Origin of the sequence: Paraburkholderia sacchari (assembly GCF_000785435.2) — a bacterium.
In the GTDB taxonomy this organism is placed as follows: domain Bacteria; phylum Pseudomonadota; class Gammaproteobacteria; order Burkholderiales; family Burkholderiaceae; genus Paraburkholderia; species Paraburkholderia sacchari.
Map to the genome: position 1 here is coordinate 227,261 of NZ_JTDB02000003.1, position 114,953 is coordinate 342,213.

Annotated in this window: 100 protein-coding genes, 1 tRNA gene and 1 riboswitch (1 of these 102 cut by a window edge); of the genes, 45 read left to right on the forward strand and 56 right to left on the reverse strand. The window is 65.2% G+C overall.

Going from position 1 to position 114,953, the window contains the following annotated elements; all coding sequences use genetic code 11:
- Positions 1-297 precede the first annotated feature (297 nt).
- The 3 genes from NH14_RS13285 to NH14_RS13295 are packed head-to-tail and all read left to right on the forward strand — an operon-like array spanning position 298 to position 6,379.
- Positions 298-1,563, forward strand: coding sequence for an efflux RND transporter periplasmic adaptor subunit (locus NH14_RS13285; RefSeq protein ID WP_035532466.1), 1,266 nt, complete (start codon positions 298-300; stop codon positions 1,561-1,563).
- 15 nt (positions 1,564-1,578) lie between these two features.
- Positions 1,579-4,824: an efflux RND transporter permease subunit gene (locus tag NH14_RS13290; protein ID WP_035532469.1), complete on the forward strand. Its 3,246-nt coding sequence runs from the start codon at positions 1,579-1,581 to the stop codon at positions 4,822-4,824.
- A 1-nt stretch (position 4,825) separates the two neighbouring features.
- Complete coding sequence (locus tag NH14_RS13295; RefSeq protein WP_035532472.1) at positions 4,826-6,379, forward strand: efflux transporter outer membrane subunit; 1,554 nt, start codon at positions 4,826-4,828, stop codon at positions 6,377-6,379.
- Between the two features lie 315 nt (positions 6,380-6,694).
- Here the strand turns inward: NH14_RS13295 and NH14_RS13300 are convergent, their stop codons facing one another.
- Entirely contained in the window at positions 6,695-8,143 is a 1,449-nt protein-coding gene (locus NH14_RS13300; protein WP_168727145.1) for a nucleobase:cation symporter-2 family protein, read from the reverse strand.
- A gap of 661 nt (positions 8,144-8,804) precedes the next feature.
- Between NH14_RS13300 and NH14_RS13305 the strand changes: the two genes are divergently transcribed.
- Positions 8,805-10,352, forward strand: a complete 1,548-nt coding sequence (locus NH14_RS13305; RefSeq protein ID WP_237179625.1) for an FGGY family carbohydrate kinase — start codon at positions 8,805-8,807, stop codon at positions 10,350-10,352.
- Positions 10,353-10,470: 118 nt separating this feature from the next.
- Positions 10,471-11,316, forward strand: coding sequence for an S-formylglutathione hydrolase (fghA, locus tag NH14_RS13310; protein WP_035521998.1), 846 nt, complete (start codon positions 10,471-10,473; stop codon positions 11,314-11,316).
- 19 nt (positions 11,317-11,335) lie between these two features.
- Here the strand turns inward: fghA and NH14_RS13315 are convergent, their stop codons facing one another.
- From NH14_RS13315 to NH14_RS13325, 3 genes are all read right to left on the reverse strand, one after another.
- Entirely contained in the window at positions 11,336-12,118 is a 783-nt protein-coding gene (locus NH14_RS13315) for a metal ABC transporter permease (RefSeq protein WP_035522001.1), read from the reverse strand.
- Complete coding sequence (locus NH14_RS13320; RefSeq protein WP_035522004.1) at positions 12,111-13,088, reverse strand: ABC transporter ATP-binding protein; 978 nt, start codon at positions 13,086-13,088, stop codon at positions 12,111-12,113. The genes NH14_RS13315 and NH14_RS13320 overlap by 8 nt, the downstream gene beginning before the upstream one ends.
- Positions 13,089-13,188: 100 nt before the next feature.
- Positions 13,189-14,076, reverse strand: coding sequence for a metal ABC transporter solute-binding protein (locus NH14_RS13325; RefSeq protein ID WP_035522878.1), 888 nt, complete (start codon positions 14,074-14,076; stop codon positions 13,189-13,191).
- Positions 14,077-14,531: 455 nt separating this feature from the next.
- Between NH14_RS13325 and NH14_RS13330 the strand changes: the two genes are divergently transcribed.
- The 6 genes from NH14_RS13330 (at position 14,532) to NH14_RS13355 (ending at position 20,671) form a co-directional block, all read left to right on the forward strand.
- Positions 14,532-15,335: an L-iditol 2-dehydrogenase gene (locus tag NH14_RS13330; protein WP_035522007.1), complete on the forward strand. Its 804-nt coding sequence runs from the start codon at positions 14,532-14,534 to the stop codon at positions 15,333-15,335.
- Positions 15,336-15,457: 122 nt separating this feature from the next.
- Complete coding sequence (locus NH14_RS13335; protein ID WP_035522010.1) at positions 15,458-16,792, forward strand: ABC transporter substrate-binding protein; 1,335 nt, start codon at positions 15,458-15,460, stop codon at positions 16,790-16,792.
- A 125-nt stretch (positions 16,793-16,917) separates the two neighbouring features.
- Positions 16,918-17,859 carry a carbohydrate ABC transporter permease gene (locus NH14_RS13340; protein WP_035522013.1) on the forward strand — a complete coding sequence of 314 codons (942 nt, stop codon included), beginning with the start codon at positions 16,918-16,920 and terminating at the stop codon, positions 17,857-17,859.
- Positions 17,856-18,746, forward strand: a complete 891-nt coding sequence (locus NH14_RS13345; protein ID WP_035522015.1) for a carbohydrate ABC transporter permease — start codon at positions 17,856-17,858, stop codon at positions 18,744-18,746. The genes NH14_RS13340 and NH14_RS13345 overlap by 4 nt, the downstream gene beginning before the upstream one ends.
- A 59-nt stretch (positions 18,747-18,805) precedes the next feature.
- Positions 18,806-19,492 (forward strand): HAD family hydrolase, encoded by a 687-nt coding sequence (locus tag NH14_RS13350; protein WP_035522017.1) that lies wholly within the window; start codon positions 18,806-18,808, stop codon positions 19,490-19,492.
- Positions 19,493-19,552: 60 nt separating this feature from the next.
- A complete protein-coding gene (locus NH14_RS13355; RefSeq protein ID WP_035522019.1) occupies positions 19,553-20,671 on the forward strand; it encodes an ABC transporter ATP-binding protein in 1,119 nt (372 codons plus the stop codon).
- 858 nt (positions 20,672-21,529) lie between these two features.
- Here the strand turns inward: NH14_RS13355 and NH14_RS13360 are convergent.
- The 6 genes from NH14_RS13360 to mutL all read right to left on the reverse strand — a co-directional run bounded on the left by NH14_RS13360 (position 21,530) and on the right by mutL (position 32,247).
- Positions 21,530-23,902, reverse strand: coding sequence for a glycoside hydrolase family 19 protein (locus tag NH14_RS13360; protein WP_237179626.1), 2,373 nt, complete (start codon positions 23,900-23,902; stop codon positions 21,530-21,532).
- Positions 23,903-24,664: 762 nt separating this feature from the next.
- Positions 24,665-25,618, reverse strand: coding sequence for a sugar-binding transcriptional regulator (locus tag NH14_RS13365; protein ID WP_035522022.1), 954 nt, complete (start codon positions 25,616-25,618; stop codon positions 24,665-24,667).
- Positions 25,619-25,703: 85 nt separating this feature from the next.
- Positions 25,704-27,185: a xylulokinase gene (gene xylB, locus NH14_RS13370; RefSeq protein WP_035522024.1), complete on the reverse strand. Its 1,482-nt coding sequence runs from the start codon at positions 27,183-27,185 to the stop codon at positions 25,704-25,706.
- A gap of 93 nt (positions 27,186-27,278) precedes the next feature.
- Positions 27,279-28,715 carry a D-arabinitol 4-dehydrogenase gene (gene dalD / locus NH14_RS13375; RefSeq protein ID WP_035522026.1) on the reverse strand — a complete coding sequence of 479 codons (1,437 nt, stop codon included), beginning with the start codon at positions 28,713-28,715 and terminating at the stop codon, positions 27,279-27,281.
- A 291-nt stretch (positions 28,716-29,006) separates the two neighbouring features.
- Positions 29,007-29,999 carry a tRNA (adenosine(37)-N6)-dimethylallyltransferase MiaA gene (gene miaA / locus NH14_RS13380; RefSeq protein WP_035522029.1) on the reverse strand — a complete coding sequence of 331 codons (993 nt, stop codon included), beginning with the start codon at positions 29,997-29,999 and terminating at the stop codon, positions 29,007-29,009.
- Positions 30,000-30,009: 10 nt separating this feature from the next.
- The gene (gene mutL, locus NH14_RS13385; RefSeq protein ID WP_084225071.1) at positions 30,010-32,247 is read right to left on the reverse strand and encodes a DNA mismatch repair endonuclease MutL; all 2,238 of its coding nucleotides are present in this window, start codon (positions 32,245-32,247) and stop codon (positions 30,010-30,012) included.
- A 244-nt stretch (positions 32,248-32,491) separates the two neighbouring features.
- Between mutL and NH14_RS13390 the strand changes: the two genes are divergently transcribed.
- Entirely contained in the window at positions 32,492-33,184 is a 693-nt protein-coding gene (locus NH14_RS13390) for a DedA family protein (protein ID WP_035522031.1), read from the forward strand.
- Between the two features lie 107 nt (positions 33,185-33,291).
- Here the strand turns inward: NH14_RS13390 and NH14_RS13395 are convergent, their stop codons facing one another.
- Entirely contained in the window at positions 33,292-34,104 is an 813-nt protein-coding gene (locus NH14_RS13395; protein WP_035522034.1) for a mechanosensitive ion channel family protein, read from the reverse strand.
- A gap of 283 nt (positions 34,105-34,387) precedes the next feature.
- Positions 34,388-35,305, reverse strand: coding sequence for a LysR family transcriptional regulator (locus NH14_RS13400; protein ID WP_035522037.1), 918 nt, complete (start codon positions 35,303-35,305; stop codon positions 34,388-34,390).
- A gap of 110 nt (positions 35,306-35,415) precedes the next feature.
- On the opposite strand from NH14_RS13400, the gene NH14_RS13405 reads away from it, so the two are divergent.
- The 3 genes from NH14_RS13405 (at position 35,416) to NH14_RS13415 (ending at position 37,327) form a co-directional block, all read left to right on the forward strand.
- Positions 35,416-36,006 (forward strand): cytochrome b, encoded by a 591-nt coding sequence (locus NH14_RS13405; protein ID WP_052147810.1) that lies wholly within the window; start codon positions 35,416-35,418, stop codon positions 36,004-36,006.
- Between the two features lie 64 nt (positions 36,007-36,070).
- Positions 36,071-36,658 carry a YceI family protein gene (locus NH14_RS13410; RefSeq protein WP_052147811.1) on the forward strand — a complete coding sequence of 196 codons (588 nt, stop codon included), beginning with the start codon at positions 36,071-36,073 and terminating at the stop codon, positions 36,656-36,658.
- 87 nt (positions 36,659-36,745) lie between these two features.
- Complete coding sequence (locus NH14_RS13415) at positions 36,746-37,327, forward strand: YceI family protein (protein WP_035522039.1); 582 nt, start codon at positions 36,746-36,748, stop codon at positions 37,325-37,327.
- Between the two features lie 93 nt (positions 37,328-37,420).
- On the opposite strand, the gene NH14_RS13420 is transcribed toward NH14_RS13415, so the two are convergent.
- The 10 genes from NH14_RS13420 to ydfG all read right to left on the reverse strand — a co-directional run bounded on the left by NH14_RS13420 (position 37,421) and on the right by ydfG (position 44,423).
- On the reverse strand, positions 37,421-37,867 hold the full coding sequence (locus NH14_RS13420) for a BspC domain-containing protein (protein ID WP_052147812.1): 447 nt from the start codon (positions 37,865-37,867) through the stop codon (positions 37,421-37,423).
- Positions 37,868-37,959: 92 nt separating this feature from the next.
- Positions 37,960-38,035, reverse strand: a tRNA-Lys gene (locus tag NH14_RS13425).
- 69 nt (positions 38,036-38,104) lie between these two features.
- Complete coding sequence (gene ybgF, locus NH14_RS13430; protein ID WP_035522041.1) at positions 38,105-38,854, reverse strand: tol-pal system protein YbgF; 750 nt, start codon at positions 38,852-38,854, stop codon at positions 38,105-38,107.
- A 23-nt stretch (positions 38,855-38,877) separates the two neighbouring features.
- Complete coding sequence (gene pal, locus NH14_RS13435) at positions 38,878-39,384, reverse strand: peptidoglycan-associated lipoprotein Pal (protein WP_035522045.1); 507 nt, start codon at positions 39,382-39,384, stop codon at positions 38,878-38,880.
- A gap of 18 nt (positions 39,385-39,402) precedes the next feature.
- Positions 39,403-40,695, reverse strand: a complete 1,293-nt coding sequence (tolB, locus tag NH14_RS13440; RefSeq protein ID WP_035522048.1) for a Tol-Pal system beta propeller repeat protein TolB — start codon at positions 40,693-40,695, stop codon at positions 39,403-39,405.
- A gap of 125 nt (positions 40,696-40,820) precedes the next feature.
- The gene (gene tolA / locus NH14_RS13445; RefSeq protein WP_035522051.1) at positions 40,821-41,816 is read right to left on the reverse strand and encodes a cell envelope integrity protein TolA; all 996 of its coding nucleotides are present in this window, start codon (positions 41,814-41,816) and stop codon (positions 40,821-40,823) included.
- On the reverse strand, positions 41,813-42,259 hold the full coding sequence (tolR, locus tag NH14_RS13450; protein ID WP_035522054.1) for a protein TolR: 447 nt from the start codon (positions 42,257-42,259) through the stop codon (positions 41,813-41,815). Before tolR ends, tolA begins: the two co-directional genes overlap by 4 nt.
- A 27-nt stretch (positions 42,260-42,286) precedes the next feature.
- Positions 42,287-42,964, reverse strand: coding sequence for a protein TolQ (gene tolQ / locus NH14_RS13455; protein WP_035522057.1), 678 nt, complete (start codon positions 42,962-42,964; stop codon positions 42,287-42,289).
- 154 nt (positions 42,965-43,118) lie between these two features.
- Positions 43,119-43,613, reverse strand: coding sequence for a tol-pal system-associated acyl-CoA thioesterase (gene ybgC, locus NH14_RS13460; protein ID WP_035522058.1), 495 nt, complete (start codon positions 43,611-43,613; stop codon positions 43,119-43,121).
- A 63-nt stretch (positions 43,614-43,676) separates the two neighbouring features.
- Complete coding sequence (ydfG, locus tag NH14_RS13465; protein WP_035522060.1) at positions 43,677-44,423, reverse strand: bifunctional NADP-dependent 3-hydroxy acid dehydrogenase/3-hydroxypropionate dehydrogenase YdfG; 747 nt, start codon at positions 44,421-44,423, stop codon at positions 43,677-43,679.
- A 207-nt stretch (positions 44,424-44,630) separates the two neighbouring features.
- Positions 44,631-44,807, forward strand: a riboswitch (ZMP/ZTP riboswitch).
- Positions 44,808-44,982: 175 nt separating this feature from the next.
- Between ydfG and glyA the strand changes: the two genes are divergently transcribed.
- The 7 genes from glyA (at position 44,983) to NH14_RS13500 (ending at position 49,699) form a co-directional block, all read left to right on the forward strand.
- Positions 44,983-46,230 (forward strand): serine hydroxymethyltransferase, encoded by a 1,248-nt coding sequence (gene glyA, locus NH14_RS13470; protein ID WP_035522062.1) that lies wholly within the window; start codon positions 44,983-44,985, stop codon positions 46,228-46,230.
- 18 nt (positions 46,231-46,248) lie between these two features.
- Complete coding sequence (gene nrdR / locus NH14_RS13475) at positions 46,249-46,731, forward strand: transcriptional regulator NrdR (RefSeq protein ID WP_035522065.1); 483 nt, start codon at positions 46,249-46,251, stop codon at positions 46,729-46,731.
- A gap of 210 nt (positions 46,732-46,941) precedes the next feature.
- Positions 46,942-47,478, forward strand: a complete 537-nt coding sequence (locus tag NH14_RS13480; RefSeq protein WP_035522069.1) for a GspH/FimT family pseudopilin — start codon at positions 46,942-46,944, stop codon at positions 47,476-47,478.
- 47 nt (positions 47,479-47,525) lie between these two features.
- Positions 47,526-47,924: a hypothetical protein gene (locus tag NH14_RS13485; RefSeq protein WP_152617067.1), complete on the forward strand. Its 399-nt coding sequence runs from the start codon at positions 47,526-47,528 to the stop codon at positions 47,922-47,924.
- Entirely contained in the window at positions 47,921-48,718 is a 798-nt protein-coding gene (locus NH14_RS13490) for a PilW family protein (RefSeq protein WP_035522072.1), read from the forward strand. Before NH14_RS13485 ends, NH14_RS13490 begins: the two co-directional genes overlap by 4 nt.
- Positions 48,719-48,744: 26 nt before the next feature.
- Positions 48,745-49,239, forward strand: coding sequence for a pilus assembly PilX family protein (locus NH14_RS13495; protein ID WP_035522896.1), 495 nt, complete (start codon positions 48,745-48,747; stop codon positions 49,237-49,239).
- Between the two features lie 19 nt (positions 49,240-49,258).
- A complete protein-coding gene (locus NH14_RS13500) occupies positions 49,259-49,699 on the forward strand; it encodes a type IV pilin protein (RefSeq protein WP_035522077.1) in 441 nt (146 codons plus the stop codon).
- 8 nt (positions 49,700-49,707) lie between these two features.
- On the opposite strand, the gene NH14_RS13505 is transcribed toward NH14_RS13500, so the two are convergent.
- The 3 genes from NH14_RS13505 to NH14_RS13515 form a co-directional block, all read right to left on the reverse strand.
- On the reverse strand, positions 49,708-50,178 hold the full coding sequence (locus tag NH14_RS13505; protein ID WP_035522079.1) for a DUF3318 domain-containing protein: 471 nt from the start codon (positions 50,176-50,178) through the stop codon (positions 49,708-49,710).
- Between the two features lie 36 nt (positions 50,179-50,214).
- Entirely contained in the window at positions 50,215-50,601 is a 387-nt protein-coding gene (locus tag NH14_RS13510; RefSeq protein WP_035522899.1) for a phage holin family protein, read from the reverse strand.
- A 167-nt stretch (positions 50,602-50,768) separates the two neighbouring features.
- On the reverse strand, positions 50,769-51,071 hold the full coding sequence (locus NH14_RS13515) for an ElaB/YgaM/YqjD family protein (protein WP_028220165.1): 303 nt from the start codon (positions 51,069-51,071) through the stop codon (positions 50,769-50,771).
- Positions 51,072-51,420: 349 nt separating this feature from the next.
- Here NH14_RS13515 and NH14_RS13520 point away from each other — a divergent pair, with 349 nt between their 5' ends.
- Positions 51,421-52,059 carry a peroxiredoxin gene (locus NH14_RS13520; RefSeq protein ID WP_035522082.1) on the forward strand — a complete coding sequence of 213 codons (639 nt, stop codon included), beginning with the start codon at positions 51,421-51,423 and terminating at the stop codon, positions 52,057-52,059.
- Between the two features lie 109 nt (positions 52,060-52,168).
- On the opposite strand, the gene NH14_RS13525 is transcribed toward NH14_RS13520, so the two are convergent.
- Positions 52,169-53,359 carry an acyl-CoA dehydrogenase gene (locus NH14_RS13525; protein ID WP_035522085.1) on the reverse strand — a complete coding sequence of 397 codons (1,191 nt, stop codon included), beginning with the start codon at positions 53,357-53,359 and terminating at the stop codon, positions 52,169-52,171.
- 119 nt (positions 53,360-53,478) lie between these two features.
- On the opposite strand from NH14_RS13525, the gene NH14_RS13530 reads away from it, so the two are divergent.
- The gene (locus tag NH14_RS13530; protein WP_152617080.1) at positions 53,479-54,279 is read left to right on the forward strand and encodes an IclR family transcriptional regulator; all 801 of its coding nucleotides are present in this window, start codon (positions 53,479-53,481) and stop codon (positions 54,277-54,279) included.
- Positions 54,280-54,346: 67 nt separating this feature from the next.
- Here the strand turns inward: NH14_RS13530 and argF are convergent, their stop codons facing one another.
- Positions 54,347-55,276 (reverse strand): ornithine carbamoyltransferase, encoded by a 930-nt coding sequence (argF, locus tag NH14_RS13535; protein WP_035522089.1) that lies wholly within the window; start codon positions 55,274-55,276, stop codon positions 54,347-54,349.
- 535 nt (positions 55,277-55,811) lie between these two features.
- On the opposite strand from argF, the gene NH14_RS13540 reads away from it, so the two are divergent.
- Positions 55,812-56,159 carry a DUF3579 domain-containing protein gene (locus tag NH14_RS13540; protein WP_035522901.1) on the forward strand — a complete coding sequence of 116 codons (348 nt, stop codon included), beginning with the start codon at positions 55,812-55,814 and terminating at the stop codon, positions 56,157-56,159.
- 163 nt (positions 56,160-56,322) lie between these two features.
- On the opposite strand, the gene rpsT is transcribed toward NH14_RS13540, so the two are convergent.
- Positions 56,323-56,595, reverse strand: coding sequence for a 30S ribosomal protein S20 (rpsT, locus tag NH14_RS13545; protein ID WP_035522092.1), 273 nt, complete (start codon positions 56,593-56,595; stop codon positions 56,323-56,325).
- A 365-nt stretch (positions 56,596-56,960) separates the two neighbouring features.
- On the opposite strand from rpsT, the gene murJ reads away from it, so the two are divergent.
- Entirely contained in the window at positions 56,961-58,511 is a 1,551-nt protein-coding gene (gene murJ / locus NH14_RS13550) for a murein biosynthesis integral membrane protein MurJ (protein WP_035522095.1), read from the forward strand.
- A 5-nt stretch (positions 58,512-58,516) separates the two neighbouring features.
- Entirely contained in the window at positions 58,517-59,356 is an 840-nt protein-coding gene (locus NH14_RS13555) for a SirB1 family protein (RefSeq protein ID WP_035522903.1), read from the forward strand.
- A 97-nt stretch (positions 59,357-59,453) separates the two neighbouring features.
- On the opposite strand, the gene NH14_RS13560 is transcribed toward NH14_RS13555, so the two are convergent.
- From NH14_RS13560 to lpxK, 5 genes are all read right to left on the reverse strand, one after another.
- Positions 59,454-60,212, reverse strand: coding sequence for a 3-hydroxyacyl-CoA dehydrogenase (locus tag NH14_RS13560; RefSeq protein ID WP_035522097.1), 759 nt, complete (start codon positions 60,210-60,212; stop codon positions 59,454-59,456).
- A 164-nt stretch (positions 60,213-60,376) separates the two neighbouring features.
- Positions 60,377-61,039, reverse strand: a complete 663-nt coding sequence (gene adk, locus NH14_RS13565; protein WP_035522099.1) for an adenylate kinase — start codon at positions 61,037-61,039, stop codon at positions 60,377-60,379.
- A 181-nt stretch (positions 61,040-61,220) separates the two neighbouring features.
- Entirely contained in the window at positions 61,221-62,024 is an 804-nt protein-coding gene (gene kdsB, locus NH14_RS13570) for a 3-deoxy-manno-octulosonate cytidylyltransferase (RefSeq protein WP_035522101.1), read from the reverse strand.
- A gap of 2 nt (positions 62,025-62,026) precedes the next feature.
- The gene (locus tag NH14_RS13575; RefSeq protein ID WP_035522103.1) at positions 62,027-62,239 is read right to left on the reverse strand and encodes a Trm112 family protein; all 213 of its coding nucleotides are present in this window, start codon (positions 62,237-62,239) and stop codon (positions 62,027-62,029) included.
- Positions 62,220-63,284 (reverse strand): tetraacyldisaccharide 4'-kinase, encoded by a 1,065-nt coding sequence (gene lpxK, locus NH14_RS13580; protein WP_035522106.1) that lies wholly within the window; start codon positions 63,282-63,284, stop codon positions 62,220-62,222. The genes NH14_RS13575 and lpxK overlap by 20 nt, the downstream gene beginning before the upstream one ends.
- 621 nt (positions 63,285-63,905) lie before the next feature.
- Between lpxK and xseA the strand changes: the two genes are divergently transcribed.
- Entirely contained in the window at positions 63,906-65,276 is a 1,371-nt protein-coding gene (gene xseA / locus NH14_RS13585) for an exodeoxyribonuclease VII large subunit (protein WP_035522108.1), read from the forward strand.
- Positions 65,277-65,540: 264 nt separating this feature from the next.
- Positions 65,541-66,119 carry a superoxide dismutase [Fe] gene (gene sodB, locus NH14_RS13590; RefSeq protein ID WP_035522111.1) on the forward strand — a complete coding sequence of 193 codons (579 nt, stop codon included), beginning with the start codon at positions 65,541-65,543 and terminating at the stop codon, positions 66,117-66,119.
- Positions 66,120-66,271: 152 nt separating this feature from the next.
- Here the strand turns inward: sodB and clpP are convergent, their stop codons facing one another.
- Positions 66,272-66,898: an ATP-dependent Clp endopeptidase proteolytic subunit ClpP gene (clpP, locus tag NH14_RS13595; protein WP_035522115.1), complete on the reverse strand. Its 627-nt coding sequence runs from the start codon at positions 66,896-66,898 to the stop codon at positions 66,272-66,274.
- Between the two features lie 197 nt (positions 66,899-67,095).
- Here clpP and NH14_RS13600 point away from each other — a divergent pair, with 197 nt between their 5' ends.
- Positions 67,096-68,184 (forward strand): sigma-70 family RNA polymerase sigma factor, encoded by a 1,089-nt coding sequence (locus NH14_RS13600; protein ID WP_052147815.1) that lies wholly within the window; start codon positions 67,096-67,098, stop codon positions 68,182-68,184.
- Positions 68,185-68,207: 23 nt separating this feature from the next.
- Here NH14_RS13600 and NH14_RS13605 read toward each other — a convergent pair whose 3' ends face one another.
- The 3 genes from NH14_RS13605 to NH14_RS13615 all read right to left on the reverse strand — a co-directional run bounded on the left by NH14_RS13605 (position 68,208) and on the right by NH14_RS13615 (position 72,819).
- On the reverse strand, positions 68,208-69,476 hold the full coding sequence (locus tag NH14_RS13605) for an EAL domain-containing protein (protein WP_035522118.1): 1,269 nt from the start codon (positions 69,474-69,476) through the stop codon (positions 68,208-68,210).
- Between the two features lie 282 nt (positions 69,477-69,758).
- Positions 69,759-71,144, reverse strand: a complete 1,386-nt coding sequence (gene mdtD, locus NH14_RS13610) for a multidrug transporter subunit MdtD (RefSeq protein ID WP_084225136.1) — start codon at positions 71,142-71,144, stop codon at positions 69,759-69,761.
- Positions 71,145-71,355: 211 nt separating this feature from the next.
- Positions 71,356-72,819 (reverse strand): aminotransferase-like domain-containing protein, encoded by a 1,464-nt coding sequence (locus NH14_RS13615; protein ID WP_035522124.1) that lies wholly within the window; start codon positions 72,817-72,819, stop codon positions 71,356-71,358.
- 252 nt (positions 72,820-73,071) lie between these two features.
- Between NH14_RS13615 and NH14_RS13620 the strand changes: the two genes are divergently transcribed.
- Positions 73,072-73,452 carry a DUF2917 domain-containing protein gene (locus tag NH14_RS13620; protein ID WP_084225073.1) on the forward strand — a complete coding sequence of 127 codons (381 nt, stop codon included), beginning with the start codon at positions 73,072-73,074 and terminating at the stop codon, positions 73,450-73,452.
- Positions 73,453-73,459: 7 nt separating this feature from the next.
- On the opposite strand, the gene NH14_RS13625 is transcribed toward NH14_RS13620, so the two are convergent.
- Positions 73,460-74,710, reverse strand: coding sequence for a citrate synthase (locus NH14_RS13625; protein WP_035522127.1), 1,251 nt, complete (start codon positions 74,708-74,710; stop codon positions 73,460-73,462).
- Positions 74,711-74,832: 122 nt separating this feature from the next.
- On the opposite strand from NH14_RS13625, the gene NH14_RS13630 reads away from it, so the two are divergent.
- Positions 74,833-76,323, forward strand: a complete 1,491-nt coding sequence (locus NH14_RS13630) for a CoA transferase (RefSeq protein WP_035522912.1) — start codon at positions 74,833-74,835, stop codon at positions 76,321-76,323.
- 14 nt (positions 76,324-76,337) lie between these two features.
- Here NH14_RS13630 and NH14_RS13635 read toward each other — a convergent pair whose 3' ends face one another.
- Positions 76,338-77,084 (reverse strand): GntR family transcriptional regulator, encoded by a 747-nt coding sequence (locus tag NH14_RS13635; protein ID WP_035522129.1) that lies wholly within the window; start codon positions 77,082-77,084, stop codon positions 76,338-76,340.
- Positions 77,085-77,274: 190 nt separating this feature from the next.
- Here NH14_RS13635 and NH14_RS13640 point away from each other — a divergent pair, with 190 nt between their 5' ends.
- The 3 genes from NH14_RS13640 to NH14_RS13650 all read left to right on the forward strand — a co-directional run bounded on the left by NH14_RS13640 (position 77,275) and on the right by NH14_RS13650 (position 79,022).
- Positions 77,275-78,120 (forward strand): aldo/keto reductase, encoded by an 846-nt coding sequence (locus NH14_RS13640; protein ID WP_035522131.1) that lies wholly within the window; start codon positions 77,275-77,277, stop codon positions 78,118-78,120.
- Positions 78,121-78,265: 145 nt separating this feature from the next.
- On the forward strand, positions 78,266-78,460 hold the full coding sequence (locus tag NH14_RS13645) for a hypothetical protein (RefSeq protein WP_161790827.1): 195 nt from the start codon (positions 78,266-78,268) through the stop codon (positions 78,458-78,460).
- A gap of 373 nt (positions 78,461-78,833) precedes the next feature.
- Positions 78,834-79,022 carry a hypothetical protein gene (locus NH14_RS13650; protein ID WP_152617068.1) on the forward strand — a complete coding sequence of 63 codons (189 nt, stop codon included), beginning with the start codon at positions 78,834-78,836 and terminating at the stop codon, positions 79,020-79,022.
- A 670-nt stretch (positions 79,023-79,692) separates the two neighbouring features.
- Here NH14_RS13650 and NH14_RS13655 read toward each other — a convergent pair.
- The 10 genes from NH14_RS13655 to NH14_RS13700 all read right to left on the reverse strand — a co-directional run bounded on the left by NH14_RS13655 (position 79,693) and on the right by NH14_RS13700 (position 91,941).
- Positions 79,693-81,963: a dipeptide ABC transporter ATP-binding protein gene (locus tag NH14_RS13655; RefSeq protein WP_035522133.1), complete on the reverse strand. Its 2,271-nt coding sequence runs from the start codon at positions 81,961-81,963 to the stop codon at positions 79,693-79,695.
- Positions 81,960-82,850 (reverse strand): ABC transporter permease, encoded by an 891-nt coding sequence (locus NH14_RS13660; RefSeq protein WP_052147816.1) that lies wholly within the window; start codon positions 82,848-82,850, stop codon positions 81,960-81,962. The genes NH14_RS13655 and NH14_RS13660 overlap by 4 nt, the downstream gene beginning before the upstream one ends.
- Positions 82,851-82,869: 19 nt before the next feature.
- A complete protein-coding gene (locus tag NH14_RS13665; RefSeq protein ID WP_035522918.1) occupies positions 82,870-83,847 on the reverse strand; it encodes an ABC transporter permease in 978 nt (325 codons plus the stop codon).
- Between the two features lie 102 nt (positions 83,848-83,949).
- Entirely contained in the window at positions 83,950-85,719 is a 1,770-nt protein-coding gene (locus NH14_RS13670) for an ABC transporter substrate-binding protein (protein WP_084225077.1), read from the reverse strand.
- Between the two features lie 99 nt (positions 85,720-85,818).
- Entirely contained in the window at positions 85,819-86,934 is a 1,116-nt protein-coding gene (locus NH14_RS13675; RefSeq protein ID WP_052147817.1) for a HoxN/HupN/NixA family nickel/cobalt transporter, read from the reverse strand.
- A gap of 13 nt (positions 86,935-86,947) precedes the next feature.
- Positions 86,948-87,439, reverse strand: a complete 492-nt coding sequence (locus NH14_RS13680) for a cupin domain-containing protein (RefSeq protein ID WP_035522134.1) — start codon at positions 87,437-87,439, stop codon at positions 86,948-86,950.
- Positions 87,440-87,525: 86 nt separating this feature from the next.
- Positions 87,526-89,634 (reverse strand): elongation factor G, encoded by a 2,109-nt coding sequence (gene fusA / locus NH14_RS13685; protein WP_035522923.1) that lies wholly within the window; start codon positions 89,632-89,634, stop codon positions 87,526-87,528.
- Positions 89,635-90,046: 412 nt separating this feature from the next.
- Positions 90,047-90,577: a DUF192 domain-containing protein gene (locus NH14_RS13690; RefSeq protein ID WP_035522136.1), complete on the reverse strand. Its 531-nt coding sequence runs from the start codon at positions 90,575-90,577 to the stop codon at positions 90,047-90,049.
- A 206-nt stretch (positions 90,578-90,783) separates the two neighbouring features.
- Positions 90,784-90,999, reverse strand: a complete 216-nt coding sequence (locus NH14_RS13695; RefSeq protein ID WP_035522139.1) for a hypothetical protein — start codon at positions 90,997-90,999, stop codon at positions 90,784-90,786.
- Positions 91,000-91,344: 345 nt separating this feature from the next.
- Entirely contained in the window at positions 91,345-91,941 is a 597-nt protein-coding gene (locus NH14_RS13700; protein ID WP_035522141.1) for a pseudouridine synthase, read from the reverse strand.
- A gap of 319 nt (positions 91,942-92,260) precedes the next feature.
- Here NH14_RS13700 and icd point away from each other — a divergent pair, with 319 nt between their 5' ends.
- A complete protein-coding gene (gene icd, locus NH14_RS13705) occupies positions 92,261-93,517 on the forward strand; it encodes an NADP-dependent isocitrate dehydrogenase (RefSeq protein ID WP_035522925.1) in 1,257 nt (418 codons plus the stop codon).
- A gap of 796 nt (positions 93,518-94,313) precedes the next feature.
- A complete protein-coding gene (locus tag NH14_RS13710) occupies positions 94,314-95,921 on the forward strand; it encodes a multicopper oxidase family protein (protein ID WP_035522143.1) in 1,608 nt (535 codons plus the stop codon).
- 135 nt (positions 95,922-96,056) lie between these two features.
- Here the strand turns inward: NH14_RS13710 and cspD are convergent, their stop codons facing one another.
- A complete protein-coding gene (cspD, locus tag NH14_RS13715) occupies positions 96,057-96,263 on the reverse strand; it encodes a cold shock domain-containing protein CspD (protein ID WP_017776809.1) in 207 nt (68 codons plus the stop codon).
- A 662-nt stretch (positions 96,264-96,925) separates the two neighbouring features.
- On the opposite strand from cspD, the gene clpS reads away from it, so the two are divergent.
- The 3 genes from clpS to NH14_RS13730 all read left to right on the forward strand — a co-directional run bounded on the left by clpS (position 96,926) and on the right by NH14_RS13730 (position 101,116).
- Entirely contained in the window at positions 96,926-97,240 is a 315-nt protein-coding gene (clpS, locus tag NH14_RS13720) for an ATP-dependent Clp protease adapter ClpS (protein ID WP_028205276.1), read from the forward strand.
- Positions 97,237-99,528, forward strand: coding sequence for an ATP-dependent Clp protease ATP-binding subunit ClpA (clpA, locus tag NH14_RS13725; RefSeq protein ID WP_035522146.1), 2,292 nt, complete (start codon positions 97,237-97,239; stop codon positions 99,526-99,528). Before clpS ends, clpA begins: the two co-directional genes overlap by 4 nt.
- Positions 99,529-99,703: 175 nt before the next feature.
- On the forward strand, positions 99,704-101,116 hold the full coding sequence (locus NH14_RS13730) for an amino acid permease (protein ID WP_035522149.1): 1,413 nt from the start codon (positions 99,704-99,706) through the stop codon (positions 101,114-101,116).
- An 82-nt stretch (positions 101,117-101,198) separates the two neighbouring features.
- Here NH14_RS13730 and dut read toward each other — a convergent pair whose 3' ends face one another.
- The 6 genes from dut to NH14_RS13760 form a co-directional block, all read right to left on the reverse strand.
- Positions 101,199-101,645, reverse strand: coding sequence for a dUTP diphosphatase (gene dut / locus NH14_RS13735; protein ID WP_035522152.1), 447 nt, complete (start codon positions 101,643-101,645; stop codon positions 101,199-101,201).
- Positions 101,646-101,659: 14 nt separating this feature from the next.
- Positions 101,660-102,667: an LLM class flavin-dependent oxidoreductase gene (locus NH14_RS13740; RefSeq protein ID WP_035522155.1), complete on the reverse strand. Its 1,008-nt coding sequence runs from the start codon at positions 102,665-102,667 to the stop codon at positions 101,660-101,662.
- Between the two features lie 67 nt (positions 102,668-102,734).
- Complete coding sequence (gene coaBC, locus NH14_RS13745; protein ID WP_035522158.1) at positions 102,735-103,964, reverse strand: bifunctional phosphopantothenoylcysteine decarboxylase/phosphopantothenate--cysteine ligase CoaBC; 1,230 nt, start codon at positions 103,962-103,964, stop codon at positions 102,735-102,737.
- A gap of 28 nt (positions 103,965-103,992) precedes the next feature.
- A complete protein-coding gene (gene lspA / locus NH14_RS13750) occupies positions 103,993-104,511 on the reverse strand; it encodes a signal peptidase II (RefSeq protein WP_035522162.1) in 519 nt (172 codons plus the stop codon).
- Positions 104,511-107,363, reverse strand: coding sequence for an isoleucine--tRNA ligase (gene ileS / locus NH14_RS13755; protein WP_035522165.1), 2,853 nt, complete (start codon positions 107,361-107,363; stop codon positions 104,511-104,513). The genes lspA and ileS overlap by 1 nt, the downstream gene beginning before the upstream one ends.
- Before the next feature lie 177 nt (positions 107,364-107,540).
- A complete protein-coding gene (locus tag NH14_RS13760) occupies positions 107,541-108,536 on the reverse strand; it encodes a bifunctional riboflavin kinase/FAD synthetase (protein ID WP_035522168.1) in 996 nt (331 codons plus the stop codon).
- Between the two features lie 176 nt (positions 108,537-108,712).
- Here NH14_RS13760 and purN point away from each other — a divergent pair, with 176 nt between their 5' ends.
- The 5 genes from purN to nadA form a co-directional block, all read left to right on the forward strand.
- Positions 108,713-109,426 (forward strand): phosphoribosylglycinamide formyltransferase, encoded by a 714-nt coding sequence (gene purN, locus NH14_RS13765; RefSeq protein WP_052147818.1) that lies wholly within the window; start codon positions 108,713-108,715, stop codon positions 109,424-109,426.
- A complete protein-coding gene (locus NH14_RS13770; protein WP_084225079.1) occupies positions 109,423-110,814 on the forward strand; it encodes an RsmB/NOP family class I SAM-dependent RNA methyltransferase in 1,392 nt (463 codons plus the stop codon). The genes purN and NH14_RS13770 overlap by 4 nt, the downstream gene beginning before the upstream one ends.
- A 206-nt stretch (positions 110,815-111,020) precedes the next feature.
- On the forward strand, positions 111,021-112,292 hold the full coding sequence (locus NH14_RS13775) for a mechanosensitive ion channel family protein (RefSeq protein ID WP_244143463.1): 1,272 nt from the start codon (positions 111,021-111,023) through the stop codon (positions 112,290-112,292).
- A 296-nt stretch (positions 112,293-112,588) separates the two neighbouring features.
- Complete coding sequence (locus tag NH14_RS13780) at positions 112,589-113,785, forward strand: DesA family fatty acid desaturase (RefSeq protein WP_035522936.1); 1,197 nt, start codon at positions 112,589-112,591, stop codon at positions 113,783-113,785.
- A gap of 225 nt (positions 113,786-114,010) precedes the next feature.
- A protein-coding gene (gene nadA, locus NH14_RS13785) for a quinolinate synthase NadA (RefSeq protein ID WP_035522171.1) crosses the window boundary here: on the forward strand, positions 114,011-114,953 show its 5' portion. 188 nt of this gene lie beyond the right edge of the window; the window shows 943 of its 1,131 coding nt (coding positions 1-943); its start codon is at positions 114,011-114,013; its stop codon lies beyond the right edge, outside the window.

Here is a 114,953-nt window from a genome sequence, read left to right on the forward strand (position 1 = left end):
CTTATACATTCATTCGCGAATGTATCTATAATACCACCCCACCACCTGGATAACTCAAGAATTGATGTCCGGTTAATATCCGTCACTGGCCACCAGTCGTACAAACCCCAGTGCGCGCCGTTTGCTTACATTGCGCGCCCAAGTCGCCCGGACGGATGTCGCAAACCGGTATCGCGCCATTCCTGAAACACCGGGTTATCCGTCAGGTATTGCAGATGCTGGCGTGTGCCGCTGTTCTTCCTCACGAAGGAAGAACGCCACGCGCTTTTATTGTCAGTTATAGACAGAGGTTGCTCCATGCGCGTCGAACGGGTTCCATTCCGCCTAATCACCTTCGCGACGGCTGCCGTAGTGCTCGCAGCGTGCGGGCAAAAAAATTCCGCGCCGCCGCCCCAAACTCCCGAAGTAGGCGTGGTTGCCGTCCAACCTGCGTCCGTGCCGGTCGTGACCGAACTGCCGGGCCGCACCAATGCCTTCCTCGTCGCGCAGGTGCGCGCGCGGGTCGACGGCATCGTGCTGCGCCGCGAATTCACCGAGGGCTCGGTCGTGAAGGCGGGCCAGCGCCTGTACAAGATCGATCCGGCGCCGTACATCGCCACCCTCAATAACGCCAAGGCTGCGCTCGCGAAGGCGAAGGCGAATCTCGTCACGCAGAACGCACTCGTCGCGCGCTACAAGGTGCTCGTCGCGGCCAACGCGGTCAGCAAGCAGGATTACGACAACGCCGTGGCCGCGCAAGGCCAGGCGCAGGCCGATGTCGATGCGGGCAAGGCCGCGGTCGACACCGCGCAGATCAACCTCGGCTACACCGATGTGGTCTCGCCGATCACCGGCAAGGTCGGCATCTCGCAGGTCACGCCGGGCGCCTACGTGCAGGCGAGCCAGGCGACGCTGATGTCCACCGTGCAGCAAATGGACCCGGTGTACGTGGACCTCACGCAGTCGAGCCTCGACGGCCTGAAGCTGCGCCGCGCCATCGAAGCGGGGCGCCTGAAGACCAACGGCCCCGACGCGGCCAAGGTCTCGCTCGTGCTCGAAGACGGCCGCACCTACTCGCAGCAGGGCAAGCTCCAGTTCACCGACGTCACGGTCGACCAGGCCACCGGCTCGGTCACGATCCGCGCGCTTTTCCCGAACCCCGACCGCGTGCTGCTGCCGGGCATGTTCGTGCGCGCGCGCATCGACGAAGGCACCAATGAGCACGCGTTCCTCGTGCCGCAGGTCGGCGTACAGCACGACCAGAAGGGCCAGGCCACGGTGCTGCTCGTCGACAAGGACAACAAGGTCGTGCCGCACGTCATCGTCACGTCGGGCACGCAGGGCCAGGACTGGATCGTCGAAAGCGGTCTGAATGCGGGCGACCGCGTGATCGTGCAGGGCACCGAGAAAGTCCGTCCGGGCGCAACCGTGAAGGCGGTCGAGGCGCATCTGCCGCCGCCGCCGCCGCCGGGCGCGCCTTCAGCGGATCAGGCGACGGCTGGGGGTCTCGCGGGCGCGAGCGGCGCTTCGGGCGCATCGGCGGCTCACGCTGCATCCGCACCCGCTGCCTCCGCTGCGCAATAACAGGGAGCCTGCTTCATGGCAAAGTTCTTCATTGATCGCCCGATTTTTGCGTGGGTGATCGCCATCATCCTGATGCTGGCGGGCGTGGCGTCGGTGTTCACGCTGCCGGTCGCCCAGTATCCGACCATCGCGCCGCCGTCCATCCAGATCAGCGCGAACTATCCGGGCGCATCGGCCAAGACGGTGGAAAACACGGTCACGCAGGTGATCGAGCAGCAGATGAGCGGTCTCGACCACCTGCTGTATATCTCGTCGACTTCCGATGACTCGGGCACGGCCACCATCACGCTGACGTTCGCCGCGGGCACCAATCCGGACATCGCGCAGGTGCAGGTGCAGAACAAGCTGCAACTCGCCACGCCGATCCTGCCGCAGGTGGTGCAGCAACTCGGCATCAGCGTGACGAAGTCGAGCAGCAGCTTCTTGCTCGTGCTCGCGTTCGTGTCCGAAGACGGCAGCATGACCAAGTACGACCTCGCGAACTATGTTGCGTCTAACGTGAAGGACCCGATCAGCCGTATCGACGGCGTGGGTACGGTCACCCTGTTCGGCTCGCAGTACGCGATGCGCGTGTGGCTCGATCCTCACAAGCTCATCAACTTCAGCCTCACGCCAAGCGACGTGACGGCCGCGATCACCGCGCAGAACGTGCAGATCGCGGGCGGCCAGCTAGGCGGCACGCCAGCGGTGGCGGGGCAGTCTTTCCAGGCGACCATTACCGAAGCGACGTTGCTGCAAACGCCAGAGCAGTTCGGCAACATTTTGCTGAAGGTGAATCAGGACGGCTCGCAGGTGCGCCTGAAGGACGTGGCGCGCATCACGCTGGGCGGCGAAAACTATAACTTCGACACGAAGTACAACGGTGCGCCGACCGCGGGCCTCGGCATTCAGCTCGCCACGGGCGCCAACGCGCTGCAAACCGCGAAGCTCGTGCGCCAGAAGATCGACGACCTCTCGAAGTACTTCCCGCACGGCCTCGTCGTGAAGTACCCGTACGACACCACGCCGTTCGTTCGCCTGTCGATCGAGGAAGTGATCAAGACGCTGCTGGAAGGCATCGTGCTGGTGTTCCTCGTGATGTACCTGTTCCTGCAGAACCTGCGCGCGACGCTGATTCCGACGATCGCGGTGCCGGTGGTGCTGCTCGGTACGTTCGCGATCATGGCGATGGTGGGCTTCTCCATCAACACGCTCTCCATGTTCGGCCTCGTGCTCGCCATCGGTCTGCTGGTGGACGACGCGATCGTGGTCGTGGAAAACGTCGAGCGGGTGATGGTGGAAGAGGGGCTGGGGCCAAAGGAAGCGACCCGCAAGGCGATGGGCCAGATCACCGGCGCACTCGTGGGCGTGGCGCTCGTGCTTTCCGCCGTGTTCGTGCCGGTGGCGTTCTCGGGCGGCTCGGTGGGCGCCATTTACCGGCAGTTCTCGCTCACGATCGTGGCGGCGATGGTGCTGTCCGTGCTCGTCGCGCTGATTCTCACGCCGGCGCTGTGCGCGACCATCCTCAAGCCGATTCCGAAGGGCCATCACGAACAGAAGAAGGGCTTCTTCGGCTGGTTCAACCGCACTTTCGAGAAGAGCCGCGACAAGTATCACAGCGGCGTGTACCACGTCATCAAGCGCTCGGGCCGCTGGCTCATCATCTATCTCGCGCTGATCGTCGCGGTCGGGCTGCTGTTCGTGCGTCTGCCGAAGTCGTTCCTGCCCGATGAAGACCAGGGCACGATGTTCGTGATTGTGCAGACGCCCTCGGGCTCGACCCAGGAAACCACGGCGCGCACTCTCGCCAACATCCAGAACTGGCTGCTCAAGGACGAAGGCAGCATCGTTGAGTCGACCTTCACCGTGAACGGCTTCAGCTTCGCGGGCCGCGGCCAGAACTCGGGTCTCGTGTTCGTGCGTCTGAAGGACTATAAGGAGCGTCAGCACGCGGACCAGAAGGTCCAGGCGCTGGTGCGCCGCATGTACGGTCACTTCGCGGGCTACAAGGACGCGATGATCTTCCCCGTGAATCCGCCTTCGATTCCGGAACTCGGCACGGCGTCGGGCTTCGACTTCGAGCTGCAGGATCGCGGCGGCGTCGGCCACGAGAAGCTGATGGAAGCGCGCAACATGCTGCTCGGCATGGCTGCGAAGGACCCGTCGCTTGCGCTCGTGCGTCCGAACGGCCTGAACGACACGCCGCAGTTCAAGGTGGATATCGACCGCGAGAAGGCTAATGCGCTCGGCGTGACGTCGGCGGCGGTGGACCAGACCTTCTCGGTCGCGTGGGCGTCCGCGTACGTGAACAACTTCCTCGACACCGACGGCCGTATCAAGAAGGTGTATGCGATGGCCGACGCGCCGTTCCGCATGAACCCGGAAGACCTCGGTCTCTGGTACGTGCGCAACAGCTCGGGCGGGATGGTGCCGTTCTCGTCGTTCGCAAGCGGCCACTGGACCTACGGTTCGCCGAAGCTGGAGCGTTACAACGGTATCTCGGCGATGGAAATCCAGGGTCAGGCGGGTCCGGGCAAGTCGACGGGCCAGGCCATGACGGCCATGGAGCAGATCGCGGCGAAGCTGCCCGCGGGCATCGGCTACGAATGGACGGGCCTGTCGTTCCAGGAAATCCAGTCGGGTTCGCAGGCGCCGATTCTCTATGGCATCTCGATCCTCGTCGTGTTTCTGTGTCTCGCGGCGCTCTACGAGAGCTGGTCGATTCCGTTCGCGGTCATCATGGTGGTGCCGCTCGGCGTGCTCGGCGCGCTGCTCGCGGTGACGCTGCGCGGCCTCGAAAACGACGTGTTCTTCCAGGTGGGTCTGCTGACCACCGTGGGTCTTTCGGCGAAAAACGCGATTCTGATCGTGGAGTTCGCGCGCGATCTCCAGGCCGAAGGGAAGATCGGACCGATCGAGGCGGCGCTCGAAGCTTCACGACTGCGTCTGCGACCGATTCTGATGACCTCGATGGCGTTCATTCTCGGCGTGCTGCCACTCGCGATCAGTAACGGCGCGGGCTCGGCATCGCAGCACGCGATCGGCACGGGCGTGATCGGCGGGATGATCACCGCGACGTTCCTCGCGATCTTCATGATCCCGATGTTCTTCGTCGTGATCCGCGCGAAGTTCGCCGGCGAGAAGGAAGACGCCGACACCGCGCTTGCGCACTACGAAGAGCACCACGCGCACGACCATGACGACGAGAACGGCGGCAATGGCGGCAGCGGTGGCGGCAATGGCGGCGGTAATGGCCAGGGCCAGGGCAAGGAAGGACATTGAGATGCAAAAACTATCCGTAATTGCAACGGCCGCCGCTGCGGTGGTCGCTGCGCTTCTGGCGGGTTGCACGATGGAGCCGCACTATCAGCGGCCGGACGCGCCGGTGTCGCAGGACTTCCCGCAGGGCGGCGTCTACGCGACGCAACCCGGCGCGACCGGCAACAGCGGCCAGCCTGGCCGCAGCGCCAACGGCGTTGCAGCCACCGACATCGGCTGGCGCGACTTCTTCGTCGACCCGCGCCTGCAGCAACTGGTCCAGATCGCGTTGAAGAACAACCGCGACCTGCGCGTCTCGGTGCTCAACGTCGAGGCGGCGCGCGCGCAGTATCAGATCACGCGCTCCGCGCTGTTCCCGGCCATCGACGGCGTAGCCTCGGAAAGCCGCACGCGCGTGCCTAACGCGCTGCTGTCCTCGCCCCGGCAACCGAACCCGTCCAGCGTGTACAACGTGGGCTTGCAGGCGTCGTGGGAAATCGACTTCTGGGGGCGTATCCGGAGCCTGAAGGACCAGGCGCTGGCGCAATACCTGTCGACGGCGCAGGCGCGCAAGGCGGCGGAGATCTCGCTCGTCTCGCAGGTCGCCGACCAGTACCTGACAATGCTCGCCGACGACGACCTGCTCAAGGTCACGCAGGAGACGCTGAAAACGGCGCAGGATTCGTACAACATCACGAAGGCGCAGTTCGACACTGGCACCGGCACCGAGCTCGACGTGCGCCAGGCTCAGACAGTGGTCGAGAATGCGCAGGCCGATCTACAGTCGCAAATGCGCGCTCGCGCGCAGGCCGAGAACGCTCTCGTGTTGCTGATTGGCGAGCCGCTGCCGGCGGATCTGCCGCAAGGCTTGCCGCTCGACAACCAGAACCTGCTGGCCGACATTCCGGAGGGCTTGCCGTCTGACCTGCTCACGCGGCGTCCGGACATCATGGAGGCCGAGCAGAACCTGCTCGCGGCGAACGCCAATATCGGTGCGGCGCGCGCGGCGTTCTTCCCGAAGGTTTCGCTCACGGCGGCGTTCGGTACCGAAAGCCTCTCGCTCGGCGGGCTCTTCAAGGCGGGCACGGCGGCGTGGAGTTTCGCGCCGCAGATCACGATGCCGATCTTCGAAGGCGGCGCGAACATCGCGAACCTGGACCTCGCGCATGTCCAGAAGCGCATCGAGATCGCCAACTACGAGAAGGCGATTCAGTCGGCGTTCCGCGAAGTGGCCGATGGTCTCGCCGCGCGGGGCACCTATGATCAGCAGATCCAGGCGCTCCAGCGCAGCACCTTCGCGAACCAGCGCGGGCTCGACCTTTCGGAGCTGCGCTACAAGAACGGCGTGGACAGCTATCTGCCTGTGCTGGCCGCGCAGACCAGCCTGTACTCGGCGCAGCGCTCGCTTGTGGCTGCGCGGCTCGCGCGGGAGACCAACCTCGTCGATCTGTACCGCGCGCTGGGCGGCGGCTGGATCGAGCACGCGGGCGAGACGCCGCGTCCGGCCGATGCGCCGGTCGATTACGGTGCGGCCAGCGCACCGGTGGCGGCTTCGGCGCCGGCGGCAACGGCGGGTTAGCGACGCGAACATGGACCGCGTTCTACGCGGTTCAGTGCGGTTCAGTGCGGTTCAAACGACAAAAGCCACGGGAGACCGTGGCTTTTTTTCGAGCGCGTTCTTAATGTTTGGGCAGTCGGCAGTGAGGCCGCAAGCGCGTTAGGGCGATAGGGTGGGGCGCCCTCCATACCACTGGGCCACTGCCCCGCGTATCGGGCGACAACGCGCCCTCAAACAAAAAAGGCGTCACGGTTTCCCGTGACGCCAAACCAGCAAAAGGCCCCGGCACGCGTGTCTGCGTGGCTATCACCCGGCCGAGGCGCCTCTCGCGTCGACTCAGTGTGCTGCCGTGCGCGGCATGCCTTGTCCTGCTTCCGTCGAGCCTTGCCCGGCTTCGTTCGACTGGGTGCCGTCGAAGTCGTGGCCGACCTGGTGGATGTCGTGTTCTGCAGCTGCTTCGCTCTTTGCGCCGTTGAAAATCAGGTTCAGGACCACGGCCGAAACCGAGGCGAGCAGAATGCCGCTATGCAGCAGCGGCGAGAGCGCCGGCGGCAGTTGCGCGAAGAACTTCGGCGAGACCACCGGCACGAGACCGAAGCCCACGCTCACAGCGACGATGAAGAGGTTGTGGTGGTTCTTCACGAAGTCGACCTTCGAGAGCACCTTGATGCCGTTCGCGGCCACCATGCCGAACATCACGAGGCCCGCGCCGCCCAGCACGAACGGAGGCACCGAAGCCACGACCTGCGCCATCTTCGGGAACAGGCCGAGCGCCACCAGAATCACGCCGCCCGTTGCACACACAAAACGGCTCTTCACGCCCGTCACGCCGATGAGGCCCACGTTCTGCGAGAACGAGGTGTGCGGGAACGAGTTGAAGATGCCGCCGATCATCGTGCCCAGACCGTCGACGCGCAGACCGCGCACCAGCGTTGCCTGGTCGACCGGACGATCCACCATGTCGCCCACGGCGAGGAACATGCCCGTCGATTCGATGAAGGTCACGAACATCACGATCACCATCGTTGCGATCGGCAGGATGTGGAACTGCGGCAGGCCGAAGTGGAACGGCATCACGAAGCCCATCCACTGTGCGTGCGACACGCCATCGAGGTTCACGCGGCCAAGCGCCATCGCAATCGCGAAACCCGCCACGATGCCGAGCAGCACCGAGATGTTGGCGATGAAGCCGCGACCGAACTTGTTGATGAGGAGAATCAGCATCAGCACGACGAGCGACAGGCCCAGGTAGACCGGGTCACCGTAGTTCGGGTTGCCGACGCCGCCGGCTGCCCAGTTGATGCCCACTTCCATGAGCGAGAGGCCGATTACCGCGATCACCGTGCCCACCACGACAGGCGGGAAGAATCGCAGCAGCTTGCCGATCATCGGTGAGATCACGATGCCTATTGCGCCCGCGGCAATCGTCGAGCCGAAGATGTCGAGAATGCCCAGCGAGGGATTCGTGCCGATGGCGATCATCGGGCCGACCGAGGCAAACGTACAGCCCATGATGACGGGTAGGCGAATACCGAAGATCCAGAGGCCAAGCGTCTGGATCAGTGTTGCGATGCCGCATGCGAACAGATCGGCGCTGATGAGGAACGCCACCTGGTCTTTCGGCAGTCCGACGGCGCCGCCGACGATGAGCGGCACGGCCACTGCACCCGCATACATCACGAGAACGTGCTGAATTCCGAGCGTGAGAAGCTGGCCGAACGGCAGGCGCTCGTCTACCGGGTGAACCTGGCTTCGAGCCTGGGTTTGAGTACCCTGGGATTGCATGTCGTCTCTCTCCGTCTTTGGTTTCAAAATATGGCCTCCAAGGTATTCGCGACGAAAAGAAGCAGCAAGACCACTGGGGACTATTCCGTGCTTTCCGGGGGTGATATGCGGATGGCGCGCGCGGATCCTCATATCAGGGTACGATCAGACTATATGGAAGCTGGCGCAAGCCTACAGGACGATGCTGCGGCGCATTGTATGAGTACACATGCGACGTTCTGACGCAGCGTTAGACCCGGTTTTCAGGTGGTTTCAGGCGTTAGTCGCTATTGCGCCGCTTTGCGCGGGATGAGTATGGGGCTCGCGCAGTCGCCCATGAAGGGGCGATGTCGGGTGAAAACAGGTCCCGGTCGGACCGGAAATATATGGTCAACCCTTTATGATCTATATTTCGCTTTTCGCATGTGCCACATTTCGCATGCCGCAAAAGGCCCCCGGGTTAACCCGCGAATGCACGCAAACTGGGTCATTTCGAGTTGCCTGCGAAACTCTCCGCGAGACCACCGATTTGTCCTCTCCAGCGCCGTTCGCGACCCAGTCTCCGAGCATGAATTTCGCGCTGTCATCATGCGCTTTTTTATCGTTTTTTACTGCTGTCGCGGCTCGTCGTGTTCGATGAGCAGCGCGCGCCAATCCTGATTATGTTTCCCGGTCATTTCGCATGAACGCTATGCAGTCGCGCTTTCTCGGTATCGATCTCGGTACCGGTTCGCTCAAAGTCGCCATCGTCGATGAAGCGGGGGCCGAGCGTGCCGCGGCCAGCGCCGCGTATGCGCTGGAGATGCCGCAGCCCGGCTGGGCCGAGATCGATGTCGAGCGGTGGTGGGACGCGCTCGTGCTGGCATGCGGGCGTCTGCCCGGCGCCGAGCGCGCGAGGGTTCGCGCGATTGGCTTCTCCGGTCAGATGCATGGCGTCGTGCCGACCGATGCAGCAGGCCATGCCCTGCGTTGCGCCATGCTATGGCCCGACACGCGGGCGCGCGCATCGCTCGATGCTTGGCCCGATGCATTGCACGATAGCGCCGCGAATCCACCGCCGAATCCGGTCGCGCCCGGCATGGCGGGGCCGTTGCTTTCCTGGCTGACGCTGCACGAGCGCGCGACGGCCGACGCCACGCGCTGGGCGTTGCAGCCGAAGGACTGGCTGCGCGTGCGGCTCGCGGGTTCGGCGAATGCGGCGGCCGGAGCCTTCGTGGCCGATCCATCCGATGCCTGCGCGACCGCGCTTGCCGCGCCCGACGGGGCGTGGGATTTTGCGCTGATCGAGCGGCTGGGCTTGCCGGCGCGCTGGTTCGCGCCGCTTGCGCCATCGGCAGCGGCTAGCGGCACGCTATGCGCGGACGCCGCGCGCGCCCTCGGCCTGCCTGCAGGCGTCGTGCTTGCGGCGGGCGCCGGGGACACGCCGTGCGCCGTGCTCGGCAGCGGCCTGCGCGAAGACGGCGACGCGCTGCTGACCACGGGCACGGGTGGCCAGATCGTCGTCACATCGAGCGTCGAGCCGCCTGCCCGGCGCGGCCTGCATCGCTATCGGTCGGCGAGCGGCGGATGGTATGCGATGGCCGCGATGCAAAACGTGGGCGTGGCGCTCGAAGCGGCGCGCGGCTGGCTGTCCTGCGATTGGGCCACGGCTTATGCGGAGGCCTTTGCAGCGCAGCCCTCGCAGACGCTTGCCTTTCTGCCGTACCTGAGCGGCGAGCGCTCGCCGTGGCTCGATCCCGAGGCGCGCGGCGGCTGGCTCGGCGCGGGCCTGGGCGACACGCGCGGCGTGCTCATGCGCGCCGCGTTCGAAGGCGTGGCGTTTGCGTTGCGCGCGGGGCTCGACGCGTTGCGCGGCGCGCCGTTGCACGCGGCTCACGCGATCAGTGCAGCCGACGTTGATAGCCTCACCGATGTCGAAAGCGCGGCTGCGCCGATCACCGTGCTCAAGCTTGCGGGCGGCGGCTCCGTCGACGCGCGCTGGCGTCAATTGCTCGCCGACGTGCTGGGCGCGCGGCTCGATGCGATCGACTGCCCGAATGCGGCCGCGCGCGGCGCGGCGCTGCTGGGCGGCGTCGCCTGCGGGCATTGGCGCATGGACGAGCTCGCGGCGCTCGCGCCCGCCGCGACCTGCGTGGTGCAGCCGCGTGCCGACGCCGCGCTCGCGCAGCGCTACGCGCGCTTCATCGATCTGTATGGCCGCGTGCGCACATGGTTTGCGCCGAAGCCGTAACAGGCCGCGCGGTTCCCTTCGTGCCGAATCGCACAGGAAAGGTAAGATCGGCATCGACCTGATGAAGAAGGGCGAATCGATTCGCCCGGTTGTCCAATCCCAATAGCGAGGGCTAGAGATGCTGGACCAGATTGAAGAGCACGCTTGTTATGGCGGCGTGCAGCGCATCTACAAACACGATTCGAAAACGATCGGCCTGCCGATGCGCTTTTCGGTGTATTTGCCGCCCCAGGCGCGCGAGCGCAAGGTGCCGGGGCTGTTTTATCTGGCGGGCCTGACTTGCACTGAAGAGACTTTCCCGATCAAGGCGGGCGCGCAGCGCTTCGCCGCGCAGCACGGCATCGCGCTGATCGCGCCTGATACGAGCCCGCGCGGCGCGAACGTGCCTGGTGAAGCCGAGGCTTGGGACTTCGGCGTGGGCGCGGGTTTCTACGTCGACGCCACGCGCGAGCCGTGGTCGAAGCACTGGCGCATGTACTCGTATGTGCGCGACGAACTGCGTGAGGCCGTGACGGCGAACCTGCCCGTGGACGGCGCGCGGCTCGGCATCTTCGGTCATTCGATGGGCGGGCATGGCGCGTTGATGCTCGCGCTGCGCAACCCCGATATCTATCGTTCGGTGTCGGCGTTCGCGCCGATCGCGGCGCCTACGCGCTGCCCGTGGGGCGAGAAAGCGTTCTCCGGCTATCTGGGCGACGACCGCGAGGCCTGGAAGCAGTACGACGCAAGCGAACTGGTGGGCAAGGCCGCGCATAAATTCGAAGCCGGCATCCTCGTCGATCAGGGCATGGCCGACTCGTTCTTGCCGAACCAGTTAAACCCGGATGTGTTCGAAGCCGCGTGCAAGGCGGCGGGGCAGCCGCTCACGCTGCGCCGTCACGAAGGCTACGATCACGGCTACTTCTTCATCCAGAGTTTTATCGAGGACCATCTGGCGCATCACGCGCGGGTGCTCGCAAAGTAACGCACCCCCCGCCGTACGCTTAACGCCGGCCCATCAGGCTCGCGCCGTAGACAAGCGCCGCGAGCGCGGTGATCCAGAAGCTCGTCGGCCAGTCGGTGTAGTAGGCGAGCGTCACGCCGATCCATGCCTGCGCGAGCGCAAGCAAGGCGGCGAGCGTGAGGCCCGCCGAAAGACGCGTGGTGAGATTCTGCGCGGCGGCGGCGGGCCCTACCATCAGCGTGAAGACGAGCAGCACGCCCACGATCTGCGTGCATGCGGCCACGGCCAGCGCGGCGATGGCGAGGAACAGCACCGAGACGAGTCGCAGCGATACGCCCTTGGCCTCGGCCAGTTCCGGTTGCAGCGAGGCGAACAGCAGCGGCCGCATGATGGCCGCGAGCGCGGCGAGACTCGCCACGGCCAGCGCGGCGAGCACGCCGAGCGTGTCGCGGCCCACGCCGAGCACGTTGCCGAAAAGCAGCGCCGTGACCTGGGTGGCGAACGACGTGAAGTAGTGCAGGAACAGCAGGCCGAAGCCGAGCGCGAGCGACAGGACCACGCCGATGGCCACGTCGCGGCCTGCGAGCTTTTCGCCGAGCGCGCCCATCGACACGCCCGCGGCGAGCGTGAAACCCACCATCCCCCAGATCGGCGAGATGCCGAGCAGCACCGCGCCCGTGGCGCCCGTGAAGCCGACGTGCGAGAGCGCATGGCCCGCGAAGGTTTGCCCGCGCATCACCAGGAAGTAGCCGACGATGCCCGCGAGCACCGCGACAATGCCCGACGCCGCGAAGGCGTTCACCATGAAATCGTATTCAAGCATCGTGGGTATGGCCGTGGGCGTTGTTGTCGTTGTTGCCGTGATCGGGGTGACCGTGATGGCCGTGTGCGTGGCCATGGTCGTGATCGTGTTCATGCTCGTGGTCGTGCTTCTCGACCTCGACGTCGCCCGACATCACGAAGATGCGGCCCTTCATGCGCATCACTTCGATAGGCGAGCCATAGAGCCGCGAGAGCACCGGCGCGGTGATCACTTCGTCCACGCTGCCGAGCGCCGCCACGCCGTTGCCGAGATAGAGCACGCGGTCGAGCGAGTTCAGCAGCGGATTGAGTTCGTGGGCCGAGAACAGCACCGCGATGCCGAGTTCGCGCTGCACGCGGCGCACCAGTTCGACCACGCCGCGCTGGTGATGCGGGTCGAGGCTGATGAGCGGCTCGTCGAGCAGCAGCAGCTTCGGGTCGCCGAGCAGGCACTGCGCGAGCAGCAGGCGCTGGCGCTCGCCGCCGGACAGCTCGGAGAGCGGTCGGTCGGCGAGTTTCTCCGCGCCCACGAGTTCGAGCACGCGCGCGACGTCGGCGCGCGTGGCCGCGTCGGCGCGCGGAAGGCCCCAGCGATGGCCGTCGGCGGCCATCGCCACGAAATCGCGTCCGCGCACGCGGCGGCTGGCGAGCGCGGTGCGCGTCTGCGGCATGTAGCCGATCTTCGGATTGCCGCGCGCCACGGGTTCGCCGAGCACGCGAATCGCGCCGTGCGCGGCCGGCACGAGGCCGAGAATCGCGCGCATCATCGTGGTCTTGCCCGCGCCGTTCGGCCCCAGCACGCCGATGAATTCGCCCTGGTTCACCGCGAAGTTGGCATTGCGCAGGATCGTGCGCTCGCCGAGCGTGAGCGTCACGCCCGCGAGCGTGAGCACCGGCTGCGCCGCACGGTGTCCGTGGTGCGCGTGATGCCCGGCGGCGGGCGCTGCGTGCGCCGACGCGTGTACGTGAGGGGAGGGCGCGGCCTCGGTCATCGCTTCTGTTCCCTGCTGTCGATAGTGTTGTAGTGCGTTATGGGGGGCGCTGCCAGTATGGCTTGGACATCGCAGCTCGTGCATCGCCGCCGCGATGGTCTTACTTTTGCGCGAGGGCCTTTGCCAGCGCGTCGAGCTGCCCAAGCATCCATTGCTGGAAGTCCACGCCGGCGGGCTGCGTCTCGGTCACGCTCAGCGCCGGCACCTTCGATTGCTGCGCGAGGCCCAGCATGCGCCGCGTGAGCGTTTCCGTCGCCTGGCTGTTGTAGATCAGCACGCGCACGCGGCGCTCGCGCAGGTCGCGCTCGAAGGCCGCGATATCCGATGCGCTGGCCTCGGTATCGTTCATTGCCGCCATCTGGAAGCGCAGGTTGCGCATGTCGAGGCCGATAGCGTCCGACATGTAGCCGAACACCGGCTCGGTTGCCGTCACCGGCTGGCCCTTGTACTGCGCGCGCAGCGCGGCGACCTTGTCGTCGATCGGCTTGAGCGAGCCCAGAAAAGCCGCAAGATTGGCATCGTACACGCTCTTGTGCGCCGGGTCCGCCGCGCCGAGTGCGGCGCTCACGGCGCGCGCGACGGCGGGCATCGTGCGCGGGTCGTACCAGAGGTGCGGATTGTCGCCGGCTTTCTTGCCGACCAGATCTGCCGCCACGACGATCGCGCGCTGGCCGCTCCCGCTGCTCGATGCGGCGAGCAGTTTGGTCATCCACGGATCGTAGTCGGCGCCGTTGTAGACCACGAGGCGCGCGTGCTGCAGTGCGCGCGCGGTCTTCGGGCTCGCCTCGAAGAGATGCGGATCCTGGTCCGGGTTGCTCAGAATGCTCGTCACGCTCACGTATGCGCCGCCGATCTGCTTGACGACGCCGCCGTAGAAGTTTTCCGCCGCCACGACGGGCAGCGCCGCGCCCGGGGCGTCCGCCGCCTGGGCGGTTGCGCCCGGGCCTAGCAGCGCGCCGAGCACGAGGCATGCCGCCATGGCCGGCATGGCGGCGCGCTTGAGCGCGGCAGCGGCTTGGGCGAGCCGGCCGGGCAGGCGCACAGTGCGTACAGACATGAGGCCTGCGGCGGTGATAGCGGACATGGTCCTATCCTTGAACGAGGCGTGAGAACGTGGCTTGAGTGGTGTTCGAGCGAAATCGCGGCGCGCCTGGAAGAGGCAAATTTCCGTTAAGACGCGATGATATAACGTATCACATTGGTTGGCGAGACAGCTTTCCGACCTCCTCTTGGCGATCCGCACTCGGGCAGACGCGCCAAATGCGCTCGCGCCGGTAAGCAGCTCGTTGCGCGCCGCACCATCGAAAACTCAAGCGAATCGCGTATGTCCGCCTTGACATGGGCGCGTCCGTCGCCGATCATTCGATCACCAACAGAGCAAATGCTCGAATTTCGAGCGATAGTTCGCATGGTGGTTCCGCGGACGCAAATGGAGACAACCCCGTGGCACATTCCGCGCATCCGGCGGCAGGACGTTTGCAGGACAAGGTCGCTGTGCTTACCGGCGCAGCAAGCGGCATTGGCGAGGCCGTCGCGCGGCGCTATCTGGACGAGGGCGCGCGTTGCGTGCTGGTCGACGTGAAGCCCGCCGACGCCATCGCGCCCGCGCTGGCTACCGAGTTTCCCGAACGCGTGCTGGCCCTCAGCGCGGACGTCACGCGCCGCGAGGACATCGAGCGTATCGTGGTGGACGCGCTCGGGCGCTTTGGCCGCATCGATATCCTCTTCAACAATGCGGCGCTGTTCGACATGCGCCCGCTGCTCGACGAATCCTGGGACATCTATGACCGCCTCTTCGCCGTGAATGTGAAGGGCATGTTCTTTCTGATGCAGGCAGTGGCGCGCCGCATGGTCGAGCAGGGGCAGGGCGGCAAGATCATCAACATGTCGTCGCAAGCGGGCCGGCGCGGCGAGGCACTCGTTTCGCACTACTGTGCAACCAAGGCGGCGGTGCTGAGCTACACGCAGTCGGCGGCGCTCGCGCTGGCGCCGCACAAGATCAACGTGAACGGCATCGCGCCGGGGGTGGTCGACACGCCGATGTGGGATCAGGTTGACGCGCTCTTCGCGCGCTACGAAAACCGCCCGCTGGGCGAGAAGAAGCGGCTGGTGGGTGAGGAAGTACCGCTTGGCCGCATGGGCGTGCCCGGTGATCTCACGGGCGCCGCGCTCTTTCTCGCCTCGGCCGACGCCGATTACATCACCGCCCAGACCCTCAATGTGGACGGCGGAAACTGGATGAGCTGAACGCGGCTCCGGTGCGTTCCGGCGGCTTCAACCCATGCAGCACGACACGCGGTTTCGAACCATGCGGTTTAGAGCCACGCGGTTTAGAACATAACGCAGCCAACAAGGAAGGAGACAACGTCATGAAACCAGCTATACGGTGCGCCGCCAGGCGCCTCGCGCACGCAACGAGCGCGCTCGCCCTCGTCGCCGCGGCGGGCGCCGCGCACGCGCAGACCGTCACGATCGCGATGTTGAACAACCCGGACATGCTCGAGCTGAAGAAGCTCTCGCCGGCCTTCGAGAAGGCCAATCCGGGCATCAAGCTGAACTGGGTGATCCTCGAGGAAAACGTGCTGCGCCAGCGCGCCACGACTGACATCACGACCAATAGCGGCCAGTTCGACGTGATGATGATCGGTACCTACGAGGCGCCGCAATGGGGCAAGCGCGGCTGGCTCGCGCCCATGACAAACCTGAGCGCCGACTACGACCTGAACGATGTCGTGAAGACGGCGCGCGACGGTCTCTCGTATAACGGCACGCTGTACGCACTGCCGTTCTACGTCGAAAGCTCGATGACGTACTACCGCAAGGACTTGTTCGCGGCAAAGGGCCTGACGATGCCCGATCAGCCGACCTACGACCAGATCAAGACCTTCGCCGACAAGCTGAACGACCCGTCCAAGGGCACCTACGGCATCTGCCTGCGCGGCAAGGCGGGCTGGGGCGAGAACATGGCTTACGTGACCACGGTGGTGAACACCTTCGGCGGCCGCTGGTTCGACGAAAAATGGCACGCGCAGTTGACCTCTCCCGAGTGGAAGAAGGCGGTCAGCTTCTATGTCGATCTGCTGAAGAAGGACGGTCCGCCGGGAGCGAGTTCGAACGGCTTCAACGAGAACCTCACGCTGATGTCATCCGGCAAGTGCGCGATGTGGATCGATGCCACGGTCGCGGCCGGGATCCTCTATAACAAGCAGCAATCGCAGGTGGCCGACAAGATCGGCTTCGCGGCGGCGCCGACCCAGGCGACGCCGAACGGCTCGCACTGGCTGTGGTCGTGGGCGCTGGCGGTGCCGAAATCGTCGAAGTCGCAGGACGCCGCGAGGAAGTTCATCGAGTGGTCCACCTCGAAGCAATATATCGAACTGGTTGCGAAGGACGAGGGCTGGGCCTCGGTGCCATCGGGCACGCGCGTCTCGACGTACCAGAACCCCGAGTACAAGAAGGCCGCGCCGTTCTCGGACTTCGTGCTGAAGGCGATTCAGAGCGCAGACCCGACTCACCCGAGCGCCAAGCCAGTTCCGTACACGGGCGTCCAGTTCGTCGGGATTCCTGAGTTCCAATCGTTCGGCACGGTCGTGGGCCAGAGCATCGCCGGCGCCGTGGCGGGCCAGATGAGCGTCGATCAGGCGCTCGCCGCCGGCAACGCCGCCGCCGACCGCGCCGTGAAGCAGGCCGGCTATCAGAAATAAGCGCAGAAGCAAGCGCGGAAGTAAGCGTAGGGCGCGCTGGCCCGCACGGCACGGCGCGCCTCTCGCGAAGCCAATGTGGCGGCGTCGTGCCCTGAGCCGCCGCGCAACAGAGAAGGGTGGTCCTCATGCGTCATCTCCATCTTCCCATGCCCATATTCAATCGAGCGCGAGTACCCCAGCCGCAACGCGTAGAGACGCGCCGTTCGGCGTCGCGCTGGCTGGTTTCACCTTCCGTCGCCGTCCTGCTGTTGTGGATGACGATTCCGCTCGCGATGACGATCTGGTATTCGTTCACGCGATACAACCTGCTCAATCCCGATCTCAAGGGCTTCGCGGGCATCGACAACTACACGTTTCTCGTCACTGACCCGTCGTTCTGGCCGTCGATCCTGCATACGGTCGAACTGATCGTGGCGGTGCTCGTGATCACCGTGGTCGGCGGCGTGCTGATGGCGGTGCTGTTCGACCGCAAGTTCGTAGGGCAAGGGGTGGCGCGCCTCTTTGCCATTGCGCCATTCTTCGTGATGCCGACGGTTTCCGCGCTGATCTGGAAGAACATGATCCTGCATCCGGTGTATGGCCTCGTGGCGATCGCGATGCGCGCGCTGGGCATGACGCCGATCGACTGGTTCGCCGACTACCCGCTCACCGCGGTCGTCATGATCGTGGCGTGGCAATGGCTGCCGTTTGCGTTCCTCATTCTGTTCACGGCGATCCAGTCGCTCGACCAGGAGCAGAAGGAGGCCGCGCGCATCGACGGCGCGGGCGCGATCGCGATGTTCTTCTACATCACGCTGCCGCACCTGCGCCGCGCAATAGCCGTGGTGGTGATGATGGAAAGCATCTTCCTGCTCTCGATTTTCGCGGAGATCTACACGACCACGAGCGGCGGTCCCGGCAACGCGACCACCAACCTCACTTACCTGATCTACTCGATGGGCCTGCAGCAGTTCGACGTGGGCATTGCGTCCGCAGGCGGCATTCTCGCCGTCGTGCTCGCGAACATCGTGTCGTTCTTCCTCGTGCGCATGCTCGCGCGCAACCTCAAAGGGGAGTACGAAAAATGAGCCAAGTTACTGCATCGCCCGTTCATGCGCCGAAGTTGCCAAATGAGTCGCCGCACGCGGTAAAGCGTTCCTCGCCGCTCCAGTTCATCGGCCGCATGGCGCCTGGGCTGCTCGCATGGATCATCGCGCTCGCGCTGTTCTTCCCGATCTTCTGGATGACGATCACGGCGTTCAAGACCGAGCAGCAAGCGTATATTCCGTCGCTGTTCTTCATGCCGACGTTCGACAGCTTCCGCGAGGTCTTCGCGCGCAGCAACTACTTCGCGTTCGCATGGAACTCGGTGCTGATCTCGGCAGGCGTGACGGTCGTCTGCCTGATTCTTGCCGTGCCGGCTGCCTACGCGATGGCGTTCTTCCCGAACCGGCGCACTCAGGGGATTCTGCTGTGGATGCTGTCCACCAAGATGATGCCCTCGGTGGGCGTGCTCGTGCCGATCTACCTGCTGTGGAAGAACTCCGGGCTGCTCGACACCGTGAGCGGGCTCGTGATCGTCTACACGCTCATCAATTTGCCGATCGCGGTGTGGATGGCCTACACGTATTTCAATGAGATTCCGAAGGACATCCTCGAGGCCGGGCGCATGGACGGCGCGGCCACCTGGCAGGAGATCGTTTATCTGCTCATGCCGATGTCGGTTCCGGGGCTCGCGTCCACCGCGCTTCTTTTGATCATTCTTTCGTGGAACGAAGCGTTCTGGAGCATCAATCTATCGAGTTCCAATGCGGCGCCGCTTACCGTGTTTATCGCCTCGTATTCGAGCCCGGAGGGCTTGTTCTGGGCGAAGCTCTCGGCGGCTTCGCTGCTGGCGGTGGCGCCCGTGCTGATCGTCGGCTGGCTCTCGCAGAAGCAGCTCGTGCGCGGGCTTACGTTCGGCGCGGTCAAGTAGGCGACACAAACAAGCGACACAAACAAGCGCCACCAACAGGCAAAACAAGGACTCCACTCATGCCCATTCAGGCTCTGATCTGCGATTGCGACGGCGTGCTGATCGACAGCGAAGCCGTGGCCGCGCGCGTGCTGGTGCGCGAGCTCGAAACGCGCTGGCCAGGCGCTGCGGTGGCGCCCGTGCTGATGCCGCTGCTCGGGCAGCGCATCGAGCGCGTGCTGGGCGGCGCGAGCGAGGCGCTCGGCCGGCGGCTGACGCCCGCGGACGTCGACGCGATCCGCGCCGTGGCTGAAGCCGAGGCGGCCGAAGCGCCGCTCTTTCCCGGCGTGAGTGCTGCACTGGGAGCCGTTGCGCTCACCAAGGCTTGTGCGAGCAACAGCTACGCGGCGGTGGTGCGCCGCGTGCTGGAGCGCAACGGTCTCGCGCATTTTTTTGACGAGCGCGTCTATTGCGCCGATATGGTGGCAAGGCCGAAGCCAGCCCCGGACGTTTATCTCGCGGCGGCGCGGGGGGTGGGCGTGGCGCCCGCTGGATGCCTCGTGGTGGAGGACAGCGTGGCGGGCGTGAGCGCGGCGCGCGCGGCGGGCATGACAGTGCTCGGCTTCGTGGGCGGCGCGCATGTGGGCGGCGACACGCACGCGCTCGAATTGCGCGAAGTAGGCGCGCAGGAGATTTTCGACGATATGCGCGCGCTGCCTGCGCTCGTGGCGGACTGGATGCAGAAGGCGGAGGCTCGCGCGCACTGAGCGCGGCTTTTCAGCAAACGGCACAACGAATTGATTCGTGATTGAACGGAGACAGACATCATGGCAAGCGTGACCCTGAGAGACGTACTCAAGCGCTACGACGAAACGGAAGTGCTGCGCGACGTGAACCTCGATATCGCGGACGGCGAGTTCGTCGTGTTCGTGGGCCCGAGCGGCTGCGGCAAGACCACGCTCATGCGGATGATCGCGGGACTCGAAGACATCAGCGGCGGCGACCTGATGATCGACGGCGCGCGCATGAACGACGTGCCGCCGGCCAAGCGCGGCATTGCGATGGTGTTCCAGTCGTACGCGCTCTATCCGCACATGACGCTATACGACAACATGGCGTTCGGGCTCAAGCTCGCGGGCACGAAGAAGGCGGAGATCGATGCGGCAGTGAAGAACGCCGCGAAGATTCTCCACATCGACCATCTGCTTGACCGCAAGCCCAAGCAGCTTTCCGGCGGCCAGCGCCAGCGCGTGGCGATCGGGCGCGCGATCACGCGCAAGCCCAAGGTGTTCCTGTTCGACGAGCCGCTCTCGAACCTCGACGCAGCGCTGCGCGTGAAGATGCGTCTGGAGTTCGCGCGCCTGCACGACGAGCTGAAAACGACGATGATCTACGTGACGCACGACCAGGTCGAAGCGATGACGCTCGCGGACAAGATCGTCGTGCTATCGGCGGGCAATGTGGAGCAAGTTGGGAGTCCGAGCCGTCTCTATCATGCGCCCGCGAACCGCTTCGTGGCGGGCTTCATTGGCTCGCCGAAGATGAATTTTCTCGATGGCGTCGTGCAGCAGGTCGCGAGCGACGGAGTCATCGTGCGTTACGAAACGGGCGAGACGCAGAAGGTGGCGGTCGAGCCGAATACGGCATCAGGCGCGCGCGAAGGCAATAAGGTGACGGTGGGCATCCGCCCCGAGCATATGCATGTCAACCCCGGCGAATACGGCGTGAGCGCGAAGGCCAATACGGTGGAGTCGCTCGGCGACGCGGCGTATCTCTATGCGGAGTCGCCCGTTGCACCGGACGGCCTGATCGCGCGCATTCCGCCGCTGGAGCAACACGAACGCGGCGAGGCGATGAAGCTGGGCGCGTCGCCCGATCATTGCCATCTGTTCGATGCCGAGGGTATTGCGTTCGAGCGCCGCTTCGCGCAGCAGTTGGCGGCTTGAGATAGAGGCGCCGCTTCGGAAGCGAGGCGGCGCCGCGACGATTGTCGCAGAGGGGGCCTGAATCAAGGCACCTTACCCGATTCAAGGTGTTGCACTTGAAGCTAGAGACTAAGCAATCTGGTAGCGTTGCCACATGATCTCGATCACTGGACGAAATTATCAACTCGACTATCTGGTGCCACGGTTTTAATACCCCTGTAAGCCCGTGTATTTATTTGTTGATAGGTCCCTGGCTCGCACGTTTTATTTGACACCAAACCCTTTCTGGTTATCACATAAATACCAGATGGAAATCCACTATAAACAACATAATTAAATTTGTTGATTTTGAATTTAATGTGCGTAAATTGAATATTGCCTTCATTAATGTCACTTATTGAAAAAATTTTCATTGGCGGATATGGTAATTTAGGATATTCGAGTTCAATTTGTTCGCGAGTGCCAAAACGATATTGAACGTATCCGTTTCTCGGTGATATATTTCCGGAGGCACAGATGGAAACGATTTTATCCCCCACTGAACAACTGAAGTAAATTTCTTCGTGTTGAGAACAGAGTGTATCCTCTTGTGTCAAAGAATTCGAAGGATTTATAAAACTAAAAAAATGAAACAAACCAATAGAGGGGGGTTTCTATTTGGGATACTCATTGAAAATCACCTCGATTCCAAAGTAAATTAAAATTACTAACTCGAGCGCCGTAACTGTTTGTGTCGCGATTAACGATTCTCGTAATTGAATTGACATCATCTGCGGACTGGCCATGATCCGCCAAGACGGAAAGATGATTGCGAAGCCAAAAGAATGCAGCTGATCGCGCTGCGTATTTTGGCAGACTTGCCAAATCCGGGTTATTTTCTTAGTTTTGAGTATCGCTCGGAAATTCAGCCTCATTTTGCTGTTGCCAAATAGTGAAAGCGTGGTAATTGTATCTACCGGTGAGTTGCTTCATCCCTCGCCCTCGAAAACGCCACCCGTCTCCAGATTCATGTGAGCCATTACCAAGATCCGCGCGTCCACCATAGGCTCCATTGGCAATCGCTTCGAAATCGGCTTGGTTCATGGGGTTCCCGTCTGCTTTGATCGGTTTTACGTGCGCAAAACCGTGTGCTGTGGCTTGAGCCGGGTGTGCTCGAAAGTATGAAAAATCTAGTAAGGCGCTTGCTCTATATGTGAAATCCTCTTCTAGCTTCAACTTAGAACCAGTTTCCTGCATTACCTGAGCGAAGAAATGTGTTCTGCGAAGAGAGGTGTCAAGTTTGAAGAATGATAAATGTGCATTAAGCTCATCAACTATGTCCAATAGTGAACTATCTGACGCTTCGGTAAATATACGTTTCATCATCTGAAGCGTAAATTGGAATTCATTTCTAAAATTCCCCACCAGCGCAATCGGATGAATGTGGTAAACGTCCGGCCCGGGAAAACCCTGCACGCCAGCCCGCACTGCATCCCACCAGACGAGTTTCTCGATGCGCTTCTTTTCCTCTTCATGCTCTGGACGCGGCCCGGTGCGCTGCGCAAGCGCTGCGATCAGCTCAGACCACTTCTCCGGATGCGCCCATTCACTCTCGTGCTTCACGATCAGTCTGGAGCCCGCCTGCATCAGCCACGGATACTTGCCCGAGGGTGGCTTGCACATCATCATGAGGTCGTTGGCGGCTGTGCCGCCATCGCCTGTTGTGAAGAGCTTGTCATACGCCTTGAGCATCAATTCGCTGAGTCTGGTGCGAGCGCCGGCACCCGGCACGGTGGGATTGAGCCGGTAATTGATCCAGTCTTCGGTTTTGGAAAAGATGCTATGCGCGTGGTCAATTTCGCCTTCGATGTGATCGAATTCAGGCCATCCCTGCGCGAAATCCAGCGTCACCCGGCCATGGGGGAACTGGATCTCACGCACCCAGCCGCTGATGGGATTTCGCAATGCGTTGGCACTATCCACCTTCCACCAGTTCACCTTGTAGCCCATCAGCGCATCGACCTGGGCCTCCGTGAACTGCCTGCCGGCTTGCTTGCCCAGTACGGCGATCGGATAGATCTGTGTCACATCGGTGTCGGGCGCGTCCGTGCCTTGCCCTTGCAGCGAATGATCACGGTACAGCGTCGTGCCGGGCGGTACGCACAGTATCGTGGGCCTGGACGGCAATCCCAGTGCCGCCCATTCCTCAGGGCGGGCACAATTCCGGTTGACCCAGGCTCTACCGGTTTTCAGGAACTCGACGACACTGTCGTCGCAGAACACCTCGACGTGTGCCATGCGTGTTCCCGACACACCGGCGGTCAGTGAATCGAAACGTCCCAGGTGGCCCATCAGGTCGCCGGCCTTCACCGGATATCCATTCGCTGCGTTGCCTGTGCTACCCGTGTCACCCGGCGCGCGGGGGAACATCACTGTGTCAATGGATGAATCAGGAAACTGTTCGTTGACAAGCGGGCCGCCGTTCTCCTGACCAAGAAAAACCCACTTGCCAACAAGATCCGCGTTCCTTATCAGGCCGCCCACAGCCAGCGGGTACGGCATTTCACAGTCCAGCGTAGCGATTTGCCCCCATCCGTTCTCCTGCCTGGAGAGCGTAATGTTCGTTCCCTGAGGCAAAATGCCCTTGGGTTGTCCGTGTGGATGACTGCTTCGCACCCGCAGGCCCATTTGTGGATTGGGCCCGCCAGTTTGCCGATCCCGCGCGTAGCTGGTGACCTGATACTGGCGCGTCCAGAATACCGGTTTTGACCGCTTCGGGAAGTTCGCGTATTCCGATACCGACATGACGTGCATGTACAGGCTGTAGAACGTCAGCCTGGTGTCGCGCGGAAACTCCATGACGTGCTGCACCAGCGTGAATCCGGTGCTGTACGGAATGGACGCCGCCGGCTGGCTATCGGCTGCCGGCATGGTGCTCACCGGATAATCGCGATTGACCCGGTAGGCGATCACCTTGCCATCGGCAATGCAGCGAATACCCGCTTCGAGGTCGAGCGACTGACCCGCGCCCGCTTCAGTGACGTGGATTCCGCCGTGCCACATCCCGCCCGGACTGACGAGATAGAAGCCTCCCGGTTCCTTTTCCGAGAGCAACCTGTAGATGTCGTGCTCGTCTGCAAACGGCGCGCCGGTCCCTCCTGCTGTTGCGGCTTTCTTCAGAAAGGGAAACGCGAACGGTAGCTGCGCAAGGCGCTGGTTCGCCGGTGCCGAAGCCGGTGTCTGCGGGGAAGGCTGCGAGGTGGGATGCGCCATGATGTCCTAATCCGGAGACGCCGAAGTTCAGCGTGTCCTTGATGGTCATTGGCTAATGATCTTCCGATTCCGGTCGGAGTTCTGGAGCGAAAGGTGAACCATTGATTACCATCAGAAATTGACGACATCGAGCCGCGTGACGTGCTCCAATCTTTCTTTTTATCTGAGAACCGGTTTCAAGTTCGCTGCACGTCTGCCACATTCTCAATGGCTTCGCTCCTCCGACATAAGCGCCTCATGAACTCGAGATGATTCTGATGTTTAGCAACGGCATGCCAGCCAAGGAGATAGCCAAGTGGCAGGAGTTGACGTTGGCGGCGCTGTCGTTGGCTGGACAAACGTGTGGCAGGGATGTCGGACGCGCCGCGTAGCGGTGCGCTGTCGAAGCTGCCGCCGTAGCAGGTTGAGCAGTTGAAGGTGTGGGCGAGACGCAAGAGGCGCTGACGGCACCGGAACTGTTGGCACGCCTCGAAGCAACGTTCGGGACTCGGGTTCATCGCAATACACTGACCGGAGTTCTCAAGCGAGCGGGGCTGGTATGGAAGCGAACCCAAATAGCTAAAAAACGGGGCGAACAACGATTCCGACAAGCCCAATCTGAAATCGGGGTAATGGTCCAGCAAACTTGGGGAACCGCGGATTAATGTGCCGCCCGCCGCCCGCCGCCCGCCGCCCGCCGCCCGCCGCCCGCCGCCCGTTCGGCTTGCAAATGAAGCGGTGTTGAACTTTCCGCATGGCGAATCGAATCGGCGCTCATTACGCTCAGCCTTTATCCCTCAACGCCGCCCGCGCACACTCTTCATCAGTCACGAGCCCCGAGAGCCAGCCGCCCTTTAGCGCCGCGATCACCGCCTCGCGCTTGCGCGCACCACCCGCGAAGCCGATGGTGGGGCGCTTCGGCGGCGCATCCAGAAGCAGGCTCGTCACGCGCCGCCCCGTGGGCGAATCCACGCGCTTGCCGTTCGCATCGATCGGCAGTCCGAGCATTTCCGCAATCGCCCCCAGCCCCATCAACTCGTGCACTTCGTCGGTGGTGAGAAAGCCGTCTTCATGCAGCGGGCAATGCTCGCCAATATTGCCGATGCCGACGAACGCCACATCGGCCTCGCTCGACAGCGATTCGACAATGCGATAGAGCCGGTGATTGCACCATTGCGCGCGCTCGGCCTCGTTGTCGGCGATGAGCGGCGCGGGCAGCAGAAAATGCTTGCCGCCGGTTTTCTCGGAGATGTGCAGCGCCACGTCATAGCGGTTCGACGAGCCGTCCTGCGCGATCGCGCCCACCATCGAGACGAGGCGATGCTGCGGCCGATCGAGCTGCGCGATCTGATCGACGGCAGACTTGAGCGTGCGCCCGCTGCTCACCGCCACGACCATCGGGCGCTCCTCGACCAGATAGCGCTCCATCACCTGCGCGCCCGCCACCGCGAGCTTGCGGTCGATGGCCTCCGGCGTGTCGCCGTCCACGGGCACCACTTCGCACATCGCGAGGCCATAGCGCTTACAAAGCTGGTCGGCGAGCGCGAGGCAGTCGGCCAGCCGATGATCGACGCGCACGCGAATCAGATTCTTCTCGACCGCGAACGCGACAAGGCGCTGTGCAACCGGGCGCGACACCTGGAGCTTTTCGGCGATCTCGTTCTGGGTGTTGCCGGCCACGTAGTAAAGCCAGGCGGCGCGGGTGGCGAGATCGAGTTTTTCGGTGGACTTGGGCACGGTGTTGATCGGGGCGGGCTTCGCAGCGAATGCGTGAGCGGGTTGGTCTGATGCGAGCGAAGTGTACTGGAAACCTTCGGTGCGCTCAGGCGAGCCTTTCTCGCGCCGGATCGAAGAGGGGACGCACGTGTCGATACAGCGAGCGATAAGCTTCGAGCCGCTCGCGCAGCGCGGCGTGGCGCGCCGCGTCGGGCGTGTACTCGGCGGCTACGGGTGCCTTCGCCAGCACCTCGTCGAACGCGCCGCCTGCCGCGAGCCAGCCGAGGCGTGCCGCGCCCAGCGCCGCGCCCGTTTCGCCGCCGCCGTGCTGGCGCGTGGGGGTGTCGAACACGTCGGCCGCCAGCTGCGCCCAATATGCGCTGCGTGCGCCGCCGCCGAGCATCGAGAGCGGGCCAACTTCGGTGCCGGCCGCGCGCAGCGCGTCGAGACCGTCGGTGAGCGCGAGCGTCACGCCTTCGAGCACGGCGTAGCCGAGCAGCGCGCGGTCGGTCGCGTGCGTCATGCCGAAGAACACGCCCTGCGCATAGGGATCGTTGTGCGGCGTGCGCTCGCCCGAGAGATAGGGCAAAAAGAGCGGCGCTTGCGCGAGCGTTGGTGGCGCGAGGCGCTCGACTTCGGCGAGCAGCGTGGGCTCGTCGGTGCCGGTGAGCTTGCAGACCCAGCGCAGGCAGCTGGCCGCCGAGAGCACGACGCTCATCTGATGCCAGCGCTCGGGAATCGCATGGCAGAACGCATGCACGGCCGAGGCCGGATTCGGCCGGAAACGATCGCCGATCACGCAAAGCACGCCCGAGGTGCCGAGCGAGACGAAGCCGTCGCCGGGCTGCACGGCGCCGATGCCGATCGCGCTCGTCGCGTTGTCGCCGCCACCGGCCGCGACCACCACATCCTCGCGCAGGCCGAACTCGCGCGCGACCGATGGCAGCAGCGTGCCCGAAGGCGCGCTGCCTTCGGCGAGCGCCGGCATCTGCGCGCGCGTCATGTTGCAGGCGTCGAGGAGCGCATCGGACCAGTCGCGTCTGGCGACATCGAGCCATAGCGTGCCCGCCGCATCGGAAGGATCGGAGACCTTGCCGCCCGTGAGCTTCAGGCGCAGCCAGTCCTTGGGCAGCAGCACGCAGGCCATCCTGCGAAAGTGCTCGGGCTCGTGGCGCGCGATCCACAGCAGCTTGGGCGCGGTGAAACCCGGCATCGCCAGATTGCCGGCCACGCGATGCAGTTGCGGCGCGCGCGCGGTGAGTTCGGCGCATTCGTCGACGGCGCGCATATCGTTCCAGAGGATCGCGGGGCGTAATACCGTGTCGTGCTTGTCGAGCAGCACCGCGCCGTGCATCTGCCCCGAGAGGCCGATGCCGCGCACCTCGGCGAATTCGCGCGGATGCTTCTCGCGCAGCGCGGCAAGCGCGCGGCGCGTGCCGTCCCACCAGTCGGCGGGATCCTGTTCGGCCCAGCGCGGCTGTGGGCGCGAGACGGTGAACGGCGAGCCCGCAGTGCCGATCACGCGGCTGTCGGGGGCGAGCAGCAGGACTTTTACTTCGGAGGTGCCGAGGTCGATGCCGAGATACATGGGCGCGCGCGAAAGTCGTGAGGGGGAGGGGCTACTTTAGCCGCGCGCGCCGGGCCGCGCCATGGGCGCCGACCCAGGGGCGCGGGCGCATGCTCAGACGCTGCAGCCGCGCTTCGCGAGCCATGCATCCACGCGCGCGAGCGCGTCGCGCAGCGCGTTGGCCAGCGGCGCGCTGCCCGCGAGGCTGCCCCAGAGCAGCTTGTCGGCGCAGAACGCGGCGAGCGCGGCGCTTGGGTCGTTCGGGTTGTTGGAGGCGAACATGCTTTTCACTGCCTGGCCGTCCATCACGCCGTCCTGGTACGCGTACGGCAGCGTGCCGTTGCTCCAGCGTTGCAGGAAGCGCAGGAACAGCGCGGGCAGGATGGCCGTGGCGGCCGGCACGGCGCCGGCCGCGAGACGCTGCGCGATGGTTGGCGCGATGAAGCCGGGAATCTTCGAAAATCCATCGGCGGCCACGCGCTGATTCGTGTCCTGGATGTACGGATTGCTGAAGCGCTCGAGCACGACGTCGCGGTATTTCGCGAGATCGAGCGGGCTCGGCGTGAGGCAGGGGATCACGTCCTCGCTCACGTACTCGCGCGCGAAGGTGCGGATGTCGGCATCGTTCGTGCCCTCGTGAATGTAGTCGAGCCCGACGAGCGTGCCCGCCCACGCGATGCAGCTATGCGTCGCGTTGAGGATGCGGATCTTGGCCTCCTCGTAAGGCATCACCGATTCGACCATCTCCGCGCCCGCACGCTCCCACGCGGGCCGCCCCGCGCAGAAGTGATCCTCGATCACCCATTGGATGAAGGCCTCGCCCATCACGGGGCAGGCGTCGTCGATACCGGTTGCGGCCTTCACGCGTTCGCGCACGTCGGGTGTGGGGCGCGGCGTGATGCGGTCGACCATCGAATCGGGGCAGGTGGTGTGGGCATCGAACCAGTCGCGCAACGCCATTGCGCCGCGCAGCGCGAGGAATTCACGCATGCCCGCGTGAAAGCGCTTGCCGTTGCTGCGCAGGTTATCGCAGGTCTGGAGCGTGACCGCGCACTCGCCGGCATCGCCGCCGCGCGCCATGCGCGCTTCGAGAATCGCGGCCAGCGCGCCGTAGATCGTGCCGCGCGCGCCGTTGAGATCGGCGGCCAGATCGGGATTCGCGGTGTCGAGGCGGTCGTGCTCGTCGAGGTAATAGCCGCCCTCGGTCACCGTGAAGGCGATGATCTTGCACGCGGGGTCCGCGCCCGCTTCGATCAGCGCCGCGAGGTCGGCGGACCATGGCAGCACGCGCGTGATCGAGCGGATCGTCTCGTAGGCGCGCTCGCCCTGCGGCGTGACCGTTTCGAGCGTGTAGACGCCGTGCTGCGCGGCGAGCGCGTCCATGACGGCGTTCATGTCGGCGCGGATATTGCCCACGGTAAGGGACCAGGCCGGCTCGTCCGGCTTGCGCGCGAGATTCGCGCGATGCAGATACCACGCCTGATGTGCGCGATGAAACGACCCGGCGCCGATGTGCAGGATCACGTTCGCGTTGCTGCGTTCGCTGTCCATCTGTGTGTCTCCTCAGATAGCGTCATGTGCGCCTGGTGTGCCGATGCGCGGGCCATGCGCTACTCGATAATATCGAGCAATTGATCTATTGATGAACGAATGATCGTATTCGGTCGCGCGAAAGTCAAGACGGCTTCTGCGGGTTTTTAGTGGCGTGCTGCGGGTGCTTTACGGCGCACAGGCGCGTGCGCAGGCGCGGCGGGAGAGAATGCGCGGCGGTAATGTTGTGGTGCACAACGCGGCGGGGCGCCTGGAAGAGAGCGGGCAGGCGCAGCGCCCGCACGCGTTGGCTCAGCCCTGCGCGTGCGCTACCGCCGAGATGGCGGCGACGGCGTGCGCGGTCGCATCGGCCGCGCAGCAGTCGACGACGATGCGCTCGGGCATCGCGCGCAGCCACGTGAGCTGGCGCTTGCAGAGCTGGCGCGTGGCGAACACGCCCTTGTCGCGCATCGTGGCGTAATCGATGGCGCCGTCGAGGTATTCCCAGGCCTGGCGATAGCCCACGCAGCGCATCGAAGGCAGGTTCGGATCGAGGTCGCCGCGCGCGCGCAGCGCCTTGACCTCGTCGATGAAGCCGGCGGCGAGCATGGCGTCGAAGCGCCGTTCGATGCGCTTGTGCAGCACGCCGCGATCCGACGGCTCGAGCGCAATCGGCACGAACCGGTAGCGCGCCGCTTCATCTTCGCGCGCGGCGTTCGTGCGCGGCGCGGCGAGCAGCGCCGACATCGGCTGGCCCGAGAGCATGAAGATTTCGAGCGCGCGCTGGATGCGCTGCGAGTCGTTGGGCGCGAGGCGCGCGGCCGTGGCCGGATCGACTTGCGCCAGACGCGCGTGAAGCGCGGGCCAGCCATCGCGCGCGGCTTCGGCGTCGAGTTGCGCGCGCACGGCGGGGTCCGCGCCCGGCAGGTCGTTGAGCCCTTGCGTGAGCGCCTTGTAGTAGAGCATCGTGCCGCCCACGAGCAAGGGGATGTTGCCGCGCGCGACGATCTCGCCGGTCACGCGCAGCGCATCGGCGCGAAAGTTGGCGGCGGAGTACGCCTCGGCGGGATCGACGATGTCGATCAGATGATGCGTGGCCGCCGCGCGCTCCTCGGCGCTGGGCTTGGCCGTGCCGATGTCCATGCCGCGATACACGAGCGCCGAATCGACGCTGACGATCTCGACCGTGCGAGCGTGCGCTGCGCTCGCTTGTGCGGCGGCATACATGAGCGCGGCCGCGGTCTTGCCCGAGGCCGTGGGCCCGAGCAGGCACGCAATCGGCAGTGCTTCGCTGGATTGCTTCATAAGTGTTGCTTCACTGGCCGCGCATGAAGAGCCGGTCGAGATCGGCGAGCGTCAGCTGGTACCACGTGGGCCGGCCGTGATTGCACTGGTCGGCGCGCTCGGTCGCTTCCATCTGGCGCAGCAACGCGTTCATCTCGTCGAGCGTGAGGCGCCGGTTCGCGCGCACCGCGTGGTGGCAGGCGAGCGTGCCGAGCATCTCGTGCTGGCGCTCGGTCAGCACGCGCGAGCCGCCATAAGCGTGCAGATCGGCGAGCACCGCGCGCGCGAGCGCTTGCAGGTCTGCGTCCTTCAGGAGCGCGGGCACCGCGCGGATCGCGATCGACGTGGGCGAGAGCACCGCGAGATCGAAACCGAGCGCTTCGAGCGTGGCCTTTTCTTCCTCGACGGTGCCAGTTTCCACGGGGTCGGCCGTCATCGAAATCGGGATCAGCAGCGGCTGGACCGCGAGCGAGCGCTCGGCGAGCGCCTGCTTGAACTGCTCGTACAGGATGCGTTCGTGCGCGGCGTGCATGTCGACGATCACGAGGCCGCGCGCGTTTTGCGCGAGCACGTAAATGCCGTGCACCTGGCCGAGCGCGAAACCGAGCGGATGGTCGTCGCGGGCGTCGAAGGCGGGCTGGGGGCCTTGCGCGGCGAAGGACGCGTCAGCATCTTCCGCCAGACCGGTCTGCGGCAAGGTCGCGCCTTGTGCGGTGCCGGCGCCGACGTCCTTGCGGCCGAACAGGGCGTCGTAGAGCGCGAGCGGCTGCGCGACGGGCAGGCTGCCCTGCGTCATGCGCGACTGGCGCAGCCAGGTGTTGCCGCTGGCACCCGAGCCGCTCGAGCCACCGCTCGAACCGCCGGAGCCGAAGCCCGACGCGCGGCTACCCGCACCACTGGAGAAGCCGCTTCCCGTGCCACCGAAGCTGCTCGCGACGCTGGCCGTGCCGAACTTGCCAGGCGTGCCGAAGCCAGCGGGCGATGCGCCGGAAACACCAGCGTTGCCGGTGGTGCTCGAAGCTCCTGAAGCCAGCCCGGCGGCCCCGCCCAGCACGCCGGCGCCAGGCGCGGGCCGCGGCTCGATCAGCGCGGCGTGGCCGCCCGCCGTGGTTTCGGGCGACGCACCCGCATGGCGCGCGAGCGCACGCTGCACCGCATGAAACACGAACTGGTGAATCGAGCGCGAGTCGCGAAAACGCACTTCGATCTTCGACGGATGCACGTTCACGTCGACCGCTTCGGGCGGCAAGTCGAGAAACAGCACATACGATGGATAGCGGTCGCCGTGAAGAACATCTTCGTAGGCGGCGCGCACGGCATGCGTGAGCAGCTTGTCGCGCACGAAACGGCCGTTCACGAAGAAGTACTGCTGGTCGGCGCGATTGCGGCTCGCGGTAGGCAGGCCCGCGCAGCCGTAGACGGCGAGCGGCCCGGCGCGCTCGTCGAGCGGCAGATGCGCTGTGGCGAAAGTCTCGCCGAGGATCTTCGAGACGCGCGTGGCCGGATCGCTCGCGTTCCAGTGCTCGACGGCTCGGCCGTTGTGCAGGACCGAGATCGCCACGTCGGGCCGCGCGAGCGCGCTGCGGCGGATCATCTCGAGGCAGTGGCCGAGTTCTGTCTGCTCGCTCTTCAGAAACTTGCGGCGCGCGGGCGTGTTGAAGTACAGCTCGCGCACTTCGATGGTGGTGCCCTGGCCGCCCGCGGCGGGCGAGAGCGCGCCCGTGTGCGCGTCGATCTTCACGGCGTGCGCGGCGCTGGCGGGGCGGCTCGTGATCGACATCTCGGCCACCGAAGCGATCGAGGCCAGCGCTTCGCCGCGAAACCCGAGCGTCGCGACGCTTTCGAGTTCGGCGAGCGAGCGGATCTTGCTGGTCGCGTGGCGCATCAGTGCGAGCGGCAACTCGGGTTCGGGGATGCCGCAGCCGTCGTCGGCGATCGAGATGCGCTTCACGCCGCCTTCGTCGAGCAGAATGCGCAGCGTGGACGCGCCTGCGTCGAGCGCGTTTTCGAGCAGCTCTTTCACGACCGAGGCGGGGCGCTCGACCACTTCGCCCGCCGCGATCTGGCTGATCAGCTGGTCGGGCAGCGCCTGGATCGCGCGCGCGGGCTGCGCGGCGCGCGAGGCTTGGGCGGGGTCCGCCGCTGCGGAGGTTGCAGTGGTCGCATGGGCGGCTGCGCCGTCGGCGGAGTCGGGCGCATTGACGGATGCACCGCTCGGTGCACTGCCGGGAATTGCGCCAGCGCCGGCAAGATCGGAATTCGAAGACATGCGCGCAATTATAGCGATTCGGCGCGGGCCTCCCCGGGCTGCCCTGGCATGTGCTTGCGTTCCGGTTTGGGCGACGTTCGAGCCGCTTTCGGTGCACTTTCCACGGATTTTTGCGGATTTTCGGGGGAATTTTTCGTGACGAGGGGCACTTTCGGTATCATGGCGCGGTCAATTTTGCTTCTCGCGCAACACCGGCCACGCGCGCCTCGACCAGGCACCGGGCCTCGACCAATAAGGGATACCTTTGGATACGCTGCTGCAGTTTGCCAATCTCGTCTTGCACATCGACAAGTTTCTCGGCGTCTTCATCCAGCAGTACGGCGCCTGGGTTTATGCCGTCCTGTTCCTGATCGTGTTTTGCGAGACCGGGCTCGTGGTGCTGCCGTTCCTGCCCGGCGATTCGCTGCTGTTCATCGGCGGCGCGTTCGCGGCCACCCACGAGATGAATCTCGTCCTGCTGCTGGTCTTGCTGGTCGTGGCGGCGGTCACGGGCAACACGGTCAACTATCTGATCGGCCATGCGATCGGCCCGAAGGTGTTCAATACGCGCATTCCCGTGCTCGAACGCTTTCTCGATCGCGCGGCGCTGCAAAAGACCCACGACTTCTATGAGCGCCACGGCGGCAAGACCATCGTGCTCGCACGCTTCATTCCGGTCGTGCGCACCTTCGCGCCGTTCGTCGCGGGCGTCTCGCAGATGAGCATGCGACGCTTCCAGTTCTTCAACATCGCGGGCGCGCTGTTCTGGGTGCTGCTGCTCGTGCTGCTAGGCTTCTTCTTTGGCAACATTCCGTTCATTCGCCAGTATCTGAACGTGATCGTGCTCGTGGGCATTGGCGCGGCCATCGTGCCGGTGCTCATCGGCGGGCTCTGGAAGATGTTGCGCAAGAGCGGGCGCGACAGCGCCGTGGGCGGGCCGAACGGCAACCGCAACTAATCGCAGCGGCGCAGCGGCCGTACCAATAAAAAACGGCATCGCCCGCGAGGACGATGCCGTTTGTTCTTGTGCGTGACGGCGCGGTGCAGCGCGCCGCGCCTGACCGCCTAACCCACGCGGCGAATGATCGACGGCGTCTCCGGCGTCGGATAGCCCGCGTCGCGGAAGGTCTCGACAATCGCGCGATTGGTGTCGAAGTACACCTGCCAGTAGTGCTCGTTGTTCGTATATGGCCGCACGCACAGCAGCGGACCTTCGGGCGTGAACGACAGCACCTCGACGTCGGGCGCCGGATCCTGCACGACGTTGGGAATGGCCGCGACCACGGCGCGCAGCCGCTTGGCGGCATCGACGGGATCGACGCCGTTGGCGATCTTCGCGGTCAGCTCGACGCGGCGCACCGGCGTGGCACTAAAGTTCGAGATGGTGTCCGCAAAGATCTTGTTGTTGCCGACGATGTTCACGACGTTATCCGGCGAGATGATGGTCGTGCCGAAGATGCCGAGCTCCTTCACGGTGCCCGTCACGCCGCCCGCGGTCACGAAGTCGCCGACCTTGAACGGACGCAGCACCTGCATGAAGACGCCCGCCGCGAAGTGCGCGAGCAGGCCGCCCCAGGCCGTGCCGATGGCGAGGCCGAGGCCCGCGAGCAGTGCCGCGAACGAGGTGGTCTGCACTCCGAACACCTGGAGAATCGCGAGGACCAGCAGCAGGTTCAGCAAGCCGCCGAGGATGGAGCCGAGGTAATGCGCGAGCGTAGGATCGACACGCTGGTTGCGCGAGAGCATGCGGCGCAGCAAGCCGGTGATCAGGTTGATGACCCAGCGTCCGACGATCCACAGGACGATCGCCGCGACGACCTTGGTCCCGAAGTCGATGCCCCGGGTCATGATGAATGTGCGGATTGTTTCGAGATCCAAGATGTCCTCGCTTGAGACGTTGTTGATATGGTTATTGAGCCAGGAAAAGGACACGCTAATCAGCCCCGCGCTGAACTGCGGCGCTCTGTCGCATGCGCAGGTGCATTTATAGGCGAAGTGGCGAGAGCGTGCACCGAACGTGCCCGGTCGTCTGCGGGTTGACACCAGGCGGTGGGTGGGGGATGCGCTGCCGCGCGAGGGTTGCATCGGCTCAACTGGGGCAGAAGCCAGGGCGCAGAACCCGGGGCGCGTGCCGAAGGCTCCTCAAGCGCCCGAGGCGCATTCAGTACGCGTCGGCGATCAGCGTGCCGGGCGGGGTGCCGCTCGCGAGGTAGTGGCTGAGCCACTGGCACGCTGGACCGGTCGCGGCGTCCGTGCGGTGGATCAGCGAGATGTTGTAGTTCACCGAGCCGCGGTCGGCGAGCGTGATGCGCACGAGACGCCCTGCTTCGAGATCGGCCTCGACGAGATGGCGCGGCATCGACCCCCAGCCGAGCCCAGCGAGCAACAGGCGGTGCTTCGCACTCAGGTCGCCTAGCCGCCATGCGCGATTGCTGTACACCCCGAAAGTCTGGCCGAGCGTGAGCCGGCTGCGGTCGGTCAGCACGAGCTGGGTGTGCTCGCGCGCGTCGGAGATGCGCACGGGCTGCGCGGCCTGCGCGAGCGGATGAATCGGCGCCGCCACCAGCACGAGTTCGACGGAGCCGATCGTGCGCGCCTCGATCACATGCGGCCAGTTCTGGTTCGGCCCGCTGATGCCGATGGCACAATCGCCGTCGAGCACGAGCTTGAGCACGCCGCCGAGCGCTTCCATGGTGAGGTTCAGCGCCACGGTCGGAAAGGCCCGCGCGAACGCCTGCAAGGCCTCTACGAGCCGGGGCGACGGAAACATCACGTCCACGGCCACTGAAACCTCGCCTTCGAGCCCGCGCTGCAGGCCGGCCGCCTTGGCGTTAAGCTGACCCATGAGCAGATCGAGACGGCGCGCATCGGCGAGAATCGCCCGCCCCGCAGCCGTGAGTTCGGGCTTGCGCTTGCCGCGCACGAACAGGGCGACGCCGAGCAGCGCCTCCAGATTGGCGATCGTGTAGCTCACCACCGACTGCGCGCGGTCGAGCTGGCGCGCCGCCGCCGAAAAGCTGCCGGTTTCCGCCACGGCAATCAGCGCGCGCAGCTGTTCGAGACTCGGCGAACGGTCCATGAACGCTCCAGAATCGATCTATCAAGAAAATGGATGGTAACGATCCATTTTAGACGATTGTTTGAATAACTTACGCCGGTTAAAGTGCGCGTTCCTTGTTGAGAATGTCCATGCCGATGAATCGCTCCGTCAAGTCTACTGGCCGCTACAGCGGCGTTGCCATGCTGCTGCACTGGCTGGTCGCCACGCTGATCGTCTGGGGCTTCGCGCTCGGCTGGATCATGACCGATATCCCCGGCATCACGCCCACCAAGCTGCGCTACTTCTCGTGGCACAAATGGATTGGCGTGACCGTGCTCGCGCTCGTGCTGGTGCGCCTGCTGTGGCGCGCGACGCATCGCGCGCCCGAGCTGCCGGATTCCATGCACGGCTGGGAGCGCGGTGCGGCACACGCGGGCCACTTCGCGCTTTACGCGTTGATGATCGTGGTTCCCGTGACCGGCTATCTTTACAGCTCGGCGGCCGGCATCCAGGTCGTGTATCTCGGCATCTGGCCGCTGCCCACGATCATCGGCCCCGATACGGCGCTCAAGGGCACGCTACGGATCGTTCACGTCGCGCTCAACTACACATTGCTCGCGGTGGTCGTGCTGCACGTGCTGGCGGTCGTGAAGCACCAATGGCTCGATCGCCAGAATATCCTTGCGCGCATGCTGCCTTCTTTTGGCAAGCCCGCTAAACCCGGCACGCCGCACGACTAAGCGCAGCGCGCTGCTTTATCGCCGTTTCATTGTCTTCCCACCGCTCACAGCGAACCGACTGCCCATGATCCAACGTCTCGCCTCCAAAGTTTCCATCGTCGCGCTCGGCGTGGCGCTTGCCTCCGGCGCGGCTTTCACCGCTTCCTTCGCAACGAATGCGGACGCCGCCGCCGAAGCCGCGAAAAGCTCCGTCTCGGCCGTGTTCAAACAGATGAACGTGCCGGTGGAAGGGCGCTTCAACCGCTTTAACGCCGACGTGCGTTTCGACCCGGCCAACGCCGCGGCATCGAGCGCGAAGCTCGACGTCGAGGTGGCGAGCTTCGATCTCGGCTCGCCCGACTACAACAAGGAAGTCGCCGGCGACGAATGGTTCGACGCCGCGCATTTCCCGCGCGCCACGTTCGTTTCAACGCAGATCAAGGCGGGCGCGAACGGCGCCTTCACGGTCGCGGGCAAGCTCACGATCCGGGGCAAGACGACCGACGTGGTCATGCCGGTGACGTACCACAAGGACGGCGCGAACCAGGTGTTCGACGGCGCGCTGCCCATCAAGCGTCTCGCCTACGGCGTCGGCACGGGCGAGTGGAAGGACACGTCGATCGTCGCCGACGACGTGCAGATCAAGTTTCACATCGTGACCGCCGCGCACTGACGCGCGCCAGTTGTTCGTTTCATTCATTTCATCCGGCGTCCATTAGCACTGTATTCGCCGGTTCATTCGTATCAGGACCACGCTTTCATGAAGACCACTCTTTTTGCCGCCGCCGCGCTTGCCGCCGCTATCGCCGCACCCGCGTTCGCCACGCCCACGACGTACAACCTCGACCCGTCGCACACGTTCCCGAGCTTCGAAGCCGACCACTTCGGCGGCGTCTCGGTCTGGCGCGGCAAGTTCACGAAGAGCTCGGGCACCGTCGTGCTCGACCGCGCGGCGAAGACCGGCACGGTCGACGTGACCATCGACGCCTCGTCCATCAACACCGGCAACGCGGCGCTCGACAAGCACGTGAGCTCGGCGGAACTGCTCGACGCGGCCAAGTACCCGACCGCCGTCTACAAGGGTACGTCGATCAAATTTGACGGCGACAAGCCGGTCGAAGTGATCGGCACGTTCACGCTGCACGGCGTGACGAAACCGCTGAATCTCAAGATCGATTCGTTCAAGTGCTTCCAGAACCCGATGCTCAAGCGTGAAGTGTGCGGCGCCGACGCCAGCGCGGAATTCGATCGTGCCGACTACGGCGTGAGCTACGGCAAGGCCTATGGCTTCAAGATGGCCACGACGCTGCAGATCCAGGTGGAAGGCATCAAGGCGGATTAAAGGCGCAGCGAACCTGCGCTCAAGCGAAAGCCCGTGCGTGTCATGCGCACGGGCTTTTTTTCATGCGCGCGGGCAATGGGCGTGCGATCGAACTTACTGGATGGACGACTCGGCGTGCGCCTGCCGCGGCTTCAGCGTGACATCGACGATGTGCGAATGCCAGACGCCGCAGGTTGCCTTCACGGGCACCCAGGCGTACTTGCCGCGCACCTTGGCGAAGCCGCGCAGATGAACGAGTTTGTCGATGGGCGAGGCCTGCGCCACGGCGCCCGACGACGATACGCGCGTGATGGTGCCATCGGGCGCGGGCGTTTCGATACGCGCGGTGAGCGCGCGGCGGTCCGGCACGAGCAGCGAATCGTAGCGCTGGCCCTGGCGCACCCACTCGTCGAGGGCGGCGACGCAGTTGATGACGACGTCGGGCACGCTAATGCGGCGCAGATATTCATAGTCTTCGGGCTGGGCTTGCATTTGCGCCTGAACGCGCAGGCTGATCAGCAACAGCGCGAGCAGGGCGCAGGCGAAGGTCGAGAATTTCATGATGACGTGGCCTGTGCGACGGGGAAGGGGACTCCGGAAAGCGGCGCATCAAAGCAAAAAGCCCAGTCGCGAGGACTAGGCTTTTTATTCTTTGGTAGGCCGTACGGGATTCGAACCTGTGACCAACGGATTAAAAGTCCGCTGCTCTACCAGCTGAGCTAACGACCCAAAAGAGAAGCGGAAGTATAACGAGCCTTTCCGCTTGTGTCAACAAGCGCTCGCACAACTGCGCTTCACTTACTTGAGCTGAGACAGCTTGCTCTGCGCCGTCTGTGCCACCTCAGAGCCGCTGTACTGCGAAACGATCTGCTCGAGCGTGCGCTTGGCCGCAGCCTTTTGCCCCTGCTCGATCTGATTGTTCGCAATCGCCAGCAGCGCATCAGGTGCGCGCGGATGTTGCGGATAGTTCTTGACCACGTTCTGCCACGTCGCGGTCGACCCCTTGTAGTCCTTCAGCGCGTAGAGCGCGTTGCCGAGCCAGTATTGTGCGGTCGGCTGGTAGGGGCTTTGCGGATACTTCGAGATGAAGCTGCGGAACGCCGATGCAGCCTGCTTGAAGTCGCCGCTGCGAAACTGCTGCGAAGCGGCGTTGAACGCTTCCGTCTCACCGGGTTGAACGGTGCCCTGCTGGCCATCCACGGTTTGCTGCTGCGGCTCGAACTTCTTCAGACGCGTATCCAGGTCCGTGTAGTAGTCCTTCTGTTGCTTCTGCAGGGTCGCCAGCTGGTTCGCCATGTCCTCGTTCTGTCCGCGCAACGTCGCGACCTGCTGGTTGAGCTGGTCGAGGTGGTTGGACTGATCGAGGATCGTGCGCTGGGCAGCGGACAGCTGGCTAGACAGATTGTCCGTCTTCGCGCGCAGATCGAGAATCGCCTGGCGCGCCTGATCGTCATCGAAGAGACCCGCATGAGCCGGCAGCGACGCGAAGGCGCTTCCGGCTACGCAGGCGGCTGCGGCTACCCGCAGCAGGGAGAAACGGTGCGACATACGCCCCTTCATCCAATACTCACTTACTGTTGGTACACGAGGTCAGCACGGCGGTTCTGCGACCACGATGCTTCGTCGTGGCCTGCCGCGACCGGCTTTTCCTTGCCGAGGCTCACAGCTTCCATTTGCGAGTCGCCCACGCCGTCGAGCGCGAGGACGCGGCGGACCGCTTCAGCACGCTTTTGGCCCAGCGCCAGGTTGTACTCGCTCGAGCCGCGCTCGTCGGTGTTGCCCTGGATCAGGACGTGACGCTGCGGATGCGTCTTCAGGTACTGAGCGTGAGTTTGCAGCAGCGACTGGTAGTCGTCCTTGACGCTGTAGCTGTCGAAGTCGAAGTACACGCTGCGCTTGGCGAGCGGGCTGTTCGGGTTGTTCAGCTCGTCGACGTTCACCTGGGCAACGGCGTTCGGGTTCGGCTGGGTGTTCATTGCGCCGGCGTTTTCGTTGTCGGTCTTGACGCCCGACTTACATGCGGCCAGTGCACCGACCATCATGACTGCCAGGGCCAGGCGGACTTTATTCGACTTCATTATTTCTCTCCTGAAGTGTTATTGCATAAAAGGACCCCAGGACGGCTCGCGTACGACGCCGCCCTGAACGGACAGAACTTGCCGCGTCCGACCATCGGTCGATACAGCAGCCAGCACGCCACGGCCGTTCACCTGAGTGGCGTAAAGAATGTACTGACCGTTCGCCGCGAAGCTTGGCGATTCGTCATGTGTCGTGTCGGTGAGCGCCGTGGCGACACCGGACTGCAGATCTTGAATGTACAACTTAAATCCGCCGCCCGTGCGCGAGATGTACGCAAGTTCCTTGCCGTCCGGACTGACCTTCGGGCTCGTGTTGTAGTTGCCGGTGAACGTCACGCGTTGTGCTGCACCCGCGCTTTCGCCCTGGGCCGGCATCTTGTAGATCTGCGGCTGGCCGCCGCGGTCGCTCGTGAAGTAAATCCAGCGTCCGTCAGGAGAGAAGGTGGGTTCGGTGTCGATCGTCGTGCCTTGCGTGAGGCGGCGCAGACCCGAGCCGTCGGCGTTGACGGCGAAGATTTGCGTGTTGCCCGTGCGCGACAGCGCGACGGCGAGCGTGCGGCCGTCCGGCGACCAGGCCGGCGCCGAGTTGTTGCCCTTCTGGTCGGAGACCATGACGCGCCGCCCCGTGGGCAGGTCATGCACGTAGACGATGGGCTTCTTCTTTTCGAAAGAAACGTAGGCCACCTTGGTGCCGTCAGGCGACCAGGCCGGCGAAATGATGGGCTCGGGGCTCGAAAGCGCGATGTGCGCGTCTTGTCCGTCGGAGTCCGAAATCTGCAGCTGGTAGCGGTTGCCCGTCTTGATCACATAAGACAGGCGCGTGGCGAACACACCGCGGTCGCCGAACAGCTTCTGATAGATGTAGTCCGCAACCTTGTGCGCGCTCATGCGCAGGCCGCTGGGCGGGCTTTGCAGCACGAGGCCGCCGAGGCTGTCGCCCTTCACCGTGTCATACAGCTTGAAGCGTACTTCGTACTGGCCGTTGGGGAGCTTGTTGACGCTGCCCGCCACGAACGCATTGGCGCCCTTGGCTTTCCAGCTGCCGAGGTCGACCGAGTCGCTTTCCGCGACCGGCGCGCTGCCTGCGTCGATGTTGGTGAATTTGCCGCTGCGAGCGAGGTCGGCGCGCACGATGGCGGCGACTTGCTGCGGCGAGTTCGCTTCGCCGGCGAAATTTGCCGTGGCGATGGGGAACTGGGTGGAGCCCACGCCGGTGACGAGGACGTTGAGTTGTGCGTTCGCTGCGCCGCCGACTGCAATCAGGCAAGACGCGACGAGAGTTCGCAGGCCAAGCTTCGTCATCAAACTCATGCTGTGCTGTTTCCTGAAAAAGCGATTTTTGTCACACCGTGCAACAGCAGACTGACCGGGAAACATTCGAATCGTTCCTTGATCTGCTGCCGTGCGACGGCTTCCCTGTGCCCCGATGGGCGCCCTTAACTTGCCGGGCGCAAGGTAATTTTAAAGTTCGACGGCGTTTTGCCATCCGTGTCGACCGGCATGGGATCCGAGCGCTGGACGGCGCGCAACGCGGCGTCGTCCCACTGCGAATTGCCGCTGCTGCGCGAGATGGTGGCCGAAAGCAACGTGCCGCTTGGCGAGCAGTGCACCGCAATTTCGGTTTCCAGGCCCGCCGTCTCGCCGGCCCAGATGATGTTCGGTCGCACGCGACGCCGCACCTTGTCCGCGTAGCCCGGCGAAGCCGCGTTGCCGCCCGAGCCGCTGCCGGTGCCGCTCTTCGCGAGACCGTTGCCGCTCGTGCCCGTGCCGCCGCCCATCGAGCCTTGCATTTGCGCGATGCGCGCGCGCCGCTCGGCGTCGAGCTTCTTCGCCTGGGCGTCGGCTTGCGCCTTGGCCTTGGCGGCCTTTTCGGCGTCGGCCTTCTTCTGCGCGTCGAGCTTCGCCTGCTTTTGCGCTTCTTCCTGCGCCTGCTTCTTCTGCGCTTCCTGCTGCTTGAGCTTTTCGGCGGTTGCGGCTTGCTGCTGCTCCTGCTGCTGTTGCTTGAGCTTCGCCTGCTTCTGCTGCAGGGCGAGCTGCGCTGCCTGTTGGGCCGCGAGTTGCTGCTGACGCTTTGCCTCGGCTTCCTGCTGCGCCTTCAGACGCTGCTGTTCGGCCAGTTGCGCTTCGCGCGCCGCCTCTTGCTGCTGCTTACGCTTTAACTGTTGCAGCGCGATGTCGGCTTCCTCCGTTTGCGGCGGAGGCGGGGCAGGGGCGACCGGCGCGGGCGGCGGTACAGGCCGTGGCGTCGACAGATCGGGCACCTCGGTCCAGAGCTCAGCCTCCTCACCCGCCGGCGTGCTGTTCTGCCAGCGGATGCCGTGGTAGAGGAACAAACCGAGCAGCACGTGCATGACCACGGCGAGCGCGAGCGCACGTCCGGTGCCCCGCTCGCGCGGGGGCTGCAGCGGATACGTATCTTTGTTCCGGATCATTGCGATTTGACGAGCAGTCCGACACGTTTGACGCCGTGCGACTTCAGGTCGGACATCACGTTCATCACCGTCTCATACTTGACGGACTTGTCGGCTGCGATCACGACGGGCTGGTCCGGATGGCTCTGCTCGCGCTCCATGACGAAGCCGTTGAGGTCGGCGCGCGACATGTTTTGCTGCTGCGTCGCGCCGGAATCATCCTTGTAGCGCACGCTCAGATTGCCGTCGGGGCGAATATTGACCACGACGGGCGGCGTCTGCTGCTGCTGGCTTGCGCCGCCAACAGTGGGCAGATTGACGATGGACGGCGCGACCAGCGGCGCCGTCACCATGAAAATCACGAGCAGCACCAGCATCACGTCGATATACGGCACGACGTTGATGTCGGCCATCGCGCGGCGCGAGCGGCTGCCTCGCATGCTCGAACGGACTGAGCCTCCCATCTTCGACTCCTTGCTAGCTGGTGAAGATTAGTGGGCCTGACGTTGCAGGATGTTCGAAAATTCTTCGATGAACGTTTCGAAGCGGATCGCGAGGCGGTCAATGTCGTGCGCGTAGCTGTTGTACGCGACCACCGCCGGGATGGCGGCGAACAGACCGATCGCGGTAGCCGTCAGCGCTTCGGCAATGCCGGGCGCGACGTTCGCGAGCGTGGCCTGCTGCACGTTCGCGAGGCCGCGAAACGCGTTCATGATCCCCCAGACCGTGCCGAACAGACCAATGTACGGGCTTACCGAGCCCACCGACGCGAGGAACGAGAGGTTGGCCTCGAGCGCGTCCATTTCGCGCTGGAAGGCCGCGCGCATGGCGCGGCGCGCGCCGTCGAGCACGAGGCTCGGGTCGTTCAGGCGCTTCTCCTTGGCCTTGAGGAATTCCCGCATGCCAGACTCGAAGATACGCTCAAGCGCGCCGATCGTGTGACGGTTGTTGGCCGCGCTCTGGTAGAGCGCCTGCAGGTCGCCGCCCGACCAGAAGTCGCGCTCGAATCGCTCGGTCTGCGTGCGCGCGCGACGGATGGCAAACCACTTGCGGAAGATGAAGGTCCAGGAAATCAGGGACAGCAACAGGAGCAGTCCCATCACCGCCTGTGCCAGTACGCTCGCATTAAGAACGAGAGAAAGGATCGACAGATCTTGTGTAGTGTTCATAGAGGTTCTTGATTACGTCCCGGAAGGGGCGAGCGGCTGCAAGGCAACGCGAATCTGTCCGAAGGTCAATGGAAAGACGCAGCACCTTCGCATCCGAACCCAGTCTGGTCTTGTCTCGACCGACGCGAGTTCACTGGCGTCGTATCAACGGCAATTACTGCGGTGCCGTTGACACGGCCGGCAAGACTTTCTTCATACCACGCTCCAAAGCTTCAAAAACGTGGTCAGGAATGGGTGCAGGGCGCATTTCTGCACCATTCACGCAGGCAACGCGAATCTTTCCGCTGACTAACAACGTGTCGCCGCGCCACGCCGTCTGCATGAAATCAACCGATACGCGGCCCAGTTTGGCAATTCGGGTCACGATCGTCACGGCGTCGTCGAGGCGGGCGGGCGACTTGTAGTCGAGCGTGGTGTTGCACACGACAAACAGCTCACCGGATTCCTCGGCGAGCTTGCGCTGGTCGACGCCGCACGCGCGCAGCCATTCGGTGCGCGCGCGTTCGAAGAACTTCAGATAGTTCGCGTAAAACACGATGCCGCCGGCGTCGGTGTCTTCGTAATAGACGCGTACCGGCCAGGTAAAACCGGCTGCGGCCTGTGATGGGGTCGCATCCGGAGTGCGGGTAGATCTTTCCATGCCGCGCATTCTACCGGAACGCGCTGCGCTCACGCCGTTCATACGACTGATGGCGGAGGGCAAACGCCGGGTTCAGCCGCGATGGACGCTGAGGCCGGCAAAGGCCTGCGCGACCGGCATCAATTCCATCGTATTGATGTTCACATGCGCGGGGCGCGACGTGATCCAGTAGATGGAGTCGGCGACGTCCTCGGGGGTGAGCGGCTGAACATCCTTATAGACATTGGCCGCCCTGGAGTCGTCGCCGCGATAGCGCACGTTGGAGAACTCAGTGCCTCCGCACAGACCCGGCTCGATATTCGTCACGCGCAGCGCGGTTCCCGAGAGGTCCGCGCGCAGATTGAGGCTGAATTGGCGCACGAACGCCTTGGTTGCACCATAGACATTGCCGCCCGCATAGGGCCAGTTCCCCGCCGACGAACCCAGATTGACGACGTGCCCGCGGTTGCGCGCGATCATGCCCGGCAGGAAGGCGTGGGTGACCCGCACGAGACCGGTGCAATTGGTGTCGATCATGGTTTCCCAGTCGTCGAGATCGGCTTTGTGTGCAGGGTCTACGCCCAGCGCGAGGCCGGCGTTGTTGATCAGCACGTCGACCTCGGCGAATTCGGGCGGCAGCGCGGCGGGTGCGGCCTCGACGGCGGCGCGATCGCGCACGTCGAGTTCGAGCGGCAGGAGGGCGTTGCCCAGTTCCGTGGCGAGGGCGTCGAGTCGGTCCTTGCGGCGCGCCGTGGCGACGACGCGGTGCCCGCCCTTGACGAAGGCTCGGGCGATGGCGGCGCCGAATCCCGCGGATGCGCCGGTGACGAAGACGATCATGGTTGCTCCCTGGTCAGTGGAACGCGAAGAAAGGGGAGAGCCTACTTGTAATGCGGCGCTGCGGCAAGGAAGCATCAGGACCGGGGCGAGCCGGGCGGCGGCGGCGGGGAGGGAGGGCGCGTGCAGGCCCGTCGGGCGTGGCGGGCGGCGCGCGCCTGGCGCCTGCCAGGTTGCCTATTCCGGTCGCATCCAATACACTAACGCGCTCAATCCCTGCGTGACTGGCGATAGGGTTCCCGAATGGCAACGGCTGTAATAATTGCCCTTCAAGCTGCTTGTGCTGGACGCAGCGTCTGGTGCAGCGCGGCTCAAACGGGGGCTCAAGGTGGAACGACCCACCGTGAAGCGCAGGGTGCCGTTTTGCCGTTCGCCTGGGCAGCCAGAAATCGTGCGCTTCTTCAAGTGCTGCTGGGCCTTTACCGGCCGTGGCTGTCCTGCCTCGTGTGTGCGGCACCTTCTTCCGCCACGTCAAGGCTGGCCTCTTCGCCAGCAGCGCCGCGTACCTGCTACGCGTTCCGCGCGAGACCCGGTCAACCTGAACACACTTAACGGAACCCGTATGTTTGATAGAGCCGAAAGCACCATCGCCAACGTCGATCCCGAACTCTTCAAGGCGATCGAACTCGAGAACCGCCGCCAGGAAGAGCACATCGAGCTCATCGCGTCGGAGAACTACACCTCGCCGGCCGTGATGGCCGCGCAGGGTTCGCAGCTCACCAACAAGTACGCCGAAGGCTATCCCGGCAAGCGCTACTACGGCGGCTGCGAGTACGTGGACGTCGTCGAGCAGCTCGCGATCGACCGCGTGAAGGAACTGTTTGGCGCCGAAGCCGCCAACGTCCAGCCGAACTCGGGCTCGCAGGCCAACCAGGGCGTGTTCTTCGCCATGCTCAAGCCCGGCGACACCATCATGGGCATGAGCCTCGCGCACGGCGGCCACCTCACGCACGGCTCGCCCGTGAACATGTCGGGCAAGTGGTTCAACGTCGTGAGCTACGGCCTGAACGAGGCCGAAGACATCGACTACGATGCCGCCGAAAAGCTCGCCCAGGAACACAAGCCGAAGCTGATCGTGGCGGGCGCCTCCGCGTTCGCGCTGCGCATCGACTTCGAGCGTCTTTCGAAGATCGCCAAGAGCGTGGGCGCGTATTTCATGGTCGACATGGCGCACTACGCGGGCCTCGTGGCCGCGGGCGTGTACCCGAACCCGGTGCCGTTCGCCGACTTCGTCACCACCACCACGCACAAGAGTCTGCGCGGCCCGCGCGGCGGCGTGATCTTGATGAAGGCCGAATTCGAGAAGCAGATCAACTCGGCCATCTTCCCGGGCATCCAGGGCGGCCCGCTCATGCACGTGATCGCGGGCAAGGCCGTGGCGTTCAAGGAAGCGCTCTCGCCGGCGTTCAAGGAATACCAGCAGCAGGTGGTCGAGAACGCGCGCGTGCTGGCCGAAACACTGGTCAAGCGTGGTCTGCGCATTGTCTCGGGCCGCACGGAAAGCCACGTGATGCTGGTGGACCTGCGCGCGAAGAAGATCACCGGCAAGGCCGCCGAGGCCGCGCTGGGCGCCGCGCACATCACGGTGAACAAGAACGCGATCCCGAACGACCCGGAAAAGCCGTTCGTGACGAGCGGCATCCGTCTGGGCTCGCCCGCGATGACCACGCGCGGCTTTGGCGTGAAGGAAGCCGAGCAGGTGGGCAACCTGCTTGCCGACGTGCTGGAGAATCCGGAAGACGCCGCGACGATCGAGCGCGTGAAGGCGCAGGTGGCTGAGCTCACGAAGCGCTTCCCGGTCTATCGCTGATCCGGAAACCCACGCATCATGCGCTGCCCCTTCTGCCGGCACGAAGACACGCAAGTGGTTGACTCGCGCGTGTCCGAGGACGGCGCCGCGATCCGGCGCCGCCGCCGCTGCCCGGCCTGCGACAAGCGTTTCACGACGTACGAGCGGGTCGAGCTGGCGATGCCGGCCGTCGTCAAGAAGGATGGCAGCCGCACGGAATTCGACCGCCGCAAGATCATGGCGAGCATGCAACTGGCGCTGCGCAAGCGGCCCGTTGCTGCCGACGCGATCGACGCGGCGGTTGCCCGCATCGAGTATCAACTGCTCGGCAGCGGCGAGCGCGAAGTGCGCAGCGAGCGCCTTGGCGAGCTCGTGATGGCGGAGCTGCGCGAACTCGACACGGTTGCGTTCGTGCGTTTTGCCTCCGTGTACCGGCGTTTCGAAGACGTTTCCGAATTCGAGGACGTCATCGAAGAGTTTCGCCGTGCAAGCGGCGCTGCCACGCCGCCCAAGAAGCGCTGAGCGCTTGCGCGCTTCCTCTGAGCGCCCGCGCGATTCATTTGAACGCGTGCGCGTTTTCCTTCCTCGCATTTCCTCTTCTCCCTGCCGTTGCCCGTGACCTTTGCAGTGTCGCGTGAAGGCGGTGCGCACATAAGCTGGCCGTTCGGCTAATTGTTCCGTTTCTTGTGGTTCCGTAGAGTGAGTGCAATTCCTCGACGATAAGGATTGCAGATGAAATGCGCCGGCTTCACGCTGATCGAAACCATGGTCGTGATCGTCCTGCTCGCTGTGTGCGCCACGGCAAGCGCGCCCGTGTTCGTATCGTGGCGCGTGCGCGACCAGGTCGACGCGCGTACGAACGCATTGCTCGGCACGCTTTCCTATGCGCGCAGCGAGGCGATCCGGCGAAAGGTGCGCGTGAGCGTGTGCCGGATCGACGCCGCCCGGCATTGTCTTGCCGCTGGGAAGAACTGCCCGTCCGGTCGTGCCGATTGGTCGTGCGGCTGGGCCGTGATGGCCGAGCGCGCGGGTATGTCGTTGCTGCTGCGTGCGCAGCCGGCACTCGACGAGATCGCCGTGGCGTCTGGCCTGACGATGCTCACGTTCACGCCGCCCGCGGGGCAGGCGATCGGCAGTTTGCGCAACTTCGAGATCGCGCCGCGCGCCGCCGCGCCTTCCATGCGTGGAACCGGATGGCGGCGCTGCATCCGCATGGCGGCGGGCGGGCGTGCGCGCGTGAGCGACGGGGCATGTGGGGCGGTGTCATGAGCGCGCGCAACAGGCGTTTTCGGCGTGGTCCGCGTATCGGGCGCGGTGTGGCTTTGCTCGAAGTCGCGCTGGCGATGGCGCTTATGTCGATGTGCGGACTAGGCCTGCTTGGCGCGCAACTCGGTCTTGCGCGGCATGCGCTGGCCTCTGCGGCGCGAGCGCGTGCCGCATTCATCGCCGATGCGATCGCCGAGGCCTCGCTGGAAACAGCCACTGCGCCTCGCGATCAGTGGAAGGCGCGTGCTGCCGTCGTCGTGCCCGAGGGGCGCGCAACCGTGTCTGGGACGGCGGCCACAGCCTCGCTCGTGGCGCTGACATGGGCCGACTTGCACGATGAGGCCGCGCCTCGCACACAGCCGTCCGCCGATGGGTGCGAAAACGCCCAATCCAGTGGCGCCGATATGGCACGCGGGCGAGCCTGTATCGCGCTCGCGTTCGTCCAATGAGGCGCGTTTCATTGCGCTCGCGCCCCGGTGCCGGGCACACGCTGCTCGAATTCACGATCGCCGTGGCGCTCGGCCTCGTTGTGATCGCGGGCGCTCTGGCCGCATATCGTTGGCAGCGGCAGGCGTTCGCCGCCGCAATCGACGCTGCCCGCATCCACGATGCAGGCGTGAACGCGTTGGCGCTCATGGGCGAGCAGATCCAAATGGCCGGGTTCGTGGGCGCCGACAGTCGGGAAGGGCTCGCGGGCCCGCCAATCTTTGGCTGCACTGCCGGACGTCCCGCCGGTGCTCATGCGAACTCCACGTGCGAGGCGCTCTCGAATCGCTCGGACGGCTTCGAAGTGCGCTATCGAGGCGATGGCGAGTCCACCTGGCCGTCCGCGAATGGTCAGGTCACCGACTGCCTGGGACAGGCGGTCGGGCCGCCGCCGACCGAGGTGCTCAACCGCTTTCACGCAAAGACGAGTGGCTCGACCGGCGAGCCTGAACTCTACTGCGAGGGCTCAGGCAAAGCCGGCACGGCGCAGCCGCTCGTGGAAGGCGTCGAGCGCATGCGCGTGCGTTACTGGCTGGCCGGCGCCGCGCAAGCTGTGGACGCTGCTGCGATTTCGCGCGATCAGTGGGCCTCGGTCGTCGCTGTCGATCTATGCGTGCTCGTGCGCGGGGCGCCGTTCGCCCGGCGCGTGCGCTACGTCGATTGCGAAGGCGTGTCGGCCGGCGCCGTCGACGGTCGTGCGCGGCAGGCATTCTGGCGTCACGTTGTGCTGCGCAATGTCCTCGCGGCCGGCTCATGATCTGCGTGGCGTGGCGTTCGCAGGGTATGCACCAGCGTCAGCGGGGCACCGCGTTGCCGGTAGTTTTGCTGATCGTTTCGATGATGCTCGCCACGACCGCAGCGTGGTTCGAGGGGGCGCTATTCGCGGCCCGCAACACAAGCGCCGTAGTCGACCAGATGCGGTCGTTCCGCGCGGCCGACGCAGCGCTTGCGCTATGTTCGCGCGCACTGGTCGACGGCGCGACGATAGCGCCACCGGGCCCGGCGCAGTCGGGCGAACCGCAGGACTGGCGACGCCAGCAGACGTTCGAAGCGCGGGCCACGACGCCCTTGCGGTCGTGGCCCGGTTCCGCGAGGCCACCGCAGTGCGTCGTCGAGGCGTGGCGTATCGAAGCGCGGCCGGCGGCGCGAGCGTTTCTTGTCACCGCGCGCGGGTTCGGCGCTACAGACGACGCGCAAAGCTGGTTGCAAATGCAGCTCGTCGTGGACGGTATGCACATCGAGCGCCATTGGCGGCGCGTCGTTGCACAGCCGTTTTGAGGGCGATAAGGGGGAAGAGATGCCGCGCCGTGAGCGTGCTTTTACCTTGCTGGAACTCGTCATTGCGCTGGCGGCGGCGGCCATCGTGGCGGCTTTCGCGTTGCCGGGCTGGCGCAATCAGATCGCTCGCGGGCATCGGATTGACGCCGTCGCGGCGCTCTATCGCGCTGCGCAATATGTCGAAGCGCAAAGCCCGTTGCCGGTCTCGTTGCCCGCGGGCATGGAGCAGGCGCCGCCGGCGGGGGCGGCGGTATATCGGCTGAAACTTTTGGCGGCGGACGAAATGAACGGTGGTTATACGATCGTGGCCGCTCCTGCGCCAAGCGGTCCGATGCACGACGATCCGTGCGGGGCGTTCGTGCTAGACGCGAATGGCTCGCGCGGCAACCAGATCCCGGGTGTGGATGCGGCTACGCTTGCGGCGGCTCCCAGTGCGCGCGATTGCTGGAGGGATCGTTGAGCGGCGCGTTAGCCGGTGATGTCGTCTTCTTCGGATGCGTAGCGTCGTGCGCTGCCAGTGGGCGCGCCGCGCTGGCGACGCACCTGTTGCCAGACGCGCCAGGCTTCCCACGCCGTGAGTGCCAGGCCACCCCATTTCACGACTGGTTTGGCGGCCGAGGCGACGCTATCGCGCAGTGGCTTGGCCAGCACGATCGAGGCGAGCGAGCTCAAAAGCGGATACTGCTTGAGCAGATTGCCGAACCCGGCGCCCATGCGGCTCGCGCCAACGTTGCCGAAACCCGGCACGAGAAAGCGCAGCCAGCTGAAATGCGTGATAGTTTCGCGCAATTCGACAACCGAGGCGGCCATTTCGGCGCGCTCGACGCTCGCGCGCACGATCAGCAGCTCCTTGCGCAGGGCTCGCAGTTGCGGTGTCGAAAGATCGCGGCTACGCGTGCGAGAAGGGCGAAAGGCGTTGTCGGATCGGGGTTGGCTCATGATTTCGATTCGCGGCAGGCGGTTTGCAGGCAGGGGCTAGGGCTTGCGAAGGATTTCACGATCCTTCTCGAACTCTTCGAGCGTCGCCTGGAATACCGGCGGCGCGTTGCGCAGGACATTGCGCGCCTTCAGCCCGCAGAAGAGCGCGCCGAGCGCATAGACGGCCGTGATCCCGGCGAGCGCCTGCCAGCGCCAGGTGTCCCAGAACGCGATCGCGACGAGCGCGGTCAGTGCAATCAGCGCCATGGTCCCCAGCAGCATCGCCGCGAGTCCGAGGAGGAGCATGCCGAGCAGGCGCTCCTTTTCCTCCGCCAGTTCGATGCCGATCAGCTCGAGCCGCGTGTGAAGCATCGCGAACGCGGAGCTGAGGAGGCGGCGCGCCGCTCCGTGTTCGTGTCGCTGCGAATGGGTGTCTGTCGTCATGGCGAATGCGGTTGGCGCCCACGCGCGTGCGCGCGGCGAATGCGCGAAAAAAGCGCCCAGAAAAGACAGGCCGGTGCAGCGCACCGGCCTGCCGGCTTGTGGTTGGCGCGGTTGGCGCGCGGGGCGCGGCCCTGTGTGGGCCGCCCGCTGCGGCTATACGCCGCGTCTTACTTGCGGTTGATCAGCAGGCCCACGAGCACGCCCACGCCGGCGGCGATGCCGATCGACGTCCACGGGTGTTCGTGCACGTAATCGTCAGTGGCGCGCGCCGCTTTCTTGCCCTTCTCCACTACGACGACCTGCACGTCGGCCGCCTTTTCCTTGGCTTGCTTCAGGCGCGTGAGGGCCGTTTCGCGAAGCTCCGAAGCGCGCTCGCCGGTGGCGCTCGCCGCTTGCTTGAGCAAGTCCTCCGCATCCGCGAGGACGGTTTTGATATCCGACATCAGCCTCTCCTTGTTGACCTCTGACATTGACTAACTCCCATCGTGTCATACCACGCGTGAATCGTAACAAAGATACGCGCGCTGGCAAGCGTGGCCGGCCGCCGCCCCACGGGATTTCGCACGATTTATTCCTGCTCGAGAACGTGGCGGCAGCCTTGGTAGAAGAAATATGGAGCTGATCTGGAACGTAAAGTTTCCGGGAAGTCGCCACGATCAATGTCAAAATTACCAAAACTCATAACGGTCTGACCCGATGTTGGTTCGCGGGGCATGAGCACGCCCTGTATGCTTCAATCTTGTAAATGTCCACTGGATCAACGGGCGGTATGCCGGTGAAGGTAGCGGACCGCCCACCTCGTTCAAAGGAAACCGCACCATGAGTCTGCGTCTTGGCGATATCGCACCCGACTTCGAGCAGGATTCGAGCGTTGGCCGCATCAAATTTCATGAATGGCTCGGCAATAGCTGGGGCGTGCTGTTCTCGCATCCGGCCGATTTCACGCCGGTTTGCACGACCGAGCTGGGCCTGACCGCGAAGCTCAAGGACGAGTTCGAGAAGCGCAACGTCAAGACGATCGCGCTTTCGGTCGATAGCGCGGATTCGCACAACGAGTGGATCAAGGACATCAACGAGACGCAGGCGGTGAGCGTCGGCTTCCCGATTCTCGCCGATGGCGACCGCAAGGTGTCCACGCTGTACGACATGATCCATCCGAACGCGAACGAGACGCTCACGGTGCGCTCGCTCTTCGTGATCGATCCGAACAAGAAGGTGCGCCTCATCATCACGTATCCGGCGAGTACGGGCCGCAATTTCGACGAAGTGCTGCGCGTGATCGATTCGCTGCAGCTCACTGACAACTATCAGGTCGCGACGCCCGGCAACTGGAAGCACGGCGACGATGTCGTGATCGTCCCGTCGCTGAAGGACGAAGAGGTGCTCAAGCAGAAGTTTCCGAAGGGCTACAAGGCGCTGCGTCCGTATCTGCGCCTGACGCCGCAGCCGAACAAGTAAGGTCCAAGCCGCGCCGAGCGCCGAACGCGCGGCACAAAAAGCGAAAAGCGCCGCGCGAGTCGACTCGCGCGGCGCTTTTTTCATACGCCAACGGCTGCGGGAGGGCGTCTTAGAAGAACGCCTGAATGCCCGTTTGCGCGCGGCCCAGGATCAGGGCGTGGATGTCGTGCGTGCCTTCGTAGGTGTTCACCACCTCGAGGTTCACGAGGTGGCGCGCCACGCCGAACTCGTCGGAGATGCCGTTGCCGCCCAGCATGTCGCGCGCGAGACGCGCGATGTCGAGCGACTTGCCACAGGAATTGCGCTTCATGATCGAGGTGATCTCGACCGCCGCCGTGCCTTCGTCCTTCATGCGGCCGAGGCGCAGGCAGCCTTGCAGGCCGAGCGTGATTTCAGTCTGCATGTCGGCGAGCTTTTTCTGGATCAGCTGGTTGGCTGCGAGCGGGCGGCCGAACTGTTTGCGGTCAAGCACGTACTGGCGCGCCGTGTGCCAGCAGGCCTCAGCCGCGCCGAGCGCGCCCCAGGCGATGCCGTAGCGCGCCGAATTCAGGCAGGTGAACGGACCGCGCAGGCCCTTCACGCCCGGCATGATGTTCTCTTCCGGCACGAACACCTCGTCCAGCACGATCTCGCCCGTGATCGACGCGCGCAGGCCCACCTTGCCATGAATCGCCGGCGCCGAGAGGCCCTTCCAGCCTTTCTCGAGGATGAAGCCGCGGATGTCGTCCTTGCCGTCTTCCTCGAGCTTCGCCCAGACAACGAACACATCGGCGATGGGTGAATTCGTGATCCACATCTTGGCGCCCGAGAGCGAGTAGCCACCGTTCACCTTCTTGGCGCGCGTGACCATGCTGCCCGGGTCGGAGCCGTGATTCGGCTCGGTCAAGCCGAAGCAGCCGATCCACTCGCCGCTCGCGAGCTTCGGCAGGTATTTTTGCTTTTGCGCTTCCGAGCCGAATTCGTAGATGGGCACCATCACGAGCGACGACTGCACCGACATCATCGAGCGATAGCCCGAGTCGACGCGCTCCACTTCGCGTGCGATCAGACCATAAGCCACGTAGTTCAGGCCCGGACCGCCGTATTGTTCGGGGATGGTCGGGCCGAGCAGACCGACTTCGCCCATTTCGCGGAAGATCGAAGCGTCGGTTTTTTCGTGGCGGAACGCTTCCAGTACGCGCGGCGCGAGCTTGTCCTGCGCGTAGGCAGCGGCGGCGTCGCGCACCATGCGCTCGTCTTCGGTGAGCTGCTGGTCGAGCAGCAGAGGATCTTCCCAATGAAACTGGGCATGTGCGGCCATGGTGTCTCTCCAAAATCTCGAAATGGGCAATTTGCGCTTGACTGAGGTTCCGCTATGCGGAACAATGTTTTGCAAATTCAGTTTAGTGTATCACCAGCCCGCTCATGTCTGCATCTGAAATGAATGCGTCTTCATCGTTTTCTTCCGCGCTGGCGGAGGGCCCGGTCGACGAGCGCAAGTTCGTCGTGGCGCTCGCGCGCGGACTCGAACTGCTGCGTGCCTTCCGGCCCGGCGAGACGCTGCTTGGCAACCGCGATTTCGTCGAGCGTACTGGCTTGCCGAAGGCGACCGTCAACCGGCTCGCCTATACGCTTACGGTCCTCGGGTATTTGCGCTTCGACGAATTGCTCGGCAAATACGCGCTCGACGCGGGCGTGCTGTCGCTGGGTTTTGCGCTGCTTTCCGGCACGGACACGCTCGAGCTCGCGCGTCCGCACATGCGCGTGTTCGCGCGCGAGGTGGGGGCAGCGGTGTCGCTAGGATGCCGCGACGGTCTCGACGTGATCTATCTGGACACGATCCGCAGCGAGACGGCGCTTACGCTGGGTCTGGCTTCGGGCTCGCGCCTGTCGATGCTGACGAGCTCGATGGGGCGCGCATATCTGGCGGTGCAGCCGCTCGATGTGCGCACGGCGTTGTTCGCGGAACTGGAAAAGGCGGCGGGCGCTGACGGCCCCGCTCAGGTTGCGGCGGCGAAGCGGGAGATCGAGGTTTTCGCGAAGGAGGGCGTCTGCTATTCGTTTCGCGACTGGCACGACGATGTCAATGCTGTCGCGGTACCATTTCGCGAGCCGCGTGAGCGGCGCTGGCTGGTGCTCAGTTGTAGCGGGCCGGCTTCGTCGATGGGGCCGGAAGTGTTTCGCGAGCGCGTGGCGCCGCTCCTGAAGTCGCTGGCGCGCAGGCTCGGCGAGACGGTCTGACGCGTGCCGCCATGGACAAAAAAGCCGACCCGAGGGTCGGCTTTTTGCATGAAGCGCGGCGTCCGGCTTAGTGGTTCAGGCGGCCGAGCAGCAGGAACTCCATCAGCGCCTTCTGGACGTGCAAGCGGTTTTCCGCCTCGTCCCAGACTACGCTTTGCGGGCCGTCGATCACCTCGGCGCTCACTTCCTCGCCACGGTGTGCGGGCAAGCAGTGCATAAAGAGGGCGTCGGGGTTGGCGCGAGCCATCATTTCGGCATCCACGCACCAGTCGGCGAAGGCCTTCATGCGCGCCTCGTTTTCGGCCTCGTAGCCCATGCTGGTCCAGACGTCCGTGGTGACGAGGTCGGCGCCCGCGCAGGCCTCGTTCGGGTCGTCGAAGACCGCGTAATACGGCGCGCTTTCCGGTGCGACCAGGGCGGGATCGAGCGGGTAGCCCGGCGGCGTGGAGATGCGCAGCTTGAAGTCGAGGATCTGCGCGGCTTCGATCCACGTGTAGAGCATGTTGTTGGCATCGCCCACCCACGCCACGGTCTTGCCGCGGATCGGGCCGCGATGCTCGTAGTACGTGAAGATGTCGGCCAGCACCTGGCAGGGGTGGTATTCGTTCGTGAGACCGTTAATGACCGGCACGCGCGAACTTTCGGCAAAGCGCCGGATGATGTCCTGGCCGAACGTGCGAATCATGATGATGTCGACCATGCGCGAGATCACCTGCGCCGAATCCTCGATGGGCTCGCCGCGGCCGAGCTGCGTGTCGCGCGTGTTCATGAACACGGCGTGACCGCCAAGCTGGAAGATGCCGGCTTCGAAAGAGAGGCGCGTGCGCGTGGAACTCTTCTCGAAGATCATCGCGAGCGTGCGGTCGTGCAGCGGGTGATAGGTCTCGTAGTTCTTGAACTTGCGCTTCAGGATGCGCGCACGCTCCAGCACATATTCATAATCGTCAAGGGAGAAATCCTTGAACTGCAGGTAATGGCGAATTGTCCGGGAGGTCATGAAACGAAAACGGCGCCTGATCCGGCCTCGAACTGCAGGTTGGGGCTGGCGACACCGCTGCGGTTGGTGGTAAGTCAATGCAGCATAAAGGATTTTGCGGACTTTGACGAGTCGGCCGCGAACGCGGGGGCGGGGCAGGGGCAGGTTCGGCGCCAGCGACGAAAGGCGGTGCAAAGCACGAGCGCGACCCCGGCCGGCTGTCTTATGTGCAATGCGTCAAAAGGGCTGCTGCGCTATAATCTCGAAGATTTTTCAGGCACGACAGCGGGCTCGATGCGCAAGACGCGGGGCTCGCGGGAGCGGCCTGTGCGCTGGCCGGAAAGCGCGCTGCGGGTTCGATGCGGCGCCCGCCGGTCGGGGTGCGCGGTCAGCCTCTCCCCTCTCCATCGGACTGTATTTGCACGCGGCTATCGGGCGAACCGCCCGCGGCTGGCGCTCTGCGGCACAAGCGCGGAGCGGCGTGCTCGTGCCCTCGTTTCAGCCGCATAAGCGCACCGCATCGCCGCGGCTCCGCGCAGTCACACAGGTACCCTACATGGCCGACGACGCTCCAACCGAATACTTCATTCAAGGCATCACCAGTACGGGGAAGAAGTTTCGCCCGAGCGACTGGTCCGAGCGCCTGGCGGGGGTGATGTCGAGCTTTGGCCCGAAGGCGTCTGCCAATGCGCGTGGGCCGAACGCCTATCTGCGCTATTCGCTGTACGTGCGGCCGACCATGATCGGCGATCTCAAAGTCGTGGTGCTGGATTCGCGCTTGAAGGATATCGAGCCGATGGCTTTCGACTTCGTGATGAATTTCGCCAAGGACAACGATCTGGTGGTGACCGAGGCCTGCGAGTTGCCGGAGGATCACGCGACCCGGCAGGGCGGCAGCCGCTGAATCGAACCCACCCGCTGCGGCGGGTTTTTTTGCGCCTGCGTCGCGCGAGTGGCGATGGCGTCGCCGGACCGGAGTTGCGGCAATAAAAAAACCCGCCGAAGCGGGTTTTTTTGCGTGCAGCATCAGCCGGGCGCCCGCCTTGGCGGACGGCCCGCGATTCTCTTTACTGCGCAGCTTGCATTGCCTTGACGGCAGCGGCGAGGCGGCTCTTATGGCGAGCAGCCTTGTTCTTGTGAACGATCTTCTTGTCCGAGATGATGTCGAGCGTCTTTGCCGAGGCCTTCAGGACTTCTGCAGCCTTTGCCTTGTCGCCAGCGTCGATCGCCTTGCGGACAGCCTTGATAGCGGTGCGGAACTTCGAGCGCAGCGCCGAGTTGTGCGAGTTTGCCTTAGCGGCCTGACGGGCGCGCTTGCGTGCTTGTGCGGAATTTGCCATGTTGGTTCCTAATGTTTCGAGAGCTTCGGCCTGCCGACGCTGGGTCGAGCAGAACGACGCTCCTTGCCTGGATTTGAACTTGCGGAATGATTGCCCGAAAGCACAAAACGGTATTTGCCGGCATTGATCCACCTTGCCAGCCGCGTCTTTTGTGCCAAAGCGCAAAGAGGGCCTGATAAGCCTGATACACAGACCGCTCAACGCTTCCTTTCCAAGACGCGATTTTCGAGTGCCAGTGAAACTCGAAGCCGCGAATTATAGCAATGAAATCATGGGCGTGGCAACGGTGCCGCACTCGGTATGTCGTCGCGTATCGGAAAGCGAATCGGTAACGGACTAGGCGGCGCCCGTATAATAAGCGCCCCATGAATCTATTCCGAGCCCTGCTGACGGTCAGCGGCTTCACGCTGCTGTCGCGCGTGACCGGACTGGCCCGTGAAACGCTGATTGCCCGCGCATTCGGCGCGAGCCAGTACACCGACGCCTTCTACGTCGCGTTTCGCATTCCCAACCTGCTGCGCCGCATTTCGGCGGAAGGCGCGTTTTCGCAGGCCTTCGTGCCGATCCTCGCGGAGTTCAAGAGCCAGAAGGGACATGACGCCACCCGCGATCTCGTCGATGCCACTTCGACGGTGCTCGCGTGGGCGCTCGCCATTCTCTCGGTGCTGGGCATCGTCGGGGCGTCGTTTGTCGTGACCGTGGTGGCCACGGGCCTGAAGAACGACGGCCAGGCGTATCAGCTTGCCGTCACGATGACGCGCATCATGTTCCCGTACATCGTGTTCATCTCGCTCACGTCGCTCGCGTCCGGGGTGCTCAACACGTACAAGCAGTTCTCGCTGCCCGCGTTCGCGCCCGTGCTGCTCAACGTGGCGTTCATCGTGGCGGCGGTGGCGTTCGCGCCGCACATGAAGCAGCCGGTCTTCGCGCTCGCGTGGGCCGTGATCGTCGGCGGCGTGCTGCAGTTCGTCGTGCAACTGCCGGGGCTGAAGAAGATCGACATGATGCCGCGCATCGGCCTCAATCCGCTCAAGGCGCTCGCGCATCGCGGCGTCAAGCGCGTGCTCGCGAAAATGGTGCCGGCCATGTTCGCAGTGTCGGTCGCGCAGATCAGCCTCATCATTAATACGAACATTGCGTCGCGCCTGGGCGCCGGTGCGGTCTCGTGGATCAATTACGCCGACCGCCTGATGGAGTTCCCCACCGCGCTGCTGGGCGTGGCGCTCGGCACGATCCTGCTGCCGAGCCTGTCCAAAGCGCACGTCGACGCCGATCCGCACGAATATTCGGCGCTGCTCGACTGGGGCCTGCGCGTGACCTTCCTGCTCGCGGCGCCTTCGGCGGTTGCGCTGTTCTTCTTCTCCGAGCCGCTCACGGCCACGCTGTTCCATTACGGCAAGTTCGACGCTAATTCGGTCGTCATGACGGCCCGCGCGCTCACGGCTTATGGCGTGGGGCTCATCGGGCTCATTCTCATCAAGATCCTCGCGCCCGGTTTTTATGCGCGCCAGGACATCAAGACGCCCGTGAAGATCGGCGTGGGCGTGCTGGTCGCCACGCAGATCGGCAACTACCTCTTCGTGCCGATCTTCGCGCACGCGGGCCTCACGCTCTCGGTCGGGCTCGGCGCCTGCATCAACGCGCTGCTGCTGTTCATCGGCTTGCGCCGCCGCGGCATCTACATGCCGTCGCCGGGCTGGGTACGCTTCTTCGTGCAACTGCTCGGGGCATGCCTCGTGCTTTCCGGTGCAATGCATTGGTGTGCGATCAGCTACGACTGGATCGGCCTGCATGGCGAGCCGCTTGCGCGCATGGCGCTGCTCGCCGCCTGCCTCGTACTGTTCGCCACGCTATATTTCGGTATGCTTTGGTTGATGGGCTTCAAATACGCATACTTCAAGAGGCGCGCGAAGTGATCACGATGAATACGCGGGTGCTGGATTACTTCAGCGCGCTCGTTGCCGACGACGACAGCCTGCCGCTCACCGAAACGGCTCTCGCCATCGCGCAGGACGCCTACCCCGATCTCGACGTGCAAGGCACGCTCGCCGAAATCGACGAGTTGGCGCTGCGCGTGAAAAAGCGCATGCCCGATGGCATCGACGTGCGCCAGCAGGTTACGTTTCTGAACCGTGTGTTCTTTCGCGAGATGGGCTTCGGCGCCAATCTCAACGACTTTTTCGATCCCGATAATAGTCATCTGAACGTCGTGCTCAAGCGCCGGCGGGGCATCCCCATTTCGCTCGCGGTGCTCTACCTGGAGATCGCGGGGCAGCTCGGACTGCCGGTGCAGGGCGTGTCGTTTCCGGGGCATTTCCTGCTGCGCGTCTCGCTGCCCGATGGCGACGCCATGCTCGATCCCACCACCGGCCGCACGCTCACCGAATCCGACATGGTCGAGATGCTCGAGCCCTATGTGACGAGCGCGGGCGACTCTGTCGCGCGGGCGCTGCGCATGCTGCTCGAACCGGCCACGCGGCGCGAGATCGTAGCGCGCATGCTGCGCAACCTGAAGTCGGTGTATCTGCAGACCGAGCGTTGGGAACGTCTGCTCGGCATTCAGCAGCGGCTCGTGATTCTGCTGCCGGAGAGCATCGAGGAGGTGCGCGATCGCGGCTTTGCGTATGCACGCCTTGATTACCTGCGGCCCGCGCTGGAGGATCTCGAGCATTATCTCGACGAGCGTCCCGACGCCGAGGACGCCACCGTGGTCGAGTCGCAATTGCAGGAACTGCGGCAGCGCACGCTCGATAACGATTGAGCGGCGCGCCGTGCTGGCGCGCCTCGTGTAAATTCCGCAAACAAAAAACCCGCGAATCTTTCGGTCGCGGGTTTTTTTACGCCGGATGCGCGCTTGCTTACTTCGGCTGCATGCGGATTGCGCCGTCGAGGCGGATCACCTCGCCGTTGAGCATCGGGTTCTCGACGATCTGCTTGACGAGCATCGCGTACTCGTTGGGTTTGCCGAGTCGCGGCGGGAACGGCACCATGGCGCCGAGCGCATCCTGCACTTCCTTGGGCATGCCGAGCAGCATCGGCGTTTCGAACAGGCCCGGCGCGATCGTCATCACACGGATGCCGTTGCGCGAGAGGTCGCGCGCGATCGGCAGCGTCATCGCCACGACGCCGCCCTTGGAGGCCGCATAGGCCGCCTGGCCAATCTGGCCGTCGTACGCGGCCACCGATGCAGTGTTGATGATCACGCCACGCTCGCCGCCCTCGTTGGGCGCGGTCTGCGCGATCGCGGCCGCCGCGAGGCGGATCATGTTGAAGGTGCCGATCAGATTGACCGAGATGGTCTTGCTGAATGCGTCGAGCGGGTGCGGGCCATCCTTGCCGACGGTCTTCACGGCGGGCGCGATGCCCGCGCAGTTCACGAGGCCGCGCAGCGTGCCGAGCGCGGTGGCGGCGGCCACGGCGCGCGCGCCGTCATCCTCGCTCGCAACGTTGCACTTCACGAAGGTGCCGCCGAGTTCTTGCGCGAGCGCGTTGCCCGCTTCCTCGTTGAGGTCGGCGAGTACGACCTTGCCGCCTTCGGCCGCAATGAGCCGTGCGCTGGCCGCGCCGAGGCCCGACGCGCCGCCGGTGATCAGAAATACGTTGTCGCGGATTTGCATCTGTCTTCCTCCTTGCTGCTCGATGGGTAATTTCTTGCGGCGTGACCCCGCGACGGGTCAGCCCGCGACTCATCGGCTAAGAGGAGCAGAGGAACGATGACCGGCCGAACGGGGAGGCCGGCGTTCACGCCGGGGATCGCCCGGCGCGGCCGGCAAAAGACGTCTTACTTGAGCGCTTCGAATGCGCGGTTGCGGATTTCCTCGACGCTGCCGAGACCGGCGATGGCGCGATACTGGGGCGCCTTCATGCCGTTTTCCTCGCCACGCTTGGCCCAGTCGCTGTAGTAGGCGATGAGCGGCTTGGTTTGTGCGACATACACGTCGAGACGCTTGCGCACGGTTTCTTCCTTGTCGTCGTCGCGCTGGACCAGCGGCTCGCCCGTCACGTCGTCGACCATGTCCTGCTTGGGCGGGTTGAACTTGACGTGATAGGTGCGGCCCGATGCCGGATGCATGCGGCGACCGCTCATGCGCACGATGATCTCGTCGAACGGCACGTCGATCTCGAGCACGTAGTCGATGGCCACGCCGGCCTGCTTCATGGCTTCGGCCTGCGGCAGGGTGCGCGGGAAGCCGTCGAACAGATAGCCGTTCTTGCAGTCGGGTTCCTGCAGGCGTTCCTTCACGAGGTTGATGATCAGCGCATCGGGCACGAGTTCGCCCGCGTCCATGTAGCGCTTGGCCTCGACGCCGAGCGGCGTGCCGGCCTTGACGGCCGCGCGCAGCATGTCGCCCGTCGAGATTTGCGGAATGCCGAACTTCTCCTTGATGAAGTTTGCCTGGGTTCCCTTGCCCGCGCCGGGGGCGCCCAACAGGATCAAACGCATTTCAACTTTCTCCGATCTATGTGAATTCTTGCGGCGCGGCGGCTGCCCTCGTGGGCGGCATCGGCGGCGTCGTGCGTCTCCTCTTCGGCAGGCCTTGTCGGGGAAACCCCCACGCACAAAGGCTTCGACGGCTCGCGCAAACAACCGATTATGCCATGGGATTTTCGGCCCACGGCCCCTCTTAAGGCCGGAATAGCGCCTGCACGCGAGCGAGGTCGGCGGGCGTGTCCACGCCGGGCGCCGGCGCCTCGGCGGTGACGAGCACCGCGATGCGCTCGCCGTGCCACATGGCGCGCAGCTGCTCGAGCGCTTCGGCCTGTTCGATCGGCGAGTGCGCGAGCGACGGATAGCTGCGCAGGAATTTCGCCCGATACGCATACAGGCCGATATGCCGGTAAACAGTCGCCGGCGCCGGTGGGGCGGGCATGGCAGCCAGATCAAGGCGGGCCGGCGACCAGTGCGGCTGCCACGCGTCGCGCGCCCAGGGAATGGGGGCCCGCGAGAAGTAGAGCGCCACGCCGCGCGCGTCCAGCACGACCTTCACCACGTTCGGATTCAGGATCTCGTCGGGGGCGGTAATGGGGTGCGCCGCCGTGGCGATTGCGCACTCCGGGTGCGCGGCTAGGTGCGACGCCACGTCGCACACCAAAGCGGGGTCGATCAACGGCTCATCGCCTTGAACATTGACCACGATTAACTCGTCGCTCCAGCCAAAGTGCTCTGCGACTTCGGCCAGCCGGTCGGTGCCCGAGGGGTGGTCGGCGCGCGTCATGACCGCTTCGAAGCCGTGCTCGCGCGCGGCGTCGAGCACGCTCTGGGCGTCCGATGCGATCAGCACCTGCTGCGCGCCCGAGGCGCGGGCGCGCTCGGCGACCCGCACGACCATCGGCTTGCCGCCGATGTCGGCGAGCGGCTTGTTGGGCAGCCGGGTGGAGGCGAGGCGCGCCGGGACAACGGCGATGAAGGGTTGAGCGGGTGCGGCCATGCTCAGGCGCTGGTCGAGCCGGAGGGGCCGGCCGGATCGACTAGCGTGCCTTCGACGGTCTGGCGCGCCTCGTCGGCGAGCATGACGGGAATGCCGTCGCGAATCGGGTAGGCGAGCTTGTCGGCGTTGCAGATCAATTCCTGCGCGGCGCGGTCGTAACTGAGCGGGCCCTTGCAGATCGGGCAGACCAGGATTTCAAGCAGACGGGCGTCCACGGAGTTTCTCCACAACCAGAGTAATGAGGCGATGATCGAGCGCGGCTTCAACGGGGACGACCCAGATGCGCGCGTCGTTCCAGGCCGCCAATTTTACGGCATCTTTTTCGGTGACCAGGATGGCGTCGGCCGCGACTTCGCTAAACGGGTTCGTCGCGTAGTTGAAATGGTCGGGCAGCGCCAGCGTTTGCGGCGCGAGGCCCGCCGCGCGCAGGGTCGCGAAAAAACGCTCCGGCGAACCGATGCCCGCGGCCGCCACGATGCGCTGTGGCGGTTGGCTGGGCGCGCCGCTCGCTGCGCCCGGCGCCGCGAATTGCGTGAGCGGCCGGCGCAGGGCGGGATTCGCGAGATGCCAGGCCTCGCCGGGTTCGAGCTTGAGCGCGAAGGTGTTCGGCCAGTCGGGCAGCGCGCGCTCGAACGGATTGTTGACGAGCGTGGCGTCGCGCCGCCGCGAGAGCGGCTCGCGCAGCGGCCCGGCGGGCAGCAGAAAGCCGTTGCCGCCCAGTCGGTGATCGAAGACCACCAGTTCGACGTCGCGCGCGAGACGGTAGTGCTGCAGGCCGTCGTCGCTCACGATTACGTCGACGTCGCGGTGCGCCGCGCACAGTGCCTGCGCCGCCGCGACGCGGTCGGGCGAGACCCAGACCGGCACGCCGGTGCGGCGCGCGATCAGCAGCGGTTCGTCTCCGCAGGCGCGGGCGGGTGTGTCGGCCGTAACCGGCGTGGGGCGCGGCACTTTCGCGCCGTAGCCGCGCGAAACGACGCCGGGCGTGAAGCCGGCGGCGCGCAGCGCCTCGACGAGCGCGATCACTGTGGGTGTCTTGCCGGTGCCGCCCACGGTCACGTTCCCGACCACCACGACCGGCGCCCCCACGCGCACCGATTTGAGCCAGCCGGCCGCATAGGCCGCGCGGCGCGCGCCGCTCACGGCAGCGAACACAGCGGAAAGCGGCGCGAGCGCCCAGGCGAGCGCGCCGCGCTGCTGCCACTCGCGCGCGAGGCCCGCTTCGGCGCGCGCCTTGAGATCGGCAACGGGACCGCTCATCGGCGTGTGCGGCAGGCGGGCCTTGCGTACGAAAGGTACGAAAGGCACCGGAGGCTGACGGGCAGAACGGACATCGGAGCGGTTCTCCAGTTCGAAGCGGGCGTTGGAGCCAAGGGCAAAAAGCGCCGCGGGGAAAGCAAGGACGGCTCGCTGTCGTGTCCGCTGTCGCGTTATATCGCGTCGCGAAAGAGCCGTCGTGAACCCGGCACTCTAGCGCGGGTGTGCGGCGGGCGGCAAGACGCGCGGCCACGCGATGGCGTGATTCCAGAGGCGCCGGCACCGCTTGCCGATGCGTAGCGGGTCTGTGGATAACTTTGTGGAAAAGCAAGGTGCGGTTGGCCGCAAAAGCCCGCTCGTAGCCCATCCTTTCGGTGTAACTCTTTGTTATCGAGATAAAAAATGTATGTAAATCAATGGGATGGCGTACTTTTTCAGCGTTTTTTTACGTATTTGTGGCAACTATGTCACATGACGGAGTCGATGTGGACACCTCGCAGCCCTTGTTTAATGGGAGCGCTTCCCGCTGGACTGCCGTACCCCGAACGTCTATCGTCTGTCCGGGCTATTTTCCGGGTTGTTTCCGACCTTGCTTTCAACCCACTGTTCATTCACGTCCTGCTCATGAATTCCGACCGCTTTTCTTCCGCGCCCGGCGGCGATGTCGTCGTTCCGGTTTCGGCACTCAACCGCGCGATCGCTTCCATGCTCGAACGTTCGTTCCCGCTCACGTGGATTTCGGGCGAAGTCTCGAACTTCACGCGCGCCGCGAGCGGGCACTGGTATTTCTCGATCAAGGACGCGCAGGCGCAAATGCGCTGTGTGATGTTTCGCGGCCGCGCGCAATACGCCGAGTTCACGCCGCGTGAGGGCGACCGCATCGAGGTGCGCGCGCTCGTGACGATGTACGAGCCGCGCGGCGAGGTGCAACTGAACGTGGAGGCGATCCGGCGCACGGGGCAGGGGCGTCTTTTCGAGGCGTTCTTGCGCCTGAAGGCGCAACTGGAGGCCGAAGGGCTGTTCGACGCCGGGCGCAAGCGCACATTGCCCACGCATCCGCGCGCGATTGGCGTGATTACGTCGATGCAGGCGGCCGCGCTGCGCGACGTGCTCACGACGCTTGCGCGCCGCGCGCCGCACGTTCCCGTGATCGTCTATCCGGCGCCGGTGCAGGGTGCGGGATCGGCGGAAAAACTCACGGCCATGCTCGACGCCGCGAATGCGCGTGCGGAAGTGGACGTGATCGTGCTGTGCCGGGGCGGCGGCTCGATCGAGGACCTCTGGTCGTTCAACGACGAGACGCTCGCGCGCGCGATTGCGGCGAGCGCGATTCCCGTGGTGAGCGGCGTGGGCCATGAAACCGATTTCACGATCGCCGATTTCGCCGCCGACGTGCGCGCGCCCACGCCCACCGCCGCAGCCGAACTCGTGAGCCCGCAGCGCGCGCTGCTGCTGCGCGAGCTGGACCAGCGCCATGCCGCGCTCGCGCGTGGCTTCGGCCGCCTGATGGAGCGCCGCGCGCAGCAGCTCGACTGGCTTGCGCGCCGCCTCGTTTCGCCGGGCGAGCGGCTCGCGCAGCAGCGCACGCATCTGCGCCAGCTGGCGATCCGGCTTGCTTCGGCGGGCGCGCGCACGGCGGCGCAGGCGCGCGCCCAATTCAACATCGCGCAGATGCGCTGGCGGCGCATGCGCCCCGACGCTTCGGCGCAGCGCGTACAGGTGGAGTCGCTCGCGCGCCGTCTCGACAGCGCGTTCGCGCGCGGGCGCGAGCGCGAAACGGTGCGCGTGGCGGGGCTCGCGGCGCGCCTCGAAGTGCTGAGTCCGCAGCGCACCTTCGAGCGCGGCTACGCGGCGCTGCTCGATGCGCAAAGCGGCGCGGCCGTGCGCTCCCCGAGTGCGCTCAAGCCGGGCAAGCGCCTGACCGTGCATCTCGCGCAGGGCAGCGCCGATGTTGCGCTCGCCGACGTGCAGCCACGCCTTGCCGAAGACTTTTGATGCGGGCGCGGCGTTTGCTGGAATGCGGAGGGGATCGTCATATGAAAGCCATATGAGCGCCGCGCAATCGCATCACAATCGACGCGAAAGCAGCGCGAAATCACCATGAAATCCCCGCGCAAAAGCACTGCGTGACCGATGATCGGCATAATGTCCGCGCGTTTGCGGGGTTATTCCAACTCGCCTACAATCGGGTGCTCCATGCCGGCGAATTTGTAGAACTCCACGCAGAACTCCCCCATAACACGACGAAGGAACCGCATCATGTCATTTACGCTCCCGCCGCTGCCGTTCGCGAAGAACGCTCTTGCTCCGACCATGTCGGAAGAAACGCTCGAGTTCCACTACGGCAAGCACCACCAGGCCTACGTCACGAATCTGAACAACCTGATTCCGGGCACCGAGTTCGAAAACCTCTCGCTCGAAGAGATCGTCAAGAAGTCGTCGGGTGGCGTGTTCAACAACGCGGCCCAGATCTGGAATCACACGTTCTTCTGGAACAGCCTCTCGCCGCAAGGCGGCGGCGCTCCGTCGGGCGCGCTCGGCGACGCGATCAACGCGAAGTGGGGCTCCTTCGACGCGTTCAAGGAAGCCTTCACGAAGGCTGCAGTCGGCAACTTCGGCTCGGGCTGGACGTGGCTCGTGAAGAAGGCGGACGGCTCGCTCGACATCGTCTCGACCAGCAACGCCGCCACGCCGCTCACGACCGACGCCAAGCCGCTCCTCACGATCGACGTGTGGGAGCATGCTTACTACATCGACTACCGCAACGCGCGTCCGAAGTTCGTCGAAGCGTTCTGGAACATCGCAAACTGGGAATTCGCTGCGAAGAACTTCGCGTAAAGCGCAGTCGGCCCAGTTTCACATCTGCGCCGTTCGGTTCGAATGGCGCGGGAAGAAGCCCTCGATGCAAGTCGAGGGCTTTTTTGTTTGGTGCGCAGGCACGAGCGCCGAAGCGAGGGCCAGGGTCGCGTGAGCAGCCCCTACCGCAGCCCCTACCGCAGCACCGCATCGCCGCGCGACGTGAGCACGCGGTCGATCAACCCATAATCGGCCGCCGCCTCCGCCGACATGAAGTGATCGCGGTCGGTGTCGCGCGCGATTTGCGCGATGTCGCGGTCCGTGTGCGCGGCGAGCATCGTGTTCAGGCGCTCGCGCAGATAGAGCACCTCGCGCGCCTGAAGCTCGACATCGGCGGCGGTGCCCTGGCTGCCGCCCGAGGGCTGATGGATCATGATGCGTGCGTTCGGGAGTGCGAAGCGTTTTCCTGGCGCGCCTGCGGCCAGCAGAAACGAGCCCATGCTCGCTGCGAAGCCGGTGCATAGCGTGCAGACGTCGGGCTTCACGAACTGCATCGTGTCGTGGATCGCGAGGCCGTCGTATACGGAACCGCCCGGCGAGTTGATGTAGAGGCTGATGTCCTTCTCCGGGTTCTCGGCTTCGAGAAACAGCAACTGCGCGACGACGACACTCGCCGTTTGCTCGGTCACCGGTCCGACCAGGAACACGATGCGCTCGCGCAAGAGGCGCGAGTAGATGTCGTAGGCGCGCTCGCCGCGCCCCGAGATTTCGATGACGGTCGGCACGAGATTGAGCGCGCGCGGCGCGATGGCGGGATGCATGAAATTCCTCGCATTCGGATAAGTCGGTGGAAGGGAGTGGCGCGGTTCTCTCCCGAAGACGCCCGGCGCGCGTGGCGTGTGACGAAAATTTTTTTGCGCGAGACTGTCACATCGGCGCGCTCGCGGTCGTCTAGCGGGCGTGGGCGCACGTAGCGCGGGCGACGCAGTGCGTGGCGGTGCACAAAGGAGCGAAGCGAATGACCCAGGTGATCGACGAAGTTGGTGTGCGAGATCTGCGCGATGCGCGCGAGAGCCCTCGGGGCGAGGTAGAGTTCGACGCGCCGTCCGGCATGCAAGGCGGCGCATGGAGTGAAGGCCGCCGTGCAGCCGTCTTCGACCAGGAGCGCGCACGGCTGCTGGCGTTGGCCATGCGCGTGCTGGGCGGCCGCGCCGAGGCGGAAGACGTCGTGCAGGACGCGTGGTTTCGTTGGCGCGAGGCCGATGCCGAGGCGGTGCGCGTGCCGCAAGCGTGGCTCGCGACGGCCACGGTGCGCCTCGCGATCGACCGGCTGCGCAAGCAGCACCGTGAGCGCGCGGGCGAGCGCGAAGCGCCCGGCACCGCGCCGTGGCTCGACGATGTCGCGCCTTCGGCGGAGGAAGCGGGCCTGCGCGCCGCGCGTCTCGCGGATGGACTGCTGATGCTGCTGGAGCGGCTCGGGCCGCTGGAGCAGGCCGTTTTTGTGCTGCGCGAGGCGTTCGACTGCGACTATGCCGAGATCGCCGCGCTCACGGGCTGCACGCCCGTGCATTGCCGCCAGATCGTGCGCCGCGCGCGGGTGCGGCTGGTGCGCGAGCGGGCGGCGAGGCCCATGACGCCTGCCGACGCCGCGCAGCACGCGCTCGCCGTCGAGCGGCTGCGCGAGGTGCTCCGCGCGCAGGACCGCGTGGGCTTGATGGATTTGCTGGGCGTGACCGCGACGGCGCTGGCGGCGGCGAGCACGACGATGGGCGCGGCGGCGAGCGCGACGATGAACACCACGGCAAGCGTTTTGGAGCCGCGTGCCGGAACCGGCGTAGAGGCCGAAATCGCGGACACGCCACTACGCGGCCTGCGGGCCGAGGCGCTTGCGCTCGACGGCGAGCCGGGCGTCGTGCTGGTGACGGAGGACGGCGAATTGGCCGCGTGGCTGCACATCGGCGTGGCCGACGATGGGCGCACCGCACCCGTGGTCTGCGTGGCCGCGACAGCGGGCGGGCGCGCCTTGCGGGCCGCCAACCGCGCGTTCGGAGGGGCGGCGGTGCGCGCGCTGCTCGCAGGCATCGCGCGATCGCTCGCGCCGGCCTGAGTACGCAGGATCAGGGTGCAGGATTACCGCGAAGCGGCGTCCCAGTTGATGTCGACGCACAGCACTTGCAGGCCGTGCGCCGTCTGTGCGGCGACCGAGGCGGTCACGCACAGGTGCGCCTCGTTGATCGAGAGATAAGGCGGCGTGAACTGCACGCTGCCGGGCGCCTTCATGGCGCCGATGAAATAGGGCCGGCGCTCCCAGCTCGCGCCCTCGGAATGCAGGAGCGGTCTGAAGCGTTTGGCGCGAGGCGTTGCACGCACGTCGGGTAGCATGTTGTCGCCGATCTGGCGGCCGGAGCCGTCCAGCAAAAAACTGCGTGCGGTATCGGCGAGAACGAGCAGCGGTTGCGAGACGTCGGCCATGCTTGCGCCCGCAGCGAGCTGCGCTGCCGCCGCTTCGAGCGCTTTCACGTAAGGCGCGAGGCGCGCGCACTGGGTCTTCTCGCGCGCGCTCACGCGCTCGCGCAGGCGCGCGGAGAGATCGTCCATCAGGCGCGCGGCGGTCGCGGGCGGCACCGGCTCCACCTCGGGGCGCGCGAAGTACGCGCCCTGCACGAAGTCGGCGTTGCTTTCGAGTGCGATCAACGCGTCGCGCTCGGTCGAGAGGCCGCCCACCAGCACCAACTGGCCGGACTCATGCAGCATCGAGACGAGCCCCGGCAGCACGCGCTCGATATGCGCATGGCGGCTCGCCTGGGCGAGCAGGCTGCGATCAAGCGTGACGATATCGGGCCGTAGATGCCACACGCGGTCGATGTTCGAATGCTTGGCGCCGAAGCCGTCGAGCGCGATCACGAAGCCCGCCTTGCGCAATGCGTCGATGATCTCCGCGAAGCGCGAATTCTCGCCTCCCGCCTGTTCCGACACTTCCAGCACCACGCGCTGCGGCTGCAGCCCGAGTGCCTTGATGCCCGCGAGCAGCGCGTCGCCATAGCTCGTGTCCATCAGCGCGGCGGGATGCAGGCTCAGGAAAAGCCATTCGTCGTGCGAGTCGAAGGCGTTGAAGTTGCCCAGATGCAGCGATTCCGCGAGCCGGCCGAGTTCGAGCAGATCGCCGCGGCGCGCGGCCTGCGTGAAGACCTCCTGCGACGGCACCTGTCCGCCATGCTCGTCGTGCGCGCGCAGCGAAGCGTGGTAGCCGATCGCGCGGCGGTGAGCGACCGAGAACACCGGCTGGAACACGCTGAATACGGTGTAGCCGCCGTAGAGCACGGTGCGTCGCGCGCCTTCTTCGCCCGCGACGGGGCGTGACTGAAAGCCGGGAGGATCGAGGTCGATCATGCTGGTCATGGAACTGGGTGGCGCGCACGAAAGGCCGCGCGCGAATCTCGAGTTTACATTACAAGATAGCGGAGCAAAAAGTATGCGCATTTAGATACATGGCGGCTCGGGCCATGCGCGCGGAATATCGGCTATTTCAAGACTCGTTTCGACGCCTCGTTGCGGGCCCATGCGCTGGGCGGCCTTGCACTCGCGCGGCGCTTGTGCACCGTTGCGGTGCGCAAGCGGGATATCAAACGGGAAGGCGGTGCGCTGAACGGGAGGGCGGTGCGCCATGGCGTCCCGGTTCTATCAGGCGCGTTCCGATGGGTCTGTCTTTTTTGCCGTGCGGCGCACGTCGTCGGAGAGCTGGGCGAAGATCCACGACGAGGCCGCCGTGATGATCCCCACGCACACGAACGTCGCGTGAAACGCCGGAATCACGTTCGAGCCGCTCGCATGGCGGATCAGGCCGGTGAAGGTCGTGAGCAGCGCGCCCGCGACCGTCACGCCGAGGCTCATCGAAAGCATCTGCACGAGCGAAAACAGGCTGTTGCCGCTGCTCGCGCCGCCCATGCCCAGATCCTTGAGCGTGAGCGTGTTCATCGCCGTGAACTGCATGGAGTTCACGCCGCCGAACGCGGCCAGTTGCACGACGCGCAGCCACAGCGGCTCGGCCGGCGTGGAGAGCGTGAAGCTCGCCATCATGAGGCCCACCAGCACGGTATTGGTCACGAGCACGCGCCGGTAGCCGTGGCGCGTGATGAGATACGTGACGAGGCGCTTGGAGCCCATGCCCGCCGCGGCCACCGGCAGCATCATGAGGCCCGCTTCGAACGGCGTGTAGCCGAGCGCGACCTGCAGCAGCAGCGGAATCAGATACGGCATCGCGCCGCTGCCGATGCGCGCGAACAGGTTGCCGAGCAGCCCCACGCTGAAGGTGTGAATCTTGAAGAGTTCGAGCGAGAAGATCGGCTGTGGCGTGCGCGCCGCGTGCAACCCATAGGCCACGAACGCCGCGAGCGAGACGATCAGCAGCACGAGCACGGTCGCCTGCGCAATGCCCAGTTCGGCGCGGCCGTCGAGCGCGAACGAGATCGCCACCATGCCCGTGACGAGCAGCAGGTAGCCGGGCACATCGAATCTCGGCGTCTCGGGGTTGCGGCTGTCGGGCATGAAGATGAAGGTGGCGATGCAGCCCGCCACGCCGACCGGCACGTTGATGAGAAAAATCCAGTGCCACGAGGCGATCTGCACGAGCCAGCCGCCGAGCGTCGGGCCGATCAGCGGGCCGATCAGCCCCGGGATCGCCACGAACGAGAGCGCGGGCAGATAACGCTCCGCGGGAAACGTGCGCAGCACGGCAAGGCGTCCCACGGGTAGCAGCATCGCACCGCCCACGCCCTGCACGATGCGCGCGAGCACGAGTTGGTTCAGCGTGTGCGCGCTTGCGCACAGCAGCGAGCCGACCGTGAAGACGAGGATCGCGCCGAGAAACACGCGCCGCGTGCCGAACCTGTCGGCGAGCCAGCCGGAGACGGGGATCATTACCGCCATGGTCAGCGAATACGCGATTACGACCGATTGCATGCGCAACGGCAATTCGCCGAGGCTCGTGGCCATCGCGGGCAGCGCCGTGTTCACGATGGTCGAATCGAGCGTCTGCATGAAGAAGCCGGTGGCGACGAGCCACAGCATCACCGATAACTTGCGCGCGGAAGGCGTAGGGGCGAGGCTGGACGGGGCGGCGGATTCGGGCATGGGAGAAGGCAGGCGCTCAGGCGGTGGCTGGCAGCCGTCATTGTAGTGAACCCGGCGGTATCGCGACGTAGTGGCGTGCCGCTGCCGTTGCGCGACATGGCAAAACGCGGCAAACGCGGGACGACCGGGCCTTGGCGCGCGGAGTGGATTACCCCGGAACGCGCGCGGCCGCCGCGAAAAACGCTTGCGCGCGCGGGTCCAGCGCGAACGCCACGTTGATGCGCAGCCACGGACTCGGTTCGCCGTGGGGCCGGAAGTGGCTGCCCGGCGACGCGCTCACGCCGAACGGCTCGCCGCAGGGCACGAGCCGGGCCGAGTCGTCCACGTGGGGCACGCGCGCCCAGATGAACTTGCCGCCGCTCTGCGCATAAGCGCGAGCGCCGCCTTGCGCCCCGGTGAGTCCAGCGGCTCCCGCGAGTGGCCCCGCGAACAGCTCCCAGCCGTGCTCTTCCAGCGTGCGCGAGGCATTGCCGAGTGCTTCGGCCAGGCGGCGGCGCAGCCGCTCCAGATGCTTGCGGTAAGCGCCGCGCTCGAGCAGCGTGGCCACCACGGCCTGGGTGAAGCGCGAGCCGCCGAGGCTCGTGAGCGCCTTGATCGAGGCGAGGTCGCGCACGATCGCCGGATTCGCAACCACATAGCCGATGCGCAGCGACGAGGAGAGCGTCTTCGAGAGCCCACCCACGTAGACCACATGCTCGAACTGGTCGAGTGCGGCGAGCCGGTCGCTGGGCTCGGCCTGGAAGTCGGCGTAGATGTCGTCCTCGACGATGGTGAAGCCGTGCTCGCGCGCGAGCTGCAGCAGGCGGAACGCGACCGGCGGCGAGACGATGGTGCCGGTCGGGTTTTGGAACACCGTGTTGATGAAGAACGCGCGTGGGCGATGCTGGGCGAGCAGCGCGTGCAGATGCTCGAGATCGGGCCCGCTCGTCGTGCGCGTGACGCCGACGATCCGCACGCCGTGAAGCTTCAGCAGTCCGTACAAATTGAAGTAGCCCGGATCTTCCACGAACACGGTGTCGCCGGGCTTGAGCATGTAGCGCATCAGGAGGTCGATGCCTTCGCTCGCGCCTTCGGTGATCAGGATCTGCTGGGCGTCGGCGGCAATGCCGAGCGGCGCGAGCCGGTTGCGCAGATGCTCGCGCAGCGTGGCGTCGCCAAGCGGCGAGCCGTAGTCGACGAGACTCGACGGATTGGTGCGCGAGACGTGACGGATTGCCTGGCCGAGCGCGTCGATGTCGCGCCACGCCTGCGGGATCGAGCCGCTGTCGAGTTGCAGCGTCTCGCCGGGCCGGTTGAGCTGGGTGAGCAGGTGGCCCGATTCGTCGGCGGCGTTCGAGAGGTCGCAGGTGCCCATGCCCGACAGCCCCAGCCGCGCGTGTTCGCTCACGTAGAAGCCCGAGCCGTGCCGCGAGTCGAGAAAGCCGAGCGAGACCAGCCGGTCGTAAGCCTCGATCACGGGAAAGCGGCTGATGCGGTAATCGGCGGCGAACTGGCGGATCGAGGGCAGGCGCGCGCCCGGGTGCGCGCCGCGCGAGCGGATCCAGGTCTGCACGCCGGCGACGATCTGGTCGGTGAGCGGGACGCCGCTGGCGCGGTCGAGTTCGAGTTTCATGGGGGTCTCGCTGGGCGCGGCCGGGGTTGCCCGGGCGTTGCGTGAAGTGAATACGGTGGGGACGATCAAGTGTCCGGTTTTTCGACTGCACAGTTCCGGACGAACTGTTCGGAACTGTGCATGGGATCGTCCCGTGCTGACCGCAATAATGCTCCAACCGGGAAGGCCCTTCAAGCCGCCGTTGCAAGCGATCCGTCGCGCGTCGGCGGCGGCATGGGCGCCGCCCGCGAGTTATCGTCAAGGAGCATAGCAATGCGCGAAATCCGTATTTTCGAACTGGAACACGGCGAGCCCGCCGAGACCTGGCGGCTCGCGCAGGCAATGCAACTGCATGTGAGCGAGGGCGAACTGTGGCTCACGCTCGACGGCGACGCGGGCGATTACTGGCTGCGCGCCGGCGAGTCGATTCGCCTTCCGGCTGGCGCGCGCGCGTGCCTGAGCGCGGGGCGCGCGGGGGCGCGCTTCATGCTCGCACTCGGCGGGGCGTCGGCAAACGAGGCGCGCGATATGCAGGCGGCGCCGGCGGCTGCGTTGCCGCGCGGGCAAGGCGCGCGCGGGTTTGCAGGATGGCTGGCCGAGGCGCTGCGCGAGCGCTCGACGCGATTGCAGTGGGGCGCGCGCGTCGCCGGTTGAGCCCGTTTCAACGCTCGTCGCCGAATTTGCCTACATAGCGGGCGCGTGGCCGGATCAGGCGGCCATCGGCGTTCTGTTCGAGCGCATGGGCGATCCAGCCCGTCACGCGCGCCGCCGCGAACAGCGTGAACGCCGCGCCGCGCGGCAGCGCGAGCACGCGCTCGATGGCCGCGAGCGCGTAGTCGAGCGTGGGCCGTGCGCCGGTGGTCTCCGCTACGGCGTGCGCAAGCGCATCGACTTCGTCCATCGGCGAGCGGGTGCTCGCATGCTGCGCCAGCATGTCGAGCAGCAGCCGCGCGCGCGGATCGCCGTCGGGGTAGAGCGGATGCCCGAAGCCCGGCAGCTTCGGCGTCGCGCCGAACTCGTCCGCCGCGAGCCGCTGCGCAAGATAGCGGTGCAGAGCGTCGGCGTGGGCGGCTTCGTCGAAAAGCGCCGCCACGCGCGTGGTTTCGCCGCCGTGGCTCGGGCCGCCGAGCGCGGCGAGACCGCCCGCCGCCGCGCCGAATAGATGCATGCCCGTAGAGGCGATGCAGCGCACCGTGAACGCCGAGGCATTGAGTTCGTGGTCGGCGCTCAGCACGAGCGCGGCGCGCAGCAGTTCCGCCTGCGCGCGCGAGCGCACGCCCCATGCATGCGCGAGCTGTCGATGCAGCGGTTCGCTGGACGGAGCCGCGCAGACTAGCGCGGCGGCCAGCAGCCGCATGAGCTGCGTACCGGTTTCGAGTTGCGCGTCGCGGCCTTGGGCCCAGATGCGCGGCATTTGTGCGGCGGCGGACGGCAGCAGCACCAGCGCGCGCTCGAGCGGGGAGTGCGCGCTCCAGAGCTTGAGCCACGCCGACCATTGCGCGACGGCGATCGGTGCCGCGTTCGCTTCGAGCACGCGGCGCGGCGTGCATTCCCAGAGCAGCGTGGCGATATCTTCGAGCGAGGCGTGACGCGCGAGCGCGATGGCATCCTGGCCGCGATAGAACAGCTTGCCGTCCGCGATCAGCGTGATCGACGATTCGAGCACCGGCACGCCCCAGTCGAGCACCTTCTGCGCGACCTTGCCCGCGCGCTTGCCGTCGGCCTTGCGGCGCGCGAGGCGGCGGACTTCGGCGGCGGCGTAGCGGCGCGATTGAGGCCGGTGCCCGCTGCCGTTGGCATCATCGGCGGCGGGTACGGAGCTGAGCATGCCGCGGCTCACGTAGGCATAGAGCGTGGGCCGGCTGATGCCGAGCGCAGCAGCGGCTTCAGCCGCGGTCATATAGCTGGACATGGTGGCGCGCCTCGTGAAACCGGAAAAATCGATCTATGTTGATCATCATAATCAAGATTGATCCGATGACGAGCGCGCACTTACCCTTGGTGCATCTTCTTCAAGCCGACAGGACGCAAGCCATGACGCCCCGCGACGCGCTCGAGCACCTCTGGATGCTGGCCCATCCCCACGACAGCGCTGCGGCGCACCAGGCTGCGCTCGCCACGGTCGACATCGAAGGCGACGATCCCGGGCTGCCTTCGGTGTTTCGCGTCGGCACGCTGGCGGCGGCGAGCATCGGCGCGGCGGGGCTCGCGGCCGCGCGCTTTCATGAGCTGCGCGGCGGCCCCGGGCAGCGCGTCGGCATCGACGTGCGCCGTGCGCTCGCGGCGTTTCGCAGCGAGCGCTATCTGAGCGTAGATGGCGGCGCGCCGTTCGAATTGCGCCATCCGGTCACTGGCTATTTCGAAACGCGCGACGGCCGCTGGATCCAGTTGCATGCGAACTTCGCGCACCATCTGCATGGCATCCTGCGCGTGCTCGGCTGTGGCGAGCGCCGCGACGACGTCGCGCACACGATCCGCACGCACTGGGACGGCGCCGCGCTGGACGAAGCGCTCGCGCAGGCGGGATTGTGCGCGGCGCTCGTGCGCACGCCGGGCGAATGGGCCGCGCTGGAGCAGGCGCAGGCCGTCGCGAGCCTGCCGCTTTTTGAAATCGAGCGCATTGGCGATGGCGATGATGGCGCGCTCACGCAGCGGCCCGGCGCGCGTCCACTCGAAGGCGTGCGCGTGCTCGACCTCACGCGCATCATCGCGGGGCCGGTGGCGGGGCGCGTGCTCGCGCATCACGGCGCCGACGTGCTGCTCGTCAACGGCCCGCATCTGCCCAATATCGCGCCGCTCGTGATCGACAACGGGCGCGGCAAACGCTCGGCCACGCTCGACTTGCGCGAGGCGCAGCACCGCGCGCAACTGCACGCGCTCGTGCGCGACGCCGATGTGTTCCTGCAAGGCTACCGGCCCGGCGCGCTGGCGGCGCACGGTTTTGCGCCCGAGGCGCTCGCGCGCGAGCGGCCAGGCATCGTGTGCGTATCGATTTGCGCGTACTCGCATCACGGACCGTGGCGCGAGCGGCGCGGCTTCGACAGCCTCGTGCAGTCGGCGAGCGGGATCGTCTGGACCGAGAGCGTGGCGGCCGCGCACGGCGGCGTCATGCAGTCCGCGCAGGTTGATGCGTCAGCCGGGGCATCGCTCGATAAGCGGTTCGATAAGCCGTTCGATGCGCCGCGCCCGCTGCCGTGTCAGGCGCTCGATCATGCGACCGGCTATCTCGCCGCCTTCGGTGCGATGGTCGCGCTCGCGCGGCGCGCGCAGGAGGGCGGAAGCTGGCACGTGCGCGTCTCGCTCGCGCAGACGGGCCGCTGGCTGCAGAGCTTGGGCACGCTCGCGCAAGGCCAGCGCGTGCCCGAGGTGCGTGCGCAGGACCTCGCGGATTGCTTTGAGGAGATGGATACGCCGTTCGGACGCGTGCGCGCCGTGGCCACCGCCGAGCGGCTCGAACGCACGCCGGCGTTCTATGCACGCCCGTGCGTGCCGATCGGGACCGATGCGCCGCGGTGGGCCGCGTGAGGTCGCTGCGCGCGTTATTTGCGCAGCTCGGCGACGAAGTCGTAGTAGTCGTTGCGACAGTAGGTGTCGGTGAGCTCGATGGCGCGTTGATCGGCGGTATAGCCCACGCGCGTGATGAGCAGCAGCGCTTCGTTAGGCGCGATGCTCATCTGCTGCGCGATTTCCTCGCTCGCGTTGACTGCGCGAAAGTGCTGCAGCGCGCGCACGATCGAGAGGCCGCGCTGTTCGAGAAAGCTGTAGAGCGAGTCGCCGATGGCGTTCGGGTCGGGGATCAGCGCGGCGGGGAAGGTCGAGTTCTCGACGGCCATGACGATGCCGTCGGCCAGGCGCAGACGCTTCAGGCGCGTGACCGCGGCGGCGGGCGAGAGGCCGAGCTGGATCACCTCGTCGCGGCTCGCGGGCTGGATCTCGCGCGAGAGCCAGCGCGAACTCGGCTTGAAGCCGCGCTGGCGCAGCATCTCGCTGAAGCTCGTGAGGCGCGAGAGCGGATCTTCATAGCGCGGCGTGATGAAGCTGCCCGCGCCCTGGGTGCGGCGGATCATGCCTTGCTCGACCAGCAGCGCGATGGCCTTGCGCGCAGTGATGCGCGAGACGCCGAGCGCGTCGGCGAGCACGCGCTCGGAGGGCAGCGCCTCGCCGGCTGACCAGCGGTTCTCGTGGATAGCGTCGGTCAGCTTGCGGGCGAGCTGCAGATAGAGCGGCGTGTCGTTGTCCGGGTCCGGGCGCAGGCCGCGCCAGCGGTCTTCCGTGGAGGCGTTCATGGGAGGCAGGCGTGAGAAGCGAACGGCAATTTTATGCCATGGGCGGCGCGGCGAGGAAATGATGGACTTACTCGTCGGCACATGGCCCGGGGCCACGCGAGGCGATACACTGGCCGTTTGCTGCAAGCGCAAATTCGCGTGAGGCCGCGAACAAGGGCTCGGCTTGGGAGCTTTGCATGGGAGAGACTACATGACAACGGATATTGCCAGTATCGCGCTGCCCGGCGGCGAACGCATCGCGAAGCTCGGGCAGGGTACGTGGGAAATGGGTGAGCGAGGATCGCGCCGCGCCGACGAAATCGCTGCGTTGCGTGAAGGCGTCGCGCTCGGCATGACGCTCATCGACACCGCCGAAATGTACGGCGACGGCGCGACCGAAACGCTCATTGGCGAAGCGCTGCAAGGGCTGCGCGAGGACGTCTTTCTCGTCAGCAAGGTGTACCCGCACAATGCGAGCCGGCGCGGCGTCGAGCGCGCCTGCGAGGCGAGCCTGAAGCGCCTGAACACCGACCGGCTCGATCTGTATCTGCTGCACTGGCGCGGCGGAGTGCCGCTCGAGGAAACGGTGCAAGGGTTTGAAGCGCTCGTGCGCGCGGGCAAGATCCGCTACTGGGGCGTTAGCAACTTCGACACCGAGGACATGGAGGAGCTCTTCGAGGTCCCCGGCGGCGACGCCTGCGCAATCAACCAGATTCTCTACAACGTCGCGCGGCGTGGCCCCGAGTACGATCTGCTGCCTTGGGGCGCTGCGCATGGCATGCCGCTGATGGCGTATAGCCCCGTCGATCATGCCCGTCTGCCGAGGCGCTCGCCGCTCGACGACATTGCGTCCCGGCATGGCGTGTCGATTTATCAAGTTGCGCTTGCGTGGGTGCTGCGCCAGCCCAACGTCTGCACGATTCCGAAGGCGGGGCGCGTCGATCACGTGCGCGACAATCGCGCCGCGCTCGACCTCGTGCTGAGCGCCGAGGACCACGCGACGCTCGACGCTTACTTCAAGCCGCCGCGCAGCAAGCGGCCGCTGGAGATGCTGTAGCGCGGAAGAGGCCGGGCAGGCCGGAGGAGTGCGGTGGGTTCCGGCCACCGGCGGCGGCGCCCGGCCGGGGGACCAGGAGACCGCCGCCGTGATGCCTGGAATGACGCGACCGGCCGTCGCGCCAATTCGGAGTGGTTGCGGCGACATGTTCGCACCGCCGTGCGAACTCAATGACCGCCGCCTTTGCCGCCACCGGAACCGCCGCCGTACCCGCCGCCCGGGCCGCCCGACGGTCCCCCTTGCCGAATCCTCCACCGAAGCCACCGCCGAACCCGCCACCGAAGCCACCGCCGAACCCGCCACCGAAGCCACCGCCAAATCCGCCCCCGAAGCCGCCTGAGGGGCCTTCCGAGGGGCCGCCCGATGTGCCGCCGTGAGCGCCGCCGCAACCGCATCCGCTCGATCCGCCACCGCCATTGCTTCCACCACCGCCATTGCTTTCGCCGCTACCACCGCCCGAGTTGCTGGAGCCGCTGGTCGCGCCGCCGACGCCCGAACTCCCATGGCCAGAGCCGGATCCCGAGCCGGAACCAGAACCCGCCCCCGAGCCCGAACTACCTCCGGAACTGGGGCCTCCCGCACCGCCGGCGCTCGCCGAACTCGAAGTTGGCCCGTTGCCGCTGCCACCACGCCCGCAGTTGCCGCTAGTGCCTGCGTAGCAATTCCTCGGCTCGAAGACGAACGCTGCGTCGGCTGCTGCGCTGGCCGAGTCCGTGGCAGCGGTATCCGCGCCCGGGGCATTGCCGGTGGCGCCCGACGTAGTCGACTCGAGCACAGGATTGCCCGGCGAGGCGTCCTCGACCGGCATGCCAGCGCCCATCGTGCCGGCCGCGCCGCTCGCAGGCAGCGCGGAGTCGGCGACGATCGCCCAGCTTGGAGCCGTTGCGTTGTCGGCGGCATGAGCATCGACGGCCGGCAGGAACATACATGCGCCCGCGGCGCCGATTGCACTAATTGCAACGACTGCAAATCCCTGGCTAATCCCGTAGTAATGCTGACTAAAATTCGTTTCGTTCGTTGCTTCCTCCCCGGAAGCGATAGCGTGTACCCGCTTCGCTTCTCTTGGGCCTTGTGTCCAGCGCTGCGCCGCTGATGCGCAGACGCCGTTCCCCGTCAGGCCGAAACCGCTTTGTACCGACACCGCGCCTGCGTGCGTTACACGCAGCCTCCCCGGCGCGGGCGGTATGTGTGGCACCCGGATGCGTTTGCACCGCATGGCCTATTCAGTCAGGAATCCTTGCTGATTGCCGCGGACCGTTACGAAGGCGGCGGAAAGCAGGTATGCCGTGCTGCCGGCCATCCGTTCGCCCGGCGCGAGAAACCACGCGCTTCATCCCCATTCCGTCTGAATTTCACGTTGCCGGGCGGTGGCCGGATGCCTGGTGCCGATTTAGCGAGTTCTGTGCCATCGGTCCAGGAAGTCCGCGTGACGAGGACTTAACATTTTCTTTACGGTCTGGGGCCGGGAAAATTCACGGAAAACGTTTCGGTGATGAAACGCGTACGGAGTGCCCGGCGTTTCGCGTTGCAAAACTGGACAACGCAACGAAATTCGTCTGACCTTCGCGCTGGTCACGAATGGGGTTGTGCCGCCGTCGTTCCGGCTTGAAGCGCGCGTAGCTGCTCGGCCGGAATGTGGCAGCGGATGCGATGGCCTTGGGCGTCCGCCTCGAAGGGCGGCGCGGCTTCGTCGCAGATCGCGCCGATCTTGCGTGGGCAACGCGCGCTGAAGACGCAGCCTGTCGCGCCGCCGGTGGCGTTGCGCGGTATGTCGCCGATGGGCGTGCCGGCCTGGCGATGGCTCGCGGATGTTTCGCGCGCGAGCATGCCGGGATTGAGCAGCGTTTCGGTATAGGGATGGCACGGGCCGTTGAGCACGGCGCTCGCGGGGCCGCTCTCGAGCACGCGGCCCGCGTAGAGCACCATGACGCGGTCCGCGAGATAACGCACTACGTCCAGGTCGTGAGAGATGAACAGATAGCTCACGCCGTGCTCGCGCTGCAAGCGCGCCAGCAGATTTAGAATGGCGGCCTGCACCGAGACATCCAGCGCCGAGGTAGGCTCGTCGCAGATCACCACGCGCGGCTCGCCCGCGAACGCCTGAGCGATTGCCACGCGCTGCTTGAGGCCGCCCGAAAGCTGCCGCGCGCGGGCGGCGAGGTAGCGCATTGGCACGCGCACCGCTTCGAGCAGCGCGGCGACGCGCGCCGCGTTGCGGGCTTCGGCGTTTTCGCCTGTTGCTTCATCAGCAGTTTCGTCTACACGCTCCCCAGCCATTTCGCGCGATCTTGCGTTCGATGCATTGTCCGCGCCTGCGCGCCGCGCCAGAGCGAGTGCACGGCCCACCAGCCGCTTCACAGGCAGGGCGCGATTGAGCGACGCGTCAGGGTGTTGGAACACGACGCGCAACGCCTGCAACTGCCCGGCATCGCGCTGCGCGAGATGCTCGGCGAGGGGCCGTGCGTCGAGCTCCACGGTGCCGCCCGGGTCGGCGGCGTGGAGCCCGAGCAGAAGCTTCGCGAGCGTCGTCTTGCCGCTGCCCGACTCGCCGACGAGGCCGAGCGTTTCCCCGGCGCGCAACTCGAGCGAGACGTCGTCGAGCACGCGCTGCGCGTGCGCGCCGCGGCCGAAGGTGCGCGATACATTGGTCGCGCGCAGCACCACTTTCGCCTCGTGCGCATGCGGCGCGCATGACGTTTCTTCAGCCGGTTCGTTAGTCTGCCGATTCGATTGTCCGCCGGGCGGCGCAATGGTCTCCGCCCCGGCCCGCATATCGGCAATGTCGGCTTCGTTTGCGGCATCGGCGATCGGCAGTTCGATGGCCCGCTCGTGATAGTGGCAGCGCGACATCTGCTCGCCGTGCGCCGCTTCCATGCGATGCGGCGGCGGCGCGTGCTCGCGGCAACGCGCGTCGGCGAGACGGCAGCGCGGGGCGTAGACGCAGCCATGCGTGAGCGCGCCAGGGGCCGGCAGCTCTCCGGGAATCGTGTCCAGCGCGCCGTGCGCCTTGTTGCGGCCCGGCGCCGGCAGGCAGCGCAGCAGCCCCACCGTGTACGGATGGCGCGCCCGCGCGAACACGTCGCGCGTTGCGCCTTCTTCCACGAGGCGTCCCGCATAAAGCACGCCCATGCGCTCGCACATCCCGCGAATCACAGCGAGGTCGTGGCTGATGAGCAGCACCGCCATGCCGAGTTCCGCGCGCAGTTGCGCGATGAGCGCGAGCACTTCGGCCTCGACGGTGGCGTCGAGGCCCGTGGTGGGTTCGTCGAGGATCAGGAGCGCCGGGTTCGACGCGAGCGCCATCGCGATCACCACGCGCTGCTGCATGCCGCCGGAGAGCTGATGCGGCCAGCTCGCCATCACGCGCGCGGGGTCGGCGATGCGCACGCGTTCGAGCATCGCGTGCGACTGCGCGAGGGCGTCGGCGGGGCTCGCGCCGGCAGCTTCGAACGCCTCGCTCAACTGGCGGGCGATCGTGAGCGTCGGGTTCAGCGCGCTGGCCGGATCCTGATAGACCATCGACACCTTATGGGCGCGCAGCATGCGCAGGCCTTCGCGATCGAGCGAGAGCACGTCCTCGCCCGCGATGGCGATGCGCCCCGCCTTCACGCGGCCGTTGTGCGCGAGATAGCGCAGCACGGCGAGCGCGACCGTCGACTTGCCGCAGCCCGACTCGCCCACGAGGCCATACGCTTCGCCGCGCTTGATGCGCAGCGACACGTCGGTGAGCACCTCGCGGTCCTTGCCGCGGACGCGGTAGGCCACCGTGAGGCCGACCAGCGCGAGTGCATCGTCGGCGCTCGGCGCGTGGAAGGTGGCGAGGGCGGGGCGCGCGGCGTTCATGAATCGAGCACCTCGCGCAGGCTGTCGGCGATCAGGTTGACCGCCACCACGAGCGATGCGATCGCGAGCGCATCGAAAGCCACCGTCCACCACGCGCCACCCGCGAGCAGCGCGTACGACTCGGCCAGCGCGAGCCCCCAGTCGGCCGAAGGCGGCTGGATACCGAAGCCGAGAAACGAAAGCGTCGCCACCGCGAAGATCGCGTAGCCGAGGCGAACCGTTGCTTCCACAACGATCGGCGGCCAGACGTTCGGCAGGATCTCCGCGAACATCACATAGTGCGCACGTTCGCCGCGCAGCCGGGCGGCGGCCACGTAGTCGAGATGGCGCTCGGCGAGCACGGCTGCGCGCACAGTTCGCGCGACGAGCGGCGCGAAGGTGATGCCGATCACCAGCACGACGGCGAGGTTCGATGCGCCCACGGCCGCGAGCACGAGCAGCGCGACGATCACGAGCGGCAGCGCGAGCACGGCGTCGAGCGCGCGCGCGACGAGCGTCCCCGCCCAGCCTTCGACATAGCCGGTCAGGAGGCCGAGCGCCGTGCCCGCTAGCGTGCCCGTCAAAGTGGCGAGCGGCGCGATCGTGAGAATGTCGCGTGCGCCCACGATCACGCGCGAGCAGATGTCGCGGCCGAGCTGGTCGGTGCCGCACCAGTGTGTGTGATCGGGCGGCAGGAGCGAGCTGAGCGGGTCGGACGCAAAGGCGTCGTGAGGCGCGATCCAGGCGCCCGCGAGCGCGCAGACGATCCACGCGAGCAGAATCAGCGCGCCTGATACGAACGCGGGCGAGCGCAACAACAGACGCAACGTGGCCACGAATCGCACCTCGCCGGATTCGGCCTCGTGCGAGAGAGTATCGTTAATCGATTCGGATACCGTATCGTTCATGCGTATCCCCGTGAACCCGTCAAGCGCCCGTTTGCGCGCGCAGCCGCGGATCGAACAGCGCGTGCAACAGGTCGGCGCCGAGATTCGCGAGCGTGTAGACGAGGCCTACCGTGAGCACGCCCGCTTCGAGCAACGGAAAGTCTTTTGCCTTCGCAGCGTTGTAGATGAGCGAGCCGATGCCGGGGTAGCGAAACAGCGACTCGACCACCACGAGCCCGCCGATCAGATAGCCGAGTTGCGTGGCCGCCACCGTCACGCTCGGCAGCAGTGCGTTGCGCAGCACGTGGCGCACGATCACGACGCGGCGCGGCAGGCCCTTGAGTATCGCGGTGCGCGTGTAGTCGGCTTCGAGCGCTTCGAGCATGCCCGCGCGCGCGATGCGCGCGAGATAGCCGAAGAACACGAATACGAGCGGCAGCACCGGCAGCACGAGGTGGCGCAGCGTGTCGAGCACGCCCGCATCCGCTGGCGCGACGGCCTCGATCGGCAACCACCGCAGCCAGACCCCGAACACGAGGATGAGTGCGATCGACGAGACGAATTCGGGCACTGCGCTCGCGCACAGGCCCAGCGTGCTGATGAGCCGGTCGAGCCAGCGCCCGCCGTGCAGCGCGGCCCATACGCCGCCGCCGATGCCGAGCGGCACGACCACCACGAACGCGAGCAGCCCGAGTTTCGCCGATTGCAGGAGCGCATCGCCCACCAGCGGCGCCACGCTCTGGTGGAAGGTCCACGAGGTGCCGAGGTCGCCGCGCAATGCATGGCCGATCCAGGTGGCGTATTGGTCGAGCAGCGGGCGGTCCGCGCCGAGCGCGTGGTTGAGCGCCGCCACGGCGCGCGCGTCGGCGAGCGGGCCGAGCACCGCGCGCCCAATGTCGCCCGGCAGCAGTTGGCCGCCCGCGAACACCAGCACGGAAAGCAGCCAGAGCGTGAAAAGCGCCCATGCGGCGCGCTGCGCGAAAAAGCGCGCGACGCCCTTGCCGCGCGCCCCGCGCATGGGCTGTGCGCCGAGCGGCTCGCGCGGGTTCAAAGAGGGCGGTTTCGTCAGCGGTATAGCCATCGGACTCCAGATGCGCGCATGGCAGGCGTTGGACGACGCCTACGCTGCGAGCGTCGCGCGATCGAAATAAAGCTGCGCCAGCGCAGTGAAGTGCACGCCCGAAAGCGCGGTGCGCTGCGCGATCAGCTGATCGTAGAAGTACGGGATGATCACCGGCGTTTCATCGAGCAGCAGCGTCTGGATCTGCGCGGCGACCTGCTTTTGCGCGGCCACGTCGAGCGTCGCCACGAACTGCGCGACCAGCTTGTCGTACTGCGCGTTGCGAAAGTGCGCAGCATTCCACGTGCCTCCGCTCGTGAGCGGCGCGTTGAGGAACACGTTCGGCACGCCGCGATGACCGTAATCGGTGATGCCGAGCGGCGCGTCGAGCCAGTCCGATTTGCCGTAGGTGCCCGCGCCGTAATATTGCGACTGGCTCTCCACCTTCAGCGCGATGCGCACGCCGATTGCCTTCGCGGCGTTCTGCACGACTACGGCGAGATCGGAAATTTCCATGTACTTTTCGGTCGTGAGCGTGATGTCGAAGCCATTGGCGACGCCGGCCTGCGCCAGCAACTGGCGCGCCTTCGCGAGATCGGCCTTGCGTTGCGGCACCGTGCTGGCCGTCGACGGGAAGATCGGCGCGAACGGGCTGTCGTTGCCCACCACGGCGCGGCCCTTGAAGAGCCCGCGCACCATCACGTCGCGATCGAGCGCGAGTGCGAGCGCCTGGCGCACGCGCTTGTCCTTGAACGTGGGCATGTCGTTGCGCATGTGGATCTGCCGATGCGCGCTCGAACGCACGCCAATCACCTTGAAGTCGGGATTGTTCAGGATGCCAAGGCCGCCCTGCACGGTGAAGGTGCCCATGACATCGGCCTGATGGCCCTGCAGCGCGAGGATCTGTGCCTGCTCGTCGGCGTAGAACGCGAACTGCACGCGTTCGGGCAGCGCTTTCTCGCCCCAGTAAGCGTCGTTGCGAATGAAGCTCGCGCCGCGCCGCGTCTCGTAGCGCTCGAGCTTGAACGGCCCGGTGCCGATGAAGCTCTTTTCGTAATTGCCCGCGTAATTCGCGGGCAGCAGCACTGCGTTGTAGTTGTCCGAAGAAACGTAGTAGGGGAAGTTGCCGTTGGGCGCGTCGAGATGGAACGCGACGGTGTGCTCGTCGACCATCTTCGCGGCGCCCTTCGAAAGCACGCCCTTGAGCACCGAAAGCGCTGCCGAGCCGCTCGCGGGGTCGGCGAGGCGATCGAACGTGGCGACTACGTCTTTTGCTCCGAACGGCTGGCCGTCGTGGAATTTCACGCCGGGGCGCAGCTTGAAGGTCCAGACGTCGGCTTTCGCATTGGGCTGCCACGAGAGCGCGAGCGCCGGCTGCAGATGGCCGTCGGCGTCGTCGTTGGCGAGGAATTCGCCGGTCTGGTTCAGGAGGCAGAGCGCGCCCGCGTCGGTTACCGTGAGCGGGTCGACCGCGCCTGCCGGCATCAGGTGCGCGACGCGAATGGTCTGATTGCCGGGCTTGCCAGGCGTGGCCTGGGCGCGCGCGCCGCGCGGCGCGACGAGGCCGCTGCCCGCGAGCGCGAGGCTCGACAGTCCGAGCACGCCGGCGTAACGCAGCAACTCGCGGCGCGTGAGCCGGCCGGCGAGGAACTCGTCGATGGCGTGATTGCCGTAAGCGCAGGCGTGAGCGCGCAATGCGTCGAAGGACGAGGCCGCTGCCGGACGCAACGCTTGCGCCGGTGCGCGCCAGTCGGGCGATGTGGACTCTTGCTGTGGAGCGGGCTTCGAGAGCGAGAAGCGGCGGGGCGGCCTGGACTGCTGACGTTTCATCGGCGCGGGTTTCCGTGCTGTTCCGTGGAAGGGCGCGGCCGCGATGGAAGCGGCCGCGACGGCGGCATGCGGTACGGCAGACGACGAATAGCGTTTAGTTTAGGCGTTTTCCGCCATGCTCGCCGATACGGGCATAGCCGGGGTTGTACCGGATTGCGCGGCCAGCTCGACGAGGCCGGGCCGGCGCCAGCGATGGAACAGCACCGAGCCGATCCAGCACGCGATGAAGAGCGCGACGAGCGCGTAGCCGATCTCGCCGAAGTGCGCGTTCACGCCGGCAACGGCCGACCACAGGCCGCCGCTTGCGCCGAGCTTCTCGCCGATGAACCCAGCCGCCTCCACGCCGCCGATCGCAATCGCCGCGAGCGCCGAGATGAGCGTGATGCTCGCGTTGTAGTAGAGCTTGCGTTTCGGATCGTCCATCGCCCAATCGTAGGCATGAACCATCAGCACGTTATCGGTGGAGTCGACGAGCGTCATGCCCGCGGTGAAAAGCGCCGGAAACACGAGGATCGACATCATCGGCAAGCCCTTGCCCGCTTGCGCGGCGGCGATGGCGAGCAGGCCGATTTCGGTGGCCGTGTCGAAGCCGAGGCCGAACAGCAGGCCCACGGGATACATGTGCCAGCTTTTGCCAACCAGCGCAAAAAGCGGCCGCAGCGCGCGCGAGAGGAGCCCGGCGGGGACAACCGTTTCGACTTCGCCAGCAGCGCGCGCCGCAGTTTCTTCGTGCCGATGCGCGCGACGATAGCGGCGCCAGACATCGCGCAGGATCACGAGGTTTACGCCAGCAATCACGAGCAGGAAGCCCGACGACACCAGCGTGCCGATCGTCGAGCCGATTTCGTGCAACTGCTCGAAGCGCCCGTGCAGCGTGAGCGCCGAGAGCGCGATGCCGAGCGTGGCCGCGATCACGATGCTCGAGTGCCCGAGCGAGAACGCGAGGCCCACGCCAAGCGGCCGCTCGCCGCGCTGCATGAGCTTGCGCGTGACGGCGTCGATGGCGGCGATGTGGTCGGCGTCCACGGCGTGGCGCAAGCCGAAGCCATAGGCGATGACGGCGGTGCCGATAAGCAGCGGATAGTGGCGCAACGCGATCAGCGCCCACGCCCAGGCCGCGATGTTGGCCCCGATCAGGACTGCGTAGAGCGCAATGAGGCGCGGGCGCAGCGATTTGACCGAAGTGGCCGAAGCGGGCGGGGCGGACAATGTCATGCGCTATGAAGTATCAATGTTCGTGCGGATGGCGATGAATCGGATCGACCCAATAGACCGTTTCCGGCGCTTCTACAGCATCGATGTTCAGGTTCACGACTACGGCCTCATTATCGCTGCGCACGAGCACGCATTCGAGCGGATCGTCGGTGCTCGCGTTGATTTCCTGGTGCGGCACGTAGGGCGGCACGAAGATGAAGTCGCCCGGGCCCGCTTCGGCCGTGAATTCGAGGTGCTCGCCCCAGCGCATGCGCGCATGGCCGCGCACCACGTAGATCACGCTTTCGAGCGCGCCGTGATGATGCGCGCCCGTCTTCGCGTTCGGATGGATCGTCACCGTGCCGGCCCAGATTTTCTGCGCGCCCACGCGCGCCGCGTTGATCGCGGCGGCGCGGTTCATGCCAGGCGTTTGTGCCGTGTTCGTGTCGAGCTGGTCGCCGCGTATCACCTTGACGCCGTTCTCGCGCCAGTCGGGCGCGTGGTCGTGCTCATGGTCGTGACTCATCGCCGTGTCTCCTTTGAAAAAGCCCGCCCCTCGCGGGACGGGCTTCGAGTCAAACGCCTCGCGCGCGCAAGGCGTATGTGCACGTCTTATTGCTTCTTTGCGTTGATGACGGCTTCGGCTACGTTCTGCGGCGTTTCGGCGTAGTGCTTGAACTCCATCGTGTACGTGGCGCGGCCCTGCGTGAGCGAGCGCAGCGACGTGGAGTAACCGAACATCTCCGAAAGCGGCACTTCGGCGCGTACGATCTTGCCGCCGCCGCCCGCGATGTCCTCCATGCCCTGCACGATGCCGCGCCGGCTGGAGAGGTCGCCCATCACGTTGCCCATGAAGTCCTCGGGCGTTTCCACTTCCACCGCCATCATCGGCTCGAGCAGAACCGGCTTCGCTTTGCGCATCGCTTCCTTGAAGGCCATCGAGCCGGCCATGCGGAACGCGTTTTCGTTCGAGTCCACGTCGTGGTACGAGCCGAACGTGAGCGTCACCTTGGTGTCGACCACCGGGTAGCCCGCGAGCACGCCCGCCTTGAGCGTCTCCTGAATGCCCTTGTCGACGGCCGGGATGAACTCGCGCGGAATCACGCCGCCCTTGATGGCGTCGACGAACTCGTAGCCCTTGCCAGGCGGCTGCGGTTCGAGCGTGATGACCGCGTGGCCGTACTGGCCGCGCCCGCCCGATTGCTTGACGAACTTGCCCTCCACATCTTCGACCTTGTTCTTCACGGTCTCGCGATACGCGACCTGCGGCTTGCCGACGGTCGCCTCCACGCCGAACTCGCGCTTCATGCGGTCGACCAGAATTTCGAGGTGCAGCTCGCCCATGCCCGAGATGATGGTCTGGCCGGACTCCTCGTCGGTCTGCACGCGGAATGACGGGTCTTCCTGCGCGAGACGATTGAGCGCGATGCCCATCTTTTCCTGGTCGGCCTTGGTCTTCGGCTCGACGGCCTGCGAGATCACGGGCTCGGGGAAGATCATCTTTTCGAGCACGATCGCATGGGCCGGATCGCAGAGCGTATCGCCCGTCGTCGCTTCCTTCAGACCCACTGCCGCCGCGATGTCGCCCGCGCGCACCTCCTTGATTTCCTTGCGCTCGTTCGCGTGCATCTGCAGGATGCGCCCAAGCCGCTCCTTCTTGTCCTTCGTGGCGTTGAGCACCGTGTCGCCCGAATTCACGACGCCCGAATAGACGCGGAAGAAGATCAGCTGGCCGACGAACGGGTCGGTCATGATCTTGAACGCGAGCGCGGAGAACGGCTCGTCGTCGTTCGGATGGCGCTCGATCTCCTTGTCGTCGAGGTCGTGGCCGAGAATCGCGGGCACGTCCACCGGCGAGGGCAGATAGTCGATCACGGCGTCGAGCATGGCCTGCACGCCCTTGTTCTTGAACGCGCTACCGCACAGCATCGGCACGATCTCGTTGGCGATCGTGCGCTTGCGCAGCGCGCCCTTGATTTCCTCTTCGGTGAGGCTCTCGTGGTCGTGCAGATATTTCTCGAGCAGCACTTCGTCGGCCTCGGCGGCGGCTTCGACCATCTTTTCGCGCCACTCGTGCGCGAGTTCGACGAGGTTCGCGGGAATCTCCTCATATTCGAACTTCACGCCCTGGCTCTCGTCGTCCCAGACGATGGCCTTCATCTTCACGAGATCGACCACGCCCTGGAAGTGGTCTTCGGCGCCCACGGGAATCTGGATGGGCACGGCTACGCCTTTCAGGCGCTCGCCGATCTGCCGCTGCACGCGGAAGAAGTCCGCGCCCACGCGGTCCATCTTGTTGACGAACGCAATGCGCGGCACCTTGTACTTGTTCGCCTGGCGCCACACGGTTTCCGATTGCGGCTGCACGCCGCCCACGGAGTCGTACACCATGCAGGCGCCGTCGAGCACGCGCATGGAGCGCTCGACTTCGATGGTGAAGTCGACGTGCCCCGGGGTATCGATGATGTTGATGCGATGCTCGGGGTAATTGCCGGCCATGCCTTTCCAGAACGCGGTGGTCGCGGCCGAGGTGATGGTGATGCCGCGCTCCTGTTCCTGCTCCATCCAGTCCATGGTCGCCGCGCCGTCGTGAACCTCACCCAGCTTGTGGTTCACGCCGGTGTAGAAAAGGATGCGTTCGGTCGTCGTGGTTTTGCCGGCATCGATGTGAGCGCTAATCCCGATGTTGCGATAGCGCTCGATGGGAGTCTTGCGAGGCACGGTGATCTCCTTGGAATAACGCGCCATGGAAGGTGCCGGGCGGCGCGCGGCGCGGCCTGCGCGTGGTCCGGCGGTCCGTGCGGCGGCGTGCTCGGGGGCGCATCGAGGTGCTTCGAGCAAGCGCGCGTCGCGCGGCGGATTACTAGGATAGCGCTTGCGCGGCGCTTTTGCTGAAAGGGCGTCAGAGCCTCAGAAGGCGTCTTGTGGCGGGCGTCGCAGCGCCGCCTGGAGGGTTGGGCGCGCGAGCCAGGCGCGGGCAGGCGGTGCGCGACAAAGGTGCAAAAATGCGCGCAAAAAAGCCGGCGCCGCGAATTGCGGAAGCCGGCTCATGCGCGTCGAACGACGGCGGGGCGGCGGGACGGCCGAAAATCGGCGCCGGGCCGCCAGCGTTGGGCCGATGTTGCCCGAGCGCTTACTGCAGCGGCGGCAGGCCGTCGATCTTCATGCCGGGCTTGATGCCCTTCGCCGTGAACCAGCCCTTGCTCATTTCGAGCGCGTAGACGCCGTTATTGCGCGGGCAGTGGTTGTTGGTGGTTTCGGCCTGCATTTCGTCGATGTCGGTGATCGTGCCGTCTGCGCGCATGAACGCGATCGACAGCGGAATCAGCGTGTTCTTCATCCAGAAGCAGTGCACGGCGTTTTCGCCGAACACGAACAGCATGCCTTCGTTCGGGGCGAGTTGCGTGCGATACATGAGGCCTTGCTCGCGGTCCGTGTCATTGGCGGCCACGGCGGCGTCGATCACGAACATGCCCGCGGTGAGCTTCGTGTGCGGAAAATCGCCGGGCCGCTTGGCGCCGGGCGGCATCTGCTGCGCATGCGCCGCGCTGCTGGTGGCGGCCGCGGTGAACGTGAGGGCCGCCATGGTGCCGAGCGTGGCGGCGAGCGGAAAAGCGATGGCGAGCGCGCAACGCGCGATGAGCGGGCGCAGGGAAAATCGCACGAGTGAGCTCCTTGCTTGGGAATAATCCGCGCATGTTACGCGAGTACGCGAACGCGGGTCAAAACATGCAGCCGTAGTGGGGCCGTAGTTGGACGATACGCGGGCGATGCATAAACAAAAAGGCAGAGTGCCTTGCGACACTCTGCCTTTCGAACGCAGTGAAGATCGGCACGATGGGCCGTTCTCCGAAGCGTCTTTCAGAGAGCTTACTCCGAAGCTGCCGAAGCGGCTTCAGCCTTAGCTGCCTTCTTGTGCGACGACTTCTTGTGCGACGACTTCTTGTGCGTCGACGACTTGTGAGCCGTCGAAGCAGCAGCAGCCGGAGCTGCCGATGCCGGTGCAGCAGCTTCCGGAGCCGAAGCTTGTGCGAATGCAGCCGTTGCGAAGAGGCCAGCGACCAGAGCGGCGATCAGTTTGTTCATGTTGTGAATCCTCAGCTTGAGTTAATTAACCAAGTGACCCGGTTATTGGAGTCAGGTCGGTAAACGTGCCATCCACCTTTCGGTTGACAGTCGTGATCGACAAATTCAGAACGAATCGACGATCGCGTCTGCCAGCGGTCGGGAGCATGCATTGCTGCGGTGAACCCGTAAGGCTGAATGCCGGATAGCTTCGGGGCGGCATCTGCGTGAAATAACGCATGGTTTCGCGTACCGGTTGACGCGAAATCCTCATTTGTTTTTCTTTGCGCGGAATTCCCGAGGCAACGCGCCGATCTACGGCGCATGCGGCAAGCTGCAAATGACGGAAAAGTGCTTATGCAACAGTCACTTGTGTACCGTGCGCGTGGGTGTGGCGCGGCGCCAGGGGGCATCGGTGGACACTTCGGTGCTTGCGCCGGGGGCGAGGCCCAGCGAAAAAATATCGAGCGAGCCGATGGCCACGCGCACGAGACGCAGCGTCGGAAAGCCCACCGCCGCAGTCATGCGCCGCACCTGGCGATTCTTGCCTTCGCTGATGGCGAGTTCGATCCACGTGGTTGGAATCGCCGCGCGATAGCGAATGGGCGGCGTGCGCGGCCATAGGAGACCGGTGTCGGCATCGGCAATTTTTTTCGCGCGGCACGGCTGCGTCACAAAATCGCCAAGATCGACGCCGCGCTCGAGCGCGGCGAGCGCGTCCTCGCCGGGCGCGCCTTCGACCTGCGCCCAGTAGCGCTTCACGAGCTTGCGCTTCGGTTCGGCAATGCGGGCTTGCAGCGCGCCGTCGTCGGTGAGCAGCAGCAGACCTTCGCTGTCCGCATCGAGACGGCCAGCAGGGTAGACGCCCGGCGTCTTGACCCAATCCGCAAGCGACTGGCGTGTTTCGTGCGGCGAAAACTGGCAAATCGTGCCGAACGGTTTATTGAGGGCGATCAAGCGCATAGCGAGTAGGGCAAGCGTACCGGTGAGGAATGGGAATCGGGAATCAGGGCGCGCCGCGATATTAATGCATATTGCCCGGCATCGAATAACGGGTCTTATATAAGACATTAAACGTGCCCGGCGGGCGACGGCGGGCGACGGCGGGCGACGGCGCAGCGCAGCATGAATACATGAACGAGCCAGCGGGGCGGGCAGTCGGGCCGTGGGCTAGAATAACGACCAGACCCTGGCGCCGCGCACGGCCGCCTAGCAAATCGGGCACATGCCGTTTTCGAATCTGTTCGCGGTCGACAGACCGATTCCCCTACTGGAGTTGATCATGCCGTATCAGCACATTAAGGTCCCGGCTAGCGGTGAGAAGATCACCGTCAATCCGGATTTCTCGCTCAATGTCTCCGATCAGCCGATCATTCCGTACATCGAGGGCGACGGCACCGGCGTCGACATTACGCCGGTCATGCTCAAGGTGGTCGACGCGGCTGTCCAGAAAGCTTACGCGGGCAAGCGCAAGATCCACTGGATGGAGATCTACGCGGGCGAGAAGGCCACGCGCGTGTACGGCCCCGATGTGTGGCTGCCCGACGAGACGCTCGACGCCGTGAAGGAATATGTCGTGTCGATCAAGGGTCCGCTCACGACGCCGGTGGGCGGCGGCATCCGTTCGCTGAACGTGGCGATGCGCCAGCAGCTCGACCTCTATGTGTGCCTGCGTCCCGTGCAGTACTTCAAGGGCGTGCCCTCGCCCGTGCGCGCGCCGGAGAAGGTCAACATGGTGATCTTCCGCGAGAACTCGGAAGACATTTACGCGGGCATCGAGTGGCCCGCCGAATCGGAAGGCGCGAAGAAGATCATCAAGTTCCTGCGCGAGGAAATGGGCGTTTCCAAGATCCGTTTCCCGGACAGCTCGGGTCTCGGCATCAAGCCGGTTTCGCGCGAAGGCACCGAGCGTCTCGTGCGCAAGGCGATCCAGTATGCGATCGACAACGAACGCCGTTCGGTGACGCTCGTGCACAAGGGCAACATCATGAAGTTCACCGAAGGCGCGTTCCGCGACTACGGCTATGCGCTCGCGCAGAAGGAATTCGCGGCGGAACTCATCGACGGCGGCCCGTGGATGAAGGTCAAGAACCCGAAGACGGGCGGCGACATCGTGATCAAGGACGTGATCGCCGACGCGTTTCTCCAGCAGATCCTGCTGCGCCCGGCCGAGTACGACGTGATCGCCACGCTGAATCTGAACGGCGACTACATCTCGGACGCACTGGCGGCGCAGGTGGGCGGCATCGGCATCGCGCCCGGAGCGAACCTGTCGGACTCGGTGGCGATGTTCGAAGCGACGCACGGCACGGCGCCGAAGTACGCGGGCAAGGATTATGTGAATCCGGGCTCGGAGATTCTTTCGGCGGAAATGATGCTGCGCCACCTTGGCTGGACCGAGGCGGCGGATCTCATCATCGCTTCGATGGAGAAGTCGATTCTGCAAAAGCGCGTGACGTACGACTTCGCGCGGCTCATGGAGGGCGCGACGCAGGTGTCGTGCTCCGCGTTCGGGCAGGTGATGATCGACAATATGTAGGCGTAGTCCAGCAGGTTCGCCCGCAGGTTCGCGCCGCAACGTAAAAACCCCGACGGGGCTGTAAAGGCCGTCGGGGTTTTTTGCGCTTTGGTGTGCCCGCTTTGGCTTGCCGGAAAATGATTCTGATTGATTCGATATGCGAATTGATGCGGGAATCAAATCCGCTACTCGCTCAGACGCGTAATCCTCTGCCCTTGTCATGGCATGCCGTGCGATGTGGTATGCGCAGCGGCGACGACTGTGCGTTATCATGACGCCCATCAATTGAGCTCATTCGCCGTCTTGTTTCGCATGACTTTTCTGTGTCGTCTCCTCGTTGTTGGTTTGCTCGCGCTCCTTGCCATGAGCGGCGCTAGCGCGTGCGAGCCCGTGCAGCAAGACGCGAGTTCATCGCCGGTTTCGCATGTTGCGCATCGGGCCGTTGCAGCGGACGATCATTGCGGCGTCACAGAGCCTGCAAGTACGCATGACCACTGCGCCGGCCATGCGAACGATTGCGCCGCAAGCTGTTGTGGACATTGCGCCGCGCCGCCTGTCGGCACGCGAATCGGTACAGGCGTGCCCGAGCGCTCCCCGCGCATTGCGCCTGCCGCCGCACTGCGCGCGGGCATCACGCACGCTCCGCCGCTACCGCCTCCCATCGTCTGAACGCGGGCGCCTCGCCTCAAGGGCGGAAGTGCCCGATGCATGTCCGAGCGGATTCGTCGTGCGGTGAGCGCACGCGAAGCCAATGGCTACATGCGCGGCGCGCTGTCACTGCGCGTTGCGTCGTCAGGTGTGTTTGAGGAATTCATTGATGAAACGCAGAACTTTTTTGTCCGGCGCGTTGAGCGCCGCCACGGCGTCGCTGTTTGCGCGCGCGGCGCTGGCCCAGCAAAGCGGCCATGCGATGTCCGACATGTCCGGCATGAGCGGGGCGTCTGCCGCCATGATGCACGCGCAGACGCCGCTCGCGGCTGCCGACGCATTGCCCGTCGGCGCGCCGCTCGCGACGTTGCGAACGCTGTCGAACGAGAGCCGCGAAGCAGGGCATTTTCGTGCGACGCTGATCGCCCGGCCCGTCACGCGGCCCCTGCTCGCGGGTCAGCCGGGCACCACTTTCTGGCAATACGACCCGGGCAATCATACCGATCAGGCCGATGACGCCGGCCCCGGGATCGGTCCGTTGATCGACGTGCACGAAGGCGACACCGTCGAGATCCGCTTCGTCAACCGGCTGCCGCAGCCGTCCACGATTCATTGGCACGGTCTGCCTGTGCCGCCCGATCAGGACGGCAACCCCATGAACCTCGTGGCACCAGGCGACGAACGCGTCTACCGGTTCACGCTGCCCAAGGGGAGCGCCGGCACCTACTGGTATCACCCGCATCCGCACATGCACACGTCCGAGCAGGTGTTTCGCGGGCTTGCGGGTCCGATCGTCGTGCGCGCCGCGAGCGATCCGCTGGCGGCCTGGCCGGAGCGTCATCTGTTCGTTTCCGACCTCAAGCTTGGCGCTGATGGCACGATTCCCGAGAACGGCATGATGGACTGGATGAACGGTCGAGAAGGCCAGTTCGTCCTCGTGAACGGCGCGCGCGAGCCGCGCATCGACGTCGTGCGCGATGAGCGCTGGCGTGTCTGGAACGGCTGCAGTGCGCGTTATCTGCTGCTGGCGTTCGACGATGGCCGTGCATTCGCGCAGGTCGGGACCGACGGCGGCCTGCTTGCCGCGCCGCGCGAGGGCGTGACTTCGCTGCTGCTCGCGCCCGGTGAGCGCGCCGAGCTGATCGTGCGCGCGGGCGAGGGCGCGTCACGCGCGCGCTTGATGGCCGCGCAGTACGACCGGCGCAAGATGGCGATGTCGCACGGCAGCCTGTCGCCCACGCCGTCGGCCGCATTGGCTCAGGTGCAATTCGCGCCGCGTGACGAGGCGCCGGCATTGCCCGCGCAGTTGCGTACGATCGAACCGCTGGCGCCGCGTGGCAAGACCACGGCGGCGCTCACGCAAAAATCCGTGGTGTTCAGCGAAGTCATGGACATGCATGCAATGCACCAGCCGGGAGCATCGCAATCGGGCATGCCGCGCGGCATGCAATTCATGATCAACGGCACAACCTACGATCCCGAGCGCGTCACGCTAACGAGCCGTCGCGGGGAAGTCGAGCATTGGACGATTGCGAACCAGACGGACATGGATCATCCGTTCCATCTGCACGGTACGCAGTTCCAGGTAATCTCGCGCGAAACGGGGGCAAAGCGCGTGGACGAGCCGTATCTCGCATGGCGCGATACCGTCAACGTGAAACCCGGGGAAAGCGTGCATATCGCGACCGTGCAGAACCTCGCGGGCGAGCGCATGTTCCATTGCCATATCGTCGAACATGAGGACCTCGGCATGATGGGCACGCTGCGCGTGATCTAGCACGCGGATTGCAAAACTCACGTGAAATTCATGTGAATCCGCGCAAAGCCGATGTGGCAAAAGCGGGCGGCGAGGCGTCCGCCCAAAAAGAAACCCGGCCGAAGCCGGGTTTCTCAGGTACAGGTACCGAACGGATCAGGCAGCTGCCTGAATGTTCGATGCCTGCTTACCCTTCGGGCCTTGCACGACCTCGAAGCTCACCTTCTGACCTTCTTTGAGGGTCTTGAAGCCATTCATCTGGATGGCCGAAAAGTGAGCGAACAGATCCTCACCGCCTTCGTCCGGCGTGATGAATCCGAAACCCTTCGCGTCGTTGAACCACTTAACCGTACCGGTTGCCATACCAACTTCCCCTGTAACTCATGTCACTACCACGAGCAGTTCGAAAAGCTAAACGATCGCAGAGTGCGAACGCCCCCTCCTCACAAGCTCACCAACGGCATTTTTTCGAAAATATAGGCGGTTGAAAAAAGTGCCAGCTTGATTGTTGGGGCTCTTTATTCTGCTGTCAAGAATATTTTGAGACGTTATCTGACGCGTTGTAAAGAGCGCATTCCAGGGGTTTTTCCGGCTTTTCTTGCGACTCCGCCCGCCGGAAATCCGAGCCTGTTGCCGACGCACTCATCCGGTTCGTTTTTTATCCGGTCGGAGTTACACGAGCTGTCTTGAAAAGTCGCATAATCGACTCACATGGGATGCACCGCAGCACGAAATTTGCACGCATGCGTACGCCGGCCGACAGTGGCTGCCCACCTGCGCACGCAGGTTGTGCGATACTCGATTCGACGGTGGCCCGAAAGCTGCTGGCAGAATGGTTCGAACCGGCCCCGCAGCCGGGCGCCCGCAAAGGTACGGTTTGAAGTACGGGTTGGGCGAGGCTGATCGAGTCCGGGAAAACGGGGCTGCGCCGGGATTGTCCGCACGGCGCCGCAGCCCGGTTCACCGGACGGCCGGTCGGGTTTCGGCAGGATTGCGGGCCTGTCCGAGTTGTTTAGAATGGGTGTATGGCGATTATCCCGGACAAGCAGGATTCAACCGTAGTGGAGCGGCAGGAGCAAAAGGTCAAACCGCCCTCCATGTACAAGGTCGTGCTGATGAACGACGACTACACGCCGATGGAATTCGTCGTAATGGTCGTGCAGGAGTATTTCAATAAGGATCGTGAGACCGCAACACAGATCATGTTGAAGGTGCATCGCGAGGGCAGGGGCGTTTGTGGGGTCTATACGCGGGACATCGCGTCGACCAAGGTTGAGCAAGTCGTTACCCACGCGCGGCAAGCGGGGCACCCGCTGCAGTGTGTGATGGAGGAAGCATGATTGCCCAGGAACTGGAAGTCAGCCTGCACATGGCGTTCATGGAAGCACGTCAGGCGCGGCATGAGTTCATTACGGTCGAGCATCTTTTGCTCGCGCTGCTGGATAACCCAACAGCTGCGGAAGTGCTGCGAGCGTGCGCTGCGAATATCGAAGACCTGCGACAGAACCTGCGCAACTTTATTCACGACAACACCCCTACCGTTCCCGGCACGGATGACGTCGATACGCAGCCGACGCTCGGGTTCCAGCGCGTGATCCAGCGCGCGATCATGCACGTCCAGTCCACCTCCAACGGCAAGAAGGAAGTGACGGGCGCGAACGTGCTGGTCGCGATCTTCGGCGAGAAGGACTCGCACGCGGTGTACTACCTGCAGCAGCAGGGCGTTACGCGTCTGGACGTGGTGAATTTCATTTCGCACGGCATCGCGAAGACCGGCAGCGGCGAAGCCGCCAAGGCCAGCGACGCGAACGCCGAAGCCGAAGACGCGGCAGGCCAGAAAGAAACCCCGCTCGCCCAGTTCACGCAGAATCTGAACCAGATGGCGAAGGATGGCCGCATCGACCCGCTGATCGGGCGCGAGCTCGAAGTCGAGCGCGTGGTGCAGGTGCTGTGCCGTCGCCGCAAGAACAATCCGCTGCTCGTGGGTGAAGCCGGCGTGGGCAAGACTGCCATCGCCGAAGGCCTTGCCTGGCGCATCACGCGCGGCGAAGTGCCGGACATTCTCGCGGATGCACAGGTCTACTCGCTCGACATGGGCGCGCTGCTGGCGGGCACCAAATATCGCGGCGACTTCGAGCAGCGTCTGAAGACGGTGTTGAAGGAGCTCAAGGAGCGTCCGCACGCGATTCTTTTCATTGACGAGATTCATACGCTGATTGGCGCGGGCGCCGCATCGGGCGGCACGCTCGATGCTTCGAACCTGCTCAAGCCGGCGCTTTCGTCGGGCACGCTCAAGTGCATCGGCGCGACCACCTTCACGGAATACCGTGGCATCTTCGAGAAAGACGCGGCGCTGTCGCGGCGTTTCCAGAAGGTGGACGTGGTCGAGCCGACCGTCGAGCAGACGGTGGCCATCCTGCGCGGCCTCAAGTCGCGCTTCGAGGAGCACCACGGCGTGAAGTATTCGTCGGGCGCTTTGAACGCAGCGGCTGAGCTTTCGGCGCGCTTCATCACCGACCGTCATTTGCCTGACAAGGCGATCGACGTGATCGACGAAGCAGGCGCGGCGCAGCGCATCCTGCCGAAGTCGAAGCAGAAGAAGACCATCGGCAAGAGCGAGATCGAAGAGATCATCTCGAAGATCGCGCGCGTGCCGGCGCAAAGCGTGTCGCAGGACGATCGCAGCAAGCTGCAGACGCTCGACCGCGATTTGAAGGCCGTCGTTTTCGGGCAGGATCCCGCCATCGACGCGCTTTCGGCTTCGATCAAGATGGCGCGCGCGGGTCTGGGCAAGACCGACAAGCCGATTGGCTCATTCCTGTTCTCCGGCCCCACGGGCGTCGGCAAGACCGAAGTGGCTCGCCAGCTCGCGTTCACGCTCGGCATCGAACTGATCCGCTTCGACATGTCGGAGTACATGGAGCGCCATGCGGTGAGCCGTCTGATCGGCGCGCCGCCGGGATACGTGGGGTTCGATCAGGGCGGTCTGCTCACCGAAGCCGTCACGAAGAAGCCGCACTGCGTGCTGCTGCTCGACGAAATCGAGAAGGCGCACCCGGACATCTTCAACGTGCTGCTGCAGGTGATGGACCATGGCACGCTGACCGATAACAACGGCCGCAAGGCGGACTTCCGCAACGTCATCATCATCATGACGACGAATGCAGGCGCGGACACGATGAACAAGTCGACGATCGGTTTCACGACCCGGCGCGAGCAGGGCGACGAAATGGCCGACATCAAGCGGCTGTTCACGCCCGAGTTCCGCAACCGGCTCGATGCGACGATCAGCTTCCGTGCGCTCGATGAGGAAATCATCATGCGCGTGGTCGACAAGTTCCTCATGCAACTGGAAGACCAGTTGCACGAGAAGAAGGTCGACGCGCTCTTCACCGACGCGCTGCGCAAGCATCTGGCCAAGCACGGCTTCGACCCGCTGATGGGCGCGCGGCCGATGCAGCGCCTGATCCAGGACACGATCCGCCGTGCGCTCGCCGACGAACTGCTGTTCGGCAAGCTCATGAACGGCGGCCGCGTGACCGTGGACGTCGACGACGAGGACAAGATCCAGCTTACGTTCGACGCGCAACCGGCGCCGCGCAATCCGGAAGCGGTGGAAGTCGAATAAGCACTGCTTGCCGCTAACGCACAACGGCGTAGCCCTTGACGGGTTACGCCGTTTTATTTCGAGGTCAAAGTATCAGGAATCCGAAGTGATTTTTTGCGGCCCTCGCGGTGCGTGAGACGCCTCAAAGTAAAATAGGCGTTCATTCACAGCGTCAGCGCAAAGCAGGGGTGTAAAAGTGGTACCACGTAAATCGGGCGCGTTCGACTCCATCGTCGAGCGCGAGCAGGGGCTGCGCCAGGGCTTGTCCGCAGGCCAGATGACGATGATCGCCATCGGCGGCGCGGTGGGAACCGGGCTCTTTCTCGGCAGCGGTTTTGCCATCGGTTTCGCCGGGCCGGGCGTGCTCGTGTCCTATGCGATCGGCGCGCTGATCGCTCTGTTGCTGATGGGCGCGCTGGCCGAGATGACCGTCGCGCATCCAACCTCCGGTTCGTTCGGCGCGTATGCGGAGCACTACATCGGCCCGCTGGCCGGCTTCGTCGTGCGCTATGCGTACTGGTCCGCCTACGTGCTGGCCGTGGGCACCGAAGTGGCGGCCATCGCCATCTACATGAAGTTCTGGCTGCCGCACGTGCCGGGGCTCTACTGGATTGTCGGCTTCTCGGCGGCGTTGATCGCCGTGAACGCCATGAGCGTGCGGGCCTACGGCACCATCGAGTATCTCTTTTCCAGTCTCAAGATCGCGGCGATCATCGCGTTCATCGTGCTCGGCGCCTGGTTCGTTTGGCGCGCGCCCGCCAGTTCGGGCGTCGGGTTCGCGAACTACACGTCGCACGGCGGGCTGCTGCCCAAGGGCTGGTGGGGCGTGTGGGTGGGCACGATCGTCTCGCTTTTCAGCTACCTCGGCGTGGAAACCATCGCGGTTGCTGCCGCGGAGGCCAAGGATCCGGCGCGCGCCGTCACGCGGGCGTTCCGCGCCACGGTGCTGCGCCTCGTGCTGTTCTATCTGCTCACGCTCGCGCTGATGCTCGCCATCGTCCCCTGGACCGAGGCGGGCGGCAACGAAAGCCCTTTCGTGAAGGTGATGGCCGAAACCGGCGTGCCGTACGCCGCCGGGGCGATCAACTTTATCGTGCTCGTGGCCGCGCTCTCGGCCATGAACAGCCAGCTCTACATCACCACGCGCATGATGTTCAGCCTCTCGCGCGCGGGCTACGCGCCGGCGATGTTCGGGCGCCTCACGGCCAGTGGCGTGCCGACCGCGGCGCTCTCGCTGTCGACCATTGGCATTGCCGTGGCGGCCGTGCTCAATGCGCTTTGGCCGCAGGCGGCGTTCACGCTGATGATGTCGATCGCGATGTTCGGCGCGATGTTCACATGGCTCATGATCTTCGTGACGCAGATTTTTTTCCGCGTGCGTCGCGCGCGCGACGGGAGCGCGCCGCTCGCATTCCGCATGTGGGGCTTTCCGTTCACAAGCGTGCTGGGCGCGCTGCTGATGCTCGGCATTCTGGTCGGCACGGCGTTCACGCGCGAATTCCGCATGACGCTCGCGTATGGGCTCGCGTTTCTCGCGGTGCTCGTAGTGGCCTATGCGCTGTGGTATCGCGGCAGGCAGCCCGCCGCACGGGCTCAAGAGTCGCTCTGAACGCAAAAAAGCACGCCGCAAGCGTGCTTTTTTGTTGCTGCCGGGCGCGCCAGATTCGGGCCGGGCGCGTTTGGGCGGGGGCTCAGTGCTTGCCCGTGCTGCCGAAGCCGCCTGCGCCGCGCTCGCTCTGTTCGAAGTCGTCGACGATGTTGAACTGCGCCTGCAGCACCGGCACGATCACGAGTTGCGCGAGGCGCTCCATCGGATTGAGCGTGAACGTGGTGTGGCCGCGGTTCCAGGTAGAGATCATCAGCTCGCCCTGGTAGTCGGAGTCGATCAGGCCGACGAGATTGCCGAGCACGATGCCGTGCTTGTGACCAAGGCCCGAGCGCGGCAGGATCAGCGCGGCGTAGCCGGGATCTGCCAGGTGGACCGCGAGGCCGGTGGGCACGAGCTTCGTCTCGCCGGGTTCGAGCGTGATTGGCGTATCGAGGCAGGCGCGCAAATCGAGGCCGGCGCTGCCCGGCGTGGCGTAGTGGGGCAGCTGGTCGCGCATGCGTTCGTTCAGGATCTTGATGTCGATCTTCATAGGGTTCCGTTGGATTATTGGTTTCGAGGCAACTGGAAGGCCTCGGCGAGAAGTTCGTAGGAGCGCAGGCGCGCCTCATAACTGCCTGCGACGGTCAGCACGACGAGCTCATCGGCGCGAAAGTCGTCCTTGAGCGCGTGCAGGCGCTCGGTGACGCGCTCGGGCGTGCCGATGATGCTGCGCGGCTTTTCGCGGTCGATCACGAGTTGTTCGCGCTCGCCGTATTCCTGCGCGCGGCCTTGTTCGAGGCTCGGAATCGGCGCGTTCAGTCCGTAGGCCATCTGCACGCGGCGCAGGTCGACGGCTTTTTCGAGGTCGGCGGCTTCGGCTTCGGTATCGGCGCAGATCGCAAACACCGCGCACGCGAGATACGGCTTTTGTTCGTGGCCAGGCTGGAAGGTGTCGCGGTAGGCGTTGGCCACCAGATGCCCGAAGTGGGCGTTGATGAAATGCGCGAACGAGAAACGCAGCCCGAATTGCGCCGCGAGCGCGCCGCCGAAATCGCTCGAACCCAGCACCCAGAGCTGCGGGCGCGTGGAGATTTGCGGCTGCAGCACGACGCCATGCGCGAGGTGGTCGGCGGGCAGCGTGCCTTCCATCAGGCCGACGAGATCCTGCACCTGCTGCGTGAACTGGTCACCGCGATTGTAAGCGCCCGCCGCGACGGCCTGCGCGGTGCGCATGTCGCCGCCGGGGGCGCGGCCCACACCCAGATCGACGCGTCCCGGGAACAGCGCCTCGAGCATCATGAATTGCTCGGCGACTTTGAACGGGCTGTAGTAGGGCAGCATAATGCCGCCCGAGCCGATGCGGATGCGTTTGGTTACGCTGCCGAGGCGCGCGAGCATGACTTCGGGGGCGGGGTTGCATACGCCCAGCAGGCCGTGGTGCTCGGCGCACCAGTAGCGCGTGTAGCCGAGGTCGTCGGCGAGCTGTGCGAGTTCGACGGTGGCGGCGATAGCGTCCGCCGCAGTGCGCCCGGCGATCACGGGCGACTGGTCCAGTACGGAAAGCAGTGTCATGGCAGTACTGCTCCTTCACTTCGTTCGCGGCGCCGCGTGCCAGCGCCCGAGGGCGCCGGCGCGCGCATTACGAGATGATGCTCGGGTCCGGCAGACGCTTCGCGATTTCTGCGATTAGCGTCTGCGCGAGCGCCTGCTTGGCCGCGCGCGGCAGCGGCGTGCGGCCGGCGGCTTCGAACAGCACGACTTCGTTGTCGTCCTGGCCGAAGGTCAGCGGGCCGAGATTGCCGATCAGGAGCGGCACGTTTTTGCGCGCGCGCTTTTCTGCGCCGTGCACCTCGAGGTCGCCGCTTTCGGCGGCGAAGCCCACGCAGTACGGCGGATTCGGCATAGCCGCGACCGACGCCAGAATGTCGGGGTTCTCGACGAAACTGAACGTGGGCATGCGGTGCTCGGCCGTCTTCTTGATCTTGTGCGCGGCGACGTGATCGACGCGCCAGTCGGCCACCGCGGCCACGCCGATGAAGACATCGGCATCACTCGCTTCGCGCATTACCGCGTCGTACATCTGCTGCGCGGTCTGCACGTCTTCGCGCCAGACGCCCCACGGCGTGGGCAACGCAACGGGGCCCGCGACCAGATGCACCTCGGCGCCGGCTTGCTGCGCCGCGCGCGCGAGCGCGAAGCCCATCTTGCCGCTCGAGCGGTTCGTGATGCCGCGCACCGGGTCGAGCGGCTCGAAGGTCGGGCCCGCCGTGATCAGCAGCCTGCGGCCGGCCAGCACCTTGGGCGCGAAGAACGCGACGATGGCCTCGTAAATGGCTTCCGGCTCCAGCATGCGCCCGTCGCCGACTTCGCCGCAAGCCTGCGGGCCGGAGTCGGGGCCGAGCGTCTCGACGCCGTCGGCACGCAGTTGCGCGACGTTGCGCTGCGTGGCTGGGTTGTTCCACATCTGCCGGTTCATGGCCGGCACGACCAGCAGCGGGCAGTCGCGCGCAACGCACAGCGTGGCGAGCAGGTCGTCGGCGAAACCGTTGGCGAGTTTGGCGATGAAATCGGTGGAGGCGGGCGCGATGACGATGGCGTCCGCTTCGCGCGAGAGGTCGATGTGCGCCATGTTATTGGGCACGCGGCCGTCCCACTGGCTCGTGTAGACGGAGCGGCCCGAGAGCGCCTGCATCGTGACCGGCGTGATGAACTGGGTGGCCGCCTCGGTCATCACGATTTGCACGGTCGCACCGGCCTTGGTCAGGAGGCGCGTGAGCTCGGCGATCTTGTAACAGGCGATGCCGCCCGTCATGCCGAGCACGAGGTGGCGGCCGGCCAGTTCGCCCGGGGTTGCAGCGGAGGTGTTCAAATCAAGTCTCCCTCTACTTCACGCTGTGTTAGCGCGAGCCGCGCACGCGCCGCAATTCGTCGAGCACCAGCAGGATGGCACCAACGGTGATCGCGCTGTCGGCAACGTTGAACGCCGGCCAGTGCGACGCGCCCAGGTGGAAATCGAGGAAGTCGATCACATGGCCGTACATCAGGCGGTCGATCACGTTGCCGAGCGCGCCGCCAAGTATCAGCGCGAGTGCGGTGCAAAAGAGGCGCTGCCCCGCGTGGCGCTTGAGCAGGTAGCCGATCACGATGGCCGCGACCACGCCGAGCGCCGTGAATGCCCAGCGCTGCCAGCCGCCCGCCGCTGCAAGGAAGTTGAACGCGGCCCCCTTGTTGTAGACCAGCACGAGATTGAAGAACGGCGTGACCACGCGGCCTTCGCCATAGCTGAACATCCGCGAGATCGCGATCTTCGTGAGCTGGTCAGCGAGGATCACGATCACCGCGATGCCGAGCCACGGCGCGAGCGTGCCGTGCGCGCCGCTCGACTTCGACTGTTTCGGCAGGGTCGTTTTGGCCATTATGCCGCGCTCCGCGCTTCGCCGTTGCCGAACAGATTGGCCACGCAGCGGCCGCACAGGCCCGGGTGTTCGGCGTTCGCGCCGACGTCTTCGCGGTAGTGCCAGCAGCGCTCGCACTTGAGGTACTTCGAGGTGACGACTTCGACGCCTTCGTCGGCTTCGCTCGCGACCTTCACGACTTCGGCCGCCGAGGTGATCAGCACGAACTTGAGGTCTTCGCCCAGCGAAGTGAGTGCGTCATGGCGCGCGCCGCTCGCCAGAATGCGTACCTCGGCCTGCAGCGACGAGCCGATCTGGTTCGCCACGCGCGCCTCTTCAAGCGCTTTCGTCACGTTGCCGCGGACTTCGCGCAGGAGCGTCCATTTGGCGATCAGCTCGGGCGCCGCTTCGATGTCCGGGAACGCGTGGAACGTCTCGGTGAAGATGGTCGTGCTGTGCGGCTGGAACACCTTCCAGGCTTCTTCGGCCGTGAACGAGAGGAACGGCGCGAGGATGCGCAGCAGGCTGTGCGTGATGTGATGCAGCGCGGTCTGCGCGGCGCGGCGCGCGGCCGAATCGGGCGCGCTCGTGTACAGGCGGTCCTTGAGCACGTCCAGATAGAAGCCGCCCATGTCTTCCGAGCAGAACGTCTGCAGCTTCGCCACGACCGGGTGGAACTCGTAGCGGTCATAGTGGGACAGCACGTCGCTTTGCAGCGTGTGCGTGAGCGCGACGGCGTAGCGGTCGATTTCGAGCCACTCGCTGGCGGGCAGCGCATGTTTTTCGAAGTCGAAGTCCGACAGGTTCGAAAGCAGGAAGCGCAGCGTGTTGCGGATGCGGCGGTAGCCTTCGGTTACGCGCTTGAGAATTTCCTCCGAAATCGCCAGCTCGCCCGAATAGTCGGTCGAGGCGATCCACAGACGGATGATTTCCGCGCCCAGACGGTTCGCCACCTCATGCGGATCGACGCCGTTGCCGAGCGACTTCGACATCTTGCGGCCTTCGCCGTCCACCGTGAAGCCGTGCGTGAGCAGCGCGTTGTACGGCGGGCGGCCATCGAGCATCGAAGCCGTGAGCAGCGACGAGTGGAACCAGCCGCGGTGCTGGTCCGAGCCTTCGAGGTACAGGTCGGCCGGGAACTGGAGCTCGTCCTTATGCGAGCCGCGCAGCACGTGCCAGTGCGTCGTGCCCGAGTCGAACCACACATCGAGCGTGTCGCGGTTCTTTTCGTACATATTGGCGTCGTCGCCGATCAACTCGCGCGCGTCGAGCGTCTGCCACGCCTCGATACCTTCCTTTTCCACGCGCTTCGCGACTTCTTCGAGCAGCTCCAGCGTGCGCGGATGCAGCTCGCCGGTTTCCTTGTGCACGAAGAACGCCATCGGCACGCCCCATTGGCGCTGGCGCGAGAGCGTCCAGTCGGGGCGGTTCGCGATCATCGAATAGAGGCGCTGCTTGCCCCACGACGGGTAGAACGCGGTCGCCTCGATGCCTTCGAGCGCCGTCTCGCGCAGCGTCTTGCCGCCGTCCTTCGGCGTGACGTCCATGCCCGCGAACCACTGCGAGGTGGCGCGGTAGATGATGGGCGTCTTGTGGCGCCAGCAGTGCATGTAGCTGTGCACGTACTTTTCGCTGCGCAGCAGGGTGCCGGCCGCGTCCAGCGCGTCGACGATCTGCGGGTTCGCGGCCCAGATCGTGAGACCGCCGAACAGCGGCAGCGATTCGATGTAGCGGCCATCGCCCATCACGGGGCTGATGATGTCCGAATCGGCCATGTTGTGCGCCTTGCACGACACGAAGTCTTCCACGCCGTAGGCGGGCGCAGAGTGCACGATGCCCGTGCCGGTGTCGGTCGTCACGTAGTCGCCGAGATAGATGGGCGAGGTGCGCTTGTAGCCCGGATGCGCCGAGGCGAGCGGGTGGTTGAAGCGCAGGTTCGCGAGCTTCTCGCCCTTCGTGGTGGCGACGATCCTGCCGGTCAGGCCGAAGTCCTTCATGCAGGCTTCGACGCGCTCGACCGCCAGGATCAGCAGGCCGCGCTCGGTGTCGACGAGCGCGTAGTCGATCTCCGGATGCACGTTGAGCGCCTGGTTCGACGGAATGGTCCACGGCGTGGTGGTCCAGATCACGATGCCGCCTTCCTCGCGCGGCAGGGCGGCGAGGCCGAACGCGGCCGCCGTCTGCTCGGGTTGCGCGAACGTGAACAGCACGTCGATGGTCGGATCGGTCTTGTCCTTGTACTCGACCTCGGCCTCGGCGAGCGCCGAGCCGCAGTCGAAGCACCAGTTCACGGGCTTCAGGCCCCGGAAGACATAGCCCTTCTCGATGATCTTCGCGAGCGCACGGATCTCGTTCGCCTCGTTCACGAAGTTCATGGTCTTGTACGGGTTGTCCCAGTCGCCGAGCACGCCGAGGCGCTTGAAGCCGGCCTTCTGCGTCTCGATCTGGCCGGCCGCGTACTCGCGCGCCTTCTTCATCACTTCCTGAGCCGGCAGCGACTTGCCGAACTGCTTTTCGATCTGGATTTCGATCGGCATGCCGTGGCAGTCCCAGCCCGGCACGTAGACCGCGTCATAGCCCGCGAGATTGCGCGCCTTGACGATCATGTCCTTGAGGATCTTGTTGACCGCGTGGCCGAGGTGGATGTCGCCGTTCGCATACGGCGGGCCGTCGTGCAGGATGAACTTCTTGCGGCCCTTCGAGGCTTCCCGGATCTGCTTGTAGATGCCTTTTTCTTCCCACTCCTTGACCCATTGCGGCTCGCGCTTGGGCAAGTCGCCGCGCATCGGGAACGGGGTGTCCAGAAGATTGACGGGGTACTTCGATTCGGACTTCTGCGCGGCTTTGCCGGAGGATGCTTTCTTGTCGCTCATGGTGAGATCACGTGGAATTCGGGGGATGCACGGCGGCAGCATTGCGGCGATGCCGCGCAACCGTCGCCTCGGGCGCCGCCTGCCGCTGAAGCGGCGGCGCCGTGGGGCGGAGCGGCCCGAGCGCCCTTGTCTCGCCTTGCCGGACGCAAAGGACGAGACGCGCGCGCGGGCCGCGGCTTACCTAATTCGGTCAGTGGCCGAGGTCGCGAAGCCGGTGGAACGGCTGCCGGTTACGTCAGTGCCCGCGGCGGCGAACCAGGCGCGGGTGTTCGCCACGTCGCGCGCAATCGCGGCAGTGAGCGATTCGAGGTCGGCGAACTTCTCCTCGTCGCGCAGCTTCTTGAGAAACTCGACGCGCACGAGCTTGCCGTAGGCGTTGCCGTGCCAGTCGAGCAGATGCACTTCCAGCAGCACGCGGCCCGAGTCGTCGACCGTCGGGCGCACGCCGAGGCTCGCGACGCCGGGCAGCGGATCGTCGGCGATGCCATGCACCTGCACGACGAAGATGCCCTTGAGCGCCGGGCGCTTATGGCCGATCGGCAGGTTCAGCGTGGGAAAGCCGAGATCGCGGCCGAGCTTCAGGCCATGCGTAACGTGCCCGCTGATCGCGTAGCCGCAGCCGAGCGAAGCGCGCGCGGCGTCCAGGTCGCCTGCCGCGAGCTGGGCGCGCACGGCCGAGCTGGAGATCCGCACGCCCGAGGGGTCGGCCACGGTGGCCATCTGCTCGACTTCGAAGCCGTGCTGCGTGCCCGCGGCTTGCAGCGAGGCGAAATCGCCCGCGCGCTTTGCGCCGTAGCGGAAGTCGTCGCCGATCATCATCCAGCGCGCGTGCAGGCCGCCGACGATGATGCGCTCGACGAACGTCTCGGGCGACTGGCTCGCGAATGTATGGTTGAAATGCTCGACCACGACGCGGTCCACGCCGTTCTCGCGCAGCGCCTCGAGCTTGTCGCGCAGCATGGCGATGCGCGGCGGGGCGCTGGCCGGATTGAAGAATTCGCGCGGATGCGGCTCGAAGGTCATCACGCAGACGGGCAGGCCGCGTGCGTTGGCGGCTTCGCGCACGCGCGCGAGCAACGCTTGATGTCCGCGGTGGACACCGTCGAAGTTGCCGATGGTAAGCGCGCAGGGCGCGCGACTTTCGGCGTTGGGAAGACCGCGGAAGACTCTCACGATAGCGGAACCTGGAGGAACCTGAGGGAACCTGGAAAAGTGCGCGCGGGCCATGCGCGCCGATCAATACCGGTGATGCGGCCATGGCCGCGACTAAACAGGAGATTATAAACGCACGGGGCGACAATCGCCGCCGCGCGAGCGTCGGATGCCCGCCCCGATGATAAAATCCGCGGATGAAAAATCTCGTCATCCTGATTTCCGGGCGGGGCAGCAACATGGAGGCTATCGTGCGCGCGTGCGCAAACGAAGCCTGGCCGGCGCGCATCGCCGCCGTGATTGCCAACCGCCCCGACGCCGCGGGCCTTGCGTTCGCTGCGTCGCACGGCATTGCCACGGGGGTCGTCGACCACCGCCAGTATCCCGACCGCGCCTCGTTCGACACGGCGCTTGCCCAGGCCATCGACAACCACGCGCCGGACCTCGTCGTGCTCGCGGGCTTCATGCGCGTGCTGACCGAGGGCTTCGTGCAGCGTTATTCGGGTCGCATGCTTAATATTCATCCCTCGCTGCTGCCGAGCTTTCCGGGCTTGAAGACGCATGAGAAGGCGATCGAGGCGGGCTGCCGCGTGCATGGCGCCACGGTCCATTTCGTCACGCCTACGCTCGATCATGGCCCGATCGTGATGCAATCGGCCGTGCCCGTGCGCACGGGCGACGACGCCGCGGCGCTCGCCGCGCGCGTGCTCGCGACCGAGCACGTGATTTATCCGCGTGCGGTGCGCTGGTTCGTCGAAGGGCGCCTCGCGCTCGATGGCGAGCGCGTGACGCTCACGCCGCCCGAAGCACAGTGGCTCTTCGTTGATGAAGCCAGCGTGGAAGAAAACGCAAAAACAGGCGCACAAGCGGTAAAAGCAGGCGCATCAACACACGCCGGGGAGGGCGCATGAGATTGCATGGTTTCTTGATCGGACAGACCGAGACGTTGCTGGCCGACGTGCTCAAGTTCACGGGTCCCGCCGACGCGGTGACGAGCCGCTTCTTCCGCGAGCACCCGAAGCTCGGCCATGCCGAGCGCGGCGTGATCGCCGAGGCGGTGTTCGCGGTGCTGCGCCGGCGCATGGAGTTCGCGCATCTGGCCGAGAGCGGCACGGGCAGTCCGACGCGGCGTCTCACGCTGCTCGGTCTGATGGCGACGGCCGGGCGCTCGGCGATCCGCCCGTTCGTGTCCGACGCAGAGGCAAGCTGGCTCGAGCACGTCGCGAAGATCGATCCGGCAAGCCTGCCGCAGCGCGTGCAGCTCAATTTGCCCGAGTGGATCATGAAGGCGCTGGAAACGCGCTTCGACGCGGCCGAGCTCGCGCAACTGGCGGCCGCATTGAATTACCCGGCGCCGCTCGATCTGCGCGCGAACCCCATCAAGGCGAACCGTGACGAGCTGCTGAAAGCGCTGGCCGCGGCCAGCATCGAAGCCGGCGAGACGCCGTTTGCGCCATTCGGCGTGCGCGTGACGGGCAAGCCCGCGCTCGCGAAGCTCGACGCGTTCAAGGAAGGCTGGTTCGAGGTACAGGACGAGGGCAGCCAGCTGCTGTGCTCGCTCGTGGCGCCGCGCCGTGGCGAGATGGTGGTGGACTTTTGCGCGGGTGCGGGCGGCAAGACGCTGGCGCTGGGCGCGATGATGCGCTCCACGGGCCGCCTCTATGCGTTCGACATTTCCGAGCGGCGCCTCGCGAAGCTCAAGCCGCGCCTTGCGCGCAGCGGTCTGTCGAACGTGAATCCGGTGCTGATCGATAGCGAGCACGACGCCAAGATCAAGCGTCTCATCGGCAAGATCGACCGCGTGCTCGTGGATGCGCCGTGCTCGGGCCTCGGCACGCTGCGTCGCAACCCCGACCTCAAGTGGCGCCAGTCGCCGGAGTCGATCGCCGAGCTCGCGCCCAAGCAGCTTTCGATTCTCACGAGCGCGGCGCGCCTGCTCAAGCGCGGCGGCCGCCTCGTCTACGCAACCTGCAGCATTCTCGAAGCCGAGAACGAAGCGGTCGTGAAGCAGTTCCTCGAAGCCCATCCCGACTTCGTGCTGGTAAGCGCGCGCGACGTGCTCGCGGACCAGCGCGTGGGCCTCGACACCGGCGAATTTCTCTCGATGTGGCCGCACCGCCACGCGACGGACGGCTTCTTTGCAGCCGTGCTGGAGCGTCGCGGCGAAGCGCCGTCGAAGACGAAGCAGGCTGGCGCCGCCACGACGCCGGACGAGGCTGCCGCCGTGACCGAAGCCGCCGACGCTATCGCGAAGGCGCAGCAGTCGGAGGCCGACGAGCCCGACGCGGCGCTGAAGTAAGCAAACGGTAGTGGTGGTTCGCGCGGGGCCGTCCGGTGGAGCTGGACGGCCCCGCGTCATTTCGGGCGCTTTTTGCGGCTTTTCTTGAGCGGCATGCGTAGCGACGCGCAGCGTCGAGCGGTTACGATCAGCGCCTCTTTTGCACGTTGCCGCACCGCATGAACAGTAGCTTTTCGTCACTGATCAATCGCGCAGTCTCGCTCTTCGTGCTGCCGCAAACGCGCTGGCAGCTGCTGATCCTTGCTGGCTTGCTCGTGGTTGCCTGGACGCTTGCCTGGCTGACGCGGCGGTTATTCCAGCGGCGTGCGCAAGGGCCGCGACCCGGGCGGCGCTTTGGAATGGAAAGCCTTTACCGGGCCTTTTTCTGGCTGTGCGCAGCCGCGTTGATCGTGCCGGTCCGGCAAATCGCACGGCACTTCATGTCGACTGCGCTGCTCGATATCGCACTGGTTCCCGTAGTCGGCATCGGCCTGATCTATCTGGCTTTCTTTCTCTTGCGGCGGGTGTTCGGACGCGACCGGCGCACGCGCAGGCTGCTCGTCGTGAGCGAAGGCATCACAACCATCGTCGTGTGGATCGGCGTGCTGCTGCGCGTGCTGGGCCTCGACGACGACGTCCTGCGCTGGTCGTCCAACGTGCGGATCGCGATCGGCCAGACGCATTTCACGTTGCTGGCGGTCGCGCAGGCCATGCTTTCGGTGAGCGTGCTGCTCGTTCTGGCGCTGTGGATCGGGATCGCCTTCGAGGATCGCATCATGCGCTCGCCGAAGCTCGACGCGAATCTGAAGGTGTTTTCGGTTCGCATCGGGCGCGGCGTATTCGTACTGACGGCGATCGTGATGAGCCTGTCGATGGTCGGCATCGACCTGACGGTGCTGGGCGTATTCAGCGGGGCGCTCGGCGTGGGCCTTGGCTTCGGATTGCAGAAAATCGCCAGCAACTATGTATCGGGCTTCATTGTGCTGGCGGACCGGTCGTTGCGTATTGGCGACACCATCAGCGTGGGTGGAATTCAGGGCCGGGTCACGCAGATTCGCCGCCGTTACACGGTCGTGCGCAGCCTCGACGGCATCGAGACGCTGATCCCCAACGAAAAGCTGATTACCGACGTGGTGCAGAATCACTCGTCCTATTTGACGCGGGGCTATGCGAAATTGTCCGTCCGGGTGGCGTACACATCGAACCTGGAACTGGCGCTGCAATTGCTCGCGCGTGCCGGGCGGAACGTCCATCGGGTCTGCGCCGACCCCTTGCCGGCAGCCTACCTGGTCGAGTTCGGAAGCGACGGGGCGCTGCTGGAACTGGCGTTCTGGATCGAGGATGCGGCGACCGGCACGACCGGCGTGCGTTCGGACGTGAATCGCAACGTGTGGCGGCTATTCGGTGAAAATGGGATCACCGTCCCGCCGGCGCAGCGCGACGTGCGGCTTGTCGGTCAGCCGATGCCAGCGCCGGGGAGCGTCGCCCTGGCCACTTGAGGTCACTGAGGTCACTTAAGGTCACGTTAAGGCGTAGCTGCGATCCTGTCGATGCGGCCGCGAACGGTGAAATGGGGTTCGAAGGCTCGGGAAAGTCTCGGGCAGGTGTGGCAAACAGCCTCAAATGTGTGTCCAGAGATTGACGTCGCGGCCATTTGGGAAAAAAATCTCTATTTGTTACAAACACTTGGGATGGTTCTAGTAGAATGCCGTCCAACCCCTCCTGGTCGCTTTCATTTTCTTGACATCGGCGCAGGCCTGAAAGGCCGGTGCGCTTCGTTTCGCGGGTAAAAACCTTGTTGAATTCCCTGCTTGATTTCCTTGCCCACGGGATACTGCATTTCTCGTGGTGGCAGATCCTGCTGTTCGTGGCTGTGGTCACCCACATCACGATCATTGGCGTGACGGTGTATCTGCACCGCTGCCAGGCGCACCGCGCGCTCGACCTGCATCCCATCGCCAGCCACTTCTTCCGTTTCTGGCTGTGGATGACCACGGGCATGCTCACGGGGCAGTGGGCCGCCATCCATCGCAAGCACCACGCCAAGTGCGAGACCGAAGAAGATCCGCACAGCCCGCAAACGCGCGGCCTCTGGAAGGTGTTGCTCGAAGGCGCCGAGCTCTATCGCGCCGAAGCAAAGAACGAAGAAACGCTGCGCCGCTTCAGCCACGGCACGCCCAATGACTGGATGGAGCGCAACGTCTACACGCGCTTCCCGATCCTCGGCGTGAGCATCATGATGGTGATCGACGTCGCGCTGTTCGGCGTGGTCGGCCTTACGGTGTGGGCCGTGCAGATGGCCTGGATCCCGTTCTGGGCCGCCGGCGTCGTGAACGGCCTTGGCCACTTCTGGGGCTATCGCAACTTCAATTCGTCGGATGCGAGCACGAACCTGCTGCCGATCGGCATCATCATCGGCGGCGAAGAACTGCATAACAACCACCACACCTTTGCGACCTCCGCGAAGCTCTCGAACAAGTGGTATGAGTTCGACATCGGCTGGATGTATATCCGCATGATGCAGGCCGTGGGTCTCGCCAAGGTCAAGAAGGTCGCGCCTACGCCGCGCCTCACCAAGGGCAAGCTCGTGGCCGACCACGAGACGCTCCAGGCGGTGCTTTCGAACCGCTATGAAGTGATGGCGCGTTACGCAAAGGCCGTGAAGCTGGCATATCGCCAGGAACTCGCGCACCTGAAGGAAGTGGGCGAGCGCGAGAAGTACAAGCTCATGCGCGGCGCGCGCAACTGGTTCGACAAGGAGGAATCCAGCCTGAACGAGCCGCAGAAGCGTCAATTGCCGCAAATTTTCGCGAATAGCCAGAAGCTGCGCACGTACATCGAACTGCGCAACGAACTCTCGGCAATCTGGGAGCGCTCGAGCGCCTCGCGCGAGCAACTGCTCACGCAGCTTCAGGATTGGTGCCACCGCGCCGAACAAAGCGGTATCAAGGCGCTCCAGGAGTTCGCGTCGCGTCTGCGCCGCTACGCCTGATTCTTCGTTGGTTTTTTCGGCCAGTGCGCCCTGCGTGAGTCTCGAAAAAATCCATTAGAATTCAGGTACGTCACAAAACCCCGCGCTGGCGGGGTTTTTCTTTTGGGGCTGCGGAAAAAGCCGGTGTCTTGCACCGGTCTGGAGCTGCGGCGATTGGCAGGGCCGTAACAAGTGCATGGGGCCGGAGTGAGCGCTTTGCTCCCACTCTGGCCGACAGAGGAGATCATGAGTCAGGCAATCAGGAAGGTCGAGTACGACCGGCCGCAGGGTGCCGTCTGCGGCGTCGGACAGGCGTGGGCGAAGGTGCCCGACGCACCCGGCGCAGCGGAGCGCGTTGCATTGAAGGAGCGCATTCGCGCATTGCTCAAGCGCGAAAAAGCGGTGCTCGTCGCGCACTATTATGTCGATCCTGAATTGCAGGAACTGGCGGACGAAACCGGCGGCTGCGTGGCCGATTCGCTCGAAATGGCGCGTTTCGGCCGCGATCACGAGGCGCAGACGCTCGTGGTGGCGGGCGTGCGCTTCATGGGCGAGACCGCCAAGATTTTGAGTCCCAACAAGCGCATCCTGATGCCGGACCTCGACGCGACGTGCTCGCTCGACCTCGGCTGCCCGGTCGACGAATTTTCCGCATTCTGCGACGCGCATCCCGATCGCACCGTGGTGGTCTACGCAAACACCAGCGCGGCGGTGAAGGCTCGCGCGGACTGGATGGTGACTTCCTCGATCGGCCTCGAGATCGTCGCTCATCTGCACGCGAAGGGCGAGAAGATCCTCTGGGCCCCGGATCGCCATCTGGGCAACTACATCCAGAACAAGACCGGCGCCGACATGCTGCTGTGGCAGGGCTCGTGCCTCGTCCATGACGAGTTCAAGGGCATCGAGCTCGATTTGCTGCGCGCCGAATATCCCGATGCCAAGGTCCTCGTGCACCCCGAATCGCCTGAGGCCGTCGTTGCGCTGGCGGACGTGGTCGGCTCGACCACGCAATTGATCGACGCCGCGGTGAAGCTCGACGCGCAGCGTTTCATCGTCGCGACCGATCTCGGCATCCTGCACAAGATGCGGCTCGCGGCGCCGGGCAAGACTTTCATCGAGGCGCCCACGGCCGGCAACAGCGCGACCTGCAAGAGTTGCGCGCATTGCCCGTGGATGGCCATGAACGGTC

Excerpts from the sequence above, each read along its gene's own strand:
- NH14_RS13285 (WP_035532466.1), top strand. The coding sequence starts at position 298 with ATGCGCGTCGAACGGGTTCCATTCCGCCTAATCACCTTCGCGACGGCT.
- NH14_RS13290 (WP_035532469.1), top strand. The coding sequence starts at position 1,579 with ATGGCAAAGTTCTTCATTGATCGCCCGATTTTTGCGTGGGTGATCGCC.
- NH14_RS13295 (WP_035532472.1), top strand. The coding sequence starts at position 4,826 with ATGCAAAAACTATCCGTAATTGCAACGGCCGCCGCTGCGGTGGTCGCT.
- NH14_RS13300 (WP_168727145.1), bottom strand. The coding sequence starts at position 8,143 with ATGCAATCCCAGGGTACTCAAACCCAGGCTCGAAGCCAGGTTCACCCG.
- NH14_RS13305 (WP_237179625.1), top strand. The coding sequence starts at position 8,805 with ATGAACGCTATGCAGTCGCGCTTTCTCGGTATCGATCTCGGTACCGGT.
- fghA (WP_035521998.1), top strand. The coding sequence starts at position 10,471 with ATGCTGGACCAGATTGAAGAGCACGCTTGTTATGGCGGCGTGCAGCGC.
- NH14_RS13315 (WP_035522001.1), bottom strand. The coding sequence starts at position 12,118 with ATGCTTGAATACGATTTCATGGTGAACGCCTTCGCGGCGTCGGGCATT.
- NH14_RS13320 (WP_035522004.1), bottom strand. The coding sequence starts at position 13,088 with ATGACCGAGGCCGCGCCCTCCCCTCACGTACACGCGTCGGCGCACGCA.
- NH14_RS13325 (WP_035522878.1), bottom strand. The coding sequence starts at position 14,076 with ATGCCGGCCATGGCGGCATGCCTCGTGCTCGGCGCGCTGCTAGGCCCG.
- NH14_RS13335 (WP_035522010.1), top strand. The coding sequence starts at position 15,458 with ATGAAACCAGCTATACGGTGCGCCGCCAGGCGCCTCGCGCACGCAACG.
- NH14_RS13340 (WP_035522013.1), top strand. The coding sequence starts at position 16,918 with ATGCGTCATCTCCATCTTCCCATGCCCATATTCAATCGAGCGCGAGTA.
- NH14_RS13345 (WP_035522015.1), top strand. The coding sequence starts at position 17,856 with ATGAGCCAAGTTACTGCATCGCCCGTTCATGCGCCGAAGTTGCCAAAT.
- NH14_RS13350 (WP_035522017.1), top strand. The coding sequence starts at position 18,806 with ATGCCCATTCAGGCTCTGATCTGCGATTGCGACGGCGTGCTGATCGAC.
- NH14_RS13355 (WP_035522019.1), top strand. The coding sequence starts at position 19,553 with ATGGCAAGCGTGACCCTGAGAGACGTACTCAAGCGCTACGACGAAACG.
- NH14_RS13360 (WP_237179626.1), bottom strand. The coding sequence starts at position 23,902 with ATGGCGCATCCCACCTCGCAGCCTTCCCCGCAGACACCGGCTTCGGCA.
- xylB (WP_035522024.1), bottom strand. The coding sequence starts at position 27,185 with ATGTATCTCGGCATCGACCTCGGCACCTCCGAAGTAAAAGTCCTGCTG.
- dalD (WP_035522026.1), bottom strand. The coding sequence starts at position 28,715 with ATGGACAGCGAACGCAGCAACGCGAACGTGATCCTGCACATCGGCGCC.
- miaA (WP_035522029.1), bottom strand. The coding sequence starts at position 29,999 with ATGAAGCAATCCAGCGAAGCACTGCCGATTGCGTGCCTGCTCGGGCCC.
- mutL (WP_084225071.1), bottom strand. The coding sequence starts at position 32,247 with ATGTCTTCGAATTCCGATCTTGCCGGCGCTGGCGCAATTCCCGGCAGT.
- NH14_RS13400 (WP_035522037.1), bottom strand. The coding sequence starts at position 35,305 with ATGGACCGTTCGCCGAGTCTCGAACAGCTGCGCGCGCTGATTGCCGTG.
- NH14_RS13405 (WP_052147810.1), top strand. The coding sequence starts at position 35,416 with ATGCCGATGAATCGCTCCGTCAAGTCTACTGGCCGCTACAGCGGCGTT.
- NH14_RS13410 (WP_052147811.1), top strand. The coding sequence starts at position 36,071 with ATGATCCAACGTCTCGCCTCCAAAGTTTCCATCGTCGCGCTCGGCGTG.
- NH14_RS13415 (WP_035522039.1), top strand. The coding sequence starts at position 36,746 with ATGAAGACCACTCTTTTTGCCGCCGCCGCGCTTGCCGCCGCTATCGCC.
- NH14_RS13420 (WP_052147812.1), bottom strand. The coding sequence starts at position 37,867 with ATGAAATTCTCGACCTTCGCCTGCGCCCTGCTCGCGCTGTTGCTGATC.
- ybgF (WP_035522041.1), bottom strand. The coding sequence starts at position 38,854 with ATGTCGCACCGTTTCTCCCTGCTGCGGGTAGCCGCAGCCGCCTGCGTA.
- pal (WP_035522045.1), bottom strand. The coding sequence starts at position 39,384 with ATGAAGTCGAATAAAGTCCGCCTGGCCCTGGCAGTCATGATGGTCGGT.
- tolB (WP_035522048.1), bottom strand. The coding sequence starts at position 40,695 with ATGAGTTTGATGACGAAGCTTGGCCTGCGAACTCTCGTCGCGTCTTGC.
- tolA (WP_035522051.1), bottom strand. The coding sequence starts at position 41,816 with ATGATCCGGAACAAAGATACGTATCCGCTGCAGCCCCCGCGCGAGCGG.
- tolR (WP_035522054.1), bottom strand. The coding sequence starts at position 42,259 with ATGGGAGGCTCAGTCCGTTCGAGCATGCGAGGCAGCCGCTCGCGCCGC.
- tolQ (WP_035522057.1), bottom strand. The coding sequence starts at position 42,964 with ATGAACACTACACAAGATCTGTCGATCCTTTCTCTCGTTCTTAATGCG.
- ybgC (WP_035522058.1), bottom strand. The coding sequence starts at position 43,613 with ATGCGCGGCATGGAAAGATCTACCCGCACTCCGGATGCGACCCCATCA.
- ydfG (WP_035522060.1), bottom strand. The coding sequence starts at position 44,423 with ATGATCGTCTTCGTCACCGGCGCATCCGCGGGATTCGGCGCCGCCATC.
- glyA (WP_035522062.1), top strand. The coding sequence starts at position 44,983 with ATGTTTGATAGAGCCGAAAGCACCATCGCCAACGTCGATCCCGAACTC.
- nrdR (WP_035522065.1), top strand. The coding sequence starts at position 46,249 with ATGCGCTGCCCCTTCTGCCGGCACGAAGACACGCAAGTGGTTGACTCG.
- NH14_RS13480 (WP_035522069.1), top strand. The coding sequence starts at position 46,942 with ATGAAATGCGCCGGCTTCACGCTGATCGAAACCATGGTCGTGATCGTC.
- NH14_RS13490 (WP_035522072.1), top strand. The coding sequence starts at position 47,921 with ATGAGGCGCGTTTCATTGCGCTCGCGCCCCGGTGCCGGGCACACGCTG.
- NH14_RS13495 (WP_035522896.1), top strand. The coding sequence starts at position 48,745 with ATGCACCAGCGTCAGCGGGGCACCGCGTTGCCGGTAGTTTTGCTGATC.
- NH14_RS13500 (WP_035522077.1), top strand. The coding sequence starts at position 49,259 with ATGCCGCGCCGTGAGCGTGCTTTTACCTTGCTGGAACTCGTCATTGCG.
- NH14_RS13505 (WP_035522079.1), bottom strand. The coding sequence starts at position 50,178 with ATGAGCCAACCCCGATCCGACAACGCCTTTCGCCCTTCTCGCACGCGT.
- NH14_RS13510 (WP_035522899.1), bottom strand. The coding sequence starts at position 50,601 with ATGACGACAGACACCCATTCGCAGCGACACGAACACGGAGCGGCGCGC.
- NH14_RS13515 (WP_028220165.1), bottom strand. The coding sequence starts at position 51,071 with ATGTCAGAGGTCAACAAGGAGAGGCTGATGTCGGATATCAAAACCGTC.
- NH14_RS13520 (WP_035522082.1), top strand. The coding sequence starts at position 51,421 with ATGAGTCTGCGTCTTGGCGATATCGCACCCGACTTCGAGCAGGATTCG.
- NH14_RS13525 (WP_035522085.1), bottom strand. The coding sequence starts at position 53,359 with ATGGCCGCACATGCCCAGTTTCATTGGGAAGATCCTCTGCTGCTCGAC.
- NH14_RS13530 (WP_152617080.1), top strand. The coding sequence starts at position 53,479 with ATGAATGCGTCTTCATCGTTTTCTTCCGCGCTGGCGGAGGGCCCGGTC.
- argF (WP_035522089.1), bottom strand. The coding sequence starts at position 55,276 with ATGACCTCCCGGACAATTCGCCATTACCTGCAGTTCAAGGATTTCTCC.
- NH14_RS13540 (WP_035522901.1), top strand. The coding sequence starts at position 55,812 with ATGGCCGACGACGCTCCAACCGAATACTTCATTCAAGGCATCACCAGT.
- rpsT (WP_035522092.1), bottom strand. The coding sequence starts at position 56,595 with ATGGCAAATTCCGCACAAGCACGCAAGCGCGCCCGTCAGGCCGCTAAG.
- murJ (WP_035522095.1), top strand. The coding sequence starts at position 56,961 with ATGAATCTATTCCGAGCCCTGCTGACGGTCAGCGGCTTCACGCTGCTG.
- NH14_RS13555 (WP_035522903.1), top strand. The coding sequence starts at position 58,517 with ATGAATACGCGGGTGCTGGATTACTTCAGCGCGCTCGTTGCCGACGAC.
- NH14_RS13560 (WP_035522097.1), bottom strand. The coding sequence starts at position 60,212 with ATGCAAATCCGCGACAACGTATTTCTGATCACCGGCGGCGCGTCGGGC.
- adk (WP_035522099.1), bottom strand. The coding sequence starts at position 61,039 with ATGCGTTTGATCCTGTTGGGCGCCCCCGGCGCGGGCAAGGGAACCCAG.
- kdsB (WP_035522101.1), bottom strand. The coding sequence starts at position 62,024 with ATGGCCGCACCCGCTCAACCCTTCATCGCCGTTGTCCCGGCGCGCCTC.
- lpxK (WP_035522106.1), bottom strand. The coding sequence starts at position 63,284 with ATGAGCGGTCCCGTTGCCGATCTCAAGGCGCGCGCCGAAGCGGGCCTC.
- xseA (WP_035522108.1), top strand. The coding sequence starts at position 63,906 with ATGAATTCCGACCGCTTTTCTTCCGCGCCCGGCGGCGATGTCGTCGTT.
- sodB (WP_035522111.1), top strand. The coding sequence starts at position 65,541 with ATGTCATTTACGCTCCCGCCGCTGCCGTTCGCGAAGAACGCTCTTGCT.
- clpP (WP_035522115.1), bottom strand. The coding sequence starts at position 66,898 with ATGCATCCCGCCATCGCGCCGCGCGCGCTCAATCTCGTGCCGACCGTC.
- NH14_RS13600 (WP_052147815.1), top strand. The coding sequence starts at position 67,096 with ATGACCCAGGTGATCGACGAAGTTGGTGTGCGAGATCTGCGCGATGCG.
- NH14_RS13605 (WP_035522118.1), bottom strand. The coding sequence starts at position 69,476 with ATGACCAGCATGATCGACCTCGATCCTCCCGGCTTTCAGTCACGCCCC.
- mdtD (WP_084225136.1), bottom strand. The coding sequence starts at position 71,144 with ATGCTGTGGCTCGTCGCCACCGGCTTCTTCATGCAGACGCTCGATTCG.
- NH14_RS13615 (WP_035522124.1), bottom strand. The coding sequence starts at position 72,819 with ATGAAACTCGAACTCGACCGCGCCAGCGGCGTCCCGCTCACCGACCAG.
- NH14_RS13620 (WP_084225073.1), top strand. The coding sequence starts at position 73,072 with ATGCGCGAAATCCGTATTTTCGAACTGGAACACGGCGAGCCCGCCGAG.
- NH14_RS13625 (WP_035522127.1), bottom strand. The coding sequence starts at position 74,710 with ATGTCCAGCTATATGACCGCGGCTGAAGCCGCTGCTGCGCTCGGCATC.
- NH14_RS13630 (WP_035522912.1), top strand. The coding sequence starts at position 74,833 with ATGACGCCCCGCGACGCGCTCGAGCACCTCTGGATGCTGGCCCATCCC.
- NH14_RS13635 (WP_035522129.1), bottom strand. The coding sequence starts at position 77,084 with ATGAACGCCTCCACGGAAGACCGCTGGCGCGGCCTGCGCCCGGACCCG.
- NH14_RS13640 (WP_035522131.1), top strand. The coding sequence starts at position 77,275 with ATGACAACGGATATTGCCAGTATCGCGCTGCCCGGCGGCGAACGCATC.
- NH14_RS13645 (WP_161790827.1), top strand. The coding sequence starts at position 78,266 with ATGTTCGCACCGCCGTGCGAACTCAATGACCGCCGCCTTTGCCGCCAC.
- NH14_RS13655 (WP_035522133.1), bottom strand. The coding sequence starts at position 81,963 with ATGAACGCCGCGCGCCCCGCCCTCGCCACCTTCCACGCGCCGAGCGCC.
- NH14_RS13660 (WP_052147816.1), bottom strand. The coding sequence starts at position 82,850 with ATGAACGATACGGTATCCGAATCGATTAACGATACTCTCTCGCACGAG.
- NH14_RS13665 (WP_035522918.1), bottom strand. The coding sequence starts at position 83,847 with ATGCGCGGGGCGCGCGGCAAGGGCGTCGCGCGCTTTTTCGCGCAGCGC.
- NH14_RS13670 (WP_084225077.1), bottom strand. The coding sequence starts at position 85,719 with ATGAAACGTCAGCAGTCCAGGCCGCCCCGCCGCTTCTCGCTCTCGAAG.
- NH14_RS13675 (WP_052147817.1), bottom strand. The coding sequence starts at position 86,934 with ATGACATTGTCCGCCCCGCCCGCTTCGGCCACTTCGGTCAAATCGCTG.
- NH14_RS13680 (WP_035522134.1), bottom strand. The coding sequence starts at position 87,439 with ATGAGTCACGACCATGAGCACGACCACGCGCCCGACTGGCGCGAGAAC.
- NH14_RS13695 (WP_035522139.1), bottom strand. The coding sequence starts at position 90,999 with ATGAACAAACTGATCGCCGCTCTGGTCGCTGGCCTCTTCGCAACGGCT.
- NH14_RS13700 (WP_035522141.1), bottom strand. The coding sequence starts at position 91,941 with ATGCGCTTGATCGCCCTCAATAAACCGTTCGGCACGATTTGCCAGTTT.
- icd (WP_035522925.1), top strand. The coding sequence starts at position 92,261 with ATGCCGTATCAGCACATTAAGGTCCCGGCTAGCGGTGAGAAGATCACC.
- NH14_RS13710 (WP_035522143.1), top strand. The coding sequence starts at position 94,314 with ATGAAACGCAGAACTTTTTTGTCCGGCGCGTTGAGCGCCGCCACGGCG.
- cspD (WP_017776809.1), bottom strand. The coding sequence starts at position 96,263 with ATGGCAACCGGTACGGTTAAGTGGTTCAACGACGCGAAGGGTTTCGGA.
- clpS (WP_028205276.1), top strand. The coding sequence starts at position 96,926 with ATGGCGATTATCCCGGACAAGCAGGATTCAACCGTAGTGGAGCGGCAG.
- clpA (WP_035522146.1), top strand. The coding sequence starts at position 97,237 with ATGATTGCCCAGGAACTGGAAGTCAGCCTGCACATGGCGTTCATGGAA.
- dut (WP_035522152.1), bottom strand. The coding sequence starts at position 101,645 with ATGAAGATCGACATCAAGATCCTGAACGAACGCATGCGCGACCAGCTG.
- NH14_RS13740 (WP_035522155.1), bottom strand. The coding sequence starts at position 102,667 with ATGACACTGCTTTCCGTACTGGACCAGTCGCCCGTGATCGCCGGGCGC.
- lspA (WP_035522162.1), bottom strand. The coding sequence starts at position 104,511 with ATGGCCAAAACGACCCTGCCGAAACAGTCGAAGTCGAGCGGCGCGCAC.
- ileS (WP_035522165.1), bottom strand. The coding sequence starts at position 107,363 with ATGAGCGACAAGAAAGCATCCTCCGGCAAAGCCGCGCAGAAGTCCGAA.
- purN (WP_052147818.1), top strand. The coding sequence starts at position 108,713 with ATGAAAAATCTCGTCATCCTGATTTCCGGGCGGGGCAGCAACATGGAG.
- NH14_RS13770 (WP_084225079.1), top strand. The coding sequence starts at position 109,423 with ATGAGATTGCATGGTTTCTTGATCGGACAGACCGAGACGTTGCTGGCC.